The following is a 115,343-nucleotide window of genomic DNA, read 5'->3' on the forward strand; positions in this document are numbered from 1 at the left end:
TCTTCCGGCTTGCTACTCTTTAGAAAAGAAATCATAGAACCAATGACATTTAATTGGATTTCCGTTTCAATTCGTTTTTTATCATATTCGGAAGCATTTTCTAAAAAAAGCTTGGTTTCCGATTGAATATCCGTAAGCTTATTTTGGTTTTTAAAACCCTCTACATCTTTTTCAACATCTGTAAGTTCATTCGTTATATAGTCTAAACGCTGTCCTATAAACTCTGATGTTTTTTCCGCAACCTGGTTTTTATCTTCACTAGCGCCCTGATTATAAAGTTCGACTAATGTATTTAAAAAATCTTCTCCTCTTTCCGGTACTTCATCAACTATTGATAGTTCTACAACGCTCGTATTTTTGCTTAATGGATTTACATTTAACCTGGATTTAAAACTTTGCGTTTCTTTAGGTAATGAAGAAACTACACAATCAATTGAAAATTCTTCATTTGGTTCAGCATTATTTCTGTTCGATTTTGTAACTGAAATATTTCCGAATGAAGTTGAAATTAGCCTGTTGTATTTAAAAGCTCCAATTTCTTTATCCCCATAAGACAATTTATAGGTATCATTAGTGACTGACTGAACCTGAAATATTACTTTCTTAAATTTTTTATCTCTTTTTTCTTTAGGTGAAAAGAGAAAAATAATAGGTGAATTTTTGTATAATTCAACCGATTTTACCCTTCCGTGATTAATGTAATGAACGTTTAATTTAAGTTCTTCAACCGTATTATAAATAAGCGTTCTGGACCTTAATACTTCAACTTCATTATCAACATTGCTTTTAGAACCTCCAAACATTCCCAAATCTGATAAGGCGGAAAATTCAGAGGCTAACCCCCCTTTTTTATCATCTTTTACTAAGATAGTAGTACTTGCTCTGTATAGGGGTGTTGCATAACGAAGATAAATAAAAGCACATGTAAGGGCTATGATGACCGCAAACAGAAACCATTTCCAGTGCGCCAGATATTTTTCTATCTGTTCACGAATACTAAAGTCAGACTCCTGATTTTCTTGCAATAATTCCTGATTATTATTCATAATATTTATCGAACGGTTAAGGCTATAATAGTAACTAATAATGAAACAGCTGAAAGAACAATAGCGGTATTAGGCCCCACAACTGAAGAATTTACTTTTGTCTTGTTAGGTTCTACGTATACCACATCATTTTGTGATAAATAATAGTAGGGAGAATTTAAAAAATCTGCTTTTGTAATATCGACTCTGGCAGCTTGCTTTTTCCCGTCTTTTTCTCTTATTATCAAGATATTTTCTCTTTTCCCATAAACTGTTAAATCGCCTGATAAGCTTAAAGCTTCAGTCAAAGTTATTCTCTCACTTGTGATATTATGAACCCCTGGCTGAGTTACTTCACCCTGAACGGTAATTTTAAAGTTTAATATTCTTAGATTGACAGAAGGTTTAGCAATGTATTTTGAAAGCTCCTGATTCATTTTTGCAACCGCTTCAGTTCTTGTAAGTCCTCCAAGTTTGATTGCGCCAATTATAGGAAACTGTATAAATCCATTATTATCAATCAAGTAACTATTTATTCGCAACTGCTGATTCTCAAATTCAGTACTTGACTGCATAATTACGGATGGCAAATTAAAAGGGGCAGCTACTTCAGGATTTTCTGCCATGACAACAATCATCAATAAGTCATCTGGCTGCAATTTGGTTTCATATGAAGATGTATTTTCAAGATTAGAAAGCTGGTCAATATCCTGATAATAAGCTACATTCTTTCTCGAAGCACACGAGAATATAAAAAGTGATAAAAAAAGTATGGTTAAAGGCCTAAAATAATTCAATTGTTTCATATAGTTTTTGTACAAAGATACTATTTAACATTTAACACGCTAACCAAAACTATATTTGGCTTACCTGTTTAGTGTCTAAAGTTTCAAAAATAGAATTCATACTTTTAAATTCCGGAACAATCATTTTCATTTTTGCTACGATTTCTTCATTCGAAGTAATTTCTGAAATTTCAATAAGATCTTGAATAGCCAATGTAACGGCCTCATAATCATTGAAAGTCTCTTCTGCAATCATTATTTTTTCATGATGCGTTGGCAATGTATTTGCGGTGTCATTTAGCAATTCTTCATAGAGTTTTTCTCCCGGACGAAGACCTACTATTTTGATTTTTATCTGTTTGTCGGGCGTAAATCCTGCCAACTTGATCATTTTTCTTGCTAAATCGATAATTTTAACCGGATCACCCATATCAAAAATATAAATTTCGCCTCCGTTACCCATCGCTCCAGCTTCAAGAACCAGCTGGCAGGCTTCTGGAATTGTCATAAAATAGCGAATAATGTCAGGATGTGTAATTGTAACCGGACCTCCTTCTTCAATTTGCTTTTTAAAAAGTGGCACTACCGAACCATTAGAACCCAGAACATTCCCAAACCGGGTTGTTATAAATTTTGTGCCATTGTTTTCGGCATCATTCCTGTATTTATAATTCAGGGATTGGACGTATTTTTCTGCTATTCTCTTACTGGCTCCCATTACACTACTTGGATTTACAGCCTTATCTGTAGAGACCATTACAAAACGTTCCACTTTATACTTATGAGCCAAATCAGCCAGAATTTTTGATCCTAATATGTTTGTAAATACAGCCTGTGACGGATTTTCTTCCATTAAAGGCACATGTTTGTATGCCGCAGCATGATATACAACCTGCGGTTGGTAAAGCTTGAATATTTGCTTTAATACCTGTTTGTTTCTTACATCAGCCAAAACATTATGTATTCTGATATTGGGATTGCAATTGGCTATTTCGAGCGAAAGATTGTGCAAAGGTGTTTCAGCCTGATCAAGAATGACAATGGTTTTAGGATTAAATCCGATTACTTGCCTTACAATTTCACTTCCTATCGATCCGGCTGCTCCGGTGACCAAAATTGTCTTGTCTCGTAATTGTGAAGAAATAGAGTTCATATCAAGAACGATCTGTTTTCTTTCCAACAAGTCCTGAATTTCAAAACTCTTGATATTCTTGGATATTTCTTCCTGATTTTCCCAGTCGGTAATCAAAGAAATGGTATATACTTTGTAGTTATATTCCAAACATTCATCAACTATTGCCAGTCTTTCTTCTTTTGTCAAGGATTTATCGGCAATAATCAGTGCTTCGGCTCCAACAGAACGCATTACAACCGGCACACGCCTTTTGAGCTGCAAAATTGGTAGGTCAAGAATTCTTTTTGAGCTATTCTGATTCAATTTATCAATAAAACCAAGCAACTTGAATCGGCTTGGATTTTCAGATCTTAAAGCATTTGCTACCGCTATCGCATTGTTATCAAAACCATAAATCAAGGCACGCATCTGCCCTTCTTTTCTGGAAATGCTAAGATATTTTTCAAAAGTCTGCTTTACTACTATCCTGTAAAAGAACAGGAAACAGAACGAAAGAACGCCATTGATAAAAATCCCCGTATTTAAAAATATCTTGTAGTCATGATCCAACAGGAATACAAAATTGACGAATACCAGGGTAATTAAGGCACAAAACTGCGCAAAGAAAATCTTAACCGCATCAATATAAGAAGAGTGCCGTATGATTCCGGAGTAGGTACGAAAAACCCAAAAGAAAAAAATGTTTACTAAAAAATACAGTATGGCACCATAGAAAAGATAGCCATCAGGAATATAAGTCAACTTAATTCCCTTTAGCATGAGATAGGTTATAAGTCCTGCCGCGAAAACAATCCCCAAATCTAACAGCAAAACTACCCACCTGGGAAGATATCCCAAATTCTTAAAACTAAAACTCAATTTCAGTCCAGATATAACATTACGCATATCAGACGTGAAATTTCCCTTGTCTAATTCTCTCAATTTTCAAAAATTTTAATTTTCTCCTTTCTGGGGGTGGGAAGAGGGTATTCCAAAAAATGTCCTTGCAATTTTGTACAAAGTTATACAAAAAACAGTAATGTTAAGTGATTATTAAAATTTTAAGCATTTATCAATGACTTATCTTAAATTTATTTTTTTTTATATTAAAAAAACCTTCACTTTGTGTTAGCTTATTGTAGATTGTTATTTTTAAAAAAATCATCTAATACATTAACAATGCGGTTCCTATCGTCATCTGTAAGATTAGATCCAGATGGCAGACACAGTCCATTCTTGAATAAATTTTCGGCTATATTTTTTCCATAATAAGGATATTTTTCATAAATCGGCTGTAAATGCATCGGTTTCCATAACGGACGGCTCTCAATATTTCCTTTTTCTAAAGCCAACCGCAAGTCTTCTCTTGTTTTTCCCTGCGTTTTTTCAGGATTTACAACAATTGCTGAAAGCCAGTGATTGGAGAAATAATCTTCATTTGGCTCTGTTAATACCGTTATTCCTTCTCTATTTTTAAAATAATCCTTATAGAATTCATTCATTTTTCTTCTCAAGGCAATGTGTTTATCCAGCACTTCCATTTGGCCTCGACCAATTCCTGCACATATATTGCTCATCCTGTAATTATAGCCAACTTCGCTATGCTGATAATGTGGTGCATTGTCTCTTGCCTGAGTAGAAAGAAAAACAGCTTTATCTTTTACCTCTCTGTTTTTAGCCACAATTGCACCTCCTCCGGATGTTGTAATGATTTTATTTCCGTTAAAAGATAATGCTCCAATTTCACCAAAGGTGCCACATTTTTGATTTTTATAATGACTTCCTAAAGCTTCTGCACTATCTTCAAGAATCGGAATCTGGTATTTGTTTGCTATTGCATGTATTTCATCTGCCTTATAAGGCATCCCATAAAGATGTACGGCAATTATTGCTTTTGGCTTATTCCCTTTTGCAATTCTGTCAATTATCGCTTCTTCCAAAGCTATTGGACAGATGTTCCAGGTTTCTTTTTCGCTGTCAACAAAAACAGGTGTTGCACCCTGATACATTATTGGATTGGCTGAAGCCGAAAAAGTCATGCTTTGGCAGATTACCTCATCACCCGCTTTAACACCTAAAATTATTAAACCTAAATGCAAAGCAGCAGTTCCGGAACTTAAAGCTCCTACGTAAGAGTCTTGCCCTATATATTTCTCCAAATCATTTTCAAACCCGGTTACGTTAGGTCCTAATGGTGCCACCCAATTCGATTCAAAAGCTTCATTAACATAATTTTGCTCGGTTCCTCCCATATGTGGAGATGAAAGCCATATTTTTTGATTACCCATTCTATTTTTATTTATATTCTAATGAAAGTTTTAATTATTATTCTTAAATCTCCCAAAAATGATCTGTTATAATAATATTCTAAATTCATCTTCACTTTATCAGGAAAAATTATTTCATCATTATATCTCAAAGGATTTTCTTGTTGCGCTAAGAGAAACTCTTCATTCCTGTATTTTAATGACGCATCACTTGTGATTCCTGGTCTTAATTTCAATATATTCCTCTCTTCTCCTTCCAATTTGTCATAATATCCTGGAATGTCTGGTCTTGGTCCTACAAAGCTCATATCCCCTATTAGTACATTCCACAACTGAGGGAGTTCGTCTATTTTTGATTTTCTCAACCAATATCCAAAATCGGAAATTCTCTTTAATTTATCCATGGTTTTCAGTTTGTAAATAGCGAATGGCTTTCCAAATTGGCCAATTCTTTCCTGAATAAAGAAACCATTTGACCGGGTATCAATAGATGCTCCTATCCATGCCAAACCAATAAATATTGCAAAAAAAAGCAAAAGGACACATGAGAGAATGACATCAAAAATTCTTTTATTCATTTTACAGACAAACTTAGAAAATCATTTATACCTAATTTAATTTATTATATAATGGAAAGAAAGAAGTATCGTTAGTTTCTAATTTTTCAAGCCCTTTTGCAAGTCTGAAATTATTCGCTTTTTCTACTAACTGATTGTATGCATCATTATTCACTATTTTCCGGCCTGTAAAATAATTCACAACATCATTAGGAAAAAATGATTTTTTATACTTAAATATCCCATCCTCAAAACCATACCCTCCGCCAAGCACATAATATTTCTTTTCATTGTTCCTGGCCCAATTTAATGCCTCAATCTTGAGAAAATCATTAGGCCTTTTGTGAAAATATTCTTCATTGGTACCTCCTAAAAAAGAAAAAATAGAGTCCTTTGAAATCAGAAGCAATTCGGAGGAAATGGGCGTCTGTTCAAAATAAACTGTACAAATGGCCGCATTATTGTTTTGGGTTATAAAGGTTTTAAATTGTTCAAATGAATACGAAAAACTAGCATTGGCATTAGTTCTTTCCATTGTTTGTATATAAATCCTGTGAAATTCAAGAATTTCTTCGTCTTTAATTTCTCTAAAATAAATTCTACTTGTAAGACCTTCTCTTTTTGCCTTATTGACATTTTTCCTAACCTTATAGTCAAAATCGCGCCATTGGTTTTCTTCATCAAGGATTTTTCCTTTAATATTCAGCATTGTCGGAAATACATTGCCTGAGTAATGAGCTTCATTTCCCAACAAATTAAATCTTACAAATTCTGTCACAACATTATTATCGGCATACCACTGATCAACACACTTCCAAAATTCCATAATATCCGAAACAGAAATATTTGGCGAAAATAGCGGTCCTGTATAGCCATAAGGTGTTATAAAATCAAAATAGGATGTTCTTTCTCCTCCAATAACTATTGGTTTGAGATAACCTGGCATTAGTATAGTTGCGCCGGTTTCATCTGATTCAAACAAAAAATAGATCAGGTTCTCAAATCCACCACTAAATATATTCATATATCGGGAAGAAAAATAAGGCTCTCTTTCTTCAAAACGTGAAAGCAAACCTTCATAATCTTTGCTTTTTTCCTCGCTATCTAACCTGTAAACGTTAAGCATTAAGTATTTTTTTTAATTCCAACACCATTTCATCAATATCATTTTTATCTATATCCTGATGTATTGGAAAATTTATTATTTTTTTTGCTAAAACAGTCGCTGCTAGAGAAGAGGAATTCTCCAGTTCATGAATCATTGTATGATAGAGGCTTACCATTCCAAATCCTGATTCATTCATTTTATGATATAATGTTGTCCTATCATAATTTTCAACGATTACAGGCAAAGTCTGAGGGCAAATACCCTCTTCAAGGTTTTTATAAATAACCTCTATACCTTTCACATCTTTTAAAAGACTGGCCAGATAACTATAATTTGCTCTTCTGACTGTATATATACTCAACAAATCATAGCCTAAATCAAGAAATGGGTTCATTCTCTCCACTTCTCTTTCTTTTGGAAGATTATCAACCATAATCCCTCCTTCAGAAACCGGCAGCAGTTTATGAAGAGAATAGAATGAAAAGGCTCCTTTTCTTCCACAAACACCACCTATAAGATCTGTCAGCCAGGCATGTGCACAATCTTCTACAAAAAAGACATTATTTTCTAATAACCAATCCGTTATCTGTCCGTATTGATAATCCATAAATCCAAAATAGTGAACCAGCAAAACCAGCTGATTTTCTTGTTCATCTATTTTATGTTTTAAATCTTCAAAGTTTATTTCGAGATGCAGTCCTAACTCATAAAAATCATAATTAACTCCTGATTTTACAACCGAATCAAAAATACCACTTCCCTCATTTGCTGACCAGCCAATATAAGACGGCAGCAGTATTCTTCCATTAGGATGCAAGACTTTATATTTCTCTATAATATCACTCCATGCATCCCTAGCAGATGCTGTGTAATTCCATTCTCGTCTTAAATGATTCTGATTCTGCGCTTTCTTTGTAATCATAATTTTATGTTTAATTCCATACGGATAATTTTATCCACAAATTCACCTGTTCCAGATTGGATACCTGTTCCAATAAAATAGACATTCTCAAATCCTAATATTTTAGAAAAATGGGTTAAACGTTCTTCCAATGCCTGTGTATAGCTTCCCCTTATTATCAGATCTTGTTCAATTACTCCAAGCCTTATGCTTTCGCCCGCAAGGGTCAGGTCTAAAAAATAAAACCCAAATGTATTTTGCAATTCCTTATACTGAGGATAATTCTGTATGTAAAGCTTATGTTGTATTTCGTTGACTTCCTGTTTCAATTTAATTTTAAAAAAAGAAACCGCGTTTGATTGTCTGAAACCCAAACCAGAATACCAGCTTAATGCTATGCTATTAGTTTCATATACATCTAATTGAATTGCCTTAAGTCCCATTTCTAAGAAAAAGACTCTGGTATAGTCGAATAACTTTCTACCTATCCCCTTATTCTTATATTTATTGTTTACGGAGATCATATTTAGAAAAGCCATTGATGCGCTTTCAAAAATTTTATATTCTGCATATCCAGCAATTTCATCCTCATCCATAAGAACGAAATATCTATAAGGCGAGAAAGGATTATCTAATTCCTGCAAAACGAATTTTTCGATTCCTTTACCCCTGTAAATTGAAGGGATAAGATAATTTTGATTAAATGAAGTCCGAACAAGTTTTACTATTTCGGCAACATCATCTTTTTTAGCAAACCTTATATTATAATTTTCTTTCGTCATCTAAATTTTGCATTATGGATTCAGGGTCTACCACTATATTTTCTGACACGATAACTTTTAGTACAGTCTTGTATAATATTTCCAAATCTTGCTTAAAGCTCATATTTTCAACATAGGCAACATCAAAGGCAAGTCTGTCATCCCATTTAACCGTATTTCGCCCATTTATTTGTGCCAACCCTGTAATTCCAGGTCGGACCGTATGTCTTAGCCTTTCTCTTTCTGTATAAAACGGAAGATACCTCATCAACAATGGCCTTGGTCCAATTAAGCTCATATCGCCAATCAATACATTAATCAATTGTGGAATTTCATCCATTGATGTTTTACGAACAAAGCTACCTATTTTAGTTAGACGTTTTGCATCAGGAAGCAAATTGCCATTTTTGTCCTTTTTGTCATTCATTGTTTTGAACTTCACGATTTTAAATTCTTTCTCTCCCTTTCCTGGTCGAACCTGAAAGAAAAAAGGCTTTCCTTGATTTGCAAAAAACAGACCAATAGTCACCAAAATAAATATAGGACTCAAGATTAGCAATCCGACCAAAGCTGCCATAAAATCTATTACTCTCTTAAAAAAACTCTTATACATTATTCGTTCTATTTTCTTTTTTACCCGCAAATTTGTTTATAGGCTTCTAGGCTTTTTTTCCATAGCAACTGTTGTTCAAATCTCTCTAAAACATAACTCCTTGTATTTTTTGTCATATTGTTTAGAATTTCAGGATTACTAGCGCAGAATTTCATCTTTTCATATAATGCACTTTCATTTCTGCTTTCTATTAAAAATCCATTCTCATTATTGGTTATTATCTCATTACAGCCTATGATATCTGATGCTATTGAAGGAATATTCATAGCTCCAGCTTCCATTAACACGATTCCAAAACCTTCTCTATAGGATGGAAAAGTAAAAACATGCATTGCTTTAAAAAATGGCCTTACATCTTTTTGAAACCCTGCATGGATAATATTTTTATTATTTTGGATTTCGAGCAATGTTTCTGCTTTTAAAGGATCGAGCGTAGTTTCAAAATTTCCAACCAATAGTAACTTCGTTTTTGGATTTTCAGCGTTAATCTTTTTAAAAGCATTAACCAATTCATTAATCCCTTTATCTCCTACCAGCCTGCCAATAAATCCAAATACAAAATCATCTTTTTCAATACTAAAATCACTTTTGACATGAGATTCATCAATAGGATCCGGGTCAAAATATACCATATTGAGTCCGTTTACACTTCCATTCCATATTATCTGTATTTCCTTTTTACAGACCTTATCTTCAATTAGTACTTTTTTCACACCTTCACTCACAGCCACTACATTCGTTGCCAAAGCACATGAAATTTTTTCCATCTGCATTAGAATTTTCTTTTTTGTACCTGATTCTCCATGATATCTTAAACCATGTACATAATAAATTCTCTTAGGAACTCTCGTTATCCAGGCAGCAATCATTGACAACAGACCCGCTTTTGGAGTATTTCCATGAACTAAGAAAGGTTTTGTCCTGATAAAAAGCATTATCAATTTTATCAGACTTACTACATCTGCAAATACGGAGATTTCCCTGTTCATCTTTATCGGATGCCCGACCACAGAATGCTGAGCACACATGTCGTTCATATGTGGGCCTGGTGATGAAACCAATTCTATTTCAAAATTTTCTTTTAAAACGTTCACTTGTCCTCTAAAAAAGGGTAAGGAATCTGAAATTGTCGTAACTATAAGAAATTTTTTCTTCATGGCTTATTTATGATTGGTTTTTAAAAACCTATAAAAATCGCTTCTTTTTGAATCTAAAACCTCAAAAGAGTAATCTTTAGAATTTTCTAAGTTTATTGCAGCCTGATTATTCGAAAAATCAGCATTACTTAAAAAATATTCAATCATATCGCTTATTTCTTCAGCACTTTCAGGTTGTACCAATACTTCCTTTTGCAACAATTCAGGAATACCTCCCACGTTAGTACCAATGCAAGGAAGTCCCCTTGCCATTGCTTCCACTACCGCTCTTGGAAGACCTTCTGTTCTTGAAACAAGTAAAAAAATATCTGATGCATCTAAAAATCGTGTCACTTCATCTGAAGAAACTGCACCAGGAAAAATCACGTCATCGCCTAATCCTAAATTCTTTGCCAATTCTTCCATATCAGGCTGGAATTTACCATTTCCAAGCCATACTAATTGTGCCTGAATGCCTTTATCTTTTAATAGTTTCACAGCCTTGATAAGTATATCCGGAGATTTATACATCTGATTCAAAGAACCTATAGAAATCAAGTTTGGCTTCCCATTCTCTATTGAAATCTTTTTATGCTGTGTAGCGATTTTTTTTTCATTTAAAAAAACGTCAGATGCAAAAGTTGTGTAAACTCCTGAAAGAGCCGGATATCTTTTTTGAAGCGAATATTTCGTAACATATATTACAGCAGAAGCTCTTCTGACTGCTTTCTTTTGAAAATCGGTAAATAATTTTCTGAGTACCGGACGTAATGGATGCGTAACAACTCCCGGAGCATAAACTTCATAAGGGTCTCCGATAATTTCAATCCCAAAATTTATTTTCTGCTGTTTACATATACCTGTAGCCATATATCCTAAAGGACCGGCTCCACGAATTATTGTCACTGTGTCTTTGGAAAGATATTTACGCAGCCCTTTTTTTACTTTGCTCCTATTTTTTGCAAATGAGAAAATACTATCGAAAGGATGTATTGGACAAAAATTCACATTGTCAACAAGAAAAGACTCATCAAATTTTTCGGAAGTTTCAAAAACTCTGGCTATAACATTTATATTGTCAAATTCTTTCAGATATCGCTCCCATAAACTATTGGTATAGGACATATCATCGGCATAATATTTTCCGTCCGGGGTTTTATAGAAACGACATTCTGTAACAAAAGTTAGATCCATTATAATTTGCTGTAAAATTTATTGAATAAATAACCCGGCTCATAGTTCTCCTTTGCCCATACGCTCAAATTTAGCGACTTTCTTATTTCTTCATTTTCAAAAATTTGCTGAAGTCTGTTTATGGCACCGGAAACATCTGTTGGTTCTACTAAATAATTATGAAATTCTTCAGGAATGGTTTCTTTGATGGGATCAATGTCTGATGCTACAAAGGGAAGCCCTGTAATTAAAGCCTCCAATAAAGCGTTTGGCTGACCTTCAGTTAAAGATGGGAAATAGAACGCATTTGAAGAATTTAAAACTGAAATTACGTCTTTTCTATATCCCAACAACTTAATTCTGTCTGAAAGCTTTTCCTTTTCAACCCTTTCTTTTAGGGAAATATCTACATCTCTGCCACAGAGTATAAAATATACTTCCTTATTTAGCTGGCATAATTGTACCGCCGTTTCAATAATGGTTTGATGATTTTTTGCTTCAGTATATCTTCCTACATGGGCAATTACAAATCCTTTATCAGGTATGCCAAGTTCTTCTCTTAAGTTTTTATCAGAGTCTAAAAATTTTTCGGCATCAATTCCATTATAAATAACTTCAAATCTTGAGTCTTCTTTCTTATTAAAGAAAAAACGCAATGCTGCTTTAGAATTTGAAAGAATATGTGTGGCATTATTTTTTATCAGGAAATTCAAAAAATTGTTATATGCATTTTTTAAAAAGTTCTCTTTAAAATGATTTGTGGCGCCTCTATAAAAAACTATCCTGTTCTTGATTCCGGCATATTTAGCCATAAGTAAAGGAAGAGCGGCAAAATTTCCTGTAAAGTCAACTATCGCATCATATTTTTTTTGTTTAAAGAATCTATATAGTTGTTTATACGCTTGAAAATCAACATAGCCCACTTTTATCTTTACCAATTGGATATTCGATATTTTTCTATAGTCACTTTCCAAGTCTCCAAATGCATCCCCTTTGCATATTACCGTAGGAATTATTTCTCCATTGTAATAATTCAAAAATCGCAACAAATAATTTTCAATGCCTCCTGAATCGAGCGTATTAACTAAAAACACACATTCTTTTCTATGCTTCATATTATTTTATCAAACGCTTTGTTAGAAATTTATCGATAATCAGACCGTAAAATATAATCTTAAGCGGGTCTAAAAAATTGGATCTGTTAATATAGATTGCTCCAATTATCAGCAATAAATAAACTATCATGATCCTATGACTTTTTGAATTATGGGCATTGAATGTCAGATAGGCTATAAAATAGCCAAAACATGACATGATTATCAGTACACCATAAATACCTAAATTGATATATATATCAGCAATAATTTCCGAGCCTTCACCATACGTAAAAAAATTCCCTTGTCCCAGAACCGTAAAAAAATAGGATGAAGATTTATACATATCAGGAAGATTCGTCATTTCCATATATACGCTACCGCCAAAAGGAATCACACCGATAATATCTGAAAACATTGTTGCCCCGTATAAATAAGGGTGACTATCTGGTACTGCATCTAATGCTCTATACAAGATTCTTCCACTTGATGCCAATTCATTTGTGGGATTAAAGCCGGTATCGCTTTTCTGAAGATTTGTATATCCCTGCTCTAAAATGTTTTTATCTCGACTGGAGGCGTCATCACTCCTCCCATAGCTTATTACCGTAAATATGGAGGCTCCTAAAAACACCATTATAAAAAAGACACTCAATGGTATCTTTCTTTGATAAATAGAGTAAGCTCCCATAGTAAGCAAAGCTACTTCCATTACCGGACCCCTATCTCCTGCTGCTAAAAAAATAAAAACATAGAAAACTAAAATGAAAATAAAAACTTTATTTTTCATCATCACAAACATGAAGTTATTTTTTGTGATTTTTAAATCCTGATGATTGATAAAGAAATAAATTATCTTTAAGTATAAAGTCACACTTAAAAGCAGGAAAGCATAATTAGCACCGGTTCCCCAGTTATCTCCGCCATCATAGCTTCCACTTAAAAATTCTTTTCCAACCAGACCCACAAATAAAAAAAACAGAATTATTAATAAATTATCTATTTTTTTAGTATCGATCTTATAGGAAATACTGCTTTTAATTTTTTTCTTTTTATTTAAATAAATGAGGAAACCCAAAAGCCATAATAGCAGAACCAAGGCACTGAGCCAGGTAGCATAATTTACAACCATCTTGTTAATCCATGTATAGGAAGGGTCTTCGGGTTCGACACCAATACTGGCCAAAAATGGAATTTGAAAATGCACAATAAGAAAGCCCAAAAGAAATAAGGTATCATACCGAATCCAGGAAGAAAAAAACTTTCTGGCTGTTGTTAAAAAAACAACAACATTTACCAAAGCCAAAATTGACAATACAAAATTGGAATCTTCCTTAAAGTATTCGAATTTGTAAGGCGTTAAAAATAATGTCCCAACAAGGGATAGAAGAATAAATATTATATTAAACGTTATCTTTTGTCTCTTTTGCATGGATATTATTTAAAATTAAATTCTTTATACCATTTAGATAGAACAAATAATTTCCAAATGCTAAAAGAATAATCGTATTTATTCTCCATATGAAGGTTCATCTGTTTTTTGAATTTTTGAACATCCAAATTAGGTACAGAAGATAGAAATTCGTCATTCAGATTTTCAACTATTTCTTTTTTCAATTCATTCCTTATCCAGTTTCCTAAAGGAATGGCAAAACCTTTTTTGGGTTGATTGAATACGCTTTCAGGAATATATTCTGATAGTATATCCCGTACAATCTTTTTTGTAATCCCGTTTTTATATCGATACTGTAAAGGTAAGGTTCTTGCAAACTCAATAATTCTATAATCCAAAAAAGGGCTTCTTACTTCAACTGATGAAGCCATACTAGCCCTATCAACCTTAACGTTGCTGTCGTTTTCAAGCCACAATTTTATATTCAAATCTGCTGCTCTCTGTAAAGGCTCTTTAGCCAGATTTTCGAATATTTTATAATGTTTTATCCAACTTAAATCTTGGTTTTTCTGGAGGCTATCAAATGATGTGAATATCCTAACTATTAGTTCATTCTCGTCCTTAGCTCCTAAAATCCCTTTGATAGTTTCCGGCCTAGTTTTTAGCACCTTATGCCAGTTAAACTTATTCAAAAGCTTTCTTATTGGGTAAGGAATAAAGGCGATTTTCTTGAATTTTTCTACTAAAAGGAGATGCCAATATCCTATAAAGCTTTCATCACCGCCATCTCCTGACAATGCAACTGTTACGTGTTGCTTGGTTATGGAATTAAGTAGCAAAGATGGCAATGCAGAACTATCTGCAAAAGGCTCATCATAAGCCTTTACAAACTTTGCCATCATTTCCAGCGCATCATTTGGCCCACATATCGTTTCTGTATGATTGGAGCCTATAATTGCCGCAAATTGTGCGGCAACCTTGCTTTCATCAAATTTTGGATCTTCAAATCCAATGGTAAAGGTATTGACAGGCGATTTAGAGATTTTAGAAGCTATTGCTGATACCAGTGCAGAATCTATCCCTCCGGAAAGAAAAGCTCCCAAAGGCACATCTGATTGCAATCTGATTTTTACGGCGTCTATGAGCAGTTCGTGTAATTCTTTTTTCGCCTCATCATATGAAATATTTCTGATTTTGACAGGTTTCAGATTCCAGAATTCAGAAATAGTTTTTATTTTCTTTTCCAAATCTATTTCCATAAAATTACCTGGCGGTAATTTATAAATGTTTTCAATAATTGAGTAGGGACTTGGTATGTAGCCACAGTCTAAGTATATTGAAACAGCTTCTTTAGCTATTTTACTTTCAAGATTAATAAGCGGCCTTAACTGGCTGCAAATCTCAAAATTTCCATCTTTCCAATAATAGAAAAATGGCTTTACACCCATCCTGTCTCGGGCACAAAATACAGTATTGTTTTTTGCATCATAGATTGCGAAAGCAAACATTCCATTCAGTTTGGGTAAAATTTCTTTTCCCCATTCTGAAAATCCTTTGATAAGGACTTCGGTATCGCTTGTGGTGTCAAATGTATAACCCAGTTCGACCAATTCCTTTTTTATATCTTCGAAATTATATATCTCACCATTGAAAACAATTTTCAGATGGTCAAAACTATATGGCTGATTCGACCTTTCATCTAAATCCAAAATAGCCAATCGCAAATGGCCAAAACTCACATCATTGACTTTTTCATATCCAAGATTATCCGGCCCTCTATATTCAATAGACTTTAGCTTGTCGACAATTTCGTTTTTTTCGAAAGGGATATTTGTTAAGTATATTCCGCACATAGGGCATTAATTTTTGGACATTTTTTTTCTGACCGTCTCTAATAGAAAGAATAAAGAGGGAATTTTAAATAGGTAACTAAAGATAAAATAAAAAACAAAGCCTGAGCTTGTTAGCAACAATAATTCATATAAAGGAGCTATACCAGCACAAAAAAACTGTATCCCTTTAATCGAAGCGAACATCAATAGCGATGCTGCCAGAATAGGAAACATCGTCTTAAACTGATCCCAAATGGAGAAAGAGATGACTTTATTAGAACAATACATATTTCCGATTAGCGTGATAAATGAATTTATCGACACACACCAAACTATCGCATAAAACCCTAAAAAATAAGCAATAAAGACAGAAACAACCATTATTATTTTTAAAATTATTTCTGCTGATAATATTAAATCCGAACGCCCGTAAATTTTTAAAATATTCACATTTAGCGCCTGTAGCGTAAAAAAGACTCCTCCTATTGATAATATTTCAATAATAGGAACTACCGGAAGCCATTCTTCGCCAAGTAACAAATAAATCAGTGGTTTTGCAACCGCCGAAAGTCCGATCATTACTGGAGCCGTAACAAAAAAAGTGAAATTTACAAGCTTTTCAAAAATCTGTTTCAACCGCTCTTTTTCTTCCTGGATTCCAGACATTAATGGAAAGGTTACTTTCCCAATAATTTGAGTAAGTATTGTGACCGGATATTGGGTAAGCATATTTCCCCTATCAAAATATCCTGTCGTTTTTAGCGAATAAAACTTTCCAATTACTACATTATAAATATTACTCAAAACACTTGTAATCATACTCGATACAAATAATTTAAAGCCAAATGAATAATGGTATTTCAGTTTTTCTGTTGAAAATTCAAATTTAGGTCTCCACTTCGTTCCAATCCATAGTGCAAGCATCTGGATGAACTGTGTGCTTACATACATACCTACGATACTCCAAACGCCAAAGCCATAATACCCCATAAGCAGACCAATCAGAATCCCTAATAGCGACCCCGGAATATTCAGATAGGCTATTTTTTTAAACTCCATGTTTTTTATTAGGATTGCCGTTTGTACGGAAGACAATCCGGAACAGAAAAAACATAAGGAATATACCCGAATTACAGAAACTAGAATTTCCTGATTATAAAAGCTTGCTATTACGGGTGCAAGAAGATAAAAACATAGGTATAGAAAAAAGCTGAAAAAAACATTTGTATAAAATACGGTAGAATAATCTATGGATTCATTTTTAGTATTTCTTATGAGTGAAGAAGTGAGTCCGCTATCCACGACAATTAACCCGATTACGAGGATTACAGAAATCATCGCAATCAAGCCAAAATCTTCCGGAGACAAAAGACGCGCTAGAAGTATAGTCCCCAAAAAGGATATGCCTTTCAAAAGAAATGTGTCAACAAAGACCCAAAACATTCCGGAAATGGCCTGTTTTTTTAAATCCACAAAAAATAGTTTAAATTCTACAACCTTCCATCAGCACTAGAGAAAACTCCCTTAACATCATATACCAAACTATTTTTTTTTGATATTGATGCCATATCTAAATTCAAAAATTCCTTGTGAGCAACACCTAAAACTACAGAATCAAATTGTTTGTTCGGTAAAACTTTAGTGGTTGTCAGCTTATATTCATGCATTACTTCCTCAGGGTTTGCCCATGGATCAAATATGGTAACTTTTATAGAATATTCTTCCAAAGCTTTTATGACATCGATGATTTTCGTGTTACGAACATCAGGACAGTTTTCTTTAAAAGTAATACCCAACATTAGCAGTTCAGCTCCATTAACAGTAATTCCCTTTTTAATCATCAGTTTTACAATCTGGGAGGCAACATATTCTCCCATACTGTCATTGAGTCTTCTGCCAGCCAGAATAATTTCGGGATGGTAACCAACTTCTTGAGCTTTTTGAGCCAAATAATAAGGGTCTACACCTATGCAATGTCCTCCTACCAAACCTGGTTTAAATGCCAAAAAGTTCCATTTTGTACCTGCAGCTTCAAGTACAGCATGGGTATCAATGCCTAATAAATTAAATATTTTTGCCAGTTCATTGACAAAAGCAATATTGATATCTCTCTGTGAATTCTCAATTACTTTTGCAGCCTCAGCTACTTTTATTGTAGGTGCCAAATGAGTTCCGGCCATAATTACAGATTTGTATAATTCATCTACTTTCTTTCCAATTTCCGGTGTTGACCCTGAAGTAACTTTAAGGATTTTTTCAACCGTATGCTCTTTGTCACCCGGATTGATTCGTTCAGGAGAATAGCCCGCATAAAAATCTGTATTAAATTTTAAACCGGATACTTTTTCTAAAACAGGAACGCACTCTTCTTCAGTAACTCCCGGATAGACTGTAGATTCATATATAACGATATCGCCCTTCTTGAGGACTTTACCAACGGTTTCACTTGATTTGTAAAGAGGAGTCAAATCCGGACGATTGTTTTTGTCTACCGGAGTTGGAACCGTAACTATATAGTAATTGCAATCTGCTATGTCATCTAGTGACGAAGAGCATAGCAACCCGCTCTGGTGATTTTGAAAACCATCAACCAATACTTGTTGAAGCACCTCATCAGTAACTTCAAGCGTGCTATCAGTACCTGAACGCAGGCTATCAATTCTATTTTGATTAATATCAAAACCTACAACCTTATATTTTGTTGCAAATAACCTTGCCAGCGGCAATCCTACATATCCCAGACCTATTACTGCTATTTTTTCTGATCCCATCGAAACTTATTTTTTATTATCAGCCCCTATTCCTAAATGCCTGCGGCTATATTCTTTACTTAAATTTTATTTTATTTTGCAATAATATTATTTCAGATTTTCCCAATACCAATCTACCGCTTCTTTCAGTCCTTCCTTTATTTTATGTGTTGGTTCGTATCCTAATAAAGTTCTGGCTTTGTCGATACTGGCTAATGAATGCGGTATATCACCTTTTCTATTAGGTCCGTGTTTGATTTCAACAGAAGCAATTTTTGGATCCAGAACAGTCAGGAATTCTTTCAGGTAGCCTACCAATTCGTTTAAGGTTGTTCTATCGCCAACGGCGGTGTTATATACCGTATTAACTGCTTCGTTATTAGTTGTCCGCATTGCTTTTTCGTTCATTTGCACTACATTTTCAATATAGGTAAAATCACGGGAAAAATCACCGGTGCCATTTATAACAGGACTTTCATAATTCATGAATTGCTTCACAAACAATGGAATAACAGCCGCATAGGCTCCGTTTGGATCCTGGCGACGTCCAAAAACGTTGAAATACCTTAAACCAATAGTCTCAAGGCCATAGGTTTTGCTAAAAATATCAGCATATAATTCATTAACATACTTTGTAATTGCGTAGGGAGACAATGGCTTTCCTATTTTGTCTTCCACTTTTGGCAATGCTTCAGAATCGCCATAGGTAGAGGAACTGGCGGCATATATAAAACGTTTTACATTGGCATCCCGAGAAGCCACAAGCATATTTAAAAACCCCGACACATTCACTTCATTGCTTGTTATAGGATCATTTATTGAACGAGGTACTGACCCTAAAGCTGCCTGGTGCAATACATAATCAACACCTTGTACCGCTTCGTTACAAATGTCAAGATTTCTAATATCACCTTCAATCAGCGTGAAATCCGGATTACTAAAAAAGGGCTCAATATTATGCCTGTGTCCCGTAGCAAAATTATCAAGGCAAACCACCTGATTTCCCTTTTCTAAAAAGTATTCACACAAATTGGACCCAATAAATCCCGCTCCTCCTGTAATAAGTATTTTTGACATTTTTTTATTTCTTACTATTTTATAGATATTGACTGGATGGTCTATCTCTTGCTTGCCAGTCGCAACAAATACTGTCCGTATTCGTTTTTTTGCAACGGAGTAGCCAACTCAATTAGTTTTTCTTTTGAAATATAACCCATTTCAAAAGCGATTTCTTCGAGGCAGGCCACTTTAAGCCCCTGTCTTTTTTCGATGGTCTGGATAAAGTTTGAAGCTTCCAATAATGATTCGTGAGTTCCGGTATCCAACCATGCATAACCGCGTCCCATCAATTCTACTTTCAAATTTTTTGAATGCAGGTATTCCTGATTCACTGTCGTAATTTCCAATTCTCCCCTATCGCTTGGTTTTATGCTTTTTGCTATTTCAACAACAGAGTTTGGAAAGAAATACAACCCAACAACGGCATAATTGCTTTTTGGTTCTTTTGGTTTTTCTTCAATTGAAATTACGTTCCCTGTTTTGTCAAATTCGGCAACACCATAACGTTCCGGATCCTGAACATAGTATCCAAAAACGGTAGCCTTTTTATCGACTACTACATTATTTACAGCTGTTTTAAGCAGGTCTGTAAGCCCGTGACCGTAAAAAATATTGTCTCCTAAAATAAGGCAAACGTCGTCCGAGCCAATAAATTTCTCTCCAATTATAAAAGCCTGGGCCAATCCATCCGGACTTGGCTGTTCTGCATATTCAATCTTGATTCCGAAATCATCTCCATTCCCTAAAAGGTTTCTGAAATTGGGCAAATCATGCGGTGTAGATATTACCAAAACCTCATCGATTCCGGCCAACATTAAAACCGATAATGGATAATAGATCATTGGCTTGTCATAAATCGCCATTAATTGTTTCGATATCGAACGGGTTAGCGGATATAACCTTGTTCCAGAACCTCCGGCTAGTATTATCCCTTTCATATGTTTTTGCTTATATTGTTTAAACATTTTTCCAGACTGGATTTGTAATCTGAAATCTTGATTTTATAAACTTCTTTAATTTTTGATTTATCCAGCAATGAATAAGCAGGTCTTTTGGCAGGTGTTGGATAGGCTTCAGATGGAATACCTTTTACATCACAACTGCTTCCTGAAATTTCCTTGATAGCGAGAGCAAACTCAAACCAGCTTATTTTTCCTTCATTTGAAAAATTATAGATTCCCGGAAACCAATTTTCTGTTTCAATGATTTTTAAGATGGCTTCTGCCAAATCTTTTGCATAGGTCGGGCTTCCAATCTGGTCATTGACTACACTTATCGAATCCCTTTCATTCATCAAACGCAACATGGTCTTGACAAAATTACTTCCAAATTCAGAATATACCCACGCAGTCCTGATAATAATACTGTCAGGATTATTTTTCTGACAGGCAATCTCGCCCAGCAATTTTGTCCTGCCGTATTCGTTTTGAGGATTGGTCTGGTCGTTTTCCTTTAAGGGAATTTCAGAAGTTCCGTCAAAAACATAATCTGTAGAGATATGGATGAGTTTACAATTATTTTCAAAACTCCATTTTGCCAATAGGGCTACTGCCTTATGATTGACCAAATCTGCCAATTCAACTTCTGTTTCAGCCTTGTCAACTGCCGTGTAGGCCGCACAATTAACCAAATAGTCAGGTTTCGTTTTTTCTAAAAAAAGCCATGTTTCCGACTCATTTTCAAGTGAAAATTCAGCTCTGTCAGCAAAAACGAAATCAAAATCGGAAAAAAGCGGGGACAGCACTCTTATTTCACTCCCTAATTGTCCGTTGGCACCGGTTATCAGTATTTTTTTCATAGATTGCGACTACTCTAAATCTTTCAATTCTCCCAGAATCTGGTCTTTTGTAGAAACGATACTTTCCTTATGATTAAGTTTCCAGTCAATGTTTAGTGACGGGTCATCAAAACGGATTCCCCTTTCGCTATCCTTATCATACAGTTGGTCTACTTTATACGAAACCATGGCTGTTGGGCTCAAAACTGAAAATCCATGTGCAAATCCTTGAGGAATCAGCAACTGTTTCTTATTTTCTGCCGACAACAAAATGCTAAAATGTTGCCCATAGGTTTTAGAATTTTTACGGATGTCTACAGCAACATCAAGAATTTCTCCTTGCAAAACACGAACTAATTTTGTCTGAGCAAATGGTGGTACCTGCAAATGTAGTCCGCGAATAACTCCATATTTTGAAAAGGACTGGTTGTCCTGAATAAATTTTATATCAATGCCATTTTCACGAAATAATGCTTCATTATAAGATTCAAAAAAGTAGCCTCTTTCATCTTCAAATACTCTTGGAGTGATGACAAGCAAATCTTCTATCGGCGTGTTTTCAATTTTCATTTCAGTTTTATTTTAACTGGTTTGTTTTTAGACGGCAAATAGTTAATTATATTGTTTTTCGTAGTATTTGCTATATTCTCCGCTGGTAACATTTTTAAGCCAAGCTTCATTGGCCAAATACCAGTCGATTGTCCTTTCCAGACCTTGTTCAAAAGTAACGGATGGCTTCCAGCCCAATTCCTTATTAATTTTTGAAGCATCGATAGCATAGCGCAAATCATGACCCGGACGGTCTTTTACATACGTAATCAGCTTTTCAGATGTGCCTTCTTCCCTTCCCAATTTACTGTCCATGATTTTGCAAAGCAATCGCACCAAATCGATGTTCTTCCATTCGTTAAAACCACCAATATTATAAGTTTCATGGTTTTTCCCTTCATGGAAAACCAAATCAATTGCTACAGCATGGTCTTCTACAAAAAGCCAGTCGCGGGTATAATTTCCATCGCCATAAACCGGCAACGATTTATTATTGATAATATTATTGATGAAAAGCGGAATCAGTTTTTCCGGAAAATGATTCGGCCCATAATTATTGGAACAGTTTGTCAAGACATACGGCAATCCATAGGTTTCCCCATAAGCCCGCACAAAATGGTCTGAACTTGCTTTTGATGCCGAATAGGGCGAATTAGGGTCATAAGGTGTTGTTTCTGTAAAAAGTCCTTCGGCACCAAGACTACCGTAAACCTCATCGGTACTGATATGATAGAAACGTTTTCCTTCAAAATTTCCTTTCCATTTTTCTTTAAAGGCATTTAGCAGGTTCATGGTTCCGATAACGTTAGTTTTAACGAATGCCAACGGATCTGTTATAGAGCGATCTACATGAGATTCTGCTGCCAGATGCAACACACCCTCAAACTGATGTTTTGCAAACAAATCATTTATAAAATCAGCATCAACAATATCACCTTTTATGAAAGAATAATTAGGTTCATTTTCTATATCAGCAATATTTTCAAGATTTCCCGCATAAGTCAATGCATCTAAATTGAAAATATGGCAGTCAGGATATTTTTTTACAAATCTCCTTACAACGTGCGACCCTATAAAGCCTGCTCCTCCTGTAATCAATATCTGTTTCATCTTTTTGATTTTATGATCCGATTCCTTTATATACAAATCCGATTTCTGTCAGTTTTTTAGCGTCAAGAATATTCCTTCCGTCAAATACAAAGGCAGGTTTCATCATATTGTCATAGATTTTTTTCCAATCGTAGTCCCTAAATTCATCCCATTCTGTCAAGACAGCAATTGCATGGGCCTCTTTGCACGCTTCATACGGATTTTCTGCTACGGTTACCTGTTGCCTGTTTTCTTCCGGAGTTCTCGAATCCAAATAATTCAAATCTGAAAGAATCTGTCCTTCTGCTACTTTCGGGTCAAAAACATATAACTCTGCCTGTTCATTAATCAGGTCATCAGCCACATAAATAGCAGCCGACTCACGCGTATCATTTGTATCTTTCTTGAAAGCCCAACCCAGGAATGCTATTTTTTTTCCTGAAACGGTATTATAAAGCGTAGTAACAATCTTGTGCGAGAATCTTCTTTTTTGGTGGTCGTTCATAATAATTACCTGTTCCCAATAATCTGCCACCTCGTTAAGTCCGTAGGCTTTGGCAATATAAACCAGGTTGAGTATGTCTTTCTGGAAGCATGACCCACCAAAACCAACAGATGCTTTTAGAAATTTTGACCCTATACGACTGTCCATTCCAATGGCCTTTGCCACTTCACTTACATCGGCTCCGGTCTTTTCACAAAGTTCTGAAAGTGCGTTTATGGAGGAAACACGTTGTGCCAAAAATGCATTGGCTGTTAGCTTTGACAATTCAGAAGACCAAAGATTTGTAGTCAGTATACGTGCTCTGTCAACCCAATTGGCATAGACATCAACAAGCGCATTTATAGCGCGCTGTCCTTCTTCTGTAGTGTCGCCTCCAATCAGAATTCTATCCGGATTCAGTAAGTCCTGAACAGCAGTTCCTTCAGCCAGGAATTCCGGATTGGATAAAATCTGGAAACGTACACCATTTCCTGTATTGTCTAAAATATTTTTGATTGCTTCTGCTGTTCGTACCGGAAGTGTCGATTTTTCGACAACAATCTTATTGGATTTGGAAACGCGTGCAATCTGTCTTGCGCATAATTCTATATATTTCAAATCGGCCGCCATACCTTTTCCTGAACCATAGGTTTTCGTAGGAGTATTAACCGAAATGAAAATCATTTCTGCCTCATCGATTGCTTTTTCGACTTCGGTGGAAAAAAACAGGTTCCTTCCTCTTGCCTCCGCAACAACATCAGACAATCCGGGCTCATATATAGGGATATTATTTGTATCCTCATCATTCCAGGCTGCAATTCTAGCCTCATTCAGGTCAACAACGGTAACTTTAATATCCGGACATTTTTGTGCGATGACAGCCATTGTCGGACCTCCGACATATCCTGCACCAATACAACATATTTTGGTTATTTTCATTTTATTTTTTTCGGACTGATTTAATAGTGAATCGTAAAATTTTTGACTACGAAACAAATTTTGGCAAAAGTAAGGCTTTTAACATTATAACTCATTATTGTGCCCTCCATTTTCTAAATTATAAAAATAAAATTCTCATAACAAAAAACAATACATTCATAAAACTCTTTTTATTAGTTTTTTGTGATTTAATCCTTAAATTGGAAACTATTTGCCCCGCATATTTTAATGATATGGGAATTAATTATAATTTTACCAGCCCTATTTAATTTACACAAGAATATTTTTTACTACCACATTCTATGATGAAAAAAGTAATTTTTCTTCTCATCCCCATGGGAATTTTTGCACAAAACAAACCTTTTGACGCTGCCAAAACACAGGAACGGATTACACAGTATATCTTTTCAAAACCCGACAGCGCCAGAATCTATCTTGACATAATGCTAAAAAACAACCATCTGCTTCACGACACGGTTGTTGCTAAAAACTATAATAATTTTGGTGTGTATTATAGCCTGACTGCCAAACATGATTCGGCTAAAATCTTTTTTAATAAAGCTGTATCAAAATACGCCAAATACCCGAAAAACAAAGCCGGAAGTTTTATTAATCTTTCTATTGCCCATAGAAACACCGGCGATTATAAAACTTCATTGGAGTATCTGGACGATGCCCTGAAAATTTATGAATCTTTAGATAATGAAAGAGGAAAAGCAATCGTATATGGCGAAATGGCTTCCAATTATGCCTATATGATTGACAATAAAAGTGCGACCCGGTATTTATTAAAAGGCATTGAAATCCTAAGCAAGTCGGATGATAAAACAGACAGAAAAAACCTGGTCGTGCAAAAGCAGAAGTTAGCCAATATTTATTTTAAATTAGAGAATTTCAAGTTTGCTATTGACTTATATGAAGAGTGCCTTCCGGCCATGAAAGAAGTCAAGGATTTAAAAAACTACTATCTGACACTTATCAATTATGGTGATTGCCTGACCTATGTCAAAGACAATACCAAAGCAAAAAAAGCACTTATGGAGGCTGCCAAAGGTCTTGAAGATTTTCACAATGCAGAATTTATCAGCCTTGCCTACAGCAAACTTGGAAAGATAGCATTGCATGAAAAAAAATACGACCTCTCCGGCTTTTACTATAAAAAAGCCTTTGACGGAATAAAAAATACAGACTCTTTCCGGTTTATGCTTATTGGAGCAGAATACATACAACTTCTGAATCAGATTGGTGATTTTGAAAAAGCGTTGGGAATCATCAAACTGGTTGAAAATTCCCCTAACCGAAAAACCTTCAATGCAGAAGACCAGATGTTCTTTTATGAGGTATCTGCTGTTACTTTTAAGAATACAAATATCAAGGACAAAGGAATTGAGGCTCTTGAAAAAGCTATTATTATTAAAGACTCTCTGGCCAAAGCCCACAAAGAATCTACTACAGAAGAACTTCAGGCCAAATTCCAAACACAAACCCAACAGGAAAAAAATCTTTTCCTAAAACAAAAAAATGAACTATTGAGCCAAAAGGTAAGTGCTCAAAGGCGAAATTACATACTTATTGGTTCCGGAATAGTCGTAATTTGTGCTTTGGGATTTGCTATCTCGAGGGCTTACTGGCTTAAACACAAACTAGAAAAAGCCAAACTAAGAGAAGCAGAAATTGAAAAAATGAATCTGCTTGAAAGGAATGCCTATAAGAAAAGAATCACTGAAGACCAGCAACAAATTATACAGCTTAGAGAACAAGAATTAACTTCAATGACTTTACAGCTTGCCAATTTGCAGGACCAGATTTCTTCGATTATTGAAAATGAATCTTCTGGTGCCGATTCCAAATCAAACTCTGTCAAATCATCATTGCAACAGATTATCAAGCAAAAAGATTATTGGAAAGAGTTTTCGATTAAGTTTGGACAGATACACCCGAACTTCAACGATAAGTTACAGGAACGGTTTCCTATACTAACCAAAAACGATATCAATTTCTGTTCGCTATTAAAACTAAATCTTTCAAATAAGGAAATAGCCACTTTACTCCAGATTTCACACGAAAGTGTAATTACGAAAAAGTATCGCATCAAGAAAAAAATAAACATTCAGGACGATAATGAGTTTCAGAAAATAATTTCAGAAATCTAATCCAAAATCTTACGAAAAAGACCCGCATAAAGCGGGTCTTTTTTTGCTTTGTTTTTACATTAATTACCCTTTGATTTTTCACTTTAAAAACAAAAAATCGACTAACCGACATGTTTATCCGATGAAGTACATAAAAATGATAAAAAACAAACTTCAAAAGGCAAAATTCAGCTCTTTAAACGCTTAAAAATTACCTTGTCGATTTCAGCACTCCATAGACAAAATATAGATTATTATTTAAATAATTGATTTACAGTATTTTAAAACATAAAATACAATACTCAAAACCTACATTTGTCTATACTTTATCTATACCATTTTCTCCTTTTGCAGCTCATTAATGGGCTTAATTTGTAATAACATTAACAAATACCACGCCCCAAATCTAATTTTATTAATTACGCCCCAACTTATTCGGGTCATACTTCCCTATGCAAAGGGAGATGATTTGACGAGGGCAAAAACTAAAAAAAATAATTCTAACGTATGATCATCTATGCTAAAAAAATCCCCTTTCGACTTCGCGTCATGCTGTGCTTTTTTGTGGGTCTGATTCTGTTTACAGCAATCAGAATATTGCTCGCATAAAATCTTTATGATTTAAATAAACAAATGGTCATTAAGAATGGCTTTTGTTTCAGCCCTAAACTTCAATAATCGTTAACCAATTAATTTAGATATGAGAAAATTATCACTAATTCTCTTCATGGTCATCTTGTGTATTAACTATACGTATGCACAATCCCCCGATGACCAAATTAAGGTGCTACAAAAATGCATCGACCTTAAAGAGCTCCAGGATTATCTGCCTGGAAAATCTACCCAACCCCTATATGTCATGCAACATGGCGTTTCTTTTGACAAAGACATTAAGGTTTCAAAAAATGGAAAACCTTTGGTCTTTTTATCCAAACAGGAAATCAAATCGCAACAGCCGCAGGCATATCTGCTGTTTTGGACATTTGAAATAAATGAAAAAACAGCACGTGTGTCATTTGTTTACAATTATGACCAGAATCAAAGCCCAAAAGCAGTTCGGGCAGACCTGGAACTTAACAAACAAGGCACTGAATGGACTGTTAAAACTGTAGCAATCAATAAAGTTTAATCAATGGGAAATAAAAATTACTTTCAAAAATTATCCCAGGCAATTTTATTGATTGTTCCTGTACTCATGTTACTGATACCTTCTTTTTCAGAAGCTCAGACGAGAGTCATCAATAACAACAAATTGCGTGTTGGTAATGGGTCAGAAAATTCCATTAACAATTCGGGAAATATGCAGCAGCCTTTTTATTACAATTCAATTGCTGCACAATGGAGAAAATTAACCTACAGCAATTATGCTCTTGATAATGCCTATGCTGTTGGAGGAGATGGAACCAATGAATGGAACACATACGGAACAATCGTTCAAAACCCTGCATTGACTAATCAAACTATAGATTATTCGGGTTTCACCTTTACTACCGCTCCAAACGGATATGGCACGGTGGTTTCTAAAGGGAACATCAATGTTGGCGGTTCGCTTCTTGAAGTCGAAAACACCTTTACTCTTTTACAAAATGCCGGTTATATCGAGGTAAAAGTAAAAGTTAAGAACGTCAGCGCTGCTCCTATCAGTAATGTCAGAATTTGGGTAGGAACCCGGGATGATTTTGTCGGTTTGACAGACAGTAACATCAAACAAAAAGGAAATCTTGTAAACGGAGCCTTTGTATTAAACACTGTGGCTTCTCAGCCTTCTGCCGCATTAAAAATATACAATAACGACGAAGCTATTCTTTTTTATTCTAATTCACCTAGAGGAAATACAATAGTAAACGCTTGTTGTGACTGGAACAATGTCATTAGCCAAAACCCGGCAACTTCTGTAGTGAACTCCGGAACTACGGATGGTTCTTATGGTTTTTATGTACGTTTCAACAACCTGGCTGTAAACGCCAGTGATGATTTTACATGGTATTATGCTGCAGGAACAATTGCAGATATTGACGATATTATTGAAGATGTAGCTCAGGCAAGTGGTGCTGTAAACAATATCACTTACACATCGGCTGTTTTTAATTCTACTTCACAAAATGCTGTAAACGGTTATTATGTTGTCGTTCCTCAAGGTTCACCAGCACCAACCGAAGCTCAAATCCAGGCAGGTACCACTTATGGTTCTGTTACGCCTGTGGCACATGGCTCATCTGCTATGCCTGCCAATGTTGAAGTGCCTTTCCCTATTTCGGGACTGACGCCAAATACAACTTATGAATTGTATTTTGTAACGCGCGACGCAGTTCCTGCTTATTCAACCATTTACCACACCTCATTCACGACATTAGCTTATACTGTTCCGAATGTCACTACCACGACAACTGCCAGTGCCATTACGGCAAACTCGGCTTCTTCCGGAGGAACTGTAGGTTCAGATGGAGGTCAGGCCGTTACTGAAAGAGGTATTTGCTGGAGTACGACTGCAAATCCAACTATTGCCAACAGCAGAACTACAGACGGTTCTGGTTTGGGCACATTCACGAGTGCGATGGCAGGATTGAATGCAGGCACTACTTACTATGTCAGGGCTTATGCCACTAACTCTGTAGGAACCGGTTATGGACCACCGGTTACATTTACTACTGTGGCTAATAATAACCCTACCATTTCAACTGTTGCCAATCAGTCTGTTTGTGCCAATGCAGCAACTACTGCACTTGCCTTTACTGTGGCTGATGTGGAAACTCCGGCAGCAAATTTAACCGTTACAAGAAGCTCTTCCAACACTACTTTGGTTCCAAATGCAAACATAGTAGTGGCGGGTACAGGCGCTAACAGAACAGTTACTGTTACTCCGGCAGCCAACCAGCATGGAACAGCTACGATAACACTTACAGTTACAGACCAATTGGGTGCTACGGCTACTGCAACTTTCACGGTAACCGTTAATCAGTTCCCTGTAATATCGTATGCATCGGCTACGTATAATTTATACCAAAGCCAGACTATTACACCAATTGCGGCTATCAACACTGGCGGAGCAAGTACAAACTGGAGCATTACTCCGGCATTACCGGCAGGATTGACATTTAACACTGCCAACGGAACCATTACCGGAACTCCAACCGGTTCACAGTCTACGGCAAGCTACACAGTTACAGCAAACAATAATGGCTGTACGGCAACAACAAGCTTCTCAATTTACATTACTCCTTGTAATACCTTTAACGCATCAGACGTTATTACAAACGGAAACGCGTTATTGACCGGAAATGAAGTACGCCTTACAGAAAGCCTTGGCAACCTTTACGGTACAGTTTGGGGTAAAGCGAGACTTGACCTGAATGAAAACTTCAAAATAAGTACCCAGCTTTATTTTGGTGCATCCGATTCAGGTGCCGATGGATTGGCTTTCGTTCTACAGCCTTTATCTTCCAACCAGGGAGTTTCAGGAGGCGGACTTGGCTATCAAGGAATTAGTCCTTCTCTTGCAGTAGAATTTGACACCTATTATAATCCGGGTGCGGATCCTATTTCGAATGACCATATTGCTATCGTAAAAAATGGATTGGCAGCAAGTATTTCTGCACATTCAGAATTTGCTCCTTATTATAATGCAGGTCAAATTGAAGATGGCAACTGGCACGATGCCGTTTTTGAATGGATTGCTTCTTCAAAAACGCTTAAGGTGACTTATGAAGGTACGGTAATCTTCAATACCGTAATCGATATTCCAAATGCGGTTTTAGGAAACCAATATGCATATTGGGGCTTTACGGCTGCCACAGGTGGTTCAGTAAACGAACACAGAGTACGTTTTAACGGATATTGTTTAACTTCAATCGTAAGCACGCCTCCAACTATTTCAACTGTAGCTAACCAGAGCTATTGCTACAATACTGCAGGTTCTGTGAATGTTACCGTAGCAGATAGCGAATCTCCTGTAGCAAACATTTCGCTTCAGGCAACAGGTTCTACCAACACGGCGTTGCTTCCTTTAGCTAACATCACAGTTACAGGTACGGGAGCAACCAGAACGGTAAACTTCACTCCGGTTTCTGGACAATTCGGAACCTCAACCGTAACTTTAAGAGCTACAGACGGTGACGGTACAACATCAACACGAACATTCACCGTTACTTTTGACGATACAGTGAATCCAACTGCTGTTGCACAAAATCTTACTGTTTATTTAGGAACAAACGGTCAGGCTACTACTACCGCTGCCGCTATCAACAACGGTTCGTCTGATAATTGTGGTATTGCAAGTATTACTGCTTCTCCATTAACTTTCAATGGCACTAATCTTGGCGCAAACACCGTAACTCTTACAGTTACAGACGTGAAAGGGAATGTTGGCACGGCAACTTCAACTGTTACAGTTATTGATAATATTGCTCCAACAGTAATTACTCAAAACACTACTGTATCTATTGCTGCTAACGGACAAGTATCGATAACTCCGGCGCAAGTGAATAATGGTTCTTTCGATAACGTTGGAATCACCTCCTTAACCGTAAGCCCGAATACATTCAATTGTTCGAATTTAGGGCCAAATACTGTAACATTAACGGCTGTAGATGCCAGCGGAAATACTTCTTCTTCAACTGCAGTGGTAACGGTTCAGGATACTACTAACCCGACTATAATTACCAGAAACATCACTGTAAATGTGAATGCGGCCGGAATTTACAATCTGGTTCCTTCAGAAGTTGACAATGGTTCTTATGATAATTGTGGTATTTCCAATCTTGGAATCACCAGGGCTTTGTTTACCTGCGCTGATGTAGGTCAAAGCTTTACGATTACGCTTTTTGGAAATGACCCTTCGGGTAACCTGGGTGCTGCTACGGCTGTAGTTACTGTGGCCGATGTTATGGCACCTAACGTAATTACGCAAAACATTACCGTACAGCTAAACGCAAGCGGACAGGCAACAATAACACCTGCTCAAATCAATAACGGTTCGACAGACAATTGCGGTATTGCTTCTTATGCTTTAAGCAAGACTACTTTTAACTGTTCTGAAACCGGAGCCAATACGGTAACGCTTTCTGTAACCGATATTCACGGAAACGTAGGAACTGCAACGGCCGTTGTAACCGTTCAGGATACTACAAACCCAACTATCCTTACTCAAAACATTACTGTACAACTGGATGCTAACGGACAGGCTACAATTGTTCCGGCCCAAATCAACAATGGTTCTTTTGATAATTGTGCTATCACAGCATTGGCGCTGGATATTACTTCTTTTGACTGTACAAACATTGGTGCCAATACGGTAACTTTAACCGGAACTGATGCCAGCGGAAACTCGGCTTCAAATACGGCTATTGTAACTGTGCAGGATTTGATTGCTCCGATTGTTCTTACACAGAATATCACAGTTCAGTTGGATGCTAACGGACAGGCGACTATCACTCCCGCTCAAATCAACAATGCATCGACAGACAACTGTGCAATTGCTACTTATGCACTTGACGTAACATCTTTCGATTGTACAAATGTGGGTACAAACACGGTAACGCTTACTGTAACCGATGTTAACGGAAATTCCGCTTCAAATACGGCTGTTGTAACCGTAGAAGATGTAATTGCCCCAACAGTACTTACACAGAATATCACTGTACAATTGGACGCTAACGGACAGGCGACAATCACTCCTGCCCAAATCAACAATGCGTCGACAGACAACTGTACAATTGCTAATTACACGCTTGATATTACAGCTTTCGACTGTACAAATGTGGGTGCAAACACGGTAACGCTTACTGTAACGGATGTGAACGGAAATTCCGCTTCGAATACGGCAGTAGTAACAGTCGAAGACAATATTGCTCCTATTGTACTTACACAGAACATCACTGTACAATTGGATGCTAACGGACAGGCGACAATTACTCCTGCCCAAATCAACAATGCTTCAACAGACAACTGTGCAATTGCTACGTATGTTCTTGACATTACAGCTTTCGACTGTACAAACGTGGGTACCAATACGGTAACGCTTACTGTAACCGATGTAAACGGAAACGTTGCTACTAACACAGCAGTAGTAACTGTTGAAGACGTACTTGCTCCTATTGTTCTTACACAAAACATCACGGTTGAATTAGACGCTAACGGGCAGGCTACAATTACGCCGGTTCAGATTAACAATGCATCTACAGACAATTGTGCCATTGCTACTTATACTTTAGACATTACCAGCTTTAACTGTGCTAATGTAGGTCCGAATACCGTAGTACTGACTGTAACCGATATCCATGGAAATTCGGCTTCAAATACAGCAGTAGTAACAGTGGAAGACAACATCAACCCAACTGTTCTTACACAGAACATCACAGTTCAGTTAGATGCAAACGGACAGGCGACAATTACACCGGCTCAAATCAACAATGGTTCATTTGACAACTGTACGATTGCTACTTATGTTCTTGACACTACAACTTTCGACTGTACAAATGTTGGAACAAATACAGTCACATTAACTGTAACTGATGTGAACGGAAATTCAGCTTCTAACACAGCTGTGGTAACTGTTGAAGACAACATCCTTCCAACGATGATTGCTCAAAACGTAACCGTTCACCTAAACATCAATGGTGAATATACGTTGACAACGGCTGATGTGGATAATGGTTCATTTGACAACTGTGCTATCGAAACAATGGGTATTTCCCGCACTTTCTTTAACTGTTCAGACATAGGAACGACCAATACGATTACGTTATTTGGTGTTGATGTTAACGGAAATTATGCTTCTACCACCGCGATAATAACTGTTGCCGATATGATGGCTCCAACTGTAAGAACACAAAACATTACAGTGGAATTGGATGCTAACGGACAGGCTACAATCACACCTGCACAAATCAACAATGGTTCAACAGACAATTGTGGAATTGCAACGTATGCACTGGACATTACAAGCTTCAATTGTACAAATGTTGGTGCCAACACGGTAACTCTGACTGTAACTGACAATTATGGAAATGCGGCTTCAAATACCGCTACTGTAACCGTAATTGATACGGTTAATCCAATTGTAAACACGCAGAACATCACAGTTCAGCTGGATGCTAACGGACAGGCTACTATTACGCCTGCTCAAATCAATAATGCATCAACAGACAATTGCGGCATTGCAACGTATACTCTTGATATCACAGATTTCAATTGTACAAATACAGGTGCTAATACAGTAACATTGACAGTAACTGATGTAAATGGAAACTCGGCTTCTAATACAGCTATTGTAACTGTAGAAGATGTTATAGCCCCGACTGTTCTAACGCAGAATATTTCAGTACAGTTAGAGGCTAACGGACAGGTTACAATTACCCCTGCTCAAATCAACAATGGTTCGACAGACAATTGTACTATTGCAACTTATACGTTAGACATTACAGAATTTAACTGTACTAACATAGGTGCCAATACGGTAACGCTTACAGCTACTGATGCCAGCGGAAATGCTTCTTCAGCAACAGCTGTAGTAACTGTAGAAGATACCATTGCTCCAACAGTAATCACACAGAATATTACGGTTCAGCTGGATGCTAACGGACAGGCTTTAATCACAACAGCTCAGATTGACAATGGTTCAGCAGACAGCTGTGGAATTGCAACCTATGCTCTTGACATTACAGATTTCACTTGTGCAAACGTAGGCGCCAACACAGTAACCTTAACTGTGACTGATGTTAACGGAAACACGGCTTCCAATACCGCTGTCGTAACAGTTGTTGATTCAGTTGCTCCAACAGTAATTACACAGAACATTACGGTTCAATTGGATATCAACGGACAGGCTACTATCACACCTGCTCAGATAAATAACGGTTCGACAGACAATTGCGGTATCTCGGGCTACACACTTGACAAGACTAACTTCTCTTGCTCAAATGTGGGTAACAACACGGTAATCTTAAGTGTAACCGATGTTAACGGAAATGTTGCTACACAAACAGCAACAGTAACGGTTCAGGATGCAATGGCTCCATTCGCAATCACACAAGATGTGACTATTTCTCTTGATGCTGACGGAATGGCCTATATCACGGTTGCAGACATTAACAACGGTTCTTCAGACAATTGTGGCATTGCTTCAATTACGTTAAGCCAGACAGCATTCAATTGTGGTGAAACAGGAACTAATTTCGTGACAATGACAGTTACGGATATTCATGGAAATGTTTCATCGGCAGAGGCTGCAGTAACGGTTATCAATACTTTCGGTGATAATGACGGCGACGGTATTCCTGACAATTGTGATTCTGATGATGATAATGATGGTATAGAAGACTCTGTTGACAACTGTCCGTTTACTTACAACCCAGACCAGACCGATACTGACAATGACGGTATAGGCGATGCTTGTGACGACGATTATGATAACGACGGTGTTCCGAACGATATCGATAACTGTCCTTACACCTACAACCCGGGTCAGGAAGATATTGACAAAGACGGAATCGGAGACGTTTGCGACTTGACAGAAATCAACATTTCTCAAGCATTTACACCAAACAATGACGGAATCAACGATACATGGCAGATTATCAACATCACCAACTATCCAAATTCTGTAGTAAAAGTGTTTAACCGATGGGGTTCTGAAGTATTCAGCGCCAAAGGATACAAAAATGATTGGAATGGTCATTATAAAGGTTCCAGCAACCCGCTGCCTGAATCCTCATACTATTACCAAATTGATTTAGGAAACGGAACTCCTGTTTATGAAGGATGGATTTACTTAACCCGATAATCAGGAACAAATAAAAATGACAATCATTATGAAAACACTCAATAAATTAAGCACTGTACTGTTATTTTTCTTTGCCGCTTATGCATACGGGCAACAGGAAACCAGCTTTACATTTTACAGAAACAATATGAACATCATCAACCCTGCTTATGCAGGGGCTGATGGTGAAACCATAGTCTCAAGCAGCTTTAAGACACAATGGGCAGGAGTAAAAGATGCTCCGGAAACCCAGGCTGTGTCTTTTGGAACGCCAACAGGAAAAAAATTAGGAATCGGACTTTCGATTATTAACGATAAGACATTCGTTGAAAAACAGACTTCTGTTTTTGCTGATTTCTCATATCTGGTTCCTTTGAATGAAACCCTTGACCTGTACCTGGGAGTAAAAGCGGGCGGAAATTTTTATGATGTAAACGTGAACGGATTACAGACCTATAATGTAGAATCTGACCCGTCTTTGGTAAACATCAACCGATTCAATCCTAATTTCGGTATTGGAGCTTATTTAAAGCACAAGAAATTTTATGTCTCGCTTTCTACTCCAAAAATGTTGAGCACACAGCGTGCTAAAAATGAAGACGGAGTAGCAACAGTTGCTTCCGACAGACCTCATATTTACCTAAGTGGTGGTTATGACATCATCCTGAATGAGAACTTTATGTTACAGCCTTCTACCCTGCTTCGTTATGTAAACGGCGCTCCGGTTTCAATGGACCTTACTGGTGTTGTTACTTACAAACAGCAGTTTGGGCTTGGAGTTGCTTACAGAACAGACAAAGCCATCAACGGATTGGCAACCATAAAGGTTAACAATTGGTTTGATTTTGGGTATGCTTATGAGCATTCCTTACGAGATGAAATTGCAAGCGCGACAAGCGGAACGCATGAATTTTATTTGAGATTCAACCTGTCGCCAAAAGCGAATTAAGGGTTGGGTTAGTTACAACTAAAAAGCGGGGACATAGTCCCCCGCTTTTTTATTTATCTTTTAAATTACCCGAAGCTTTATGCTTATCAAAAAACTCCATCAGCTATGCTTTGCGGCTCTGCGCCTTTGTGTGAAATAATGGCTCGCAAAGACACAGAGCCGCAAAGGTTTTAAGAGCATCTTTTCGTGTCTTTAAACAGTATCAATAAAATTCTTTTCCGTTCTATTAAAAACGATAAGGCCTAATAAAAAGATAACGATTGAAAATACCACCGAATAAATAAGTCCAAATGTTGTAAACTCCCCTTTGCCCAGATAAGAATATTTGAAAAACTCAAAAATACTGGTCAGCGGATTCAGATACACCAGGTTTTCATAACCATAAGGCTTTAATTTTTTTACTACTAACGAAGTAGGATAAACTACAGGAGTAAGATACATATAAAGCTGTACACCAAAACCAATCAAGAAAGTCAGGTCCCTGTATTTTGTTGTCATGGAAGAAATAATCATCCCAAATCCAAGCGAAATCAAGGCCATCAAAATCAAGAGAATGGGTGTAAATACGATTTCCCAATTAGGCATTACGGCTTTGCCCTTTATTATGAAATAAGCCATCATACAGATAAAAAACAGAAACTGTATACCAAACTTTAAAAGATTGGATATGGTTATAGATATGGGCATAATAACCCTTGGAAAATAAACCTTTCCGAAAATATTCTGATTGGTTTTGAAAGTATCTGAAGTCGATTTAAAACAATCCGAAAAATAAAACCAAAGCGTATTCCCAGCCAAAGCAAACAGGAAATAATTGATTCCGTCTGATTCAATCTGGGCTATTTTATTAAAAATCACAAACTGGATAACAGAAGTCAGTAATGGCTGGATTAAAAACCATAACGGTCCCAGAACAGTCTGTTTGTAATAGGTCACGATATCGCGTTTTACAAATAGCATCAGCAAATCACGATACCTCCAGATTTCTTCAAAATTAAAAGAAATCAGTTTCCTTTTAGGAGTTATTTCATAAAGCCATTGCTGGTTATTGAAGTCGTTTTCCTGTCTTGCTATTTTTTCAGCCATTTGTTTAAAAGTCTTTTAAAACGATTTTCCGGTTCGCCTTCATCGTGATAACCATTACTGTAATCGCCATAACCATATCCATAACCGTAACCATATCTGGCTTTGCTTTCATAACCATTAAAAACAATGCTTATATTGGTCAGCTCTCCTCGTTTGTGCTTGTCATTAACCAAAGCCAGCATTCCTTTTTTGGTAACATTCTGGCGAACGACATACAACGTAGCATCGCAAAACTGGGCCAATTCCAAAGCATCAGAAACCAGTCCAACCGGTGGCGTGTCTAAAATAATATAATCGTATTTTCTTTTCAAATCATCCAAAAGGTCTTTCATGCTTTCCCCGAGAATAAGCTCAGCCGGATTGGGTGGAATAGGTCCTGAAGTAATGACATCTAAATACGATATCCTTGTTTTCTGGATGATTTCATCTGCTGTTTTCTGTCCAATCAAATAATTGACCACTCCAAAACTATTGTCAAGGTCAAAATCGCCAAATATTTTAGGTTTTCTTAAATCCAGACCTACAATGACGGTTTTCTTTTCACTTAACGCAAAAACAGTGGCAATGTTTATGGAACAGAACGTTTTTCCTTCCCCACTGATGGAAGAAGTCAGCATCAATGTTTTTGCTCCTGAAACATTTTGTTTTTTATACAGGAATTGTAACGATGACCTGACGGCACGGAAAGATTCCGCCAATGCCGATTTTGGTTTTTCAAAAACAGCCAGATTGCTCGCCATTTTCTTTTTGCCAATAACACCCAACAATGGTATTTTGGTTAGTTTGGCGATGTCTTCAACAGTATGGATACTATTATCCATAAACGTAATGATAAACACAACAACCAAAGGAATCATCAATCCCAGAAACAGGGCTAGCACATAATTTACACTGGTTTTCGGGCCAATTAATCCTCCGCCGGTGTCTTTTGCCGAATCAATAAAATGAATATCAGACAGGTTGGCTGCCTTGACAATGTTTGCCTCATTTCTTTTGGCCAGGAAAGTATTGAATATGCTTTCTGCCAAATCATATTTTCTTGTAATTTTCAATAAATCCTGCTGGTCATCCGGCAATCTTTTTATGGTGCTTTCTGCCTGACCCATTTTAGCGTTGACCAATGCCAGATCATTCTGGATTACCGTTTTTGCCGCTGCAATGTTTTCCAAAAGAACTTTTTTGACAGATTCCATTTCATTATCAAAGTCCCTGAAAAACCTGTCATTCTTTACGGCATATGCTTTTTCAGAACGCTGTATGGAAAGCGCTATTAATCGGGAAACATTACCCACAATGTTGGGGTCATCAATTCCTGCAACGGCGGGAGCCGGCAATTTTGAATAGTCAACACTGTTGTTCAGATACGAACGCAATGTATTATAGTAGGCTATTTTACGGTTAATGGCATCTTTTTCTATATCGAGCCCTGCCAGTTTCTCGGAAATTTTTTCGCCTCCGTCTTCCAGTTCAAGAACGTTTTTGCCCCTGCGGAAATCCTTCAATTGTCCTTCGGTTCCTTTGAGCTGGTCTTCCATTTTGATTAACGTACTATCAATAAAGGCAATTGTATTAATCGCAAACTGGTTTTTGCTGTCCAACTGGTTTTTCCGCAATACCTCAACGGTTGTGTTCAGATAATCGACCATTCTGGCCTTATTCGTTCCCTGCATGGCAAGTTTTAGTATAGAACTGCCTTTGGTATCGCTATCTACACTAATGCCCTGATACTGGCTGACCACACTATTGAAATTGTCAAATCTCACAAAATATTCTTTACCGGCATACGAACTCGCATCGGGTTTTAATTCCAGTTTCCAATTCAGATAAGGCAATTTGACCTGCTCTCCTACTTTAAACCTTTTGCTGTAGTCTCCTATCGCAACGGCAATCTGGCTTTGACTGTCGTTATAATAGTTGATAATATTGACGCTTTCATTTTCAAAAGCAATCGAAAGTTCATATTCTGAAGCATTCAGGAATTTTATCTTAATCGGAATTCCGGACAACTGTCCTTTAGATTTGTCAATTACCACCTTAAACGGGGCTTCTCCATAGGCATCAATCAGGTTGTATTTTCCCTGTTTAAAATATTTGATGTAATATTCAAGTTTGGCTACGACAATTTCATTATGAGAACGTGATTTTAGCGTCGTTATAATAGTCTGCACCTTATCTGAAGTACCTCCCCAGTTAAAAACCAAACTCGTATTTGAGGTAAAAAAAGGATTGCTCTCTTCGCGGATGGCGATAAGGCTCTCCATTCCGTAAATTTTTTCTTTACGGATATTCACCTGATAGGCTATAACAAAACACACAATAAGGCTCGCCAAAAACCATTTCCAGTAACTCAATATTTTTATCAAGAAACCTTTGAAATCGAAATTGTTTTGATTTTCAAAAAATGAAAAGTCCTTTGGGTCAAGCATGGTATTGATTATCTATTAATGAGCACTATTGCTGTGGTAACCAGAGAAATCAGGGTAATAACGGTTGCCAGCGATTGGATTCCCGTTGTTCCGGTTCCCCAGGATTTTTGTTTTAAAGGCTTAACATAAATATAATCATTGGGCTGTATATAGTAATAAGGGGACTTCATGACATTGGCATCTGTCAGGTCCAGTGTGTGCATTTCTGTTCCGTGCGGATATTGGCGGATTATGGTTACTTCTTTCCTGTTTCCCACCATTGTTATATCTCCCGAATTTGCAATGGCTTCCATTACGTTGACTTTTTCCTGAAACAATACCTTTGTTCCCGGCGATGCGATTTCTCCGTTTACGGTATAACGAAGACCGGTCAGTTTTACATTTACAAAGATGTTTGCCTCTTTGTGGAAATATTCATCCAATAGTTGTTTTTCAATCTTAATCCGGATTTCTTCCAATGTAAGCCCAACAACTTTCACCTCGCCAAGAACCGGAATCCTGATGTTTCCGTGGTCGTCAACAGAATATCCGTTAAAATATAAATTTTGTTCGTTCAGGTTATTTACATTTCCGTCTGTGGCATTGAACATTTCTACCAAAGCGGCATCCAATGCTTTAATTTTAATACTCAGGATATCGTTTGTTTGTACTCTATAGGGTTTTGCAACAACTGGATTGACTGAAGAAGCCGTTTCAGAATTGTTCTTGTTCTGAAGGTATATCAAATCCTGGCTGGGCACACATGAGGTAAATATAATAGCTATTACTATTGCTATTGAAAGAAACGGGAGTGATTTCTTCATTATCAATTTTTTAGTAAACAAATATAGAGTTCTTCAATTAGAAAATGACAACAATCTACGTATTTTTAAATGAATTTTCAAAGGGAACCCGGTGTAGGATACTCCTCCCGAGCGTGACTTCATCAGCATATTCGAGTTCATCGCCTACAGAAATTCCCCGTGCAATTGTAGAAGTTATTACATCATAATCTTTAATCTGCTTGTAGATATAAAAATTAGTGGTATCGCCTTCCATAGTGGAACTTAGGGCAAAAATCAGTTCCCGGATGTTTCCCGATTTGACTTTTTCGACCAAGGTAGGAATGTTCAGCTGGCTTGGGCCAATGCCATCAATAGGAGATATTTTTCCTCCCAATACGTGATAAATCCCTCTGAATTGGCCGGTATTTTCAATAGCCATTACATCGCGGATATCTTCAACAACGCAAATCACCTGATGGTCGCGATTGGAATTGGAACAGATTTCACAAACCGCAACATCAGAAATATTGTGGCAGCTCTGGCAAAACTTGATTTCTTCCCGCATCGTCAAAAGTGCCTGCGACAGCAAACCCGTCTGTTCTTTTGGCTGCTTTAGCAAATGCAATACCAAACGCAATGCAGTTCGCTTGCCAATTCCCGGCAATTGAGACATCTCATAAACTGCCTTTTCTAAAAGTTTCGAAGAAAATTCCATAGAGTGCAAATATACTAAACGGAGTCCTGATTTTTAGCAGAGACAAAACTGTTTTAAACAAAAAAGCTTCCTGAAGAACCGGAAGCTTTTGTTTGTTTTATATAAGGGTTATTTTACGGCCTTTGCAGACAATGCCGCTTTTTTTATCTCATCCTTAAATGTTTCTTTGGCTTTCAAATCATAGCCGCCCGAAACCATAATCGTATTCTGCTTATCGACTTTTACGACATAAATTTCCATAACAAGGTCTTGCCCTTCGTCATTCTTAATTAAGGCAGTCTGATAAAGAATATCTTTCCCTTTTTCTTTCAGTTCTCCTTTTTTTACATCGGTTAAATCTTTGTCCTCCGAGATAGCCTGCATTTCTGCTTTTGCATCTTCATAAGTTTGTGCCATCATGTTTGCCATAATAAAGGCGACAGGCTCTGCTGACATGTACATATTTCCTTCTGCCATTGGGAAAAGCGATTTATTGAAATTCATGTCAATCTTGACCTCAGAAACGGCATCTTCTTGTGCAAATCCTGCATATGAAACTAAAAACAGGGCAATTGCAGTAACGATTTTTCTCATCTAATTTTCTTTTTGATTTATTTCAAATTTAGGATAAAACTGGGATTAATTGCTATTTTTGGGTAAATTTTATTTGCTTTGCAATAAACTCAAACTTAGATGAAACCACTTACCATTCTCCTGATAATCATTATTTATTTTGGCATATTGATATTGATTTCCAATATCGTCAGTAAAAAGGATTCGGGAAACGATGCCTTTTTTAAGGCGAACAAGAATTCGAAATGGTATTTGGTGGCTTTCGGGATGATTGGAACGGCACTATCCGGCGTGACTTTTATTTCTGTTCCGGGACAAGTGGGTTCTCCCGATATACAGTTCAAATACTTTCAGTTTGTTTTAGGAAATGCTATTGGTTTTATACTCATTGCCAAAGTACTGCTTCCGCTGTATTACCGAATGAATCTGACTTCAATTTACAGTTATATCGAACAGCGCTTAGGTCATGTTGCCTATAAGACGGCAGCTACTATATTTTTAATAAGCCGTACAATTGGCTCTGCAGCAAGGCTCTATCTTGTGGTTATCGTATTGCAACGCTACGTTTTTAACGCCTTTGGCGTCCCTTTTTGGGTAACGGTACTGATTTCTTTAGGATTGATTTTTGCTTATACGTATCGCGGTGGACTCAAGACGATTATCATTACTGATACGCTACAGACCTTATTCCTGGTTTCTTCCGTTATTTTTACTATCTATTTTATTTGCAGCAGCCTGGATTATAACATACCAGAGGCTTTTGAAGCCGTAAAAGAGAGCAGTTATTCAAAGATATTTTTCTTTGAAGACTGGCTGAAAAGCAATTATTTCTGGAAACAGATTTTGGGAGGTATATTTGTGACACTGGCTATGGTTGGACTTGACCAGGACCTGATGCAGAAAAACCTGAGCTGCAAAAACATAGGCGAGGCCCAAAAGAACATGTTTACTTTTACAGGGATTTTTGTAGTTATCAATATCTTTTTCCTGAGTGTGGGTGCTTTGCTGTATATGTATGCAGAGAAAAACGGAATCAGTGTTCCTTTGGATGCTGTAACCGGAAAGCCCAGAACCGACCTTCTTTTCCCTGAAATTGCCTTCAATTACCTGACATTGGTTCCCGCAATCGTATTCTTATTGGGTTTGACAGCAGCAACATTTGCAACCACCGATTCTGCACTGACAGCACTAACCACTTCATTTTGTGTTGACTTTTTAGGCATGGATAAAGCCGAAAATGCTATGAATCCGAATATGGTTCGTACCCGCCATCTTGTGCACATCGGGTTTTCATTACTGATGTTTCTGGTCATTCTTGTCATTTATCTTTTAAACAGTGATGCTGTCGTCGGATTAATTTTCAAAGTTGCCGCCTATACTTATGGGCCATTGTTAGGCTTGTATTCTTTCGGGTTGTTTATGAAAACCAAAACTGTCAATGACCGTTATGTCCCGATTATATGCATACTGGCACCAGGCATTACTTTCTTAATCAGTTCTTATTCTACAGAATTGTTTGGAAATTATCAATTCGCCGAAGAATTGATTATCCTGAATGGTGGATTGACCTTTTTGGGATTATTGCTGATTAGTAAAAAAGCAACTACGCAAACGCGATTTTAATCGAACTATTGATTCTTTGCGGTTCTGCACCTTTGCAAGCAATTATTTTCACGCAAGACGCGAAGACGCAAAAGTTGGTACGGAAAGAATTCATCAAAATATAATTCTTAAAAAAAGAAAGGCCTGGAAATTCCAGGCCTTTCTTTTTAAAACTGATTTGTTGAAAGCAGCACTAAGGTACAGGCCACTTCCACCTGAATATTGTTTAATTTGAGTAATTGGTAGAACTCAGGATTTTCCGTTCCCGGATTAAAAATCACCCTTTTTGGAGATAAGGAAACGACATAATTATAATAATCCCTCTGTCTTTGCGGATTCAGATATAGCGTTACCGTATCGACATTGGTAAAAGGAATTTGCTTGGTTTGGATTTTCACTCCTAATACTTCTTCTTCCTTAAGCCCTATCGCTACTACGGAATGCCCTTTTGCCGTCAGATTTCGGATGGCCATATACGAATAGCGCGCCGGATTAGAAGAAGCGCCCAATACTAATGTTTTTTTATTTTTCATGAATATGTCTATAGACTATAAATTTACTTGAATTTTTGGGCAAAGAAACGATTTTTATCAAAACAATAACATCAATATTTTCCTTTGACAGATTGATAATAATCAATTGGAAGCATGTCTCCTACTTTTAAAGAGCTCATGTAACCTCCTACCATCACTCCATATACCGGACTGTAGTTTCCATTTTCGTCTACAAAAATAACCTTCTCAGTAAAATCGGCTAAGGATTGATGTTTGTTGTCAAACAGAACATTAAACGGCACCTCAACCTCATTATAACCTGTAATTTCAGGTTTTGAACCAATGGTTATGGTCTTTCCTTTCCTTGCTGTTTCAGGAAATTCTTTTTTATATATCGGAACCTGCTGCATCGGCTCTTTAAGAACTTTAATTTTCTTAACACCTAAAGTATCACTTACCTCGAAATATTTTTTCGGGTCAACCTTAAATCCGTCTACAAAAAGAGCCAGTTTTTCTTTATCCCAGCTTTCATTGGCTATTGTATTGACAAAATGGGAAGTGGAACCCAGATAAGAAGCCAGTCTTCTCTTGTCCGTTTTTTTAGATTCGGACAACACTTTGTAGAATGTAGTTCCTGAAAAATAGCTTTTATCAATCGAAAAACTCGAAAGGCTTCTTCTTCGGTATACCACATTAAAATCTGCCAGTTCAAAAAACACTTCATAACCAAGATAGGAATTTTTTATCTTGATTGGTTTGTGTGAAGTGGCGTTTAGTGTATTTGTAGCAATATCATAATACAGATTGATATCATCTTCGTTTAGTATCTTACAGGAGCTTCCTGCATTTGTATTTCCCAAAAATTGCTCCTTGAACGCCTTCATCATTTCTTTTCTGGTAAAAGGCCCTTTTTGAAGCACTACTTCAGGCATTGTAATGGCATCTTCTTCCATCAAAACCTTTATTTTCTTATGTTGGAAAGGATTTTCAAGCCGTATGGTTTTATATCCCATATAGCTGACTATTAACGTAGCCCGACTATTGGCATTACCATTAATCCTGAAATAACCTTCTGCATCTGTCGTCGTCGCTACCGTTGAACCATCCAAATAGACAGTTGCTGCCTGCAGGGCATTATTTTGCATATCATATACATGCCCTTCCAAAACCTGGGAATAAGCTCCTTGAAAGCTAATCAAAAGTACTATTATAGTAAAAAAGTTCTTAAAAAAATTCATTTGCAAAAGTTAAGGGTGAAATACAAATATAATGAATCTAAAACTTGCTTGAAATATCCGATAAAATATAACCCGGAGTTTGATAATAATAATTTATTTATAACTTTACTATATCCCGCATTTCCAATTCTAATTTTACAACAAAAACTATGGAAATTTTCATTTATGTATTTGCAGCGCTATTTTCAGTTATCAATCCGCTTGGTGCCATACCTATTTTTGTCGGGCTTACCCAGCAGGACACTAAGGAAGAACGCTCGAGAATTTCACTCTGGACAGCCATCAACGTTTTTATAATCCTCATCATTTCTTTTTTTGTGGGCCAATATGTTTTGAATTTCTTCGGAATCAGCATTGACGCCTTACGAATTGCGGGAGGGCTTATTATCTTAAATTCAGGATTTGCATTGCTTTCGGGTAGATTTAACAAAACACGAGGGGTCAATAAAAAAGTAGAAAACGATGCCCAAAACAGAAACGATATCGCACTCACGCCCTTGGCCATTCCAATGCTGGCCGGACCGGGCTCTATTTCCTTATTGATTGCGCTTTATCAGGACTACCAACATCTGAATGAACAAATTATCGTATGCCTTTCTATAGCGGCTGTTGCTATCGTTATCTTTTTGGTAATGCGAAGTGCCCATTATTTATCCCGAATTCTGGGAGCTTCCGGGATTGTCGCCATTTCGAGAATCATTGGTTTTATTGTTATTGCCATAGGTGTACAATACATTAGCAGTTCGGTTGTAAACATCCTAAAAACAATTTCGTCACAATAAAAAAAGCCCTGAAATTCAGGGCTTTTTTTATGTTTTTACTTTTTTTTATTCTTTTGGCAGAAATACCTCAGCCATCATACATCTTGCACTTCCACCGCCGCAAGCCTCAATGGTATCAAGGCTGGAGCTGATGATTTCGCAATGGTATTCCAGCTTTTCAATCTGTACCGGTTTCAGGCTTTTGTATGCCGCAGCACTCATCACCAGATAACGCTTGTCATCCTTCCCTCTTACTTCCAGCATATTTCCTGCAAAATTATTAACCTGGTCTTCTGTAATCAGTATTACTTCTTTTCCATCTGCCTTCAGGTTATCCAATACCATTTTTCGTTCCTGCTTGTCATCAATACTATCTGCACAGATAACAGCAAAAGTTTCTCCCAGACACATCATAACATTCGTATGGTAAATCAATTTACGCTCGCCATTTACCGTCTGAAAGGCTTCAAAAATAACAGGGGCATAATCAAAATCTTCACAAAATTCAATCAGGAGCTCTTCATCTGCTCTTGGCGAAAGGGCACAATAGGCTTTTCCATTGGCACGGTCCAGCAACAGGCTTCCCGTTCCTTCCAAAAAGATATTATCTTCTTCCGCAGAGGTATAGTCAACGATGTTATCAATTCTGTAACCCTGGTCTTCCAGTAAATCTAAAATATCTTCGCGGCGCTCTTCACGACGGTTTTCTGCAAACATCGGATAAAGCGCTACGTCTCCGTTTTCATGGAATGAAATCCAGTTGTTTGGAAAAATAGAATCGGGAGTATCCGGACATTTGGTGTCTTCTACCACAATCACATTGATTCCTGCCGCTCTTAATTTCTCTACAAAAGCATCAAATTCCTGCTGTGCTTTAGCGTTCACAGTTTCCGGATGCAGTCCATCCAATACCTTCTGGTAATAATTATTTACCGCCGTCTGTTCATTCATCCGAAAAGCTACCGGACGAATCATCAAAATGGAATTTGTTGTTTGTTTCATATATTTTGGTATAACGTTTTGGGGGTTATTCTGTTTCAATAAGAAACGCTTTCCAAAACAAATTAATCTCTAATCAATGGCAAGGTTGAGCATCGCAACAAGCCTTCCTGTTTTGCAATTTCAGCATAAGGAATCTCTTCAACAGTAAATCCCTGGCTTCTAAGCCAATTGTTCAGTCTTGTAAAATTCCTTTCGGACACCACTACATTTTCAGCAATAGAAAATACGTTTGAATTCATATGGTACATTTCGTCCCTGTCAATATGGAAAAGGTTGTCTTTCCCGAAAAGGTTTACCAAAAAGATATAATCCGATTCCTGGCGGAAACCGCTCTTGTAGATAATCCCTTTGTCTTTTCCTACCGGCTGGAAACAGCAATCCAAATGCAGGGCATTGTCTCTGGCTTCCAGTTTTGACTTGACAAGGTCAAACTCTCTTACTTTTTTGTGCGGGAACAATTCTTTGATATACTTCACACCTTCCATATTGGTACGTGCTGTAATATAGTCTTTATAATCCGATCCTTTGTAAGTTCCAATAAAAATATAATCATTCCAAAGCATTACATCGCCTCCCTCAATATGTACCTCATCCGGAGGACGAACCACTTTTTTCGGGTCAATCTGGTCTATAACATATTGAATGGCGTCCAGTTCTCTTTCTCTGTCCGGAAGAATATTGGCTTTCACAAAAACATCATCAATAACAAACCCGATATCTCTTGTAAAAATCTGATTGTAATTTTCAATCATTTCCGGGCGGTATACTTTTACATCATATTTCTGGAAAACTTTATTAAAGGCTTCCATTTCTTCTACCATATCTTTTTCTACCGGATAGGTTCCTGCTAGAATATGTTCTAATGATTTTGGGTCATAGGCTTCGTCTGCAGTTGGCGTTGGTCCGTTATTTACAGCAGAACCCAGCACTACCGCTCTTAATCTTGATGTTTCGTTTTTTACATTTAATTGCAACATAGCTTTTGGCTTTAGACAAAGATAAAAAAGGCTTTTTTATTATTTGTTAAGTTTATTTTTCTTCGTGATATTCCTGTTCGGTATTGATGGCCCAAATGTTTTCTTTGCCGGAAATACCGTTTTTTATATTCTGTACTGCCTGTATGGCCGTAAGCATGGAATGGTCCTGATTATTGTATTTGTGCATCCCGTTTCTGCCAATCAGGTACAGGTTTTCAAACCGGGCAGCATAATCAATAATTGCATTGAACTTTTCATAGGTTCCAAAATAGGCGGGATATGTTTTTGGCATTTTGATGACAACACTGTCCAGAACATCTTCCCTATTAATCATTCCTATCTCGACCATTTCCTTTATTGCCAGCTCTTTCATTTCGGCTTCGGATTTGTTCCAGAGCGCATCGCCTTCATAACAAAAATATTCCAGACCAACCCAGGTCGTATTTGGGTCCTGAACCATAAACGGACTCCAGTTATTGAAAACCTGCAACCTTCCTACTTTAACATAAGGTTCCTGAATGTAAATCCAGTTGTCTGTAATCTCGTCTTTTGTCATTTTCCTTAGCAAAAGTCCTACGGTTATAAAATCGCGATAAACCAGTCCCTCTGCAATATCTTTAATTTTTTCCGGCACTTCCACTTCCAGAGAAGCAATAAGTTCCTGAACCGGCATAGTCGAAATAAAATAGTCGCCTTCAAAGACTATTTCTTCTTTGGTCAACAGGTTTTGCGCTGTTACCGCCGTGATTCTATCATTTTCTGCCTGAATTTTTATCACTTTCAAATTCTGATGCAGCTCCCCTTTATTGTCAGTAACTTTTCGGGCTACTTCTTCCCACATCTGGCCGGGACCAAACTTTGGATACAGGAAATATTCAATCAACGAAGTTTCCGTATCTTTTTGGCTGATATTCTTATCCGTTTTTTTTGAGAACTTTTTTTTAAGAAAATGCGCAACCGATTTTCTGATTGACAGTCCCTTGATTCTTTGTGCCCCCCATTCCGAACTTATTTCGGTGCATTTTATGCCCCAGACTTTTTCTGTATAATCCTTAAAAAATGTCTTGTAGAGCTTTTTTCCAAACCTGTTGATAAAGAAGTCTTCCAGATTCTTTTCGTTACGGATTGGAAAGGCAACACTTTTAAGATAACTCACTCCTATCAGGAACGTATTGAACAGACCCAGTTTCCATACCGTTTCCGGTGTGAGTGCTATTGGATAATCAAAAAACTGTTTCTGATAATATATTCTTGATTTCCTGCTACGGACCAGCATGACATTGTCAAGGTTTTTGACATCCGATGGAAATTCAATAGTATTCAACTCCTTCGATTTATTCTGGTAGGAAATCCTGATTGCTTTTTCTTCAGAGAGAATAGGCAGGATTTTACACCACCAGTCCATAATGACGTCTGATTTTGAGAAGAAACGGTGTCCGCCAATGTCAATGCGGTTTCCTTTATAATTTACGGTTCTGGAGATTCCGCCCCAAAATTCGCTCTGCTCTAAAACAACAGGCTGGATATCGGTATTCTGAATAAATTCATAAGCAGCAGTCAAGCCAGCCGGACCGCCTCCGATAATAATTGCCTTTTTAGTTTTCATCTTAATCCTATGGTTGACAAATCTACATTTCCTAAAATTAGTTTCCAATATTTTGAGTAAGTTTGTTTGCCTGAAAACTCTTAAAAAAGCACAATTGACAACTTTTTTCAACAACCTTAACGATTCTGAATTCCGAAAGCATTTTTTGTTTCTCAGTTTTTTTATGTTGTTTTTTCTGGCTCTCCGAATTATTCAGGGTGATTTCCGGTTAGCGGATTCGGAAGATTATTTTGCAACTGCCGAACTTTTGAAAAGCGGGGAATATTTTTCTTCATCAACTGATTTTGGCATGGCGACGCTGTTAACCAAAAGACCCTTTCTATATCCCATATTAATTCTTTTTCCTGGTTTTTCAAACGATTTGGTAATTGTCCTGCTCCAAACTTTGTTAGGCTTTTTGAATATCTATCTAACCTTAGAATTATTTAAAAAACTGGGAGGAAAATCCTTCCGATTGGTAACGGCATTAGTCCTGCTGACTCCTTCTATTTTTATTTATACGCATTTGGTCATGACCGAGGCGCTTGTTATGACCCTGTCTCTTTTAATGGCATTGCAATTAACCGGAAAACTCGATTCAAAAAAGACATTCCATATACAGCTCATTGGTATTGCATTGGTATTTTTAAAACCAGCTTTCTATCTTTTCCCAATTGTTAGTCTTTTATTTTTTCTATTCTATTTTGTAAGGACAAAGACTTTCCATTTTTCTGTGTTTCTACCGTTACTGCTCACAATTGGCTATATGGGTTTTAACAAGGAAAGGACAGGTTATTTTCATTTTTCATCCATGCAGAATATCAACCTGATTGACTACAATCTTTATCTTTTCAAAGCCCAGAAAGAAGGTGCAGAAGTTGCCAATCAATGGAGGGATTCCGTTTACCTTCAGGTTGAAAAATTACCGACATTTGAAAAACAAAGCGAGTTTTTGGCTACAGAAGGAAAAAAGGCAATACAGGAAAACCTTATTCCTTATTCGGTCTTTCATTTTTATGGTGCCGTGCGCGGTTCCATTGACCCGGGCCGGTTTGATTTGATGACGCTGGTTGAGAAGTATGATCCAAATCAGGGTTTTCTGAATATGTTAAGTACGGCCGGCCTGAAAAAAACTATTTCTAATTTTTTCGAATATAAATACTTCTGGATTATCCTTATACTGATTCCCATATTCTTTGCTACCCTGTTCAAATGGGCACTACTTTTCAGGCATCTCTGGCAAAGAAAAAAGCGAATTGATTTTGCCGGAACTTTTCTCGTGATTTTCATAGCCTATGCCATTTTGATAACCGGCCCGGTCAATGCTTCCCGCTATATGATGCCTTTGCAGGGAATTTTGATCGCTTATGCGGTAATCAGCTGGGAAAGTTATAGAGCAAAAAAAAGCTCCACCAAACAGTGAAGCTTTTTTAAAACTATTTTTTGAAAATTATCTCTTTTCGAAAGGAACGAAGTCTCTTAACGGTGAACCTACATATACCTGTCTTGGACGACCAATTGGCTCTTTGTTCACACGCATTTCTTTCCATTGAGCAATCCATCCCGGTAAACGGCCAATTGCAAAAAGAACCGTAAACATGTCTGTCGGAATTCCTAAGGCACGGTAGATGATTCCTGAATAGAAATCTACGTTTGGATAAAGGTTTCTTGATTTGAAGTATTCATCTTCCAATGCAGCTTCTTCTAATTTTTTAGCAATGTTCAGGATTGGATCGTTAACTCCTAAAGTTGCCAATACTTCATCTGCCGCTTTTTTGATGATTTTTGCTCTTGGGTCAAAGTTTTTATAAACTCTATGCCCGAAGCCCATCAAACGGAAAGGATCATTTTTGTCTTTTGCTTTTGCCAGATATTTGTCAGCATCGCCTCCATTCTTTTGTATTTCTTCAAGCATTTCCAATACCGCCTGGTTTGCACCTCCGTGAAGCGGACCCCAAAGAGCAGAAACTCCTGCAGAAATAGAAGCAAACAAACCTGCATGTGAAGAACCTACCATTCTTACTGTTGAAGTTGAACAGTTTTGCTCGTGGTCAGCATGTAGGATAAACAATTTGTCTAAAGCAGCTACAATTGTTGGGTCTGCAGTATAAGGCCCTGTTGGTAATTCAAACATCAAACGCATGAAATTCTCAACATATCCTTTGGTATTGTCATAATAGTTTAATGGATAGCCCATGCTTTTTCTGTAGGTCCATGTAGCAATAACAAGGAATTTACCCATTGTTTTGCAAACTGCCTCATACATATCTTTTTCGCTCTCAACATTTACTGATTTTGGGTTAAATGCAGTAAGTGCACTTGTCAGGCAAGACAAAACGCCCATTGGGTGAGCATTCTTTGGAAAACCGTCAATGATATTTTTCATTTCCTCATTTACCAAAGTATATTTTCTAATATCGGTTTCGAATTGCTCTAATTGCTTTGCAGTTGGCAATTCACCAAAAATCAAAAGGTAAGAAACTTCAAGAAAATCAGCCTTTTCTGCCAATTCTTCAATTGAATATCCTCTGTAACGCAAAATTCCCTCTTCTCCATCAAGGAAAGTAATTTCACTTTTACAAGATCCTGAATTTTTATAACCCGGATCAAGAGTTATTGCACCTGTTGCACTGCGTAGTTTGTCGATATCAATCGCAACTTCGTTTTCCGTTCCAACGAGTACTGGAAATTCGTGTCTGTTGCCATCAATTTCTAATATTGCTGTTTTTGACATAATATTATTGGAGATTATTTAAAATTGAAAAATATAATTTAACAAAAATAGGGAATTCGGTAATAACTAAAAAGCAATACGGTAACGTTTTCGTTAATATTTCTTTAAATTTTGCAAATCAGGCACAAACAAATCCATTTAGAAAAAAAAGCCTGCTGATAAATCAGCAGGCTTTAAAAGTCAGTTATTCCATAACAAAAACTAAATCTTTATTGTTTTTTGATTAGGCTTTCTGGTTATTTTCTCTTTTTATGAATCTGTCTTCTAGTTTTTTCTATTGATTATTTTTTCGGTTTTGGCTCCTTCATCGGTTATAATTTTCACAAAATAAACTCCGGCTGCATAATTGGAAAGATCAAAACTCACCTCATTTTTTCCCAGGAGTTGCGTCATGAGTATTCTTCCCTGTGCATCATACAGGTATACTGTGCGAATCATGCCGGCAGCTTTAATGTTAAGCATTTTGTTTACCGGATTCGGATAGATTTTAATTGTTTGATCCAAATCTTTTTCACCAACAGACAACATCTTGAAAACGGTTGTGACTCTATTTGTCAATACCGGAGTATTGTAGTCAAAGTATATTCCTACCCTGCTTGATACCGTACTTTCAGCAACAAGATTTTCTGTTGATTTTAGTTTTAATAAAATATTTCCGTGACCACCAGAATCCAGATAAACATTCTGAAAAATGAATTCGGCCCTATTTCCTTTTACTCTTGCTCTTAGTTTATGGGAGCTGTCCAATATCTGAAGCGATGATACATCATACTCCTCCTCATCAATTTCATTTCGGATCACTATATTTTGAGCAGGTGCATTTCCTGTATTTTCAAAGCGAACCAGATAATGGAGGTATTCTCCTATTTCTGTAGGAGGAACAATATCTCCTTCCAGACAGCTAATGTCATTAGGATCAAAAGAACCTACAACTTTCTGACGCAGTGTAAACGTATTGTCATTCGTATTCTCATCACCCGGTGCTGTAATGGAAGCATTAAAACTCAATATGTCATTGATATTAACCGGATGCCCATCTGTTGGTCTGTTGATATTCATTGTTACAGTAAAACTGCGGGATTCAAAAGGATGCAAGTCTGTATAACCCCAGGTTATCCTACCCGGAGTTTGTGAACCGGCAACCGGAGTCGATGAAACAAAACTCATCAGGTCCTGATTGTAGCGAAGCGTGATTCCAGCGTTTTGGGACACTGTCTGGTTTCCGTTGTTTTTATAAACTACTTTATATACTGCATCAAAACCCGGTCTTGCAGGAACCACCGGCGCAATAGCTATTTCTATATCTGAATGCACTCCGTTTGGAGTAATACAGAAATTTTGTGTCTGCGTATTATTGTTATTATTTGGAAAGTTAACTACTGTACTGGCCGGGCTAAAAGAAAAGAAAGAGGTATTTTCTGTTGCAGGAGTCAGTGTAAATGCACCAGACTGCATATAAAAAGCATATCCTGTTTCAAGATCTGTAAATACTGATGATTCTTCTATTCCGTCATTTATTTTTACCTTGATAAAAGGCTGTGTCCTATCATTAGTGTCACAACCATTGCCATTTTCATCCAACCTTAACATACCGGCTATGGTATTGTAATCACCTCCGGGTGTAAAAGTACAGTATGGAGTAACAGAAACGTTCATACCCTGACCCGTGAAAAAGCTTTGAAACAAAGCCAATTCATCTTCATCTGCGCAAACATATTCCAGGTTTGGCGTGTTGGCAAAATCAAAACCGTCAAAAATTTGCGGAAGTGAAAAACCATTTTTCAAATTTACCGAGATAAGTTGCGGATTGTCTGCGCAGGAAACTACAGAAACATAAGGAGAATGGCTAAGGTCTAATTTTGTTAAGGAATTATTATTGCAAAAAACCGATATCAAACCATTAAGTCCTGCCGTTTCAATTATAACGATGTTATTATTCCTGCAATCCAAATGTGATAAATTTTCCAATCCTGATAAATTTAAGACAGAAAACTGGTTATAACTGCACATCAGCGTAGTTAGTGATGGCAAGCCTGCTACGTTCAAAGCCGTTAACTGATTGGCGCTACATTCTATTCTTTCGAGATGGCTGTTTGCAGAAAAATCGAGGTTTGTCAGTATGTTACTATGGCAGCTCAGGCTGACCAATTCCAGAAATGATGAAAGATTTAAAGAGGTTAATCCCATTGCATTGCATGACAACTCTTTAAGTGAAGTCAGAGAAGAAATATTCAACGATGCAAGACCGGGATTATAAGAATAATCAAGTCTTTCCAGATTACCCAAAGATGCCAGATTCAATGTAGAAAGCTGGCTCAAGCTACAATCCAATGATTTTAAATTTACTAATCCGTTAAGATTCAAACTCGTAAGCCCCGTAACACTACAATCCAGCTCAATCAGGTTTGTAACCGGCGATAAATCCAGTGTTGTCAGGCTATTTCTTCCACATCTTAGCACTCTTAATGCAGTCAATCCGGTTAAATTGAGCGAAGTCAAATTACCACTCCCCATTACCCTGCAATCCAGATGTTTCAGGTTGACCAGTCCGTTCAGGTTTAATGAAGAAATCTGGTTTTCAGAACAATCAACATATTCAAGATAAGGGTTATTTGAAAGATTGAGCTCATTTATTGAATTGTGATAACATTCAAGGATTTTCAGGTTGGAAAAATGATTAATTCCCTGAAGAGAAGAAATATCTGAAGCGGAAACATTCAGTTCTACGACTCTAACAGCTTCACTAAGTTGAATTTCGCCATCATTATTCAGGTCAATACGTATAGGAGTTCCGTTGCCGTCTTTTGCTATCCGATTGGAAACATCAGCAGCCAACAATTTGCTTTTAAAAGATGGGTCTAAGATATCTACGTTCTGCGCATAGCTGAACCCGTATAAGAACAACAGCCCATAAAGTAATAATCTTTTCATATAACCATCATTTTTTTCATAATAATAACCTCCAAATATAATAAAGTAGGAGCCACAAAAAGAAATTATTTAGAATTTTAGCATTTTGGGCTAGAATTCGCTAAATCATTTTCAGCAATTCATGCAATCTTTCTTTTTTTCTTTGTGATATCGGAAGTTTGCTATTATCGGCCATAATGACATAACCTCCGTCTTTTTTGATGTAGGATTTGAGGCAGGAAAGATTGATCAGATGGGACTGATGGATTCTTTCGAAACCATGCTCTGCCAATAATTCCTCGTATTCTTTTAGTGTTTTTGAAATCAAGATCGGCTTGCCGTTCTTAATATAAAACTTGGTATAATTGTCTTCAGACTCACAGCGAATAATATCGCTGACTTCCAACAGGTGAATTCCGTCGGAAGTAGAAAGCGCTATTCTTTTAAAATTATCGACTTTCTTTCTTATATTTTCCAAAAGCAGGTCGATGTGCGCGTAATTATCATTCTTTTCTAAAGTGCTTTTTATTTTTTCTATAACTTTTTCCAATTCTTCCGGGTCTACTGGCTTTAAAAGGAAATCCAAAGCACTAAATCGGAATGCCTTGATAGCATATTCTTCATGGGCTGTGATAAAGACAATATGCGAAGAAGACTTGCCATTTTTTTGCGCCAGATTTTCGAGAATATCAAAACCTGTACCATCTGTAAGCTGTATGTCGAGAAAAACCACCTGAGGTTTAAGGCTGTCCATAACCTTGATACCTGTTTTCACGCTGTCAGCTTCTCCTAAAATTTTAATTTCAGGCGCATAGCGACTCAACAGGCTTTTCATTCCTTTTCTCAGGTTGCTGTCATCATCTATCAATACTGCTGTAATCATACTTATTTAATATATTGTATAGGCAGGTGAAGGACTACTTCCGTACCAACCGGATTTCCATTTTCGTCTTTCAGTTCCTTTATTTCTACTTTTGATGTTTTTGAGGTAACTGCCTCCATCATTTCAAGTCGTTTGCGGGTTATATCCAAAGCCATCGATTTATGAATTGAAACCGAAGCTGCTTTTAACTCCTGCGACTTTTCAAAACCTATCCCATTATCGACAATTGTACATATCAGGCTTTCTTCTTTTAGTGAGAAATCAATATCGATTTTTCCGACTTCTTTTTTAGGAATCAAACCGTGGATAATTGCATTTTCCACAAAAGGCTGCAATAATAGCGGTGGCAGTGCCATATCGTCTTCTATCAGGTCACTTTTGGTGATGCTGAAATTAAACATTTTATCGGAACGTAGTTGCTCCAGCTCCAAATAATTTTGCAGGCTTTCAATTTCCTTATCAATCGGGATGAGCGATTCTTTAGAATACTCCAATGTAAGCCGCATCAATTTTGAAAATTTGGAGAGGTATTTTATAGCTGAATCCGTACCGTTTTGTACAATAAAGCTGGAAATAGAACCCAGGCAATTAAATACAAAATGCGGATTCATCTGAAGATGCAGTGCTTTTTGCTCGTATTCTGCCAACTCCTTCTGCAAGGTTAGTGTTTTTTTGAGCTGCATCCTGTTATAAATCAGAAAAATAATTCCAAAAATCAGGATTACGAATAAAGCTCCAAAAATGGCCTGCAGTTGGTATCTTTTATTTTGTTCCTTAAAAAGCAATTCTCTTTTTTCATGGGCCTCTTGCTGCATGGTCTGCTTTTTTTCAAAATCAAAATTCATTTCAGCCTGAACGCTTTTCCTGATATTTTCATGGCTAACCAGACTGTCTCTTGCAATATTATAATATTTATAATGCTCTAACGCCAGGTCCGGTTTGTTTTGCTTTTCATAAATCGAACTGATGAGTTTTTCGGAATTCATGATCTGTTCCAATACATCCAGTTCTTTAGCAAGTTTTAAGGCACTGACTGCATTAGCCATTGCTTCATTATATTGTTTCTGGTTATAATAAAAATTGCCCAAGTGCGAATAGGTATCTGAAATACCAAATTTATCGTCTATAGATTTGAACTGGGCAATGGCTTTTTCCCAGCTTTCTGTTGCTTTAGGCAAATTGCCTGTTTGCCAATAATAGGAACCCAGATTGTTGTATAATTCCCCCAGTCCTCTGGCATCGCTGCTTTTATCGAAGGTATTTTTTGATTTGGTATAATACTCAAAAGCTTTGGAATAATTTTTCTGTCTTAGATAGATATTACCAATATTGGTGGTAGTGATACCTACGGTCATATCACCTGCCTTTTCCTGAAGTTTTTGGGCTCTTGTAAAATAATCCAATGCCTTGAAATCTTCTTTCAGGGCCTGATATACTATACCAATATTATTGTAGATACGGGCCGTTCTTGCCCCGTCTTTCATTTCTTCATAAATCCTGACCGCTTTCAGGTGGTATTGCAAAGCTTTGGCATAGTTACTTTGTTCCGAAAAAACTATCCCTATACTTCCATATGCACGGGCAAGTCCGTTTTTTATCTTGGTACTATTTTTAAGGTCAGTTACAAGATCAGCCTCAAATATTTCCTGTGCATTTGAAAAATTATCCAATGCCAACGAATAGTTTCCGAGAATGACATTTACGTTTCCTAAATTCAGACAGGCATTTCCTTCTTCAATCCGATACTTTATTTTTTTGGAGAGTTCCAGTGCTTTGTTTGCATACTCACGCATCTGCTTTGGATCACTGGACATGTATTCTGATGCGATTGCATTCAGCAGTTCGGCCTTATCAATATCGTTTTTTGTATGGTTTAAAACGTTTTTCAGGCTGTCTATCGTCTTTTCCTGCGAATAGGAAAGAACGCAAAACAGCATAAAAAAGCAGATCACAAAGGATTTCATATTCATTCCAAAAACGTTTTATCTTTAAGATTCCGGCACACCAATTCACACGATGCGCAATTAACAAAAATAATATTCTATTTCCCGAATATAGGCAAAACTTAGAATTTGACGGTTTTAATTTAGAATTTGATTTTATAAAAAAACCCTTTCGGAATATACATCCAAAAGGGTTTTAATTATTTAAAGATAGCTAAATTATTTAATCTTGAAAGCTTTTTCACCAGGGAAATAGGCCGTACTTCCTAATTCTTCCTCAATACGAAGCAATTGGTTGTATTTTGCCATACGGTCAGAACGCGATGCCGAACCTGTTTTTATTTGTCCACAGTTCAAAGCTACCGCCAAATCTGCAATTGTATTGTCTTCTGTTTCTCCGGAACGGTGCGACATTACTGATGTATATCCGGCATTGTGTGCCATATTTACTGCAGCAATGGTTTCAGTTAGCGTACCAATCTGGTTTACTTTTACTAAAATTGAATTTGCAATTCCCTTGTCTATTCCTTTTTTAAGACGCTCAACATTGGTTACAAACAAATCATCTCCTACAAGCTGTACTTTATCACCAATTAACTCTGTAAGGTATTTCCAACCGTCCCAATCGTTTTCCTGCATACCGTCTTCAATCGAAATAATTGGATATTTTGATGCCAGTTCAGCCAGATATTCTGCCTGTTCTTTTGAAGAACGAACTTTTCCTGTTTCACCTTCAAACTTCTTGTAATCGTAATTTCCGTTTACATAAAATTCTGAGGCAGCACAATCTAAAGCAATCTTAATATCTTCACCAAAAACATAACCTGCATTTTCAACTGCCTTTTTAATTGAATCCAATGCGTCTTCTGTTCCACCAGCCAAATTTGGAGCAAAACCACCTTCATCGCCTACCGCAGTACTCAATCCTCTATCGTGCAATACTTTTTTCAAGTGGTGAAAAACCTCTGTCCCCATTTGCATTGCCTGTGTAAATGTTTTTGCTTTTACCGGCATAATCATAAATTCCTGAAAAGCGATTGGAGCATCCGAGTGCGAACCTCCGTTGATGATATTCATCATAGGAACCGGAAGCGTATTACCCGAAACACCTCCAACATAACGATACAACGGCAAGCCTAATTCATTTGCAGCCGCTTTGGCAACCGCCAAAGAAACCCCAAGAATAGCATTAGCGCCCAGATTTGACTTATTAGGAGTGCCATCCAATTCAATCATTCTCTGATCGATCAGGTTTTGCTCAAAAACAGAATTTCCTAATAATTCTTCGGCAATTTTAATATTTACATTTTCCACCGCTTTCATAACTCCTTTACCCATAAATGCTTTACCTCCATCACGAAGCTCTACGGCCTCATGTTCTCCGGTTGAAGCTCCTGACGGTACGGCAGCCCTACCCAAAATTCCATGTTCTGTTACTACATCAACTTCAATAGTTGGGTTACCTCTGGAATCAAGGATTTGTCTCGCGTGGATTTTAATAATTCTGCTCATTATTAATTGTTTATTTGTTATTATTTGGTTGTTTTTCTCAATAGAACACAAATTTAAGGATTTTAAAATCTGAAATCTTTAATTTTTTAAAAACTTATAAACGCAAACGTTTTAGCATTTGTCATTTATTTCTTCACCCTTTTTACAATAAAAGTTACAAATTGATTTTTTAACACACTATCAAATATTTACGTAACAAAATTATATTTTTAATTTAAAAGTTAAATTTTAAAACATAAAATGCATTTATATTCAATTAAATGTTATAATTTAGTTAAACAAAAACAAAAAACTAACTTATTATGAAGAAATTTTTATTTTTTTTAGTATTATCTATCTTCTGTTATCAAGCTTATGCACAGATTCCGAGTAATGATAATTGTATCAATGCAATTTCTCTAGCCGTTAATTCTGATGTATCCTGTACATTAACTACTGCGGGAACACTAGAGGGCGCAACAGATTCAGGAATTCCATCCAATAAAGGGACAGCAGATGATGATGTATGGTACAGCTTTATCGCTACAGCCACCTCACATAGAATCAAGCTGATTGATCTTAACAATGATACAGCTTTGGTCCATGAAGTTATGGATGGGAGTTGCGGCTCATTATCCGTATTAAGCTCAAGCAATTATAATTCGAGTTTTGTCACAGGCCTGACAGTAGGTTCGACTTACTTCATAAGAGTGTTCAGCTATGGCAGTACTACGCCCGAACCAACAACATTTAGTATCTGTGTATGTGTTGCTCCTGATGCACCTGCAAATGACGAATGCAACAATGCTATATCTGTGCCGGTAAATACGGATACTTCCTGCACTTTAAAAACTGCAGGCACATTAGTAAGCGCTACCAATTCAAATGAAGGGGAGCCCAATATAGGCATTGCAGATGATGACGTATGGTATACTTTTGCAGCCACTGCAACTTCACACAGGATCAGACTACTAAACATAAATGGTGATGTAACCAATCTTATATATGAAGTATTTGAAGGAAGTTGCGGAAACCAGCTGATAAGCCATTATACAAGCAACCGTGAGCCAAATATTGTTTCAGGCCTTACTATTGGCACTACCTATTACTTGAGGGTGTTTAGTTATGATGACTTTGCATCTGAATCTACAACCTTTGATCTCTGTATCAGCATGCCTCCCCCTGCTCCGGTTAATGACGAATGCACTAATGCCATAACTTTGACAGTAAACCAGGACCAATCCTGCATGACGACTACATCAGGAACACTGGTTGGCGCAACAAACTCAGGATATAATGCCAATATTGGAATCGCTGATGATGATGTGTGGTTTAAATTTGTAGCCACAGCCACAGGTCATAAAATAGTGCTTAACAACATTGAAGGCGACATGACGGAATTAGTACATGAAGTATTTGACGGTAGTTGCGAATTATTCGGTATTATGAATTCCAGCTATATAAACAATAGCAGCATTAGAGGATTAACCATTGGCAATACCTATTATGTAAGGGTCTTTACCTTTGAAAACCATCCCTCAGAATCGACAACCTTTACAATTTGTGTTAATCAGCTTCCACCTCCTCCTGCCAATGATGAGTGTTCTGGCGCTGTCGCTCTATCCATAAACTCTGATTCCAACTGTACCTCAATAACTTCAGGAACAGTAGTAAGTGCCACTAATTCAGGCATTCCAACCATAACAGGAACCGCAGACGATGATGTATGGTATAGCTTTGTTGCAACGACAACATCGCACAAAATAAAATTATTTAAGAATAGTATCAATTTCGATCTGGTACATGAAGTAATGGACGGCAACTGCGGTTCACTGGTTGCTTTAAATTCTACCGAATCCAATTCAAGTATTGTTTCCGGACTGACAGTAGGCAATACTTATTATATAAGAGTGTTTAGCTATGGATCCTATCCCCAGGATTCAACAGCATTTGATATCTGTATCAGCATCTTGCCTCCTCCTCCTTCAAATGATAATTGTACGGGAGCAATTGCTCTTACAGTAAACACTGATGCAACCTGTACAATAAAAACAGCAGGAACAATAACCGGTGCTACAGACTCCGGAATTCCAACACCAATAGGAAGCGCAGATGATGACGTATGGTTTACTTTTGTGGCTCCGGCAACTTCACTTGGCGTAAGCTTGCAGAATCTTGAAGGCGATCAAACTCATATTATTCTTGAGATATTAGAAGGAACGTGTGGCGGACATTTAGAAAGACTTATAGAGAATAATCCTGATTCTCGTGTTATCAACGGACTAACAGTTGGCAATACTTATTATCTAAGAGCATATAGTTATAATGAAGGGCAAATACTATCAACAACTTTTGATATTTGTGTCCGAACACTTCCTCAACCACCTGTCAACGATGAATGTGCTAATGCCATAACTCTGACTCCGACTACAACTTATGCCGGTGGGGCTGTCAATTCAAACGTAGCAGGCGCAACAAATTCTCCAGAAACAATACCTGAATCAGCATGCGGGGAAGCCGGTGCTGATGTTTGGTTTAAGACTGTTATTCCTGCCGATGGCAACTTAATTATTGAAACCGGTGATCCTACCACCTCAGGAAACAGTGGTTTTGATTCTACAATAACAGTATACTCCGGCAACTGTGACACTTTAGAATTTATAGAATGCAATGACGAAGGAGATGTAGAATTTGGATATTCAAAAATCAACTTAACCGGAAGAACAGCGGGAGAAACTATATATATTAGAGTATGGGAGTATGTTAACAATGAATTTGCACAATTTTCCATTTCTGCCTGGAGCCCAACATTAGGCACAACTGCTTTTAATAACGCTAATTTTAAAGCCTATCCCAATCCTGTTAAAGATATGCTCAACGTGTCTTATATCCAAAACATTTCTAATGTGAAAATCCTTAACCTGTTGGGACAAAATGTGGCTTCCAAAACAATCAATGACACTAATGGAAAAATTGATATGTCCGACCTGCCATCCGGAACCTATTTAGTAAAAATAACTGTTGATGGAGAAACAAAAGCTATAAAGGTGATTAAGCAATAATTGAAAATATCTTAGATAAAAGAGCCGCTTTGAAGCGGCTCTTTTTCATTCATTGAATGAGTACCTTTCTATTTTTGAATCTTAAAAGCGAAAAACATTTTGGTTATCGTCTAAAAATGAGTGTTTTTAATTGTATCTGTTTGATATGCCTTCAAAACACAATTGCAAATTCTAATTCAAAACCGCTAAATTCTAATTAGTTTTTGTTTTTTTGCGCAAATACGCCGAAATTCAGGTGCTATTAATCAAACAACTAACTAATGAAAAAAAATCTATTTTTTTGGGCATTACTTGCCTTTTATTGCCATGCCTATGCACAGGCTCCCAGCAATGATGACTGTGCCAATGCCACTTCGCTAACCGTTAACACCAACTTGTCCTGCACATCGAAAACTGCCGGAACATTAGCAGGCGCTACAGACTCCGGAATCGAAGCAGATACCGGTACTGCCGATGATGATGTGTGGTATAGCTTCGTTGCAACAGCAACAACACACAAAATCAGCCTATTAAATGTAGAAGGTGATGACACCGATTTAGCCCATGAGGTCATGAGCGGAACTTGCGGAACATTAAACATCCTGAGTTCCAGGGATCCTAACACAAGTGTTGTTTCCGGATTGACAATTGGAACTACGTATTATGTAAGGGTTTACAGTTATTATGATGACGCTGTCACAACAACATTTGATATTTGTGTAGGCACTTTACCAGCGTTAACAAATGATGAATGTACAAATGCCGTAGTTTTAACACCTAATTCAGGCCTGACCTGCACTTCTGTCGCTACAGGAGTTTTGGCTGGCGCTACCGATTCTGGCGTTAGCACGGAAACGGGAACTGCAGACGACGATGTATGGTATCGCTTTGTAGCTACAGCAACATCTCACAAAATTTCACTTTTAAACATTGATGGCAACGCAACCGATTTGGTACACGAAGTAATGGATGGCACTTGTAGCTCCTTGAACATATTGAGTTCCAGCGATCCTGAATCTAGTCTTGTTAGCGGTTTAACCGTTGGCAGTACTTATTATGTAAGAGTGTTTTCATACGGATCGAGTCCGGCATTGACTACTTTCGACATCTGTATAACTACTTTACCGGAATTAACCAATGACGAATGTACAACTGCAATTTCTTTGACTGTAAATCCGGCCAATACACCATGTGCTTCTGTAACACCAGGAACACTTATTGGCGCTACAGATTCTGGAATTTCAACCAGTACAGGAACTGCAGATGATGACGTGTGGTATAGTTTTGTAGCTACTGCTACTTCTCACAGAATAAAATTAATTGACAGCAGTGGAGATAATACAGATTTGGTTCACGAAGTAATGGACGGCGTTTGCGGTTCATTGATTGTACTAAACTCAAGCGATCCTGATTCAAGCCTGGTTAGCGGCCTTACCGTAGGCACTACTTATTACGTAAGAGTATTCAGTTACGGAAGCAGCCCTTCGGAATCGACAACCTTTAACATCTGTGTAAGCGTTCCTCCGGCTCCACCTGCTAACGACGATTGTGCTAATGCAATAGCCGTTCAAGTAAACACAAACGATTCATGTACTTTAAAAACCGCAGGAACACTGGTTAGCGCTACTGATTCAAATGAAAGCGAATCAAGTGTTGGTAATTCAAATGATGATGTTTGGTACACCTTTGTAGCCACCTCGACTGCACACAGAATTAAGCTGTTAAATATAAACGGTGATATTACCGATCTTGTACACGAAGTATTCCAGGGAACTTGTGGTGGCCAGCTTATAAGCTTACACGCAAGCGATCCTGAATCAAGCCTTGTTTCCGGACTAACAGTTGGAACTACTTATTACCTTAGAGTATTCACTTATAGTTCTGCTGCTGCCGAATCGACTACTTTTAACCTTTGTATCAGCGTTCCGCCAGCGGCACCAGCTAACGACGAATGTGCAGGAGCCGTTGCTTTAACTGTAAACCCTGATTTCAACTGTACATCAACAACTTCAGGAACATTGGCAAGTGCTACAAATTCCGGAATCGAAGCCGATACAGGAACAGCAGATGATGATGTATGGTATAGCTTTGTAGCTACTGCTGCTACTCACAAAATAACACTTTCAAACGTTGAGGGCGACCAAACCGATTTGGTACATGAAGTACTGGATGGTACATGTGCAGGATTAAACATTTTAAACTCAAGCGACTATGATCAAAGTACAGTTTCCGGATTAACTGTTGGCATGACTTATTATGTAAGGGTGTTTACTTACGGAAGTACTGCTTCAGAATCAACAACTTTTGATATTTGTATAGGAACATTTCCACCGGCTCCAGCGAATGATGAATGTGCTGGTGCTATTGCCTTAACTGTCAACTCTGATCTTAACTGTACAACTGTAACTTCAGGAACATTGGTAAGCGCTACGGATTCCGGAATTGAAACGGATACAGGAGAAGCAGATGATGATGTATGGTACAGTTTTGTAGCTACTGCAACATCTCACAAAATAAATCTTATAAATGTAGAAGGAGACGAAACAGATTTAGTACACGAAGTGTTTGAAGGTACTTGCGGCACATTGTCTTTACTATACTCAAGCGATAGCAATTCAAGTTTCGCTACAGACCTGACTGTTGGCAGTACTTATTATGTTAGGGTATACAGCTATTATTCTGACGTGCCGGAATCAACAACTTTTGATATCTGTATTGGTTCTCAGCCTGCCCCTCCGGCAAATGATGACTGTACAAATGCAATCGCTCTTACTGTAAATGCAGACGCATCCTGTGCTTCTACAACGGCAGGTACAATTGCCGGCGCTACGGATTCGGGAGAATCGGAAAGCAGTGTTGGAACAGCAGACGATGATGTTTGGTATACTTTTGTAGCTACGGCAACTTCACATAGAGTGACACTTCTGAACGTAGAAGGAGAACCATCTGATCTTGTTCATGAAGTTTTTGAAGGAACTTGTGGAGGACAATTGATAAGCATATCTATCAGCGATCCTGATACAAGTGTGGTTAGCGGATTAACTGTTGGTACTACTTACTATTTAAGAGTATTCAGTTATAGTAGTGATGAAATTGGATCTACCAATTTTGATATTTGTGTTGGTACTACACCTCCACCACCTGCAAATGATGATTGTGCAAATGCCATCACTTTGACTGCTGCTACAACATATGCCGGCGGAGCTGTGAATTCAACTGTAGCAGGCGCTACAGATTCTTCTCTTTCAGCCACTATTCCGGATCCGGAATGTGCCAGTTATGAGGGCGGTGATGTTTGGTATAAAGTAGTTATTCCTGCAGATGGAAAACTAACCATTGAAACCGGCAATCCAGTCGGGTCAAGCGTTACCGGCTTTGATTCAGGGTTGGCAATTTATTCAGGAACTTGCGATGCTTTAGAATTAATCGATTGTAATGATGATGGAGGTAGCGCAAATTATTCAAAAATCAACCTGACCGGAAGAACAGCAGGAGAAACAGTTTATATCAGAGTGTGGGAATACAGTAACGATGAAGAAGAAGCTTTCTCAATCTCTGCCTGGAGTCCTACATTAAGTGTTCCTGGATTCAATAACGCTAATTTCAAAGCTTATCCGAATCCTGTTAGCAATATTTTGAATCTATCTTACGACCAGAACATTTCTAACGTAAGCATCTTTAACTTATTGGGTCAAAATGTGGTTTCCAAAACAATTAATGATACTAATGGTACAATCGACATGTCTAACTTGCCGACTGGATCTTATTTAGTAAAAGTAACTGCAGAGGGACAAACTAAAACCATTAAGGTGATGAAGCAATAATCTGGAAACAGATTTCAAAATAAAAGAGCCACTTTACAGTGGCTCTTTTTATTTTACTACAAAACCAGATCTATTTATCTATATTTTACAAACTAAAAGTTATTCTGGTTTATCATCCACAGAATACAAATTCTAATTCAGAATAGCCAAATTTTAATTACACATTGCTTTTTCACATAAATATCTCGATATTTAGTCGCTTTTAATCAAAACTAACTAATGAAAAAAAAATTATTTTTCTTGGCATTATTTGCCTTTTATTGGCAGGCATATGCCCAAGCTCCCAGCAATGATGAGTGTACTAATGCCATTTCTCTAACCGTTAACTCCAACATGTCGTGCACATCTCACATGTCAGGAACATTAGTAGGCGCTACTGATTCTGGAATTCCTGCAATTAGGGGAACAGCGGATGATGATGTATGGTTTAGTTTTGTTGCTACCGCAAGACAGCACACAATAAATATTCTGAATATAGAAGGAGATATAACTACTCTAACACACGAAGTGATGAGTGGCTCCTGTAGTTTGATGACTAGACCAAATTCCAGCTTTCCCGGCTCGAACACTGTTACCGATTTGACTGTTGGCAATACTTATTATGTTAGAGTATATACTTATGGAACAAGGCGATCCGAATCAACCACTTTTGACATCTGCATTGGTACACCTCCACGAATTCCTCCTGTAAATGACAATTGTACAGGCGCAATTGCACTTACTTTAAGTCCTAGTATACCTGGTCCATCTTGCATTTCTACAACAGAAGGCACACTAGCCTACGCTACAGATTCAGGCCTTGCATCAGCCACAGGATTCCCAAACGACGACGTATGGTATAGTTTTGTTGCAACGGCAACTTCACTCAGAATAAAACTGTCTGACATCAGAGGCGACACTACAAATTTGGTTCATGAAGTCATCAGTGGAAGCTGTGGAACATTATCCATATTAAGCTCCAGCAATCCTGACTCAAGCCTTGTTAGCGGCTTAACTGTTGGCTCAACGTATTATTTAAGAGTATTCAGTCTTTTTCTTAGTAATTCACAAACAACTACGTTTAAAGTTTGCGTAAGCGTTCCTCCCCCACCACCAGCTAATGATGAATGTGTGAATGCTGTAGCGGTTCAGATAAACACGGATGACTCATGCACGATAAAAACTGCTGGTACATTGGTTAGCGCTACAAATTCAAACGAAAGCTTCTCATATATAGGTCGTTCAGACGATGATGTTTGGTACACTTTTGTAGCCACAGCAACTTCTCATAGAATTAGGCTGTTGAATGTAAATGGCGATTTAACCGACCTTGTACACGAGGTATTTAAAGGAAGCTGTGGAGGCCAGCTTGAAAGTGTGCACACAAGTATTCCTTATTCGAGTCTTATTTCCGGCCTAACCATTGGTAACACCTATTATCTTAGAGTTTTTACTTATAGCGGCGGTAATATTGCTGAATCCACAACTTTCGACCTTTGCATTAGCGTTCCTCCACCAGCACCAGCTAATGATGAATGTGCCGGCGCGATAGCTTTGACAATGAACGAAAACCTATTATGTACCACAACTACATCCGGAACATTAGTCAGCGCAACCAATTCAGGTATCACAGCCCAGACAGGAACTGCTGACGATGATGTTTGGTATAGTTTTTTAGCAACAGCTAATACTCACAAAATATCACTAACAAACGTTAATGGCGACATAACCAATTTAGTACACGAAGTACTGGACGGCACTTGCGGCGCACTATACGTATTTAGCTCCAGCGACCCTAATTCGAGTATTGTTTCCGGGCTTTCAGTTGACTCTACCTATTATGTAAGAGTATTTACAATTGGTAGCACAAAGGCAGAAACAACGACTTTTGACATCTGCATTACAGCATTTCCACCGCCTCCGGTTAATGATGAATGTGCCGGTGCTATTGCACTAACTGTAAACCCTGACCTTAACTGTACATCAACAACTTCAGGAACCTTGGTAAGCGCTACCGATTCCGGAATCGATGCAGATACAGGAACCGCAGATGATGACGTATGGTTTAGTTTTGTTGCTACCGCAACATCACACGCAATAAAGATTCTGAATGTAGAAGGAAATATAACTAATCTAGCACATGAAGTAATGGACGGTTCTTGCGGTTTGATGACTATACTAAATTCCAGCAATTCCAATTCACATTTTGTTACCGGCTTGACTATTGGCAATACTTATTATGTTAGGGTATATACTTATTATACAAGCCCATCAGATTCAACCACTTTTGATATCTGCATTGGTTCTAGAACAGCCCCTCCTGCAAATGACAATTGTACAGATGCAATAGCGCTTACCGTAAACACTAATGCATCCTGTACTTCAACAACAGCAGGAACAATAGCCGGCGCTACTGATTCAGGTGAAAGACCAAGTAGTGTAGGTACTGCTGATGATGACGTTTGGTATACTTTTGTAGCTACTGCAACTTTTCACAAAATAACCCTCACAAATGTGGAAGGTGAACTATCAGACCTTGTTCATGAAGTGTTCGAGGGAACTTGTGGCGGACAATTGGCAAGCATTTCTACCAGTAATGATAATATGAGTATTATTAGTGGATTAACTATTGGTACAGCGTATTATGTTAGAGTATTTAGCTATAGCGGTGATACCATAGGATCAACTACTTTTAATATTTGTGTAAGGACCATGAATATGCCTGCGAATGACGATTGCGCTAATGCTATAACGCTGACCGCTTCAACATCTTTTGCAGGTGGAGCTGTCAATTCAACAGTAACTGATGCAACAGATTCTGCCCTGACAGCCACTATTCCTGCTCCGGGATGCGCTGGCTATAATGGCGGCGATGTTTGGTACAAAGTGGTTATGCCTGGTGGCACTATTGGAAATTTAACTATCGGGACTGGCAAATCAACCGCTTCAGACGATACTGGTTTTGACTCGGGATTAGCAGTATACAAAGGCACTTGTAATGCTTTAGAATTAATAGTATGCAATGATAACAGTGCTGCTGCAACAGGAAATTATTCAAGAATTACCCTGTCAGGAAGATTAACAGGAGAAATTTTCTATATCAGAGTATGGGAAAATGGTAACGATGAAGATGAGCCATTCTCAATTTCAGCCTGGGTTCCTGCATTAGGTGTTCCTGGATTCAATAACGCTAATTTCAAAGCTTATCCGAATCCTGTTAGCAACATTTTGAACCTATCTTACGACCAAAACATTTCAGATGTAAGCATCTTTAACTTATTAGGTCAAAATGTGGTTTCAAAAACAATTAATGACACTAATGGCGATATTGACATGTCTGGTTTGCCATCAGGATCTTATTTAGTAAAAGTAACTGCAGAGGGACAAACTAAAACCATTAAGGTAATTAAGCAATAATCTGCTCGCAGTTTACAAAAAAAAAGAGCCACTTTATAAAGTGGCTCTTTTTTATTCTGATTTATTTTTATTTTGCTACACAGCTTTTGATATTCTCAATAAACTGATCAAATAAATAAGATGAATCATGCGGTCCCGGACTTGCTTCCGGGTGATACTGTACTGAAAAGCAATTTTTATTTTTCATTCGCATACCGGCAACGGTTCCGTCGTTAATATGAAGATGGGTTATTTCCAAATCCGGATGTTTTTCCAACGCTTCACGATTTACCGCAAATCCGTGGTTTTGGGAAGTTATTTCTCCTTTTCCTGTAATAACATTCATTACTGGATGGTTTATCCCTCTGTGCCCGTTAAACATTTTATAGGTTGGGATTCCGTTAGCAAGCGCCAAAACCTGATGCCCAAGACAGATTCCAAACACAGGATCATCATTGGATAAAATTTTCTTTGCTATTTCTATAGCTCCAAAAAGAGGATCCGGATCACCAGGACCATTGGAAAGGAAAAATCCATCAGGATTAAAAGCTTTCATCTCTTCATAGGTCGTATCAAAAGGGAAAACTTTTATATAACAATCTCTTTTGGCAAGATTTCTCAATATATTTTTCTTGATTCCCAAATCCAAAGCTGCAATTCTATATGTAGCCGTTTCTTCACCTACAAAATAAGGTGCTTTGGTAGAAACTTTGGATGCTAACTCCAAACCTTCCATATTAGGCACTTTTGCCAGCATTTCTTTTAATTCTTCAATAGATTTCCCATCGGTAGAAATTACGGCATTCATAGCGCCATTATCCCGAATGTAGCTTACCAGAGCCCTGGTATCTACATCAGAAATGCATATTAAATTCTGCTTCTTAAAGTAGTCCTCAAGGCTACCGGAAGAATTGGCACGCGAATAATTAAAAGAAAAGTTTTTGCAGACTAATCCCGAAATCATAATCTGATCGGATTCTACATCTTCCTCATTCACTCCATAATTACCAATATGGGCATTTGTTGCCACCATAATTTGGCCAAAATAGGACGGGTCTGTAAAAATTTCCTGATAGCCTGTCATTCCTGTATTAAAGCAGACTTCGCCAAAAGTAGTTCCTTCTATACCTATAGATTTCCCGTAAAAGATGGTTCCGTCACTAAGAAGGAGAATTGCTTTTTGTCGTGTTGTGTATTTCATTTTTTATTGTTGTGTTGTGTAGTTATGGAATGCGGTTGCAAATTTAATTCAATTTTAGAGTTTCTAAAAATTTATTTCTCGATAGACCATTTTCAAACGGCAAAAAAAAAGGATAAACTATAATAGCTTATCCCTTTTTTATTTATGAAATGAATTTCTTCATTATTCAGCAGCATCAGTAGAAGTTTCTGCAGCCGGTGCAGCTGGAGTTTCAGCTTTTGGAGCCTCTTCGACAGCAGTTTCTTCTGCTTTCTTAGTAGACTTACCACCACGACGGCTTTTCGCTTTTTTAACTTCTTTTTTACCTCCGTTGTATAGTTCGTTGAAATCAACTAGTTCGATCATCGCCATATCAGCGTTATCTCCTAAACGATTTCCAAGTTTGATGATACGAGTGTATCCACCTGGACGATCTCCAACTTTTGCAGCAACATCTCTGAAAAGGTCAGTTACAGCATACTTATTTTTAAGGTAAGAAAAAACAATACGTCTGTTATGAGTAGTGTCTTCTTTTGATTTAGTAATCAAAGGCTCAACATATTGTTTAAGCGCTTTAGCTTTAGCAACAGTAGTGTTAATACGTTTGTGTTCGATTAGAGAACAAGCCATATTAGACAACATAGCTTTTCTGTGCGATGCCTGTCTGCTTAAGTGATTGATTTTTTTTCCGTGTCTCATTGCTATTGAAATTTAATCTCGAACGAATTCGGGATTAGATTATTCTTTATCTAATTTATACTTTGTTAAATCCATTCCGAAATGTAAATTTTTCACTGCAACAAGCTCATCAAGCTCAGTTAATGATTTTTTACCGAAATTACGGAACTTCATTAAGTCATTCTTATTGAAAGATACTAGATCTCCAAGTGTATCAACTTCAGCCGCTTTCAAGCAATTTAAAGCTCTAACAGACAAATCCATATCAACAAGCTTAGTTTTAAGCAATTGTCTCATGTGTAATGATTCTTCATCATAAGATTCTGTCTGAGCGATTTCATCAGCTTCAAGTGTTATTCTTTCATCAGAGAACAGCATGAAATGGTGAATCAAAACTTTAGCAGCTTCAGTAAGAGCATCTTTAGGATTGATAGATCCGTCAGTCTTGATTTCGAAAACTAGTTTTTCGTAATCTGTTTTTTGCTCAACACGGAAGTTCTCGATAGCATATTTCACGTTCTTTACCGGTGTAAAGATAGAATCCGTAAAAATAGTACCGATTGCAGCGTTTTGTTTTTTATTCTCTTCTGCAGGAACGTATCCTCTACCTTTTTCAATAGTCAACTCCATATTCAAGTTAACTTTGCTATCTAAGTTGCAGATAACCAATTCCGGGTTCAATACTTGGAAACCAGAAATAAATTTTTGAAAATCTCCAGCAGTAATCTGGTCTTTACCAGAAATTGAGATAGAAACAGATTCATTGTCTATATCTTCAATCTGACGCTTGAAACGTACTTGTTTAAGATTTAGGATGATTTCTGTAACGTCTTCCACTACTCCTGAAATTGTAGAAAACTCGTGATCTACACCTTCGATACGAACAGATGTTATTGCATATCCTTCTAAAGCGGAAAGCAAGACTCGTCTAAGTGCATTACCAACAGTCAATCCGTAACCAGGTTCCAAAGGTCTGAATTCAAACTTACCTTCGAAATCGGTTGAATCGATCATGATAACTTTATCGGGCTTCTGAAAATTAAATATTGCCATATGTTCGACTAGTGTCTTATTATTTGTTATACAACTCTACGATTAGTTGCTCTTTAATGTTTTCTGGGATTTGAAGTCTCGCTGGAACTGAAACGAAAGTACCTTCTTTAAGGTCGTTGTTCCAAGTAATCCACTCGTAAACGTGACTTGAATTAGATAATGAACGCTCGATAGCTTCTAAAGATTTAGATTTTTCACGAACGGCAACTTTATCTCCAGGTTTCAAGTGATATGAAGGGATGTTTACAACTTCACCGTTAACAGTGATGTGTCTGTGAGAAACGATTTGACGTGCAGCTCTTCTTGATGGAGCGATTCCCATTCTGAAAACTACGTTATCAAGTCTTGCCTCACAAAGTTGTAAAAGAACTTCACCTGTTACTCCTTTAGTAGCAGAAGCTTTTTCGAATAAGTTTCTGAATTGTTTTTCCAAGATTCCATAAGAATACTTAGCTTTTTGCTTTTCCATTAACTGGATAGCATATTCAGATTTCTTACCTCTTTTTTTAGCCAATCCGTGTTGTCCCGGTGGATAATTTCTTTTTTCGAAGGCTTTGTCATCTCCGAAGATTGCCTCGCCGAATTTACGAGCAATTTTAGTTTTTGGACCAGTATATCTTGCCATTTTAAAAATTAATTAAGGTAGAGATTATGAATTCAGGTCATATCCTCCGATAATCTTAGATTCTACCTAGTTATACTTAAATATTAATTAAACTCTACGTCTTTTTGGAGGACGACATCCGTTGTGTGGCATTGGAGTAACGTCAATGATTTCTGTTACTTCAATTCCGCCGTTATGAATAGAACGGATAGCAGACTCACGTCCGTTTCCTGGTCCTTTTACATAAACTTTCACTTTTTTAAGTCCAGCTTCTAACGCTACTTTGCTGCAATCTTCAGCTGCCATTTGAGCGGCATACGGAGTGTTCTTTTTAGAACCTCTGAATCCCATCTTACCTGCAGAAGACCAAGAAATAACTTCACCTTTTTTGTTAGTCAAAGAGATGATGATGTTGTTAAAAGTTGCATTAATATGAGCTTCGCCTGTTGATTCAACGATAACTTTACGTTTTTTTGTACTTGCCTTAGCCATACTACTTATTATTTAGTTGCCTTTTTCTTGTTAGCAACAGTTTTTCTTTTACCTTTTCTAGTTCTAGAGTTGTTTTTAGTTCTTTGTCCTCTTAACGGAAGACCAGATCTGTGACGAATTCCTCTATAACATCCGATATCCATCAAACGTTTGATGTTCAATGAAATTTCAGAACGCAATTCACCTTCAATTTTGAAGTAGGAAACTGCCTCACGGATAGCTCCAATTTCATCATCATTCCAATCTTGAACTTTAGTATCCTGGCTAACTTGAGCTTTTTCTAAAATCTCAATAGCTCTGCTTTTTCCTATCCCGAAGATATAAGTTAAAGCGATAACTCCTCTTTTGTTTTTAGGTATATCTACCCCTGCTATTCTTGCCATAACTATCCTTGTCTTTGTTTAAATCTAGGATTCTTTTTATTAATAACGTACAATCTTCCTTTTCTTCGTACGATGATGCACTCGGCACTTCTTTTTTTAACTGATGCTCTTACTTTCATTTTAATAGCTTTAGTATCTATAAGTAATTCTTGCTTTTGACAAATCGTAAGGGCTCATTTCCAGCTTCACTTTATCGCCAGGCAATAATTTGATGTAATGCATACGCATTTTCCCAGAGATGTGAGCTATTACAATATGTCCATTTTCTAACTCTACACGGAACATCGCATTTGATAATGCTTCGATGATGGATCCGTCTTGTTCTATTGCTGATTGTTTTGCCATAAAAATTAAGCTACTGCTTTTCTATTTTTACCACTTTTCATCAAACCATCGTAATGCTTGTTCAACAAATAAGAATTAATTTGCTGGATAGTATCACTTGCAACTCCAACCATAATCAATAACGATGTACCTCCGTAAAACAAAGCCCAAGATGGTTGTACATTCAAAATAGTTACAACGATTGCCGGGAACACGGCGATCAAAGCAAGGAATAATGAACCTGGGAATGTGATGTAAGACATAATCTTATCTAAGAATTCTGAAGTTTCAGCACCAGGTTTGATTCCTGGGATAAAACCGCCGCTTCTTTTCAAATCATCTGCCATTTTATTTGTAGGTACTGTAATTGCGGTGTAAAAGTAAGTAAAAACTATGATTAACAAGGCGAAAACCAAGTTATACTGCCATCCAAAAATATTCTGGAAAGCTGTACTAACTGAAGTAGCTGTTTCTGAGCTAGATAAACCAGCCAAAGCTGCAGGAATGAACATAATTGCCTGAGCAAAGATGATTGGCATAACTCCGGAAGCATTCAGCTTCAGAGGAATCCATTGTCTGTTTCCTGCCTGTTCGAATTCACCTGATACCGTACGGCGTGCATACTGTACCGGAATTTTTCGAACCGCCATAACTAATAGAACACAAGCTACGATGACGAGCAACCAAATTATTACTTCGAAAACCAAAAGCATTGGACCACCGTTATTGTTTGTTACTCTGGTAGAGAATTCCTGGATGAATGCTTGTGGCATTCTCGCAATAATACCCACCATAATCAATAACGATATACCGTTTCCGATTCCTTTATCTGTAATTTTTTCTCCAAGCCACATCGCGAAGATAGTACCTGAAACAAGTATTACAACAGACAAGAACTGGAATGCAAAAGGTGAGATCAATCCTGGGTTCACATTAGAAAGGAAAGCTTCTCCCGGTAAAGTTCTGTAAAGGTTGAAAATATAACCCGGAGCCTGAACCAACGTAATTACGATAGTCAACCAACGCGTGATTTGATTCATTTTCTTTCTTCCGCTTTCACCGTCTTTTTGTAGCTTTTGAAGGTAAGGCACAGCAATACCCATCAATTGAACTACGATAGATGCAGAGATGTATGGCATAATACCTAATGCAAATACAGATGCCTGCGAAAACGCACCACCTGTAAATACATCGATTAACCATCCGATTCCTTCTTTTGTTTGATCAGTAAGTCCATGTAACTTAGTCGCATCAATCCCTGGAAGCGTTACTTGTGCTCCAAAACGATACACCAATAACAATCCAAGAGTAACTAAAATTCTGTTTTTTAGCTCTTCAATCTTCCAAACATTGCTTAACGATTCTATAAACTTCTTCATCTTGATTATTAAGGATTACAAAGTTACAGCTTCTCCTCCGGCAGCTTCGATAGCAGCTTTTGCAGTAGCAGTAAATTTATGTGCGGTTACCTTTAATTTAGCTTTTAATTCACCTCTACCCAAAATCTTTACGATTTCGTTTTTAGTTGCCAAACGGTTAGCTACGAAAACTGTCATATCAACAGTGTTATCTGTAACAATGCCATTATCAACCAAAGCTTGAAGCGTATCAAGGTTTACACCTTCGTATTCTTTACGATTGATGTTTTTAAAACCAAATTTAGGCACACGTCTTTGAAGTGGCATCTGACCTCCTTCAAAACCAATCTTTTTAGAGTAACCAGAACGAGACTTAGCTCCTTTGTGACCTCTTGCAGAAGTACCACCTTTTCCAGAACCTTCTCCTCTACCTAATCTTTTGTTTTGATTGTGTGTTGAGCCTTCAGCTGGCTGTAAGTTACTTAAATTCATAACTATAATTTGTTATTTAGCTTCTTCAACAGAAACTAAGTGTTTTACTTTGTTTATCATCCCAAGGATAGCAGGATTTGACTCATGCTCCACAACTTGTCCCATTTTACGAAGACCTAAAGCTTCAAGACCTCTTTTTTGAGATAGAGGACAGTTGATTTTGCTTCTAACTTGTTTTACTAATAATTTTGCCATTTTTCCTTGAATTAACCTTTAAAAACTTTCTCCAAAGAAACACCTCTCTGTTTTGCAACAGTATAAGCGCTTCTCATTTGCAATAAAGCATCAAAAGTTGCTTTTACCACGTTATGAGGGTTTGAAGAACCTTGAGATTTTGATAATACGTCGTGAATACCTACTGATTCAAGAACTGAACGAACAGCTCCACCAGCGATAACTCCTGTACCATGAGATGCAGGCATCAAGAATACACGCGCTCCACCAAATTTACCTTTTTGTTCGTGAGGAACAGTTTTGCTGCTCAATGGAATTTTCACAAGATTTTTCTTTGCATCTTCTACTGCTTTAGCAATAGCTTCAGAAACATCTTTAGATTTTCCAAGTCCATGTCCAACTACACCATTCTCGTCACCTACAACTACAATTGCAGAAAATCCGAAAGCTCTACCACCCTTAGTAACTTTAGTTACACGGTTTACACTCACCAAACGGTCCTTTAATTCAAGTCCACTTGGTTTTACTAACTCTACGTTTTTGTATTTATGATACATAATTTCTTAGAATTTAAGTCCAGCCGCTCTAGCGCCTTCTGCTAATGATTTAATACGACCGTGATATAGATATCCGCCTCTATCGAAGGTAACGGTTTCAATTCCGGCTTTCAACGCTTTTTCAGCTACCAGTTTTCCAACTGCTGCTGCAACTTCTACGTTTGTACCTTTAGTATCTACTTCTTTCTCTCTAGAGGAAGCAGCCAATAAAGTAACACCATTTACATCGTCTATGAGCTGTGCATAGATTTCTTTGTTACTTCTGAATACAGAAAGTCTTGGTTTAGCAGCAGTACCGCTTACGATTTTTCTGATTCTGAATTTAATTCTCTGTCTTCTTTCAGATTTTGTTAATGACATAATCTTTTATTTTTAAGCTGATTTACCTGCTTTTCTTCTTAATACTTCACCAACAAACTTAACTCCTTTTCCTTTGTATGGCTCTGGCTTACGGAAACTTCTGATTTTCGCAGCTACCTGTCCTACAAGTTGTTTATCGAAAGATGTTAATTTTACGATTGGGTTCTTACCTTTTTCAGAAACTGTCTCCAATTTTACTTCAGGAGCAATATCTAAAATGATATTGTGTGAAAATCCTAGAGCCAAATCAAGTTTTTGTCCTTGATTAGAAGCTCTGTAACCTACTCCAACCAATTCCAATTCCTTTGTAAAACCTTCAGATACACCAACAATCATGTTATTGATTAACGCTCTGTACAATCCGTGTTTTGCTCTCTCTTCTTTCTGATCAGATGCTCTTTCAACCTGAACTTGACCATCTTCAACTTTTACAGTAACATTAGAATATTCCTGAGTAAGCTGACCTAATTTTCCTTTTACCGTAATCACACCTTCAGCAACTTCAACAGTCACTCCAGCAGGGATTGCGATTGGGTTTTTTCCTATTCTTGACATCTTAATAAGTCGTTTAAAATTAGTATACGTAGCAGATTACCTCTCCACCAATGTTCAATTGCTTAGCTTGTTTTCCAGTCATCAAACCTCTTGATGTTGAAACAATAGCAATACCTAATCCGTTAAGGATTCTTGGAAGTTTAGCAGCACCTGCATATTTACGCAAACCTGGTTTACTAATTCTTTGGATATCTTTGATAACCGGCTCTTTAGTATCTTTATCATACTTCAGAGCAATTTTGATTGAACCCTGTACAGAGTTGTCCTCAAACTTGTAGCTCAAGATATATCCTTGATCAAATAAAATCTTTGTGATTTCTTTTTTAAGATTAGAAGCAGGAATTTCAACGACTTTGTGGTTTGCAGCCACAGCGTTTCTAACTCTTGTCAAATAATCCGCAATAGGATCTGTATACATATAATTAAAATTGCGGTTTTGGTATTCGTCCCGGACTTTCCGGTAGAACCTGAAACCATTAAAACTTACTAATTAATCGACAGATAGTTGCCGGTTCGCGGCAAAAATCCGGCAAACTTACAACTATCTGTCGAGAAAACAAAATTTTTGATTTTACCAGCTGGCTTTTTTAACTCCTGGTATCAATCCTTGGTTAGCCATTTCACGGAAAGTTACACGTGAAATACCGAATTGACGCATATACCCTCTAGGTCTTCCAGTCAATTTGCAACGGTTGTGCAAACGAACAGGAGAAGCATTTTTCGGTAATTTTTGTAGGCCTTCATAATCTCCAGCTTCTAATAAAGCTTTTCTTTTTTCAGCATACTTAGCTACCGTTTTTTCTCTTTTTACCTCACGGGCTTTCATTGATTCTTTAGCCATAACTTAATTCTTTTTAAAAGGTAATCCTAATTCTGCTAATAATGACTTCGCTTCTTTATCTGTTTTTGCAGATGTTACAAAGGTAATATCCATACCAGAGATTTTGTTTACTTTATCAATATCAATTTCAGGGAAAATGATTTGCTCCAAAACTCCAAGGTTGTAATTTCCTCTTCCATCAAAACCAGTAGCTTTGATTCCGCCGAAGTCTCTTACTCGAGGCAATGAAGATGTAATCAATCTGTCTAAGAATTCATACATTCTTTCGCCACGCAAAGTAACTTTTGCACCAATTGGCATTCCTTTTCTCAATTTGAATGACGCTACGTCTTTTTTAGATATAGTCGCTACTGCTTTTTGACCTGTAATTTTAGTCAACTCATCAACTGCATAATCGATAAGTTTTTTATCAGATACTGCAGCACCAACTCCGCGGCTCAAAACGATTTTTTCCAATTTAGGAACTTGCATTACATTTTTGTAACCAAATTCTTCTTTAAGAGCAGAGATAACTCTGTCCTTATACTCTTGTTTTAGTCTAGGTATATAAGCCATCACTATAATACTTGATTAGATTTTTTTGAAAATCTTACTTTCTTATCTCCTTCTACTTTCACACCTGTTCTTGTAGCCTTTTTAGTCTTAGGATCTATAAGAGCAATGTTTGAGATATGAATTGGAGCTTCTTTCTTAACGATACCACCTTGAGGGTTTTTCGCACTTGGTTTCGTGTGTTTTGAAACCATGTTTACACCTTCAACAATCGCTTTATTTTTTTCACGATCAACACGTAAAACCTTACCTTCTGCACCTTTATGGTCGCCAGCGATAACTTTTACTGTATCTCCTGATTTGATTTTTAGCTTTATCATCTTGTAAATAATTAAAGCACTTCTGGTGCTAATGATACAATCTTCATGAATTGTTTCTCACGAAGTTCTCTTGCTACTGGACCAAAAACACGAGTTCCTCTCATTTCTCCTGCAGCATTCAAAAGAACACATGCATTGTCATCGAAACGGATATAAGAACCATCAGCTCTTCTCACTTCTTTTTTGGTACGTACAACAACTGCAGTTGAAACAGCTCCTTTTTTCACGTTTCCGTTTGGAGTTGCATCTTTGATAGATACTACAATCTTGTCACCAACAGAGGCATACCTTCTTTTGGTACCTCCTAAAACACGGATAGTTAAAACTTCTTTAGCTCCTGTGTTATCTGCTACTTTTAGTCTTGATTCTTGTTGTACCATAATTATTTAGCTCTTTCAATGATTTCAACTAGTCTCCAACATTTTGATTTACTTAAAGGACGCGTTTCGCTGATTCTTACAGTATCTCCAATGTTACAGTCGTTTGTTTCGTCGTGTGCTACATATTTCTTAGTTTTCAACACGAACTTACCGTATAACGGGTGTTTTACTTTTTTTGTTTCAGAAACAACAATAGATTTCTCCATTTTGTTGCTAGTAACAACACCTATTCTCTCTTTTCTTAAATTTCTTTTTTCCATCTTTTAGCAGAATACAATTACTGTAACTCTCTTTTGCTTAACTCTGTAGCGATTCTTGCAACTGATCTTCTCAAACTTCTGATTTGAAGCGGGTTTTCAATTGGAGAAATTGCGTGAGCATTTTTTAGGTCGGCATATGTCTTTCTTAATTGACCAAGTTTTTCTTGCAACTCAGCTACAGACAGATCTTTAATTTCTGATTGTTTCATAATAAAAATTGATTATGCTTCGAAATCTCTAGCTACGACAAACTTAGTTTTAACAGGAAGTTTTTGTGCTGCAAGACGCAAAGCTTCTTTTGCAACTGACAAAGGCACACCACCTACCTCAAACATAATTCTTCCGGGTTTAACAACTGCAGCCCAATATTCAACTGCACCTTTACCTTTACCCATACGTACTTCAAGAGGCTTCTTAGTGATTGGTTTATCTGGAAATATTTTAATCCATAATTGTCCTTCTCTTTTCATGTAACGAGTTGCAGCGATACGTGCAGCTTCGATTTGGCGAGAAGTAAGGAACATTCCAGTTTCATGAACAGATTTAATACCAAACATTCCGTTAGAAAGTTCGTGCCCTCTTTGAGAGTTACCTTTCATTCTACCCTTCTGTACCTTGCGGTATTTTGTTCTTTTAGGCTGTAACATTTTTCTTTAATTTAAAAATTTACTTTCTTTTACGTGGGTTTGATTTGCCTGGTCTGTCAGATTTGCCACGAGGAGCATCTCCGCCTTTACCGCTTCCGGCTTGTTTTTTGTCCATTCCAACTAGTGGAGACAAATCTCTCTTGCCGTAAACCTCACCTTTCATGATCCACACTTTGATTCCCATTCTACCGTAAGTAGTATGAGCTTCAGCAAGTGCATAATCAATGTCAGCTCTGAAAGTTGATAGAGGAATTCTACCTTCTTTGAACATTTCCGAACGCGCCATTTCAGCACCATTCAAACGACCTGAAATCATAACTTTCACACCTTCAGCGTTCATACGCATTGCAGCCGCAATAGCCATTTTAATAGCTCTTCTGTATGAAATACGACTTTCGATTTGACGAGCGATACTTGTAGCCACTAAGTAAGCATCAAGCTCCGGTCTTTTAATTTCAAAGATGTTGATTTGAACCTCTTTGTCAGTAATTTTCTTAAGCTCTTCTTTCAACTTGTCTACCTCTTGGCCACCTTTCCCGATAATAATACCTGGTCTGGCAGTAGTGATAGTAACGGTTACAAGCTTCAAAGTTCTCTCGATGATTACTTTTGATACACTAGCTTTTGATAAACGAGCGTGGATATACTTTCTGATTTTGTGATCTTCGGCAAGTTTGTCACCGTAATCATTTCCACCATACCAGTTTGAATCCCATCCTCTGATGATACCAAGTCTGTTTCCAATTGGATTTGTCTTTTGTCCCATCTTATTAATTGCTTTGTGTGTTATCTAATTGTCCCAACACGATAGTTACGTGGTTAGAACGTTTTCTAATTCTGTGTGCACGACCTTGTGGAGCCGGACGAAGTCTTTTCAACATCATTCCACCATCTACTCTGATCTCTTTAACAATCAAGCCTGCTTCAGCTACATTACCTTCGCTGTTTTTCTGCTCCCAGTTATTGATTGCAGACAACAAAAGTTTTTCTAATTTTCTTGAAGCTTCTTTAGAGCTGAATCTTAAAATATTCAAGGCTCTTTCCACTTTCTGACCTCTTACTAGATCTGCTACTAAGCGCATTTTTCTAGGTGAAGTAGGGCAGTTATTCAATTTTGCGAAGGCAACTTGCTTGTTAGCTTCTTTGATGCCTTCAGCTCTTTCTCTTTTACGAACTCCCATTGCTCTTCTTATTTTTTACCTTTATTTTTTGCTCCAGCGTGACCTCTAAAAGATCTTGTTGGTGAAAATTCTCCTAATTTATGACCTACCATGTTTTCTGTTACGTAAACTGGTACAAACTGACGACCGTTATGAACTGCGATAGTCTGTCCAACAAAATCTGGAGTAATCATAGAAGCTCTAGACCAAGTCTTTACAACTCCTTTATTACCTTTTTCAATATTTTCTTGAACTTTCTTATCTAATTTATAGTGAACAAAAGGTCCTTTTTTTAATGAACGTGCCATATCTTATTATTTCTTTCTACGTTCTACGATATACTTGTTACTCGGATTTTGCTTAGAACGCGTTCTGTAACCTTTAGCAGGCAACCCTTTTCTTGAACGTGGGTGTCCTCCTGAAGAACGTCCTTCTCCACCACCCATTGGGTGATCAACAGGGTTCATCGCAACTGGTCTTGTTCTAGGTCTTCTACCTAACCATCTAGATCTACCTGCTTTACCAGATACTACTAATTGATGATCAGAATTAGATACTGCTCCAATTGTAGCCGAACAAGTCAACAAGATCAATCTTGTTTCTCCTGAAGGCATTTTAATTGTTGCATATTTTCCATCTCTTGCCATTAATTGAGCGAAAGTTCCTGCTGAACGAGCAATAACAGCTCCCTGACCAGGACGCAACTCAATACAAGAAATAACAGTTCCCAAAGGAATTTTGCTCAAAGGCAATGTATTACCGATTTCTGGAGATGCTTCAGCACCAGAAACTACTTTCTGACCTACCTGCAATCCGTTTTGAGCGATAATATAAGTTTTTGCTCCATCAGCATAAGCTAACAAAGCGATAAAAGCAGTACGGTTTGGATCGTATTCGATTGATTTCACAGTAGCCGGAATTCCGTCTTTTGTTCTTTTGAAATCAATAATACGATAACGCTGCTTGTGACCACCACCCGTATAACGCATGGTCATCTTTCCTTGACTATTTCTACCTCCTGAGTTTTTTATCGGTGCTAACAAAGAGCGCTCCGGCTTATCAGTTGTAATGGCGTCAAAACCATTAACAACTCTAAAACGCTGACCCGGGGTAATAGGTTTTAATTTTCTAACTGACATGTTTCTGCCTTATTTATTAGATATTATTATAAAAATCTATCGTTTCTCCTTCTTGTACTTGAACAATTGCTTTTTTGTAAGCATTTGTCTTTCCGTTGATGATACCACTTTTAGTATATTTAGTAGATCTATCAGCTCTGTAGTTCATCGTGTTTACTTCAACAACAGTAATCCCGTAAGCTGCCTCGATAGCATTCTTAATCTGGATTTTGTTTGCTTTTTTGTCAACGATGAATCCAAAGCGATTGAAAACCTCACCATCTTTGGTAATTTTCTCAGTAATTATAGGTTTAATTATGATACTCATGGCCTATTATTTGCTTAAATTTTCTTGAATTCCTTCCAAAGACCCTTCTAAAAGCACTAAATTGTTTGCATTCAAAATAGCGTAAGTGCTTAATTCTGAACTAGTTACAACGCTAGACGCCTTTAAATTGCGTGAGGACAAATATACATTTTTATTCGACTCTCCCAACACAAATAAAGATTTTTTATTCTCTAACCCTAAAGCTTTCAAAACGTTAATGAAATTTTTAGTGTTTGGCACTTCAAAATTGAAGTCTTCTAATACGATAATATTTGACTCTTTTGCTTTGATTGAGAAAGCAGATTTTCTTGCCAAACGCTTCAAGTTTTTATTCAATTTGAATGAATAACTTCTTGGTCTTGGTCCGAAAACTGTACCTCCACCTTTAAACAAAGGGTTCTTAACGCTACCAGCACGAGCTGTACCGGTTCCTTTTTGCTTTTTAATCTTACGCGTACTTCCGGTTACCTCAGCTCTCTCTTTAGATTTGTGAGTTCCTTGTCTTTGATTAGCAAGATATTGCTTAACATCAAGGTATACCGCGTGATTATTTGGCTCAATTGCGAATACTGAATCAGAAAGAGTAATCGTTCTGCCAGTTTCTTTTCCGTTGATATTTAAAACTTTTACTTCCATTACTTCTGAATGATTACATAAGAGTTATTGTGTCCTGGAACACATCCTTTTACTAAAAGCAGGTTCTTCTCAGCAACCACTTTCAAAACTCTTAAGTTCTGAACAGTTACATTATCAGTTCCCATTCTACCTGCCATACGCATTCCTTTGAATACTCTGGAAGGATAAGAAGAAGCTCCTACAGATCCCGGCGCTCTCAAACGGTTGTGCTGACCATGTGTAGACTGTCCAACCCCACCAAAACCGTGACGCTTAACAACACCCTGAAAACCTTTACCTTTTGATACACCTTGAACATCTACAAATTCGCCTTCTACAAAAAGATCTACAGTGAGTACATCACCTAATTTGTATTCTTCTTCGAAGTACTTGAACTCAACGACTTTTTTCTTAGCTACAGTTCCCGCTTTTTTAAAGTGACCTAGATCAGCTTTTGTGGAATGTTTCTCATTTTTGTCATCGAAACCAAGTTGCAACGCTTCATACCCGTCAACCGCATTGGTTCTGACTTGGGTAACAACACATGGTCCAGCTTCGATTACAGTACAAGGAATATTTTTCCCGTTTTCATCGAAAATACTGGTCATGCCGATTTTTCTACCAATTAACCCAGACATAAAATATTAATTATTAATTATTAAAATACAAAACAATAGAACACATTATTTAAACGAATCCTATTTTTTGGAGGCGCAAAAGTATAACTATTTTGCGATTTATCCTAAAAATATTTTTTCGCCTAAATAATGTGTTGTTTTTCTTAATGAGATACTTATACTTTGATCTCTACTTCAACTCCACTTGGAAGCTCCAATTTCATTAGAGCATCGATAGTTTTTGATGAAGAAGAATAAATGTCTAACAATCTTTTGTATGACATTACTTCAAATTGCTCTCTAGATTTTTTGTTAACGTGCGGAGAACGCAACACAGTAAAAATCTTTTTGTGAGTTGGCAACGGAATTGGTCCTGTTACCACTGCACCTGTACTTTTTACAGTTTTTACAATCTTCTCAGCAGATTTGTCTACCAAATTGTGATCGTAAGACTTTAGTTTTATTCTGATTTTTTGACTCATTTTTCTTTAGAATTAAGCGTTACCTTTTGCTTTTTTGATTACCGCTTCTGAAATGTTAGAAGGCGTTTCAGCATAGTGAGAGAACTCCATTGTAGAAGTAGCTCTACCTGATGACAATGTTCTCAATGTTGTAACATAACCGAACATTTCTGATAATGGCACATCAGCCTTGATAGTCTTAGCACCATTTCTGTCACCCATGTCATTAACCTGACCTCTACGACGGTTCAAGTCACCTACGATATCACCCATGTTTTCTTCCGGAGTGATAACTTCGATTTTCATGATTGGCTCAAGGATAACAGCACCCGCAGCTTTTCCAGACTCTTTGTATCCTAATTTCGCAGCTAACTCGAAAGAAAGCGCATCAGAATCCACAGGGTGGAAAGATCCGTCCAACAAAGTAACTTTAAGGCTATCTACTGCATAACCAGCCAAAGGCCCTTGTTTCATTGCTTCTCTGAAACCTTTTTCTACTGCAGGGATATATTCTTTAGGAACGTTACCACCTTTAACTTCATTAACGAACTGTAATCCAACAGGAACTTTTCCGTCAACTTCGTCAGCTGGTTCGATTCTAAATACGATATCACCAAATTTACCACGACCTCCAGATTGCTTCTTGTAAACCTCTCTGTGTTGAGCCGGTCTGGTGAATGCTTCTTTGTACTCTACCTGAGGCTCACCCTGGTTAACTTCCACTTTGAACTCACGTTTCATACGGTCGATAAGGATATCCAGGTGAAGCTCTCCCATACCAGAAATAATTGTCTGACCTGAAGCCTCATCTGTTCTAACTGTAAACGTTGGATCTTCTTCAGCCAATTTAGCCAAAGCCATACCCATTTTGTCTACGTCAGCCTTAGTTTTAGGCTCAATAGCGATACCAATTACCGGATCAGGGAATTTCATAGATTCAAGGATGATTGGGTGTTTTTCATCACACAATGTATCTCCTGTTTTGATATCTTTAAATCCAACAGCAGCTCCAATATCTCCAGCCTCGATAAATTCGATTGGATTTTGCTTGTTAGCGTGCATCTGGTAGATACGAGAAATTCTCTCTTTGTTTCCTGAACGAGTGTTCAAAACATAAGAACCAGCATCAAGACGTCCGGAGTAAGCACGGAAGAACGCCAAACGACCTACGAATGGGTCAGTAGCAATCTTAAATGCTAAAGCTGCAAACGGCTCTTTTACATCTGGCTTACGCATAATTTTTGTTTGGTCTTCTTCCAACAAATCTGCATCATCAGGATGAATTCCTTCGATACCTTCTTTGTCTAGCGGAGAAGGCAAATATTTACATACAGCATCCAACATGAACTGAACTCCTTTGTTTTTGAAAGAAGAACCACAAATCATAGGAATGATAGCCATATCAATTGTAGCAGCACGTAATGCCTTGTTGATTTCTTCTTCTGTGATAGAGTTTTCGTCCTCCATATACTTGTCAAGAAGATTTTCATCATACTCAGCCACAGCCTCGATTAAAGTAGAACGGTATTGTTTTACTTCGTCCACCATATCAGCAGGGATATCAACGATATCAAAAGTAGCTCCCTGAGTTTCATCATGCCATATGATAGCCTGATTTTTCACCAAGTCAACCACTCCTTTGAAATCCGCCTCATCACCAATTGGCAATGTAATAGCAACAGCGTTAGATTTCAACATATCTCTAACCTGTTGGCATACGTTCAAGAAGTTAGAACCTTGACGGTCCATTTTGTTAACGAATCCCATACGTGGAACTCTATATTGGTCAGCAAGTCTCCAGTTAGTTTCAGACTGAGGCTCAACACCATCAACTGCACTAAACAAGAAAACCAATCCATCCAATACTCTTAAAGAACGGTTTACCTCAACGGTAAAGTCAACGTGCCCAGGAGTATCGATGATGTTAAAGTGGTAAGGCTTACTTTCCGGAAGAAGCTTTCCTTGTACAGTTGGAAAGTTCCACTCACAAGTTGTAGCAGCCGAAGTAATCGTGATACCTCTTTCCTGCTCCTGTGCCATCCAGTCCATTGTTGCAGCACCATCGTGCACCTCACCAAGTTTATGTGATTTTCCAGTATAAAAAAGAATACGCTCCGTTGTTGTTGTCTTACCAGCATCAATGTGAGCAGCAATTCCGATATTTCTTGTATATTTTAAATCTCTAGCCATTTCTTAAGGATTAAAATCTAAAGTGAGAGAATGCTTTGTTTGCTTCAGCCATCTTGTGAGTATCCATTCTCTTCTTAACAGCAGCACCTTCTTCTTTAGCAGCAGCTAAAACTTCAGAAGCTAGTTTTTGAGCCATAGATTTCTCGTTTCTTCTACGAGCATAAAGTATCATCCACTTCATTGCCATAGAGATTTTACGGTCTGGTCTGATTTGCATCGGGATTTGGAATGTAGCACCACCAACTCTACGGCTACGCACTTCTACGTGAGGCATAACGTTAGTTAAAGCATCTTTCCAGATTTCCAATGAAGATTTTTCTGCATCTTGTTTCTTGTTTTCTACGATATCCAATGCATCATAGAATACTTTGAAAGCAGTTGATTTTTTACCGTCCCACATTAAGTTGTTCACAAAACGCGTCACTAACTGATCGTTAAATTTTGGATCTGGTAAAAGAGGTCTTTTTTTGGCCTGTCTTTTTCTCATGTCTTGAATTTTAGTCTAAAGTCTAAAGTTTAAAGTCGCAAAGAATATTTCTTTCAACCTTCCGCCTTCGACATCGGACTGATTAAAAAATTACTTTTTTGCTTCTTTTGGGCGTTTTGCACCATACTTAGATCTTCTTTGCGTTCTTCCGGCAACACCTGATGTATCAAGCGCACCACGAACGATGTGGTATCTAACTCCTGGTAAATCTTTTACCCTTCCACCCCTAACTAATACTATCGAGTGCTCTTGTAGATTGTGTCCTTCTCCTGGGATGTAAGCATTCACTTCATTACCATTTGTCAAACGTACACGCGCAACTTTACGCATTGCAGAGTTTGGTTTTTTTGGCGTAGTAGTGTAAACACGCGTACAAACCCCTCTTCTTTGAGGACAAGAATCTAAAGCAACCGATTTACTCTTCTTAGTTATCTGGGTTCTTCCAGTTCTTACTAATTGTTGAATTGTTGGCATAATTAATACTAATATATATTATGATTTAATTTCCCGCTTTTTACGGGGTTGCAAATGTAGTAATTATTTTTTTTTAAACAAACGTTAATTCATTAATTTTCAAACAGATTAACCTAGATTTAATTTTTGTATATTATTCGTTGCTTTTTTGCGTTACTTTTACCGTGGTCTGATAACAGTTCTAAAAGCCTTATTCCCTATTCTTATAAATCCTGAGAAATTCAGGAATAAAACCGAAGATCCAGTGTCGTTGTTTTTAACAATTATAATATTTTGAACCGATTTTTTTTTCTTTTATTCTGTATTTTATTCAGCTTAAATTCTTTGGGCCAGAAACTTCATTTAAAAATCACATCGGATTCGCAAAGCGATTTGAAAACGATTGACTCCATTGGCTATTCCAAAAAACACAGCAATGCCAAAAGTATCGTAGAGGAAGCCAATAGCCTTTCGGAAAAACTAAAACGTTTCGGTTTTCTTGAAAACGAAATTCAGGAAAATAAAAAACAGGATGACAGCACTTTTTTATTCAAATTTCGCCTGGGGCAGAGAACCCGTTTTATACATATTTATTTAGGAAAGAATTCTGAACTACGGAAATTAGGAATCGTAGAAAGCCCCGGAGATACGCTAAAACTCCCTTTGGGGGAAACGGAAAATTTTCTGAACACTACACTAAATTCCCTGGAACGAAAAGGCTACTCTTTAGCCAGGCTTCAGCTTATCAATCTAAAAAAACAGAAAAACATCCTACTTGCCGACTTGAATTTCCAAACCGAAAAGCAACGACAGGTAAATGATATTGTAATTAACGGTTATGAAAAATTTCCGGAAGGACATAAAAAAGAAATCAGGCGCCGTTACCGCAACAAAGTTTTTAACCAACAAAATCTTAAAAACATACACGAAGATTTTAACCAATTTCAATTTGTAACCCAAACCAAATATCCTGAAATCCTTTTTATGAACGACACCACCAAGGTGTATGTCTATCTGGAAAAATCAAAACCCAATCGTTTTGACGGATTCATAGGTTTCGGAAATGATGATAAAGGCGACTTAAAAATCAATGGCTATCTTGACCTGTTATTGGTCAACTCGCTAAACGTAGGCGAACGATTTAATCTGTACTGGAAAAGCGACGGCAACGACCAAAAGACTTTTAACGCCAATATAGAACTGCCTTATATTTTTAAAAGCCCCTTGGGAATCAAAGCCCAGCTAAACATTTTTAAACAGGACAGTACGTTTCAAAATACGCAGACCGCTATCGATCTCGGATATTACTTTAATTACAACACAAGATTATATGTAGGATATCAATCCACAGAATCAAATGACATCCAGAACCTCAACAGTTCGACATTGAAAGATTTTGACAATGCTTTCATCACCTCTAATTTTGAGTATACGCGATTCAAAAACGATGATTTTTTATTTCCGGACAAAACATTACTCAATATTAAGGCTGGCGTAGGAAGTAGAAATTCCGAAGCTTCAAAGAACAGCCAGTTCTTTACCAATGTAGACCTCAGACACAATCTTTATCTGAATGACAAGAACATTATAGCACTCCGGAGCCAGAACTTCCTGCTGCAGAGCGACAGCTATATCACCAACGAGCTTTTCCGTTTTGGCGGGATAAATTCCATCAGAGGATTCAATGAAAACAGTCTTCAGGCCAATCTTTATTCTTCTATACTTACGGAATACAGATATGTTTTGGCACCAACAATCTACATCCATTCCATCATTGATTTCGGATATTATCAGGACAAGACTACAGATAACGACGGAAATCTTCTTGGACTGGGATTCGGATTTGGATTGCTGACCAAAAACGGACTTTTCAATATTGTATATGCTAACGGCAGTACTGGCAACCAGCAAATAAAACTTTCCAACTCAATTGTTCACATTAGTTTTAAGGCTAAATTTTAACATTCAGCATACATATATTACAATATAATAAAAACAAAATTAAAAAAACTATAGGTTTGTTAAGAAATATTTAAGAAATTTGGATTAACTAATTCAAACCTATATCTAATGAAAACAAAGTTAAACGGCTTGTTAACGCTTGTCCTGGCGTTAATAATGCAGATTTCTTTTGCACAGGAAAGGACAATTTCTGGTACAGTAAGTGACCAAAGCGGACTGCCCCTTCCCGGGGTAAGCGTAACCATCAAAGGAACAACAATGGGTACTCAAACCGATTTTGATGGTAAATTTCAAATAAAAGCTTCACCTCCCGACATTTTAGTTTTCAGTTTCATCGGCATGACCACAAAAGAAGTTATGGCTACAGCTAACGATTTCAACATTGTGATGGAAGACGATGCAACCCAGCTTGAAACTGTAGTGGTAACGGCTCTTGGAATAAAAAGAAATCCAAAAGAACTGAGCTATTCCACTCAAGTCGTAAAGTCTGACGAATTAAATCAGGCCAAAGCCGTAAATGCAGCCACAGCGTTAGTTGGAAAAGTGTCCGGTTTACAAATTAATACCATAAACAGCGGTGTCAATCCACAGACAAGGGTTGTATTAAGAGGCGCCAGATCCATTTCAGGAAATAACGAAGCACTGATTGTTATTGATGGTGTACCTTCTGCACTTAGCACTTTGAGTGAATTGAACCCGAACGACATCGAAAGCACCACCATCCTAAAAGGTGCCAATGCTGCGGCATTATATGGTTCTGCTGGTTCAAACGGAGCAATCATGATAACTACCAAAAAAGGACGAAATGGTAAAATGACTTTGCAATACAACTCGACTATAACTTTTGAACAGGTTCAGTTCATCCCGGACAGGCAGACAAGATTTGGTCAAGGCTGGGCAGGAGAACTTGACCCGGTTGAAAACACTAACTGGGGAGCGCCATTAGATGGCTCATTAGTTCAGGTTGGACCGGAATTGCCGGATGGATCTATCAGAGAATTTAGTTATGTAGCCCGAAAAAACAATATCAAGGACTTTTTTAATGTTGGAACTACAAAACAAAATGGCTTTTCTATCTCGCAAGGCGATGAAAATGGTAATTTATTCTTCTCTGCTCAAGATGTAAAAACAGAAGGGATTATTCCTGGTGATCTTTACCACAAAAACACCTTCCGTTTAAATACAAGCAAAAATTCCGGAAATTGGTCGGTTACAGGAAATGTTTCCTATTTTACCGATAAAACAGATATCGCAGGAAGCCTTACCGGCTCTGATGATGAAAGCAGCTTTTTTACAGATACAGAAAGTGGCCGAAGCCTTTACAGCCAACTTTTGCAAACTCCTATCAACATTCCTTTAGAAGTATACTCACAGGGAGATTTACAGGATTACTTTACAAACTATGCTTATAACCCTTATTGGATTCTGAAAAATTCACGACGCATTTCTTCTACAGAACGTTTTCAGGGATCGATTGATTTGGGCTATAAGATAAACGATTGGTTCAATGTTTTATACCGCGGTGGTGTAAGTATGTTGAGTTCTGATTTCAAACACACCAATAACGGCCATGTTTTCACAGATGGCAGTGGTAGGGAAGATTTAAACCAGGGTGTTTCTGACGGTTCGAATTTTGAGAGAAGAATTAACAGTGACCTGATGCTTAACTTTGATTTCAACCTGACTAAAGACATTACAGCCAAAATCATTTTGGGGAACAATATCAGGGATATCCGAACAAAAGAAATCGGAATACGCGGTGACAATTTAGTTGTTGAGGGATTATATAATGTTTCTTTAAGAACAGGTGAACTTCGCGGTGTTGAATTCAATTCCCGTTTGAGAAGTATCGGTCTATACGGAAGCGCCGAACTGGGCTTCAAGGACTTTTTATTCCTTAATGTTACCGGAAGAAATGACTGGTCGTCTGCTTTAATCAAAGAAAACAACTCCTACTTCTACCCTAGCTATGGTATTTCATTTATTCCTACATCAGCTTTCCCTGAACTAAAAGGAAATGTATTGAATTTTGCAAAGTTAACCGCAAGTTATACCAAAGTAGGAAACTCTACTTCCGCTTATGCGAACCAAAACACCTATGTCCGCTCTGTAGGTTTCCCTTATGGTGATCTGACATCTTTTAATTTGAGCAATACAGTTGCTTTGGCAGGATTAAAGCCGGAGTTTACTACATCAAAAGAATTTGGTTTAAATCTTGAATTCTTCAACAAAAGAATCTGGCTGGATGCGAGTTATTATATTTCAAACTCTACTGACCAGATTATTAATGCAGCAGCATCTTCATCATCTGGTGCCACAAGAGCTTTGCTAAATGCGGGGGAATTACAGACGAAGGGGCTTGAATTAGACCTGGGCTTTGTGCCAATCCAGACCGAAGATTTCAGCTGGGATTTCAGAGTGAGCTATAGTGCCCCAAAAACTGAAGTAAAAAGTTTACTACCGGGCGTTAACGAACTTTCTTTAGGTGGTTTCTCTACTGCCGGAGTTTATGCTGTTGTAGGACAGGAATATCCTATTATTAAAGGAACAGCTTATGAAAGAGACGACCAGGGCAGAGTAATTATCGACCAGGCAACAGGAAACCCAATCCAATCATCAGCTTTGAAAAATCTGGGAAAAACAACTCCTGATTACATCGTTGGCCTTTCAACCAACTTTAATTATAAAGGATTCAGACTTTCTGCTGTTTTTGATTACAGAACAGGACACGTATTTTATAATGAAATAGGTCAAATGCTTGATTTCACAGGTTCGTCAGTACAAAGTGCGCAGACAGGAAGGTTACCATTCGTATTCCCTAACTCTTCTTACCAAACAGCACCTGGAGTATATACTGCCAATACAAGCATTCCAACTTCCAGCGGAGGACAACCTTTTTGGGATTCGGTTTACAGCAACATTGCAGAAAACTATGTGATTGATGCAACAGCTTTCAAATGCCGCGAAATAGCACTTAGCTATTCATTCCCTAAAAAAGTATTAGACAACTCTCCTTTTGAAGGCATTACCATTGGAGCAAACGCACGCAACGTATTCATGATTTTGCCTAAGGCAAACCGATATACAGATCCTGAATTTGGATTTACTACAGGAAATGCTGTTGGGGTAGGAACCGTAAATGAAGTTCCTCCAACCAGAAGCTACGGTTTCAATGTTACATTAACTTTCTAATTCAAGAAATGATGAAAAATATATTCAAAAAAAGCTCCTTATTAATTGCCTCTTTTTTCTTGCTATTTTCCTGCAGCGATTATTTGGACATCAATGAAGATCCAAACAACCCCACTAATGTGAAGCCGGAATTACTTCTGGCAAGCGCTCAAAATTCAGGAGCAAGAAAACTCAATGTAAGAATGAACCATGTGGGTAATTTTATGGTTTACAACTGGTCAAATAACATTGAAGAATTTATTGCCTATCAGGATGAGATGCAATATATCGTAAACAGTACATTCTATGATGACACCTGGGATGACCTGTATTTGACCTTGGCTAACTTTCATAAGATTGAAAAGACATCTTTAGAAAACTACGAAAATTATCAGGCAATCGCCAAAATAATGAAAGCTTTCTATTTCCAGTATCTTGTAGATTTATATGGAGATATTCCTTATACTGAAGCACTGCAACGTGATTTGGAACTGACTCCTGCCTATGATGACGCAGAAGCTGTTTATGATGATTTAATTGTACAATTAGATGCAGCAATCGAACTTATCAAAAACGCACCTTCTTCGGCATTGGATCCTGCCAACAATGATATCATGCTTCACGGAGACATGGATGAATGGATAAAATTTGCCAACACCGTAAAGATGAGAATCCTTATCCGTCAATCCGGAATGCCTTCGAAACAGGCCTATATTGCCGATAAGTTCCAGGACATTATTGATGAAGGCAGTGGTTTCATAACTGAAAACGTAACAAACAATCCCGGCTACATTACGAGTACCGGAAAAATGAATCCGTTTTTTGAAACTTATGGAACAACATTATCTGGAAGTCCAACGAGTGACAATAGAGCAGTAAAAGGTACGCAATATACTATTGACTATCTTAACAGCACAAATGACACCAGACTTGAAAAAATCTATGCCCCAATTCCTGGCGGAGGTTTTGCCGGAATAAACCAGGGTGCTCCAGACGAGCAAGGAACAGTGGTTGTGCCATACTCAGGATTAGGAAATGGAGTACTTAAAAACTTTACCCAGGATGCTTATATTCTAACAGCCGCAGAAAGCTATTTCCTTCAGGCTGAAGCAGTGGCAAGAGGCTATATTGCCGGAAGTGCTCAAAATCTTTATGAATCAGGAATCGAGGCCTCATATGAAACTTTAGGGCTTACAGCTGCTCAGGCAAACACTTACTATTCACAAGCTACCAACCTTGTGGGATGGAATGCTTCTGCAGGAAATGAAATCGAAGCCATCATAACACAAAAATGGATTGCCTTAAACAGTATTAACGGTATCGAATCCTGGATTGAATACACCAGAACCGGATTCCCATCAGGCATTCCTTTATCATTAATTGCAAGCAGGCCACAACGTCCAATTAGATTAATGTATCCTAACTCAGAATATGTGGCCAACTCTGCAAATGTTCCTAACCAGACAACGGATGACGCTTTTACATCACCTATTTTTTGGGATAACTAATTAAAATGTGAAACATGAAAAAAAATAAATTCAAATTCGCAGCTATTGCGATCATATTGGCCCTGTTCTCATCTTGTCTTGTAGATGATGATGTGACAGATTTTGGTGCCGGGACAAACCTTGTTGACTTTCCGTCTGGCTCTATTGACGGAACATTTGATATTGGAATGGACGAAGCAGAATTTCAGGTTCCTGCCCGTTTAGTAGGTGGTAACGGCTCTGCTGCTCCATCAGATATTATAGTTACGTATGAAGTAGATCCCGCCAAGACAACAGCTGTTGAAGGCACAAACTTTGTCATTTTAAACAACGGGACATTTACATTCCCGGCAGGAGAAACTCAGGCCACATTCCCAATTAAGATACTCCCTTCTTCATTGGACCCTGAATTACCTGTTCCATTGACTATTGCCCTGAAATTGACTGCTGCTACAGGAAGTTTCCCGGTAGGAGTTTCAACAAAAGAATCTACCGGTACTATCATAATCAACCTGAAACCATTGTGTCCAATTACAGATGATCTGTCAGGAACACATACCTATACTCAGACATCTATGCAATATGGTGACGGAGAAGGAACAGGTACAGGAACGGGAATTGCGGGTACTATCAGCGGTACAGTAACATGGACTGAAACCGAACCAGGAAAATACAGTCTTGACGATGCCTCATTCGGATTGTATGGAGCTATCTACGACGACGACCCTGCTGTTGGACCTAATGGCGCCTTTTTAACATGGGTATGCCGCGAATTTCTTTTCAGCGGTTCGGACCAGTATTCCGATACTTTCACCTATAACATTGTCAGTGTTACAGGACCTGTTATGGTCTTTACCTGGAGAAATACATGGGGTGATGGCGGTACCGTTACCTTAACCCGCGAAGGCGGTGTTGATTGGCCGGATATCTTCCAGACCAACTAATTGATCAAAACAAGTATAAAACAAAGGCCGGCAGAATCGAATTCGCCGGCCTTATTTTATTTCTTTACAACTTTATCCTATCTTTGCCACCATGGAAAAAGGACATCAAATTTTTGGGATTAGAGCTATCATAGAAGCTATTCAGGCGGGAAAAGAAATAGACAAAGTATTTATACAGAAAGACGCTCAGGGCGAACTGATGAAAGACTTGATGAAAGTCATGAAGCGTGCCGGAGTAAATTTTTCTTACGTGCCTGTAGAAAAGCTAAACAAGCTAACTCCAAACAACCATCAAGGTGCTGTTGCCACTATTGCGCCGGTTTCTTTCCACAATCTTGAAACGCTTATAGAAACTGTGATGGAAAGCGGAAAGACTCCCCTTTTCCTTATTTTGGACCAGATATCCGATGCCCGAAATTTTGGGGCTATTATCCGTACTGCAGAGTGTACCGGAGTCGATGGAATCATCATTCAAAAACAGGGTGCCGCTCCCGTTAACGGAGATACCGTAAAAACATCGGCAGGTGCTGTTTTTAATGTTCCAATCTGCAAAGTAGAACACATCAAAGATGCCATTTTCCATCTTCAGGGATCAGGCATAAAAGCTATCGCTGCTACAGAAAAAACAGACCAGAACATTTATGACTTGTCACTAAACGAACCTATAGCCATTATCATGGGTTCTGAAGACCGTGGGGTGAATCCTTCCGTTTTGAAAATTGTAGATGAAAAGGCCAAGTTGCCAATGTTTGGAACTATTGCTTCATTGAATGTATCGGTTGCCTGTGGCGCTTTCCTTTATGAAACAGTAAGACAGAGAAGTTAGGTATTCTCTTCTGTCCCATCTTCATTATTTTCCGGATTACCTTCTGAATTATCACGGACAATTGTATAAAAGACATTATAATTGGATCTGAAGAAATCCTCATTGCCTGTTTCATCATCAACATTAGGTTTTGGAAGATTTTGGAAATTGCCGTTTTCATCAAAATGCCTCATAAACATATCTTCTTCCGGATTAAAGTCCGGCCGTTCCCAGTCATACACAATCGGTTTCTGATATTCCGGAGTTTTAATGACCAATGAGAAAACATATCCTGTTATGAGTCCAGACAAATGGCCCTCCCAGGAAATTCCCTGCTGAACGTTTGGAAAAATATACCACACCATACCTCCATACAGCAGTATAATTGTTAGGGATAAGGCAACAAGCCTGTAATATCGGGTTTGTATTCCTTTAAAAAAGATAAAGCTGACCAAAACATAAATCAAACCGCTGGCGCCAATATGATAGGATTCCCGACCGATAACCCATGTCAAAAAGCCAGAGAGCAATATTCCATATCCAAGCACTGCCAGAGTCTGGTTTCTATAAAAGAAACGCATTGCTGCTATTAAAAGAAACAGCGGAATCGAATTATTATAAAGATGTTGGATATCACCATGAAGAAACGGGCTGAATAAAATTCCCCTCAATCCGGAAAAAGTTCGCGGATAAATTCCAAATTCTGTAAGATTGAGTTTAAAACGTACTTCTGCCCAAAAAATAATCCACAAAAGAACTACGGAAAATAATGGCCAGGCCAAAACCGAAGGCGAGAATCGTAAATTTTTATCATCCATTGCTTTTAGGATTTTTTTTACCAAAAACTGTCAAAAACTTATCCACTTTTATTTTCGTGCTATTTTGTCAGCATTTGAAATCAGGCAAACTGTTTTACCTCACATAAGATAAAATATAGGCCTTCAGAAATTTCACAAAAGTTTATGCTGTGTTCCTTAAAAAAAACTTCTTCAAATTCAGTAATTTTACAAAATGGAAGCACCGTTAGCAGAAAGAATTCGCCCGCAACAACTTGAAGATTATTTAGGTCAACCGCAACTAGTAGGCCCTAACGGGTCATTGACCCATCAGATTGCAAAAGGCATCATTCCTTCATTAATTTTTTGGGGACCACCGGGAACAGGAAAAACTACCCTGGCCCAAATTATTGCACAGGAGTCCAAACGTCCGTTTTATATCCTAAGCGCTATTAATTCCGGCGTAAAAGAAGTGCGTGATGTTATTGAAAAAGCCAAGCAAAGTGGCGGTTTGTTCACTGCCAAAAATCCAATCCTATTTATTGATGAGATTCACCGTTTCAGCAAATCGCAGCAAGATTCCTTATTAGCCGCTGTAGAAAAAGGCTGGGTAACATTGATAGGTGCCACAACTGAAAATCCTAGTTTTGAAGTAATTCCCGCATTACTGTCGCGTTGTCAGGTTTATATATTGAATGCCTTTTCAAAATCAGATTTGGAGGCGTTGCTTGAACGGGCAATGAAAACCGACGTCTATCTGAAAGAAAAAAACATTGAATTAAAAGAAACGGAAGCTTTATTAAGGCTTTCGGGTGGAGATGGCAGAAAGTTGCTCAATATTTTCGACCTCGTCGTTAATGCTTCCAACGATGAAAAAATCATAATTACGAATGATTCCGTACTAAAACTGGTACAGCAAAATACGGTTTTATATGATAAGACCGGTGAACAGCACTATGACATTATTTCCGCATTTATAAAATCCATCCGCGGTAGTGATCCAAATGGGGCCGTTTATTGGCTGGCCCGCATGATTGAAGGAGGTGAAGATGTCAAATTTATTGCGAGACGTATGCTGATTCTTTCCAGCGAAGATATTGGCAATGCAAACCCTACAGCCTTTATCATGGCAAACAATACGTTTCAGGCAGTTTCAACCATTGGCTATCCGGAAAGCAGGATTATTTTAAGCCAGTGCGCCATTTATCTGGCAACTTCGCCTAAAAGCAATGCTTCGTATACGGCAATTGGAAAAGCACAGCAAATAGTAAAACAGACAGGCGACCTGCCTATTCCGCTTCATTTAAGAAATGCACCAACAAAATTGATGAAAGAACTGGGTTATGGTGAAGATTATAAATATGCCCACGATTATCAAAATAATTTTGCGGAGCAGGAATTCCTTCCCGATGAAATAAAAAACACCCCTATCTATGTTCCTGGAAATAATTCCAGAGAACAGTCAACAAGGGAATTTTTAAAAAATCGTTGGAAAGACAAGTACGGTTATTAAAACTTAATCAAAAGTTTTTCTGAAACCGGCTTATCGTCTTTATAATATTCCAGTACCCATTCATTATTTTTTCTGATTAATGCCCCGTTAATGGTATCAGATTGCACTGTGAAATAGTCCGGATGAGAAGTCTTGAAAATTTTGAATACCACTTTAGGCGTCTTATCTACCAATTGGTAACCATTAGAAATTGGCTGCGCAAAAAGCATATTAGGAGTATCTTCCGGCTCAACAGAAGATTTAGGGGTTTCTACCTTTTTAGCCGATTCCGGTTTATAAACCGTTCCGTTATAGTTATATCCAAAAGTAAACAGTGATTTGAAAGCATCATTCAGTGCCTCCGGATAAGCAATTTTATATTCTTTGGTTTTGCTTACTCCAACATCACTTCTGTTAATCTCTACATTATTACAATCCCTAAATACGACAACCAGTTTTGTTGACAATAAAGAACTTATTTTTTCCACATCAACAAAAATCCTGCTACATCTTTCTCCGGCTGTTTCTAATGGCAAATCTTCATTTGAATAGAAAGCCTCAAATCCCATCTTTGTCAGATTAAATTTTGTAATAGTGTTGAGCCTGTACTCATTTGGCTCACTCAAAAAATCAAACTTTACAGGAACGATAGCATATTTGTAATCATTTAATGAACGTTGTGCCAAAGCAGATAAAGAAACAAATAAGAAGAGTATTAGGATGTTTTTTTTCATAACTAGAGGTTTAAAGATATTTTTTTAAGGCCAGCAGATGGTTTACCTGCTTGATATTAGGGTGGATTTCTAAATTGTGTTCGTTAAAAAAGATAGCGTCAAGCCCCACATTCAAGGCTCCTTCGATATCGGCTTCCAGATTGTCACCAATCATGATGCTTGTTTCTTTATTACATTTTGCCAAATCCAAAGCATAATTAAATATTTCCGGATGTGGTTTTTTTACACCCGCATTTTCAGAATTGGTAATGGTTTCAAAATAATGCACAATTTTAGAATTGACCAGCTTATTATTTTGTATCTGGTGGAATCCGTTTGTGATGATATGCAGCCTGTATTTTGGTTTCAGGTATTCCAACAACTCTATTGCTCCTTCATAGAGGTGGTTGAACTGCGGAAGATAACTGATGTATTCTTCTGCTAAAAAATGAATCATTTCGTCATGGACCTCAATTTTCATGTGGTCAAAAACATCTTTCAGTCTTCCATAGCGCAATTCTTCCTGTGTCACCTTATCGTCCTGGTAAAGCTTCCAGTATTTAATATTTACAGGTACATATAACGAAATAAACTCCTGAATATCCACCTCAACTTTGTGTTTTTTCAGGATGGTATCAAATGCCAACGCAGAATTCTTTTCAAAGTCCCATAAGGTATGGTCCAAATCAAAAAAAACGTCTGAAATTTTAGTTTCCAATTTATTTTCCTTTTACAATTACGGCATCTTCAATATGATAGATCCAATCTTCTACATCATTTTCATTTATACGGAAATTGCCTTCCAAAGTTACATACTGATCCGTTTTCAACTTTGGAGTACCTCCCCTGAACTTTATTCCCATAATCGTTTCCGGCCCTGCCTGTCCGCAGAAAAAACAGGCTGCAAAAACATTTTTGCTGAGTGCATAGGTGGTATTGTCTATCGGGACGATGAAGCCTGACATGGCAATCCTCTTTTTGTTTTTTGTCTTTAAGGTAGAATTGATTATTGGGTACATGACACCTTCAGGATAATCCTTGGTTGTTTTTTTTACAAACTTGATAGCCCCCAGCAATTTCCAGTTTAAAGTATCGGTCACGATAAGAGATTTTGCTTCCGATTTAGAAAAAGCTCCTGCTTTTGGCAAAAAACCTGCTTGCTGTACTGAAAATGAATCTGATTCTTTTCCCTTTACATTTATATAAATTGCGCCTAAAAAAAGAAAAAGCGCTATGAAAAAATAAGTCTTACGCATTTGCTAAAGTTTTTGAAATATTCAATCGGTATGCTTTTATGGCGGGAATTCCTGCCGCCAATATGCCTACAAAGATAGTTACTATAAATAAAATTCCTTCTTTCTCCCATACAAAAGCAAACGGATCAAAAGTCATTTTATACTCCTCATCTGTTGAAGAAGAAATTAAAAACAATGCAATCCTTCCAACAATAGTGCCGAAAATAAATCCGACAAAGCAAAGTAATATGCTTTCAAACAATACCAGGCTAAGCAATTGTAATCGACTGGCTCCGCCAACCCTCAGTAGGGCGAATTCGTATTTCCGTTCTTTCAATGTTGTATAAAGCGCTATAAAAATACTGATTCCGGATATAAGCATGATTCCGTATGCCAGATACTGTAAAGCCTGAAGTCCTATCCCGAATAAGGAAAACAGTCTGTTAATTTCGATTGCAGGAGAAGCTGCCTGCATTTTTGTATTCTGGGCAATCAATCTCGGCCAGGTCACGAAACCCATTTTATTCCTGAATTTTATCAATACGGCAGTTATTTCTTTCCCTTCTTCAGATACCGGCATTGCTGCTTCGTGATTGTGATGTTCGTGTTCATCGCCTTCAAAGTGAATATGTCCTTCTTCTCCATGTTCCGGATTTTCGTCTGCATGCTCGTGGTTTTCATGCATAGCCCATACACTAGGGATGTTACACAAAATAAGATTGTCGATTACTTTTCCGGTAGGACTTGCAATACCGCTGACTTTATATGCAAATTCTTCATGAACCTCACCTTCGGCCGCATCTCCATGCGACCCGAAAAACTTATCTCCTACTTTTATATTTAGTTTTTTTGCAATTTCGGCACCGATAACAACTTCAAAATCGGATTGAAATATCTTTCCCTGAGAGACAGTTGCCCCAAATTTATCAAGATAAGCGGGTGTTGTTCCTACAATTTTAAATCCCCTGTAGTTATCTCCAAAAGCCAAAGGTATAGCGCTTTTTACAAAAGGATGTTTCATCCATGTTTTTGCTTCGCTGTAACTAATATTTCCTGTTGGCGCATCAACCTGATATACTGAAGAAAGAATCAGCTGCAACGGACTTCCCTGTGCCCCCAAAACAACATCAACACCATCAATATTACTTGAAAATTGCTTTTCAAATTGTTCCTGAAGCAGAATCAATAATGAAATTATGGCAACACTTGCCGTCAGCAAAATAATACTCAAAGTGGTATTCAAGGGTTTGAACCAAATATTTTTCCAGGCTAATCTGCCAATCATGCTAATGTAATTTGATTAGAAAAACGATCTTTTAGTCTTTGGTCGTGCGTAACAATAATGAGTGCCGCACCATATTCTTTTGACAATTGCGAAAGCAGGTCGGCTACCTTATAGGCATTCTCATCATCAAGGCTTGACGTGGGTTCGTCTGCCAAAAGCAATTGGGGCTCATTCACCAAAGCTCTGGCTATGGAAACTCTTTGCTGCTGCCCAATACTCAAACGTGATGTAAGCTTGTGTATTTGATCAGACAGTCCCAGTTCTGACAAAAGTAATTTTGCTTTTTCGTCTGCTTTTCGTCCAGTTGCCAGCCAGGAAGAAAGAACAACATTTTCAAACACAGAAAATGCCTCTACAAAATGGGATTGCTGGAGTATTAACCCAATATTTTTGCCTCTGAATTTGTCCAGGTTCTTATTGGAAAGGGTTTCGATATTGACATCGCCTATACGGATAGAACCTGATTGGGCTTTCAGCAACCCACCCAAAAGGTGAAGCAATGTTGTTTTTCCTTTTCCGGAGCCGCCGGTAATCAAAAGTACTTCGCCGCTATTTAAGGAAATATCAGGAAAATTAAAATTTGCTTTCCCATTATAAGAAAAAGCCAGATTTTTAGTCTGAATCATAACTAAAGTCATTTCTGCAAGTGCCTGCAAGATACTGAAATACTTTAATATAAATTGTTAAGCCAAACTTATAAAATATAGCCTTGAAAAGCGAATGAAGCGAAACAATCAAAGTTGCTCCTGCTTAGAAGGTTAATATAATAATAGAAATGCAATTTTCAGAATTATCGGAAACATCAGATAAGAAATGGGGTTCTAAATTGAAACGTCAGCTAAAAATTAGGTGGAAAATAAGGATCATTAAGAAGTCCGTTCTCATTGGCAAAATTTATTAGTTCGAGAGAATTTTTGACATCAAACTTTTGAAGCAGGTTTCTTCTGTGGGTTTGTATGGTTAAAAAACTTAAAAATAACTCTTCTGAGATTTCTTGTGTAGACTTCCCTTTTATTAATAGAGCCAATATTTCTTTTTCTCTTTTGGTCAGCCTCGGAATCGATTTTAAATCAGCTATCTGTATTTTATCCAACATAGCCTGTACTTCTTTTCCAAATACGATTTTCCCTTTTGCCGCCTCTTTTATGCAATGGATATATTCATCATTTTTAGCTGTTTTTAATAAATAACCGGAGGCGCCCTGTTTGATCATCTGTAATACAATACTTCTTTCTGCCTGACTGCTGATTCCCAATATAATCATTTTGGGATATTTCCTTTTCAAATCAAAACAAATATCGATTCCGTTATTATTTCCAAAGAAAATATCCAATAGCAGGACATCAATTTTGTCAATTGCTTCAAAACCATACAGTTCTTCGCTTTGGTTAAAACCACCCAGCAGATTAAATTCTGTGTGGTTTGAAAAAAGTGTTGTCAAACCTTCAACAATCAAAGGATGGTCATCTAAAATGACAATATTCAACTTTTTATTTTCCATAGTCTGTCAGACATCAAGTTCTATATTATAGGAAGTTCCTCCGGAACTACTTTCACAGTCAAGGCTTCCATGTAAAAGTTCTATTCTGCTTTTTATATTTTTGATTCCAAGTCCCTGGTTTTCTTCAATCTCTGAAATATTAAAACCAACTCCATTATCTTCTATTGAAATATAAAACCGGTTGCCATTCTGGCTGCAAGAAACTAAAATCTGAGTGGCTTTTGAATGTTTTAGCGCATTGTTTAATAATTCCTGAACGATTCTAAAAATATTTGTTTGCGTAGTGAGTGGCATTGAATTATCAATTTCATACGAATGAAATTCAATCGAAACAGTATCAGAACGCAATGTAAAACACAAATCGCCAAGGGCTTTTTCCAAACCTAATTTCAGTAAAGATTCCGGAACCAGATTATATGAAATCTGCCTTAACTCAGCTATGGACGTTTCTAAAATAGTATTGATTCTGCTATCATTATAATCGTTTTTATTTTGTGTATTTGCAAATATAATTTTCAAAGCCGATAGCTTACTACCTATACTATCATGCAAGTCCCGGGCTACCCTTTTTCTTTCAGCTTCTTCTACATTAATCATGGTTTGCATGATTTCTATTTCTTTTTCCCTTTTTAAATTATTTAGTTTCTGAAAATGGTTTATTTCTTTTTGGGCTGTTATTTTCTTTTGGTTTTTTAAATTCTTCCAAATAAAATAAGCGAAAATCAATACACATACGAGAGCAAAAGACAACAATAAAAGAAAAAGCATATTTTTTCTCTGATTTAATAGTGTTGCCTGTTTTTCAATAGTCAGCTCTTTTATCTTATTTTCATTTTCCAATTTATTGTATTTGGCCTCAATGTCTGCTATTTTTTCAGCCTCAAACATTTGACTCAGGCTATCTTTTAATTGAATGTATTGCTCATTATAGACATAAGCCTTTTCAAAATCATTTAATTTCCGGTAAATTTTAGACAGTTCATAAGAATAATAGGCCCTATCCTTAATATTCATTCCACCGGTTTTAAAAACGTCCAGCAGCAAATCTTTAGCACTTTCAATTTTATTTTGAAGAATAAAGACCTCATATTTCATGAGTTTGAATCTTTGTTCCAGAGCAGAATCCTTATTAAGTTGCGATAACCTTACACCATTATCATAATCCGAAATAGCCTGCTCATAGTTCTTAATCTCCTGATTCAAACTCCCTTTTGCAAAATAATATTCAATATATAACGATTTCAACGGATAGGATTTCAACAAATCTTCAGCTTTTTGCAAATATTCAAAAGCTTCATTCGTTTTTTTCTGAACAGATAAAACCTCAACATTAAACAAATACAATTCTATTAAATCCTCATTGTATCTGTTCTTTTTGCTCTTTCCCTGTTCCAAAGTACTGATTGACAGATCCAGATAATATTTTGTTTTGGCAATGTCTTCATTATTATAAAAAACAACGGCAATTAATTTATATAGATTAGACAGTTCCTGACTATCCTTGCTTTTCTTTGCTACCGGAATCGCTTCCTTTACCAAAACCTCTATTGTTTGTAAGGGTTCATTTTCCCGCTGATATAGGAGTCCGATATTAAAAAGTATTTTAGACCTTAATATGTATATTTCCCTGCTGTTGTATTTTTTTAAGGCTTCGTCTGCTTTTCGGAACTTCTGCAGATTCTCTTTTGTCAGGCTAAAAAAAAGCGAATTATAATAACAGGAGAGGTCTTTTAAATAGCTATTGTTTTTTACTAACTCATTGGCTTTTTTTAAGTGGGTTCTTCCCAACTCTTTCTTATCAACATTTTTAGTATAAATATAAGCCAGCCTGTAATTCATAATGCAACGGAGACTATCTGATTTACTGGTAGAAATTGCATTTTTCAGGCTATCAATTGTAACCTCATAATCATTTAATGTGCTGTTATTTTGAGCATGTCCCAGACAGGTAGCAAACAAGAGGAAAACAAGATGCAATCGCTTCATTTTGTAGAGATAAGCCACAAATGTAAAGACCATTATTCGGATTCTGAATAAAAGGCAGAAAATTACCTGATTTCAGGTAATCATATATACCTTTTTATGATTAGAAGCAAATTAAACCTCCTCTATAAATTTGTCTGACATCTAATAACCATCTAATCAATTAAAAAAATTAAATGAAAAAGCTTATCAATTTATCCGTGCTTTTGCTCACTCTTTCTGCATTCGCGCAATCTTCGCTTGAAAAAGGCAAAATTCAATTAAACGCCGGCTTTGGGACATCTAACTGGTCGACGCCTGTTTATGTTGGTGCAGATTACACGATTTCGAATCCAATTACTGTGGGAGTTGAGGCGTCTTATCAGTCTTATACTACCTATGGCATTAAAAGTACCATAATAGGTTTGCAGGCCAACGGGAATTATCATTTTAATGAATTGCTGAAAATTCCGAATGAATGGGATGTTTATGCAGGACTTAATTTAAATTACTATAACTGGAAATTCAAAGATTCGGAAACTAACACTTATCTGGTTGATGACAAACCTTTTGGAGTTGGAATTCAAATTGGCGGAAGGTATTTCTTTAATGAGAGATTTGCTGTAAATCTAGAGCTCCGAAGTGGAAATGTTACAACAGGAGGAAAAATTGGCATTACTTATCTGTTAAATTAAAAGTACCATCTCTAAAAAACAAAAACTATGAAAACAATAAAAACATTTTTTTCCATCTTATTAATTGCCATTACTGTTTCCTGTAGCAGTGACGATGGCGACGGCAATCCAATACCTACACCCACACCGATTAAAACTGCAAAATTTGAAATAACGGGTAACTTTACCGGTCATATATTTATAGTTTATAATAACAATGTCACCGGAAACACAACTGAAACAGTCACTTCATTGCCATGGAGCAAAACAATTGAATATCCTGATAACGTCATGGGTATTGGCATTAGTGGTAATGCCGTAATGCAAAATCCCGGTGTTGCAGGTCAAACGGCCAGCTTAAAAATCTATTATGACAACAACGTTGTGAGGCAAAGCAATAAAATTGCTGACGTTAATGGTACATTTAGTTTTGAAAGCCTGGCTTTTATTTTTCCTTAACACCCTAATTATTAATACGTTTACAAAAAAACATCCTGTTTAAGGAAGAGAAATGGCTGATAATTAAGTAAAAGAAAATATATTTAGAAAAAAATAAATTCAGTTAAGCCAAATAATCATGAAGCAATTATTTAAGTATGTTTTTCTTTTCACTTTAAAAATTTCAGCACAAACCAATACAGAAACTTATCAGTTTTCAAAAGATATTGCAGCCAAAATCGAAAAAGACACACTGGCATGGAAATATCAAATGGGAGCAACAGATTATTCCATAAACGGATATTATAAACAGGCTTTAGAAACCTGGGATAAAAACGGAAGACCCGCACGAAAAATCAGCAAAGAAGATAGTTTGTACTTCACTTCTTTCAGGCAAAAGAATGCAAAGGACTATATCATAAATCGCTCAAAAGACGAGAAAATCATCATCATCAATGAAGCACACCATAACAACAGGCACCGTGTTTTTACGACTTCGCTTTTACAAGGTTTGTATGATAATGGTTATCGCTTCTTTGGTTTGGAGGCACTCGCTGATACGGAAATAAATGACCGGAAATTTCCTGTCATGGAAAGTGGTTTTTATGTAAAAGAACCACAGATGGCAAATATGTTAAGCGAAGCATTAAAAATTGGTTTTGTTTTATTTGAGTATGAAGCATCTGATGGGAAAAATGGTAAAGAAAGAGAAATTGAACAAGCTGCCAATATTGCCCGATTAGTCAAGGAAAATCCAAATTCAAAATTTTTAATCCATTGTGGCTTCGACCATGTAATAGAAGGAATTCCACCAAGCAAAAGTTGGGAAAGAGCTATGGCTGGCCGATTAAAAGACGAAACAAATATTGATCCTTTCACGATTGATCAGGTATATTATACGGAAAAAGGTGATATTAAATTCACCAGTCCTTATGTCTTGATGGCGAATCCTAAAAAATCGGTAATCCTGATCAATGGAGCCGGAAAATTATTTAATGGCGGAGAAACAAACGATCAGACCGATTGCAGGATAATTCATCCTATTACGGAATACGAAAACGAAAGGCCTGATTGGTTATTATTAGATGGGAAACGAAAAACATATACGGTTCCAAAATCTAAAATTACCGAATATCCTGTTTTGGTTCTTGCCTACCGAAAAAATGAATACGAAAAAAATGGAGTTCCTGCAGACATTATTGAAATCCTAAATAAGGAAACAAAGACAAATCTTATTTTAGACAAAGGCATTTATAAAATAATTATTAAGGATAAAAATTATAAGATTATTCACGAATTTGATGCAAAAATAAAATAACCCATCATCTTCAATTTTTAATATGCCTTTTTTGAACCTTTAATATAAAAAAAATGAAAAGACACATTGGCATATTACTATTGCTGTTATCATCTGTATATGGTAAAGCCCAAACCAAATTACCCGAGTTTAATGACAAGCCGGCCTATTTCAATGCCACCACAAATGAGCTGATTGAGTTGGAGAAATCACAATACAACACTATGGCAAAGGCCAAAGGATTATTTAGTGCGGAGGGCGGTTTTTATTTAAACGGAATCAAATCGTCTGTTACCATTAAAAACAAAAGCACTTTAAAATTCATTGTTAAAGTAACTCCCGGAACCGATCCGACTTCTGTTTTTGATTTAGTAAAATTTGAAATCCGAAAAGATAAAAGGGTTTTGATTACCACGAAAGCAAAAGCAACCAGCACATCAACTTCATTCGACAAGATTAATTATACGATTGAAAAAGTAAAAGACGGCTATTATTACTTAGTCGTTAAAAATCTCGCTTCAGGAGAGTACTTTTTTGGATCCGGGGACTTCATGTTTGCTTTTAGTTTGGAATAAGAAACTGATCTGGTGCAACATCCTTGCAAGGATGTTGCACTTCTCAAACCTATAAAATACCGTTATCTGCAAAACTGTAATAATCATTTTCGGTAATTATTACGTGATCAAAAACCCGTATGTCGAGGCTTTCTCCTGCTGCTTTTAATTTTTTAGTTATTATTCTGTCAGATTCACTTGGATATAATACCCCTGAAGGATGGTTGTGTGCCAGAATTATTGCTGTTGCATTATGCTCGATTGCTATTTTAAAAACAAGGCGGGCATCTACTACGGTTCCTGTCATTCCGCCTTTACTCAATCTCCATTTGTGAGCAATTCTATTGGAGTTGCTAAGAAATAGGATCCAGAATTCTTCATGTGCAAGTTCACCTATAACAGGTTGCATCGTTTCAAAAACCACCCTGCTTGTAGCAATTCTCCTCGATGGCACGGCTTCTTCAGAGCGCCTTCTTCGGCCCAATTCAACAGCCGCAAGAATTGTAATCGCCTTTGCCTCTCCAATGCCGTGATAAGTGAGGAGTTTTTCAATAGATAGCTTTCCTATCCCATTTAGACTTTTAGCATCTGCCAAAATTCGCTTGCTTAAGTCTACAGCACTTTCGGTATGATTTCCGGTACGTATCAGGATAGCTATAAGCTCTGCATTGCTTAGGGCTTCCTGCCCTTTATGCATTAGTTTCTCTCTTGGTTTGTCATCTTTTGCCCAATCCTTGATTGGAAATGTTTTTGTTTTTTTCGCTTCTTTTCCCTGCATGGCGTTGAAATTAAATCTAATAAGTGAATATACGAATATATACTATAAAAAAATACCCCTATTAAATTTAACCGAAATTATAAGATATATCATACCTCTGCCGTTATAGTTAAAAAAATAACTGCCATGAAATATTTCATTTCTCTTACCTGTTTTCTTTTCATTGCCGCTATTATAGAAAAAAGTTTTCCGGAGAAACTTTCGGATGCGGCAATTATGCTGACTAAAGACAAGGTCGTCTATGACCCGGGCTATTTTTCCATCAGCTATCCTAACGGCGATGTACCGAAAGGAAAAGGCGTTTGTACAGACGTTGTTATCAGGGCATACAGAAAACTGGGGATTGACCTGCAGAAAGAAGTACATGAAGACATGAAAAAAAACTTCTCAAAATACCCTCAAAAATGGGGACTCAAAAAAACAGATCCCAATATTGACCATAGAAGAGTACCTAATCTTCAGGTTTTCTTCACACGATTCGGTAAAAGTTTAGAAGTAACCGATAAAGCTTCAGATTATAAGACAGGCGATTTGGTAACCTGGATGATCAATGATAAAATGCCCCATATTGGAATTGTGACCAATCGAAAATCAGCCGATGGGAAACGGAACCTGATTGTGCATAATGTTGGAGCCGGCCAGGTTTTGGAAGATTGCCTTTTCCAATATAAAATAACAGGACACTACCAATTTAAAAAGTAAGCGGACCTGCTTCCTGAAAGGAATAACAGTTCCGCTAATCATCATAGTTTATTTATAGAAGCGTTTTTACCTCATCAAAATTAAGTCCTCCATAATTTCCGGAACTCATTAGCAATAATGCAATTTTCTCCGTATCAAATTTAAGGTGGAAAAGGTATTCTTTAAATGCAGCCGGATTGGTGTAAATAATCAGGTCTTCGCGATTGAATGATTTTGCAATCTGATCATAGGTTACTTCTTCCAGTTGTTTGATTTTGACGGCATCCGGCGAATAGAAAACCACCGCCACATCTGCAGCATCAAGGGCTCCCTCATATTCTTTCAGGAATTCAGCATTCAGGCTACTGTAGGTATGCAATTCCAGACAGGCAATCAGTTTTCTGTCCGGATATTGTTCTTTCACCGCTTTTGTAGTGGCAGCCACTTTGCTCGGCGAATGTGCAAAATCTTTATAGGCAACATTGTTTTTATTTTCCGCAATTTTCTCCAAACGTTTTGAAGCTCCTTTAAAACTGGAAATCGCCTCATAAAAATCGGCTTCGTCAACGCCCATATTCTGACATATCCATTTGGCACCGGCCAGATTATTCAGGTTGTGGGCTCCAAAAACTTCAATTGGCATATTTCCTTCCGGAGTTTCAAGCAATGTTATTCCATTCTCAACTGTATAATTTGGCGTTGTGTATGGAATTTTGCGGATAGGATTTGTAGCTGCTTCCGCTACCCTTTTTACTTCCGCATCATCTTCGTTATAGACAAGAATCCCTCCGTTGGTTATTTTTTGAATGAAAATCTCAAACTGTTCCACATAATTTTCATAGGTTGGAAAAACATTAATATGGTCCCAGGCAATTCCTGAAATCAAAGCAATATTGGGCTGATAGAGATGAAATTTTGGTCTTCTGTCCATTGGAGATGATAAATATTCATCTCCTTCAAGAACAATAAAATCATTTTCTTCTGTTAGATGCACCATCGTATCAAAACCTTCTAATTGCGCTCCAACCATATAGTCTACATTGATGCCATGGTAATGCATAACATGCAAAATCATGGAAGTAATGGTAGTTTTTCCATGCGAACCGCCAATTACTACTCTTGTCTTATTTTTTGACTGCTCGTATAAAAACTCTGGATATGAAAAAATCTTTAATCCTAATTCCTGTGCTTTTAAAAGTTCCGGATTATCAGCTTTGGCATGCATGCCCAGAATAACCGAATCAATATCTGAAGTGATTTTTTCAGGAAACCAGCCCAACTCTTCAGGCAGCAGTCCTCTTTTTTCCAAACGTGTTTTGGAAGGCTCAAAAACAGCATCATCACTACCGGTCACCTGGTATCCTTTTTCATGTAATGCAATGGCAAGATTGTGCATTGCGCTGCCTCCAATGGCTATAAAATGTGTTCTCATCTATTCAAATATATGGATAGGATATTAATTATGTTTTGCTTATTTCAGCATATTCTTCTAAAACAGCCTTGGCTTTTTCCGGCTGCTTCATTTTATTTTTATACAAATCGGCTAATTTCTTGTAGGTTGTTTTTGATTTGCCAATTTCAATTGCCTTTTTATAGTTTTTTTCTGCTTCTTTATATCTTTTGAAATATTCAGCAATATGTCCTTTTGAGAGATAACCGTCAACAGCAGATAGTGTCATTAGTTCATCTGCATATTTTTGTGCCTTTCTTTCACTGCCTCCAATTATGGCAGGAAGTTGCAGGTACAATTCCACCAATGCCCATCTTGATTCAATATGCTTCGGATTTAGCTCAATAGCTTTTTTAAAAGAATCCTCCACATCGCCAATCATCCCAAGAGCCTTGAATTTATTGCTCTCTTTAGCTTTCATTCCAAGAGCGCCTCCATATTTATAATAATAATTGGCCTCAGAAGGTTTTAATTCTTTTAGCTTTTCATAATACACTAAAGCCTCCTCCCATTTTTTGGTATGTCCTCCAATATCTCCCAGATATTCAATTACACTGACATCTTTAGGGTTCTTTTTATAAAGAGCCGTAAATATTTCTTTGGCCTTTTCATAGTTTCCTTTATCAAAAAACTGCGCTCCTTTCGCAAATTCTGATTGTGAAAAGACTGCTAACGGAAATAAGAATAAGATTAAAAAGAAATGTTTCAAAAGACTTGATTTAGTGTTCCAAAAATAGGAAAATGATTTGGAATAGCGGGATGGATTTTATGTGTTTTGGCTAACTAAAAAACTATGTCCAAATACTATCCCAAATTTGAGATATTCAGAATAATTCCTGCAAATCCACATCAATAAAAAAAGCCGTTTCAAAACTGAAACGGCTTTTTAATTTATTTGAACTAATAACTAATCTGAAAATTATTTTGCGATTGTCATTTCGTCAATGATATGTTTTGCACCGGCATATTTGTCAATGATAAACAAAACATAACGGATATCAACGTTGATTGTTCTTTGCAGTTTAGAATCAAAGATTACGTCACCGGCCATAGCTTCGATGTTACCGTCAAAAGCTACACCAATAAGCTCTCCTTTTCCATTCAATACCGGAGAACCTGAGTTACCACCTGTAATATCGTTGTCTGTCAGGAAGTTTACAGGCATATATCCTTTTTTATCAGCATATGGTCCGAAATCTTTTTTCTCGTTCAACTCAATCAATCTCTTAGGCAAGTCAAATTCCTGGTCGTTTGGCTTGTATTTTTTGATTGTTCCCTGAAGTGTAGTATAGTTGTTGATTTTTGCATCATTTCTCTTATCAGCAGGTAATGCACGAACTTTACCATAAGTCAGACGCAAAGTTGAATTTGCATCCGGATATTTGATTTTGTTAAGTTTAGACTCACGCAATCCTTCTACAAGAAGACGGAATGACTTTTGGAAATCATTTTCCAACTTCGCCAAATCTTCCGGCTTGCTTCTGTAAGTAGCCAAAATGCTAGATGAAAGTAAATACAACTTATCATTTTTCAATGCATCCACATTTGGATTTTTCAAAAATGCTTCTGCTTTTTCTTTTGTAGCAAAAGCACTCTCTGCGATAGCCTCATCTACAAATTTTGTAAAGTCATTGTTGTTTTCTTTGGCTAGCCCTTCAATGAACGGGTCAAGTTTGTAACCTGCTTTTTTAGCATAAAGGTTTAATTCTGCAATCAATACATCTCTTTCCAATGGAAGGTAGAAACCTTCGTAAACACCTTCAATTGCTGCCTGAAGTCTTGGAAGCATTTCTGCTTTCTTAGCATCATTTTCTTTGGCATAAGCAGCGATTCCGTTTCCTAAACTTGCAGGACCACCAGCCAGGCTGCTGTTTCTTAAAATAGAAATCAGGTAGTTATCGTGTCTTGATTTTTCGTTTGTTGCTTTGTAGTAATTGTTGATAGTAGCAACTACATCACCATATTTCTGCTTGTTCTCCGGCTTGTTTGCCCATTTGTTGAACTCTGCCTCTTCTTTTTGTTTTGTAGCCGCAGTTTTGAACTTTGTCAATGCATCAATCATTCCCTGACGGTTTTTCCAATAGTTGGCTACAGAAGCATATTTAGAAGCGTAGTTTAAACGAACCTGGTCGCTTTTGTCCATGTGGAATTTCATAGCGTCCATACCTGCTTTAGAACCTTCCACCCATGCAGGGTATGCAAATTTTACATTTTGCTCAATTCCTCCGGCCGGCATCCAACGGTTTGTTCTACCCGGATAACCTAAAATCATAGCAAAATCATTTTCCTGAACACCTTTCAAACTGATTGGTAAGTGATGCTTAGGCTTTAACGGAACGTTGTCCGGAGAATATTCAGCAGGATTTCCGTCTTTGTCAGCATAAACTCTGAACATAGAGAAATCTCCTGTGTGACGTGGCCATTCCCAGTTGTCTGTGTCACCTCCGAATTTTCCGATGCTTTCCGGCGGAGTTCCAACTAAACGAACGTCTTTATAGTCTTGATAAACGAAATAGTAATATTCATTTCCCTGGAAAAAAGAACGAACAGAAACAGTATACTTTCCTCCTTCGTCATTTTCTTTTTGGATTTTAGCAATTTCCTGGTTGATTACTTTTTCGCGCTCAGCCTCGCTCATGCCGTCATTTACTTTAGAAAGAATTCTTTTTGAAACATCATCCATTCTCACAAAGAAACGTACATAAAGTGAGTTTGGCTTGATTTCAGATTTCTTGTCTTTTGCCCAGAAACCATCTCTCAAATAGTTGTCTTTTGGAGTAGAAACTTCAGCAATCGCATCATAACCACAGTGGTGGTTAGTCAAAACCAAACCTTGATTAGAAATAATTTCTGCAGTACAGCCACCATTGAACTGAACAATTGCATCTTTAATACTTGAATGGTTGATGCTGTAGATTTCCTCAGAAGTCAGTTGCAATCCCATTTTTTGCATGTCACGGTGATTCAAACGCTCAATGAACATCAGGAACCACATCCCTTCGTCAGCCTTTACTGTTGTAGGAACAAGCAGTATAGCTGTAATTAAGGATAAAATAATTTTTTTCATTTATTAGTATTTAAAGTTTAATAGGTATGTGAGTAGTCGCATAAAATGATTTTTTGTTACATTTTGACTGCCTGACATATATTTTTGCGATGCGAATATAACTCCATTTTGCAATTTTAGACTTATAAACGAGGAGAAAACTAAATCGTTATCGCAATTTTAACTTTTGTTTTAGACTTCTTGTTTCCTGCCCTTTTAATATGATATCTTCATCACGACCTGCTATTTCCTTTGCTTTCCTGCTTTTTTGTTGCGGCAGAAAATTTCTCTCGTTCAGATGCGAATAATACTGCTGAATAAATGCCTTGAAGTACAAAACATTTTTTTTGTCCTTAGGGGTTTTACTTTTCAGAAGATTATTTTTCCACAGCGGGTCTTTTCTGTAATCGGATTTGACCAATATGTCTTTTTCGTTGAACTGGTAATAATAGGAATCGGTTGTACAATTAAAGGCACTATTTGAAAAATTAATTGCAAAATGATTTTCCTGCTCCTCTTTATTAAAATGATTTTTACCAAAGGCAAAATAAGGCTTATCATAATCAAGCATTCCTAAAAGTGTGGGCATGATATCTATATGTTGCATAATTTTATCATCTGTTCCTTTAAAGTTTTTTCCCGGATGATAAAACAAAATCGGAATAGAATAATCAAAAGGCGGCTTTAAAAACTTTGGCGAATCTGCCCCGGAAGCATGGTCTGCCGTTATGACAAAGAGAGTGTTCTTATACCACGGTTCCTTTTTTATTCCTTCAAAAAAAGTCTTCAGCGCATAATCAGAATA

At 37.3% G+C, this 115,343-nt stretch carries 104 protein-coding genes (2 of these 104 cut by a window edge); 21 read left to right on the top strand and 83 right to left on the bottom strand.

Annotation, left to right across the window (positions count from 1 at the left end; genetic code table 11):
* From BGO88_RS15120 to BGO88_RS15225, 22 genes are all read right to left on the bottom strand, one after another.
* On the bottom strand, positions 1-1,046 hold the 5' end (the start) of the coding sequence (locus tag BGO88_RS15120; RefSeq protein ID WP_286707431.1) for a GumC family protein. The gene continues 1,324 nt to the left of window position 1, outside the view; the window shows 1,046 of its 2,370 coding nt (coding positions 1-1,046); the start codon lies at positions 1,044-1,046; its stop codon lies off the left edge, out of view.
* A gap of 5 nt (positions 1,047-1,051) precedes the next feature.
* On the bottom strand, positions 1,052-1,831 hold the full coding sequence (locus BGO88_RS15125) for a polysaccharide biosynthesis/export family protein (RefSeq protein WP_286707432.1): 780 nt from the start codon (positions 1,829-1,831) through the stop codon (positions 1,052-1,054).
* 49 nt (positions 1,832-1,880) lie between these two features.
* Positions 1,881-3,830 carry a polysaccharide biosynthesis protein gene (locus BGO88_RS15130; RefSeq protein WP_286707573.1) on the bottom strand — a complete coding sequence of 650 codons (1,950 nt, stop codon included), beginning with the start codon at positions 3,828-3,830 and terminating at the stop codon, positions 1,881-1,883.
* Positions 3,831-4,057: 227 nt separating this feature from the next.
* A complete protein-coding gene (locus BGO88_RS15135; RefSeq protein ID WP_286707433.1) occupies positions 4,058-5,212 on the bottom strand; it encodes a DegT/DnrJ/EryC1/StrS family aminotransferase in 1,155 nt (384 codons plus the stop codon).
* Positions 5,213-5,223: 11 nt separating this feature from the next.
* Entirely contained in the window at positions 5,224-5,769 is a 546-nt protein-coding gene (locus BGO88_RS15140; RefSeq protein ID WP_286707434.1) for a sugar transferase, read from the bottom strand.
* 31 nt (positions 5,770-5,800) lie between these two features.
* Positions 5,801-6,874 carry a GNAT family N-acetyltransferase gene (locus tag BGO88_RS15145; RefSeq protein ID WP_286707435.1) on the bottom strand — a complete coding sequence of 358 codons (1,074 nt, stop codon included), beginning with the start codon at positions 6,872-6,874 and terminating at the stop codon, positions 5,801-5,803.
* Positions 6,867-7,778, bottom strand: a complete 912-nt coding sequence (locus tag BGO88_RS15150) for a DegT/DnrJ/EryC1/StrS family aminotransferase (RefSeq protein ID WP_286707436.1) — start codon at positions 7,776-7,778, stop codon at positions 6,867-6,869. Before BGO88_RS15150 ends, BGO88_RS15145 begins: the two co-directional genes overlap by 8 nt.
* Positions 7,775-8,539 carry a GNAT family N-acetyltransferase gene (locus BGO88_RS15155; protein ID WP_286707437.1) on the bottom strand — a complete coding sequence of 255 codons (765 nt, stop codon included), beginning with the start codon at positions 8,537-8,539 and terminating at the stop codon, positions 7,775-7,777. Before BGO88_RS15155 ends, BGO88_RS15150 begins: the two co-directional genes overlap by 4 nt.
* Positions 8,520-9,131 (bottom strand): sugar transferase, encoded by a 612-nt coding sequence (locus BGO88_RS15160; protein ID WP_286707438.1) that lies wholly within the window; start codon positions 9,129-9,131, stop codon positions 8,520-8,522. The genes BGO88_RS15155 and BGO88_RS15160 overlap by 20 nt, the downstream gene beginning before the upstream one ends.
* 20 nt (positions 9,132-9,151) lie before the next feature.
* Entirely contained in the window at positions 9,152-10,288 is a 1,137-nt protein-coding gene (locus BGO88_RS15165; protein WP_286707439.1) for a glycosyltransferase family 4 protein, read from the bottom strand.
* A 3-nt stretch (positions 10,289-10,291) separates the two neighbouring features.
* Positions 10,292-11,461, bottom strand: a complete 1,170-nt coding sequence (locus tag BGO88_RS15170; RefSeq protein ID WP_286707440.1) for a glycosyltransferase family 4 protein — start codon at positions 11,459-11,461, stop codon at positions 10,292-10,294.
* Positions 11,461-12,555, bottom strand: a complete 1,095-nt coding sequence (locus tag BGO88_RS15175; protein WP_286707441.1) for a glycosyltransferase — start codon at positions 12,553-12,555, stop codon at positions 11,461-11,463. The genes BGO88_RS15170 and BGO88_RS15175 overlap by 1 nt, the downstream gene beginning before the upstream one ends.
* A 1-nt stretch (position 12,556) precedes the next feature.
* Positions 12,557-13,966, bottom strand: a complete 1,410-nt coding sequence (locus BGO88_RS15180) for an O-antigen polymerase (protein ID WP_286707442.1) — start codon at positions 13,964-13,966, stop codon at positions 12,557-12,559.
* A 5-nt stretch (positions 13,967-13,971) separates the two neighbouring features.
* Positions 13,972-15,780, bottom strand: a complete 1,809-nt coding sequence (gene asnB / locus BGO88_RS15185) for an asparagine synthase (glutamine-hydrolyzing) (protein WP_286707443.1) — start codon at positions 15,778-15,780, stop codon at positions 13,972-13,974.
* A gap of 6 nt (positions 15,781-15,786) precedes the next feature.
* Positions 15,787-17,232 (bottom strand): lipopolysaccharide biosynthesis protein, encoded by a 1,446-nt coding sequence (locus BGO88_RS15190; RefSeq protein ID WP_286707444.1) that lies wholly within the window; start codon positions 17,230-17,232, stop codon positions 15,787-15,789.
* Between the two features lie 17 nt (positions 17,233-17,249).
* A complete protein-coding gene (locus BGO88_RS15195) occupies positions 17,250-18,530 on the bottom strand; it encodes a nucleotide sugar dehydrogenase (RefSeq protein WP_286707445.1) in 1,281 nt (426 codons plus the stop codon).
* Between the two features lie 87 nt (positions 18,531-18,617).
* Complete coding sequence (locus tag BGO88_RS15200) at positions 18,618-19,586, bottom strand: SDR family oxidoreductase (RefSeq protein WP_286707446.1); 969 nt, start codon at positions 19,584-19,586, stop codon at positions 18,618-18,620.
* 41 nt (positions 19,587-19,627) lie between these two features.
* Complete coding sequence (rfbA, locus tag BGO88_RS15205) at positions 19,628-20,506, bottom strand: glucose-1-phosphate thymidylyltransferase RfbA (RefSeq protein WP_286707447.1); 879 nt, start codon at positions 20,504-20,506, stop codon at positions 19,628-19,630.
* Positions 20,503-21,366, bottom strand: a complete 864-nt coding sequence (gene rfbD / locus BGO88_RS15210) for a dTDP-4-dehydrorhamnose reductase (protein ID WP_286707448.1) — start codon at positions 21,364-21,366, stop codon at positions 20,503-20,505. Before rfbD ends, rfbA begins: the two co-directional genes overlap by 4 nt.
* Before the next feature lie 9 nt (positions 21,367-21,375).
* On the bottom strand, positions 21,376-21,915 hold the full coding sequence (gene rfbC / locus BGO88_RS15215; RefSeq protein ID WP_286707449.1) for a dTDP-4-dehydrorhamnose 3,5-epimerase: 540 nt from the start codon (positions 21,913-21,915) through the stop codon (positions 21,376-21,378).
* Between the two features lie 42 nt (positions 21,916-21,957).
* Positions 21,958-23,004, bottom strand: a complete 1,047-nt coding sequence (gene rfbB / locus BGO88_RS15220) for a dTDP-glucose 4,6-dehydratase (protein ID WP_286707450.1) — start codon at positions 23,002-23,004, stop codon at positions 21,958-21,960.
* Positions 23,005-23,014: 10 nt separating this feature from the next.
* Positions 23,015-24,406: a UDP-glucose 6-dehydrogenase gene (locus BGO88_RS15225; protein WP_286707451.1), complete on the bottom strand. Its 1,392-nt coding sequence runs from the start codon at positions 24,404-24,406 to the stop codon at positions 23,015-23,017.
* A gap of 302 nt (positions 24,407-24,708) precedes the next feature.
* Between BGO88_RS15225 and BGO88_RS15230 the strand changes: the two genes are divergently transcribed.
* From BGO88_RS15230 to BGO88_RS15245, 4 genes are all read left to right on the top strand, one after another.
* On the top strand, positions 24,709-26,559 hold the full coding sequence (locus BGO88_RS15230; RefSeq protein WP_286707452.1) for a tetratricopeptide repeat protein: 1,851 nt from the start codon (positions 24,709-24,711) through the stop codon (positions 26,557-26,559).
* Positions 26,560-27,238: 679 nt separating this feature from the next.
* Positions 27,239-27,667 carry a hypothetical protein gene (locus BGO88_RS15235; protein ID WP_157486092.1) on the top strand — a complete coding sequence of 143 codons (429 nt, stop codon included), beginning with the start codon at positions 27,239-27,241 and terminating at the stop codon, positions 27,665-27,667.
* Positions 27,668-27,670: 3 nt separating this feature from the next.
* A complete protein-coding gene (locus tag BGO88_RS15240; RefSeq protein ID WP_286707453.1) occupies positions 27,671-35,317 on the top strand; it encodes a lectin-like domain-containing protein in 7,647 nt (2,548 codons plus the stop codon).
* Between the two features lie 28 nt (positions 35,318-35,345).
* Positions 35,346-36,245, top strand: a complete 900-nt coding sequence (locus BGO88_RS15245; protein ID WP_229563572.1) for a PorP/SprF family type IX secretion system membrane protein — start codon at positions 35,346-35,348, stop codon at positions 36,243-36,245.
* A gap of 192 nt (positions 36,246-36,437) precedes the next feature.
* Here BGO88_RS15245 and BGO88_RS15250 read toward each other — a convergent pair whose 3' ends face one another.
* The 5 genes from BGO88_RS15250 to BGO88_RS15270 all read right to left on the bottom strand — a co-directional run bounded on the left by BGO88_RS15250 (position 36,438) and on the right by BGO88_RS15270 (position 41,809).
* The gene (locus BGO88_RS15250) at positions 36,438-37,331 is read right to left on the bottom strand and encodes an ABC transporter permease (RefSeq protein ID WP_286707454.1); all 894 of its coding nucleotides are present in this window, start codon (positions 37,329-37,331) and stop codon (positions 36,438-36,440) included.
* Positions 37,316-39,757, bottom strand: coding sequence for a polysaccharide biosynthesis tyrosine autokinase (locus BGO88_RS15255; RefSeq protein WP_101472831.1), 2,442 nt, complete (start codon positions 39,755-39,757; stop codon positions 37,316-37,318). Before BGO88_RS15255 ends, BGO88_RS15250 begins: the two co-directional genes overlap by 16 nt.
* Positions 39,758-39,765: 8 nt before the next feature.
* A complete protein-coding gene (locus tag BGO88_RS15260) occupies positions 39,766-40,560 on the bottom strand; it encodes a polysaccharide biosynthesis/export family protein (RefSeq protein ID WP_056068749.1) in 795 nt (264 codons plus the stop codon).
* A gap of 55 nt (positions 40,561-40,615) precedes the next feature.
* Positions 40,616-41,236, bottom strand: a complete 621-nt coding sequence (gene recR / locus BGO88_RS15265; protein ID WP_286707455.1) for a recombination mediator RecR — start codon at positions 41,234-41,236, stop codon at positions 40,616-40,618.
* A gap of 108 nt (positions 41,237-41,344) precedes the next feature.
* A complete protein-coding gene (locus BGO88_RS15270; RefSeq protein WP_286707456.1) occupies positions 41,345-41,809 on the bottom strand; it encodes a hypothetical protein in 465 nt (154 codons plus the stop codon).
* Positions 41,810-41,908: 99 nt separating this feature from the next.
* On the opposite strand from BGO88_RS15270, the gene BGO88_RS15275 reads away from it, so the two are divergent.
* Positions 41,909-43,411 (top strand): sodium:solute symporter, encoded by a 1,503-nt coding sequence (locus BGO88_RS15275; protein WP_286707457.1) that lies wholly within the window; start codon positions 41,909-41,911, stop codon positions 43,409-43,411.
* A gap of 146 nt (positions 43,412-43,557) precedes the next feature.
* Here BGO88_RS15275 and BGO88_RS15280 read toward each other — a convergent pair whose 3' ends face one another.
* Complete coding sequence (locus BGO88_RS15280; RefSeq protein WP_056068758.1) at positions 43,558-43,923, bottom strand: CoA-binding protein; 366 nt, start codon at positions 43,921-43,923, stop codon at positions 43,558-43,560.
* A gap of 71 nt (positions 43,924-43,994) precedes the next feature.
* Positions 43,995-45,122: a carboxypeptidase-like regulatory domain-containing protein gene (locus tag BGO88_RS15285; RefSeq protein WP_286707458.1), complete on the bottom strand. Its 1,128-nt coding sequence runs from the start codon at positions 45,120-45,122 to the stop codon at positions 43,995-43,997.
* 149 nt (positions 45,123-45,271) lie between these two features.
* Between BGO88_RS15285 and BGO88_RS15290 the strand changes: the two genes are divergently transcribed.
* A complete protein-coding gene (locus BGO88_RS15290; RefSeq protein ID WP_101472837.1) occupies positions 45,272-45,904 on the top strand; it encodes a MarC family NAAT transporter in 633 nt (210 codons plus the stop codon).
* 45 nt (positions 45,905-45,949) lie between these two features.
* Here the strand turns inward: BGO88_RS15290 and ctlX are convergent, their stop codons facing one another.
* The 3 genes from ctlX to BGO88_RS15305 form a co-directional block, all read right to left on the bottom strand.
* On the bottom strand, positions 45,950-46,885 hold the full coding sequence (gene ctlX, locus BGO88_RS15295) for a citrulline utilization hydrolase CtlX (protein ID WP_286707459.1): 936 nt from the start codon (positions 46,883-46,885) through the stop codon (positions 45,950-45,952).
* A gap of 62 nt (positions 46,886-46,947) precedes the next feature.
* The gene (locus tag BGO88_RS15300) at positions 46,948-47,862 is read right to left on the bottom strand and encodes a dimethylarginine dimethylaminohydrolase family protein (protein ID WP_056068769.1); all 915 of its coding nucleotides are present in this window, start codon (positions 47,860-47,862) and stop codon (positions 46,948-46,950) included.
* Positions 47,863-47,914: 52 nt separating this feature from the next.
* A complete protein-coding gene (locus BGO88_RS15305; RefSeq protein WP_286707460.1) occupies positions 47,915-49,468 on the bottom strand; it encodes an NAD(P)/FAD-dependent oxidoreductase in 1,554 nt (517 codons plus the stop codon).
* 52 nt (positions 49,469-49,520) lie between these two features.
* Here BGO88_RS15305 and BGO88_RS15310 point away from each other — a divergent pair, with 52 nt between their 5' ends.
* Positions 49,521-50,870: a hypothetical protein gene (locus BGO88_RS15310; protein ID WP_286707461.1), complete on the top strand. Its 1,350-nt coding sequence runs from the start codon at positions 49,521-49,523 to the stop codon at positions 50,868-50,870.
* Between the two features lie 27 nt (positions 50,871-50,897).
* On the opposite strand, the gene BGO88_RS15315 is transcribed toward BGO88_RS15310, so the two are convergent.
* The 5 genes from BGO88_RS15315 to eno form a co-directional block, all read right to left on the bottom strand.
* Positions 50,898-52,181 carry a citrate synthase gene (locus tag BGO88_RS15315; protein WP_056068774.1) on the bottom strand — a complete coding sequence of 428 codons (1,284 nt, stop codon included), beginning with the start codon at positions 52,179-52,181 and terminating at the stop codon, positions 50,898-50,900.
* A 264-nt stretch (positions 52,182-52,445) separates the two neighbouring features.
* Positions 52,446-55,112, bottom strand: coding sequence for a DUF7619 domain-containing protein (locus tag BGO88_RS15320; RefSeq protein WP_286707462.1), 2,667 nt, complete (start codon positions 55,110-55,112; stop codon positions 52,446-52,448).
* A gap of 100 nt (positions 55,113-55,212) precedes the next feature.
* On the bottom strand, positions 55,213-55,974 hold the full coding sequence (locus BGO88_RS15325; RefSeq protein WP_056068778.1) for a LytR/AlgR family response regulator transcription factor: 762 nt from the start codon (positions 55,972-55,974) through the stop codon (positions 55,213-55,215).
* 2 nt (positions 55,975-55,976) lie between these two features.
* Positions 55,977-57,944 carry a tetratricopeptide repeat protein gene (locus BGO88_RS15330; RefSeq protein WP_286707463.1) on the bottom strand — a complete coding sequence of 656 codons (1,968 nt, stop codon included), beginning with the start codon at positions 57,942-57,944 and terminating at the stop codon, positions 55,977-55,979.
* A gap of 192 nt (positions 57,945-58,136) precedes the next feature.
* Complete coding sequence (gene eno, locus BGO88_RS15335; RefSeq protein ID WP_056069090.1) at positions 58,137-59,429, bottom strand: phosphopyruvate hydratase; 1,293 nt, start codon at positions 59,427-59,429, stop codon at positions 58,137-58,139.
* A gap of 302 nt (positions 59,430-59,731) precedes the next feature.
* Between eno and BGO88_RS15340 the strand changes: the two genes are divergently transcribed.
* From BGO88_RS15340 to BGO88_RS15350, 3 genes are all read left to right on the top strand, one after another.
* Positions 59,732-62,470 carry a T9SS type A sorting domain-containing protein gene (locus tag BGO88_RS15340; protein ID WP_286707464.1) on the top strand — a complete coding sequence of 913 codons (2,739 nt, stop codon included), beginning with the start codon at positions 59,732-59,734 and terminating at the stop codon, positions 62,468-62,470.
* Positions 62,471-62,730: 260 nt separating this feature from the next.
* Positions 62,731-66,273, top strand: coding sequence for a T9SS type A sorting domain-containing protein (locus tag BGO88_RS15345; protein ID WP_286707465.1), 3,543 nt, complete (start codon positions 62,731-62,733; stop codon positions 66,271-66,273).
* Between the two features lie 219 nt (positions 66,274-66,492).
* Positions 66,493-69,669 carry a T9SS type A sorting domain-containing protein gene (locus BGO88_RS15350; protein WP_286707466.1) on the top strand — a complete coding sequence of 1,059 codons (3,177 nt, stop codon included), beginning with the start codon at positions 66,493-66,495 and terminating at the stop codon, positions 69,667-69,669.
* Between the two features lie 67 nt (positions 69,670-69,736).
* Here the strand turns inward: BGO88_RS15350 and carA are convergent, their stop codons facing one another.
* From carA to rpsL, 33 genes are all read right to left on the bottom strand, one after another.
* The gene (gene carA, locus BGO88_RS15355; protein WP_286707467.1) at positions 69,737-70,849 is read right to left on the bottom strand and encodes a glutamine-hydrolyzing carbamoyl-phosphate synthase small subunit; all 1,113 of its coding nucleotides are present in this window, start codon (positions 70,847-70,849) and stop codon (positions 69,737-69,739) included.
* Between the two features lie 162 nt (positions 70,850-71,011).
* Positions 71,012-71,527 carry a 50S ribosomal protein L17 gene (gene rplQ / locus BGO88_RS15360; protein WP_056068798.1) on the bottom strand — a complete coding sequence of 172 codons (516 nt, stop codon included), beginning with the start codon at positions 71,525-71,527 and terminating at the stop codon, positions 71,012-71,014.
* A gap of 39 nt (positions 71,528-71,566) precedes the next feature.
* Positions 71,567-72,559: a DNA-directed RNA polymerase subunit alpha gene (locus tag BGO88_RS15365; RefSeq protein ID WP_056068801.1), complete on the bottom strand. Its 993-nt coding sequence runs from the start codon at positions 72,557-72,559 to the stop codon at positions 71,567-71,569.
* A 19-nt stretch (positions 72,560-72,578) separates the two neighbouring features.
* Entirely contained in the window at positions 72,579-73,184 is a 606-nt protein-coding gene (gene rpsD / locus BGO88_RS15370; RefSeq protein ID WP_056068803.1) for a 30S ribosomal protein S4, read from the bottom strand.
* Between the two features lie 87 nt (positions 73,185-73,271).
* Positions 73,272-73,655: a 30S ribosomal protein S11 gene (gene rpsK / locus BGO88_RS15375; protein WP_023574076.1), complete on the bottom strand. Its 384-nt coding sequence runs from the start codon at positions 73,653-73,655 to the stop codon at positions 73,272-73,274.
* Positions 73,656-73,663: 8 nt separating this feature from the next.
* Entirely contained in the window at positions 73,664-74,038 is a 375-nt protein-coding gene (gene rpsM / locus BGO88_RS15380) for a 30S ribosomal protein S13 (protein WP_056068805.1), read from the bottom strand.
* A gap of 2 nt (positions 74,039-74,040) precedes the next feature.
* Positions 74,041-74,157 carry a type B 50S ribosomal protein L36 gene (gene ykgO, locus BGO88_RS15385; RefSeq protein WP_002987490.1) on the bottom strand — a complete coding sequence of 39 codons (117 nt, stop codon included), beginning with the start codon at positions 74,155-74,157 and terminating at the stop codon, positions 74,041-74,043.
* 10 nt (positions 74,158-74,167) lie between these two features.
* Complete coding sequence (gene infA, locus BGO88_RS15390; protein ID WP_007136545.1) at positions 74,168-74,383, bottom strand: translation initiation factor IF-1; 216 nt, start codon at positions 74,381-74,383, stop codon at positions 74,168-74,170.
* A gap of 5 nt (positions 74,384-74,388) precedes the next feature.
* Positions 74,389-75,741, bottom strand: coding sequence for a preprotein translocase subunit SecY (secY, locus tag BGO88_RS15395; protein WP_056068807.1), 1,353 nt, complete (start codon positions 75,739-75,741; stop codon positions 74,389-74,391).
* A gap of 15 nt (positions 75,742-75,756) precedes the next feature.
* The gene (gene rplO / locus BGO88_RS15400) at positions 75,757-76,212 is read right to left on the bottom strand and encodes a 50S ribosomal protein L15 (protein WP_056068809.1); all 456 of its coding nucleotides are present in this window, start codon (positions 76,210-76,212) and stop codon (positions 75,757-75,759) included.
* 12 nt (positions 76,213-76,224) lie between these two features.
* Positions 76,225-76,407: a 50S ribosomal protein L30 gene (gene rpmD, locus BGO88_RS15405; protein WP_056068811.1), complete on the bottom strand. Its 183-nt coding sequence runs from the start codon at positions 76,405-76,407 to the stop codon at positions 76,225-76,227.
* Between the two features lie 11 nt (positions 76,408-76,418).
* Positions 76,419-76,943: a 30S ribosomal protein S5 gene (gene rpsE / locus BGO88_RS15410; RefSeq protein ID WP_056068813.1), complete on the bottom strand. Its 525-nt coding sequence runs from the start codon at positions 76,941-76,943 to the stop codon at positions 76,419-76,421.
* A gap of 6 nt (positions 76,944-76,949) precedes the next feature.
* Entirely contained in the window at positions 76,950-77,303 is a 354-nt protein-coding gene (rplR, locus tag BGO88_RS15415) for a 50S ribosomal protein L18 (RefSeq protein WP_056068815.1), read from the bottom strand.
* A 12-nt stretch (positions 77,304-77,315) separates the two neighbouring features.
* The gene (gene rplF, locus BGO88_RS15420) at positions 77,316-77,858 is read right to left on the bottom strand and encodes a 50S ribosomal protein L6 (protein WP_056068817.1); all 543 of its coding nucleotides are present in this window, start codon (positions 77,856-77,858) and stop codon (positions 77,316-77,318) included.
* A 19-nt stretch (positions 77,859-77,877) separates the two neighbouring features.
* Positions 77,878-78,276 carry a 30S ribosomal protein S8 gene (gene rpsH, locus BGO88_RS15425; RefSeq protein ID WP_056068820.1) on the bottom strand — a complete coding sequence of 133 codons (399 nt, stop codon included), beginning with the start codon at positions 78,274-78,276 and terminating at the stop codon, positions 77,878-77,880.
* A 153-nt stretch (positions 78,277-78,429) separates the two neighbouring features.
* Positions 78,430-78,699 carry a 30S ribosomal protein S14 gene (gene rpsN, locus BGO88_RS15430; protein ID WP_014085011.1) on the bottom strand — a complete coding sequence of 90 codons (270 nt, stop codon included), beginning with the start codon at positions 78,697-78,699 and terminating at the stop codon, positions 78,430-78,432.
* Between the two features lie 3 nt (positions 78,700-78,702).
* Positions 78,703-79,254 (bottom strand): 50S ribosomal protein L5, encoded by a 552-nt coding sequence (gene rplE, locus BGO88_RS15435; RefSeq protein ID WP_056068822.1) that lies wholly within the window; start codon positions 79,252-79,254, stop codon positions 78,703-78,705.
* A gap of 2 nt (positions 79,255-79,256) precedes the next feature.
* Complete coding sequence (gene rplX, locus BGO88_RS15440; protein WP_056068824.1) at positions 79,257-79,571, bottom strand: 50S ribosomal protein L24; 315 nt, start codon at positions 79,569-79,571, stop codon at positions 79,257-79,259.
* A gap of 11 nt (positions 79,572-79,582) precedes the next feature.
* Positions 79,583-79,951: a 50S ribosomal protein L14 gene (rplN, locus tag BGO88_RS15445; protein ID WP_007803649.1), complete on the bottom strand. Its 369-nt coding sequence runs from the start codon at positions 79,949-79,951 to the stop codon at positions 79,583-79,585.
* Between the two features lie 2 nt (positions 79,952-79,953).
* Positions 79,954-80,211 carry a 30S ribosomal protein S17 gene (gene rpsQ, locus BGO88_RS15450; RefSeq protein ID WP_026710306.1) on the bottom strand — a complete coding sequence of 86 codons (258 nt, stop codon included), beginning with the start codon at positions 80,209-80,211 and terminating at the stop codon, positions 79,954-79,956.
* A 17-nt stretch (positions 80,212-80,228) separates the two neighbouring features.
* A complete protein-coding gene (rpmC, locus tag BGO88_RS15455; protein ID WP_056068826.1) occupies positions 80,229-80,420 on the bottom strand; it encodes a 50S ribosomal protein L29 in 192 nt (63 codons plus the stop codon).
* A gap of 12 nt (positions 80,421-80,432) precedes the next feature.
* Positions 80,433-80,858, bottom strand: a complete 426-nt coding sequence (gene rplP, locus BGO88_RS15460) for a 50S ribosomal protein L16 (RefSeq protein ID WP_056068828.1) — start codon at positions 80,856-80,858, stop codon at positions 80,433-80,435.
* Between the two features lie 19 nt (positions 80,859-80,877).
* Complete coding sequence (gene rpsC, locus BGO88_RS15465) at positions 80,878-81,624, bottom strand: 30S ribosomal protein S3 (protein WP_056068830.1); 747 nt, start codon at positions 81,622-81,624, stop codon at positions 80,878-80,880.
* A 4-nt stretch (positions 81,625-81,628) separates the two neighbouring features.
* Positions 81,629-82,039, bottom strand: coding sequence for a 50S ribosomal protein L22 (gene rplV / locus BGO88_RS15470; protein WP_056068831.1), 411 nt, complete (start codon positions 82,037-82,039; stop codon positions 81,629-81,631).
* A gap of 8 nt (positions 82,040-82,047) precedes the next feature.
* Positions 82,048-82,326 (bottom strand): 30S ribosomal protein S19, encoded by a 279-nt coding sequence (gene rpsS / locus BGO88_RS15475; protein WP_014085019.1) that lies wholly within the window; start codon positions 82,324-82,326, stop codon positions 82,048-82,050.
* A gap of 6 nt (positions 82,327-82,332) precedes the next feature.
* The gene (gene rplB, locus BGO88_RS15480; protein WP_056068833.1) at positions 82,333-83,157 is read right to left on the bottom strand and encodes a 50S ribosomal protein L2; all 825 of its coding nucleotides are present in this window, start codon (positions 83,155-83,157) and stop codon (positions 82,333-82,335) included.
* Positions 83,158-83,173: 16 nt separating this feature from the next.
* Positions 83,174-83,464, bottom strand: a complete 291-nt coding sequence (rplW, locus tag BGO88_RS15485; protein ID WP_056068835.1) for a 50S ribosomal protein L23 — start codon at positions 83,462-83,464, stop codon at positions 83,174-83,176.
* Positions 83,465-83,470: 6 nt separating this feature from the next.
* Complete coding sequence (gene rplD, locus BGO88_RS15490; protein ID WP_101472849.1) at positions 83,471-84,100, bottom strand: 50S ribosomal protein L4; 630 nt, start codon at positions 84,098-84,100, stop codon at positions 83,471-83,473.
* Positions 84,100-84,717 carry a 50S ribosomal protein L3 gene (gene rplC / locus BGO88_RS15495; RefSeq protein ID WP_056068839.1) on the bottom strand — a complete coding sequence of 206 codons (618 nt, stop codon included), beginning with the start codon at positions 84,715-84,717 and terminating at the stop codon, positions 84,100-84,102. The genes rplD and rplC overlap by 1 nt, the downstream gene beginning before the upstream one ends.
* Before the next feature lie 155 nt (positions 84,718-84,872).
* Positions 84,873-85,178, bottom strand: coding sequence for a 30S ribosomal protein S10 (rpsJ, locus tag BGO88_RS15500; RefSeq protein WP_056068841.1), 306 nt, complete (start codon positions 85,176-85,178; stop codon positions 84,873-84,875).
* 12 nt (positions 85,179-85,190) lie between these two features.
* Complete coding sequence (fusA, locus tag BGO88_RS15505; protein WP_056068843.1) at positions 85,191-87,347, bottom strand: elongation factor G; 2,157 nt, start codon at positions 87,345-87,347, stop codon at positions 85,191-85,193.
* 10 nt (positions 87,348-87,357) lie between these two features.
* On the bottom strand, positions 87,358-87,834 hold the full coding sequence (gene rpsG / locus BGO88_RS15510; protein WP_056068845.1) for a 30S ribosomal protein S7: 477 nt from the start codon (positions 87,832-87,834) through the stop codon (positions 87,358-87,360).
* Between the two features lie 90 nt (positions 87,835-87,924).
* Entirely contained in the window at positions 87,925-88,308 is a 384-nt protein-coding gene (gene rpsL / locus BGO88_RS15515) for a 30S ribosomal protein S12 (protein WP_007136570.1), read from the bottom strand.
* Between the two features lie 324 nt (positions 88,309-88,632).
* Here rpsL and BGO88_RS15520 point away from each other — a divergent pair, with 324 nt between their 5' ends.
* The 5 genes from BGO88_RS15520 to rlmB all read left to right on the top strand — a co-directional run bounded on the left by BGO88_RS15520 (position 88,633) and on the right by rlmB (position 96,677).
* Complete coding sequence (locus tag BGO88_RS15520) at positions 88,633-90,249, top strand: BamA/TamA family outer membrane protein (protein WP_286707468.1); 1,617 nt, start codon at positions 88,633-88,635, stop codon at positions 90,247-90,249.
* A 108-nt stretch (positions 90,250-90,357) separates the two neighbouring features.
* Positions 90,358-93,441: a SusC/RagA family TonB-linked outer membrane protein gene (locus tag BGO88_RS15525; protein ID WP_286707469.1), complete on the top strand. Its 3,084-nt coding sequence runs from the start codon at positions 90,358-90,360 to the stop codon at positions 93,439-93,441.
* A gap of 11 nt (positions 93,442-93,452) precedes the next feature.
* Entirely contained in the window at positions 93,453-94,928 is a 1,476-nt protein-coding gene (locus BGO88_RS15530; RefSeq protein ID WP_056068850.1) for a SusD/RagB family nutrient-binding outer membrane lipoprotein, read from the top strand.
* A gap of 14 nt (positions 94,929-94,942) precedes the next feature.
* A complete protein-coding gene (locus BGO88_RS15535) occupies positions 94,943-95,851 on the top strand; it encodes a DUF4843 domain-containing protein (RefSeq protein ID WP_286707470.1) in 909 nt (302 codons plus the stop codon).
* A gap of 91 nt (positions 95,852-95,942) precedes the next feature.
* Positions 95,943-96,677, top strand: coding sequence for a 23S rRNA (guanosine(2251)-2'-O)-methyltransferase RlmB (gene rlmB, locus BGO88_RS15540; RefSeq protein WP_286707471.1), 735 nt, complete (start codon positions 95,943-95,945; stop codon positions 96,675-96,677).
* Here the strand turns inward: rlmB and BGO88_RS15545 are convergent.
* Positions 96,674-97,474, bottom strand: a complete 801-nt coding sequence (locus tag BGO88_RS15545) for a rhomboid family intramembrane serine protease (protein ID WP_286707472.1) — start codon at positions 97,472-97,474, stop codon at positions 96,674-96,676. The two genes, rlmB and BGO88_RS15545, sit on opposite strands and share 4 nt — an antisense overlap.
* Positions 97,475-97,667: 193 nt before the next feature.
* Here BGO88_RS15545 and BGO88_RS15550 point away from each other — a divergent pair, with 193 nt between their 5' ends.
* Positions 97,668-98,945, top strand: coding sequence for a replication-associated recombination protein A (locus tag BGO88_RS15550; protein WP_056068859.1), 1,278 nt, complete (start codon positions 97,668-97,670; stop codon positions 98,943-98,945).
* Here BGO88_RS15550 and BGO88_RS15555 read toward each other — a convergent pair.
* The 7 genes from BGO88_RS15555 to BGO88_RS15585 all read right to left on the bottom strand — a co-directional run bounded on the left by BGO88_RS15555 (position 98,942) and on the right by BGO88_RS15585 (position 105,677).
* Complete coding sequence (locus BGO88_RS15555; protein WP_286707473.1) at positions 98,942-99,658, bottom strand: hypothetical protein; 717 nt, start codon at positions 99,656-99,658, stop codon at positions 98,942-98,944. The two genes, BGO88_RS15550 and BGO88_RS15555, sit on opposite strands and share 4 nt — an antisense overlap.
* A 10-nt stretch (positions 99,659-99,668) precedes the next feature.
* Positions 99,669-100,355, bottom strand: a complete 687-nt coding sequence (locus BGO88_RS15560; RefSeq protein WP_286707474.1) for a YjjG family noncanonical pyrimidine nucleotidase — start codon at positions 100,353-100,355, stop codon at positions 99,669-99,671.
* Position 100,356: 1 nt separating this feature from the next.
* Positions 100,357-100,893 (bottom strand): hypothetical protein, encoded by a 537-nt coding sequence (locus tag BGO88_RS15565; protein ID WP_286707475.1) that lies wholly within the window; start codon positions 100,891-100,893, stop codon positions 100,357-100,359.
* The gene (locus BGO88_RS15570) at positions 100,886-102,157 is read right to left on the bottom strand and encodes an ABC transporter permease (RefSeq protein WP_286707476.1); all 1,272 of its coding nucleotides are present in this window, start codon (positions 102,155-102,157) and stop codon (positions 100,886-100,888) included. The genes BGO88_RS15565 and BGO88_RS15570 overlap by 8 nt, the downstream gene beginning before the upstream one ends.
* Complete coding sequence (locus BGO88_RS15575; protein WP_286707477.1) at positions 102,154-102,783, bottom strand: ABC transporter ATP-binding protein; 630 nt, start codon at positions 102,781-102,783, stop codon at positions 102,154-102,156. The genes BGO88_RS15570 and BGO88_RS15575 overlap by 4 nt, the downstream gene beginning before the upstream one ends.
* 212 nt (positions 102,784-102,995) lie before the next feature.
* Complete coding sequence (locus BGO88_RS15580) at positions 102,996-103,658, bottom strand: LuxR C-terminal-related transcriptional regulator (protein WP_286707478.1); 663 nt, start codon at positions 103,656-103,658, stop codon at positions 102,996-102,998.
* A gap of 6 nt (positions 103,659-103,664) precedes the next feature.
* Positions 103,665-105,677, bottom strand: a complete 2,013-nt coding sequence (locus tag BGO88_RS15585; RefSeq protein ID WP_286707479.1) for a tetratricopeptide repeat-containing sensor histidine kinase — start codon at positions 105,675-105,677, stop codon at positions 103,665-103,667.
* A 140-nt stretch (positions 105,678-105,817) separates the two neighbouring features.
* Here BGO88_RS15585 and BGO88_RS15590 point away from each other — a divergent pair, with 140 nt between their 5' ends.
* From BGO88_RS15590 to BGO88_RS15605, 4 genes are all read left to right on the top strand, one after another.
* Complete coding sequence (locus tag BGO88_RS15590) at positions 105,818-106,315, top strand: outer membrane beta-barrel protein (RefSeq protein WP_229563587.1); 498 nt, start codon at positions 105,818-105,820, stop codon at positions 106,313-106,315.
* A 27-nt stretch (positions 106,316-106,342) separates the two neighbouring features.
* Positions 106,343-106,753 carry a hypothetical protein gene (locus tag BGO88_RS15595; RefSeq protein WP_286707480.1) on the top strand — a complete coding sequence of 137 codons (411 nt, stop codon included), beginning with the start codon at positions 106,343-106,345 and terminating at the stop codon, positions 106,751-106,753.
* A gap of 118 nt (positions 106,754-106,871) precedes the next feature.
* Positions 106,872-108,050, top strand: coding sequence for a hypothetical protein (locus BGO88_RS15600; RefSeq protein ID WP_286707481.1), 1,179 nt, complete (start codon positions 106,872-106,874; stop codon positions 108,048-108,050).
* Positions 108,051-108,103: 53 nt separating this feature from the next.
* Positions 108,104-108,604, top strand: a complete 501-nt coding sequence (locus BGO88_RS15605; protein ID WP_286707482.1) for a hypothetical protein — start codon at positions 108,104-108,106, stop codon at positions 108,602-108,604.
* A 49-nt stretch (positions 108,605-108,653) separates the two neighbouring features.
* On the opposite strand, the gene radC is transcribed toward BGO88_RS15605, so the two are convergent.
* On the bottom strand, positions 108,654-109,361 hold the full coding sequence (gene radC, locus BGO88_RS15610; protein WP_056068877.1) for a RadC family protein: 708 nt from the start codon (positions 109,359-109,361) through the stop codon (positions 108,654-108,656).
* Positions 109,362-109,487: 126 nt separating this feature from the next.
* On the opposite strand from radC, the gene BGO88_RS15615 reads away from it, so the two are divergent.
* On the top strand, positions 109,488-110,063 hold the full coding sequence (locus tag BGO88_RS15615) for a DUF1287 domain-containing protein (protein ID WP_286707483.1): 576 nt from the start codon (positions 109,488-109,490) through the stop codon (positions 110,061-110,063).
* 52 nt (positions 110,064-110,115) lie between these two features.
* Here the strand turns inward: BGO88_RS15615 and BGO88_RS15620 are convergent, their stop codons facing one another.
* From BGO88_RS15620 to BGO88_RS15635, 4 genes are all read right to left on the bottom strand, one after another.
* A complete protein-coding gene (locus tag BGO88_RS15620) occupies positions 110,116-111,474 on the bottom strand; it encodes a UDP-N-acetylmuramate--L-alanine ligase (RefSeq protein WP_056068881.1) in 1,359 nt (452 codons plus the stop codon).
* A 28-nt stretch (positions 111,475-111,502) separates the two neighbouring features.
* Entirely contained in the window at positions 111,503-112,201 is a 699-nt protein-coding gene (locus tag BGO88_RS15625; RefSeq protein WP_056068883.1) for a tetratricopeptide repeat protein, read from the bottom strand.
* Positions 112,202-112,411: 210 nt separating this feature from the next.
* Entirely contained in the window at positions 112,412-114,559 is a 2,148-nt protein-coding gene (locus BGO88_RS15630) for a S46 family peptidase (RefSeq protein WP_286707484.1), read from the bottom strand.
* Positions 114,560-114,707: 148 nt separating this feature from the next.
* On the bottom strand, positions 114,708-115,343 hold the 3' end of the coding sequence (locus tag BGO88_RS15635; protein WP_286707485.1) for an LTA synthase family protein. It continues 1,410 nt past the right edge of the window; only the last 636 of its 2,046 coding nucleotides appear in the window; its start codon lies beyond the right edge, outside the window — the gene reads right to left on this strand; it ends in the stop codon at positions 114,708-114,710.

Origin of the sequence: Flavobacterium sp. 38-13, from assembly GCF_001899155.1 — a bacterium.
In the GTDB taxonomy this organism is placed as follows: domain Bacteria; phylum Bacteroidota; class Bacteroidia; order Flavobacteriales; family Flavobacteriaceae; genus Flavobacterium; species Flavobacterium lindanitolerans.

Excerpts from the sequence above, each read along its gene's own strand:
- BGO88_RS15275 (WP_286707457.1), top strand. The coding sequence starts at position 41,909 with ATGAAACCACTTACCATTCTCCTGATAATCATTATTTATTTTGGCATA.
- rpsH (WP_056068820.1), bottom strand. The coding sequence starts at position 78,276 with ATGTATACAGATCCTATTGCGGATTATTTGACAAGAGTTAGAAACGCT.
- rpsQ (WP_026710306.1), bottom strand. The coding sequence starts at position 80,211 with ATGGAAAAAAGAAATTTAAGAAAAGAGAGAATAGGTGTTGTTACTAGC.
- BGO88_RS15280 (WP_056068758.1), bottom strand. The coding sequence starts at position 43,923 with ATGAAAAATAAAAAAACATTAGTATTGGGCGCTTCTTCTAATCCGGCG.
- rplR (WP_056068815.1), bottom strand. The coding sequence starts at position 77,303 with ATGTCATTAACAAAATCTGAAAGAAGACAGAGAATTAAATTCAGAATC.
- BGO88_RS15525 (WP_286707469.1), top strand. The coding sequence starts at position 90,358 with ATGAAAACAAAGTTAAACGGCTTGTTAACGCTTGTCCTGGCGTTAATA.
- BGO88_RS15290 (WP_101472837.1), top strand. The coding sequence starts at position 45,272 with ATGGAAATTTTCATTTATGTATTTGCAGCGCTATTTTCAGTTATCAAT.
- BGO88_RS15590 (WP_229563587.1), top strand. The coding sequence starts at position 105,818 with ATGAAAAAGCTTATCAATTTATCCGTGCTTTTGCTCACTCTTTCTGCA.
- BGO88_RS15180 (WP_286707442.1), bottom strand. The coding sequence starts at position 13,966 with ATGCAAAAGAGACAAAAGATAACGTTTAATATAATATTTATTCTTCTA.
- rplX (WP_056068824.1), bottom strand. The coding sequence starts at position 79,571 with ATGATAAAGCTAAAAATCAAATCAGGAGATACAGTAAAAGTTATCGCT.
- rfbB (WP_286707450.1), bottom strand. The coding sequence starts at position 23,004 with ATGAAACAGATATTGATTACAGGAGGAGCAGGCTTTATAGGGTCGCAC.
- BGO88_RS15245 (WP_229563572.1), top strand. The coding sequence starts at position 35,346 with ATGAAAACACTCAATAAATTAAGCACTGTACTGTTATTTTTCTTTGCC.
- BGO88_RS15240 (WP_286707453.1), top strand. The coding sequence starts at position 27,671 with ATGGGAAATAAAAATTACTTTCAAAAATTATCCCAGGCAATTTTATTG.
- BGO88_RS15235 (WP_157486092.1), top strand. The coding sequence starts at position 27,239 with ATGAGAAAATTATCACTAATTCTCTTCATGGTCATCTTGTGTATTAAC.
- rpsD (WP_056068803.1), bottom strand. The coding sequence starts at position 73,184 with ATGGCAAGATATACTGGTCCAAAAACTAAAATTGCTCGTAAATTCGGC.
- BGO88_RS15340 (WP_286707464.1), top strand. The coding sequence starts at position 59,732 with ATGAAGAAATTTTTATTTTTTTTAGTATTATCTATCTTCTGTTATCAA.
- rfbC (WP_286707449.1), bottom strand. The coding sequence starts at position 21,915 with ATGAAAATTGAAAACACGCCGATAGAAGATTTGCTTGTCATCACTCCA.
- BGO88_RS15545 (WP_286707472.1), bottom strand. The coding sequence starts at position 97,474 with ATGGATGATAAAAATTTACGATTCTCGCCTTCGGTTTTGGCCTGGCCA.
- ctlX (WP_286707459.1), bottom strand. The coding sequence starts at position 46,885 with ATGAAACAAACAACAAATTCCATTTTGATGATTCGTCCGGTAGCTTTT.
- BGO88_RS15345 (WP_286707465.1), top strand. The coding sequence starts at position 62,731 with ATGAAAAAAAATCTATTTTTTTGGGCATTACTTGCCTTTTATTGCCAT.
- BGO88_RS15175 (WP_286707441.1), bottom strand. The coding sequence starts at position 12,555 with ATGAAGCATAGAAAAGAATGTGTGTTTTTAGTTAATACGCTCGATTCA.
- BGO88_RS15570 (WP_286707476.1), bottom strand. The coding sequence starts at position 102,157 with ATGATTGGCAGATTAGCCTGGAAAAATATTTGGTTCAAACCCTTGAAT.
- BGO88_RS15160 (WP_286707438.1), bottom strand. The coding sequence starts at position 9,131 with ATGTATAAGAGTTTTTTTAAGAGAGTAATAGATTTTATGGCAGCTTTG.
- rpsC (WP_056068830.1), bottom strand. The coding sequence starts at position 81,624 with ATGGGACAAAAGACAAATCCAATTGGAAACAGACTTGGTATCATCAGA.
- rpsN (WP_014085011.1), bottom strand. The coding sequence starts at position 78,699 with ATGGCTAAAGAATCAATGAAAGCCCGTGAGGTAAAAAGAGAAAAAACG.
- BGO88_RS15260 (WP_056068749.1), bottom strand. The coding sequence starts at position 40,560 with ATGAAGAAATCACTCCCGTTTCTTTCAATAGCAATAGTAATAGCTATT.
- radC (WP_056068877.1), bottom strand. The coding sequence starts at position 109,361 with ATGCAGGGAAAAGAAGCGAAAAAAACAAAAACATTTCCAATCAAGGAT.
- rplW (WP_056068835.1), bottom strand. The coding sequence starts at position 83,464 with ATGAGTATCATAATTAAACCTATAATTACTGAGAAAATTACCAAAGAT.
- BGO88_RS15585 (WP_286707479.1), bottom strand. The coding sequence starts at position 105,677 with ATGGTCTTTACATTTGTGGCTTATCTCTACAAAATGAAGCGATTGCAT.
- rplD (WP_101472849.1), bottom strand. The coding sequence starts at position 84,100 with ATGGAAGTAAAAGTTTTAAATATCAACGGAAAAGAAACTGGCAGAACG.
- BGO88_RS15195 (WP_286707445.1), bottom strand. The coding sequence starts at position 18,530 with ATGGGATCAGAAAAAATAGCAGTAATAGGTCTGGGATATGTAGGATTG.
- rpsK (WP_023574076.1), bottom strand. The coding sequence starts at position 73,655 with ATGGCTAAGGCAAGTACAAAAAAACGTAAAGTTATCGTTGAATCAACA.
- BGO88_RS15135 (WP_286707433.1), bottom strand. The coding sequence starts at position 5,212 with ATGGGTAATCAAAAAATATGGCTTTCATCTCCACATATGGGAGGAACC.
- BGO88_RS15285 (WP_286707458.1), bottom strand. The coding sequence starts at position 45,122 with ATGAATTTTTTTAAGAACTTTTTTACTATAATAGTACTTTTGATTAGC.
- rplE (WP_056068822.1), bottom strand. The coding sequence starts at position 79,254 with ATGGCTTATATACCTAGACTAAAACAAGAGTATAAGGACAGAGTTATC.
- asnB (WP_286707443.1), bottom strand. The coding sequence starts at position 15,780 with ATGTGCGGAATATACTTAACAAATATCCCTTTCGAAAAAAACGAAATT.
- BGO88_RS15535 (WP_286707470.1), top strand. The coding sequence starts at position 94,943 with ATGAAAAAAAATAAATTCAAATTCGCAGCTATTGCGATCATATTGGCC.
- BGO88_RS15255 (WP_101472831.1), bottom strand. The coding sequence starts at position 39,757 with ATGCTTGACCCAAAGGACTTTTCATTTTTTGAAAATCAAAACAATTTC.
- BGO88_RS15270 (WP_286707456.1), bottom strand. The coding sequence starts at position 41,809 with ATGAGAAAAATCGTTACTGCAATTGCCCTGTTTTTAGTTTCATATGCA.
- BGO88_RS15580 (WP_286707478.1), bottom strand. The coding sequence starts at position 103,658 with ATGGAAAATAAAAAGTTGAATATTGTCATTTTAGATGACCATCCTTTG.
- BGO88_RS15130 (WP_286707573.1), bottom strand. The coding sequence starts at position 3,830 with ATGCGTAATGTTATATCTGGACTGAAATTGAGTTTTAGTTTTAAGAAT.
- BGO88_RS15555 (WP_286707473.1), bottom strand. The coding sequence starts at position 99,658 with ATGAAAAAAAACATCCTAATACTCTTCTTATTTGTTTCTTTATCTGCT.
- rplF (WP_056068817.1), bottom strand. The coding sequence starts at position 77,858 with ATGTCAAGAATAGGAAAAAACCCAATCGCAATCCCTGCTGGAGTGACT.
- rplO (WP_056068809.1), bottom strand. The coding sequence starts at position 76,212 with ATGAATTTAAGTAACTTACAGCCAGCTGAAGGCTCAACACACAATCAA.
- BGO88_RS15550 (WP_056068859.1), top strand. The coding sequence starts at position 97,668 with ATGGAAGCACCGTTAGCAGAAAGAATTCGCCCGCAACAACTTGAAGAT.
- rpsG (WP_056068845.1), bottom strand. The coding sequence starts at position 87,834 with ATGAGAAAAAGACAGGCCAAAAAAAGACCTCTTTTACCAGATCCAAAA.
- BGO88_RS15305 (WP_286707460.1), bottom strand. The coding sequence starts at position 49,468 with ATGAAAACTAAAAAGGCAATTATTATCGGAGGCGGTCCGGCTGGCTTG.
- eno (WP_056069090.1), bottom strand. The coding sequence starts at position 59,429 with ATGAGCAGAATTATTAAAATCCACGCGAGACAAATCCTTGATTCCAGA.
- BGO88_RS15630 (WP_286707484.1), bottom strand. The coding sequence starts at position 114,559 with ATGAAAAAAATTATTTTATCCTTAATTACAGCTATACTGCTTGTTCCT.
- BGO88_RS15250 (WP_286707454.1), bottom strand. The coding sequence starts at position 37,331 with ATGGCTGAAAAAATAGCAAGACAGGAAAACGACTTCAATAACCAGCAA.
- rplB (WP_056068833.1), bottom strand. The coding sequence starts at position 83,157 with ATGTCAGTTAGAAAATTAAAACCTATTACCCCGGGTCAGCGTTTTAGA.
- rplV (WP_056068831.1), bottom strand. The coding sequence starts at position 82,039 with ATGGGAGTTCGTAAAAGAGAAAGAGCTGAAGGCATCAAAGAAGCTAAC.
- BGO88_RS15320 (WP_286707462.1), bottom strand. The coding sequence starts at position 55,112 with ATGAAAAGATTATTACTTTATGGGCTGTTGTTCTTATACGGGTTCAGC.
- ykgO (WP_002987490.1), bottom strand. The coding sequence starts at position 74,157 with ATGAAAGTAAGAGCATCAGTTAAAAAAAGAAGTGCCGAGTGCATCATC.
- BGO88_RS15330 (WP_286707463.1), bottom strand. The coding sequence starts at position 57,944 with ATGAATATGAAATCCTTTGTGATCTGCTTTTTTATGCTGTTTTGCGTT.
- rplC (WP_056068839.1), bottom strand. The coding sequence starts at position 84,717 with ATGTCTGGGTTAATTGGTAGAAAAATCGGCATGACCAGTATTTTCGAT.
- BGO88_RS15140 (WP_286707434.1), bottom strand. The coding sequence starts at position 5,769 with ATGAATAAAAGAATTTTTGATGTCATTCTCTCATGTGTCCTTTTGCTT.
- BGO88_RS15615 (WP_286707483.1), top strand. The coding sequence starts at position 109,488 with ATGAAATATTTCATTTCTCTTACCTGTTTTCTTTTCATTGCCGCTATT.
- rpsM (WP_056068805.1), bottom strand. The coding sequence starts at position 74,038 with ATGGCAAGAATAGCAGGGGTAGATATACCTAAAAACAAAAGAGGAGTT.
- rpsL (WP_007136570.1), bottom strand. The coding sequence starts at position 88,308 with ATGCCAACAATTCAACAATTAGTAAGAACTGGAAGAACCCAGATAACT.
- secY (WP_056068807.1), bottom strand. The coding sequence starts at position 75,741 with ATGAAGAAGTTTATAGAATCGTTAAGCAATGTTTGGAAGATTGAAGAG.
- BGO88_RS15350 (WP_286707466.1), top strand. The coding sequence starts at position 66,493 with ATGAAAAAAAAATTATTTTTCTTGGCATTATTTGCCTTTTATTGGCAG.
- rfbD (WP_286707448.1), bottom strand. The coding sequence starts at position 21,366 with ATGAAAAAAATACTGATAACCGGTGCCAACGGACAATTAGGGAGTGAA.
- infA (WP_007136545.1), bottom strand. The coding sequence starts at position 74,383 with ATGGCAAAACAATCAGCAATAGAACAAGACGGATCCATCATCGAAGCA.
- rpsE (WP_056068813.1), bottom strand. The coding sequence starts at position 76,943 with ATGTATCATAAATACAAAAACGTAGAGTTAGTAAAACCAAGTGGACTT.
- BGO88_RS15325 (WP_056068778.1), bottom strand. The coding sequence starts at position 55,974 with ATGATTACAGCAGTATTGATAGATGATGACAGCAACCTGAGAAAAGGA.
- BGO88_RS15600 (WP_286707481.1), top strand. The coding sequence starts at position 106,872 with ATGAAGCAATTATTTAAGTATGTTTTTCTTTTCACTTTAAAAATTTCA.
- rplP (WP_056068828.1), bottom strand. The coding sequence starts at position 80,858 with ATGTTACAGCCTAAAAGAACAAAATACCGCAAGGTACAGAAGGGTAGA.
- BGO88_RS15575 (WP_286707477.1), bottom strand. The coding sequence starts at position 102,783 with ATGATTCAGACTAAAAATCTGGCTTTTTCTTATAATGGGAAAGCAAAT.
- rpmD (WP_056068811.1), bottom strand. The coding sequence starts at position 76,407 with ATGGCAAAATTATTAGTAAAACAAGTTAGAAGCAAAATCAACTGTCCT.
- fusA (WP_056068843.1), bottom strand. The coding sequence starts at position 87,347 with ATGGCTAGAGATTTAAAATATACAAGAAATATCGGAATTGCTGCTCAC.
- BGO88_RS15200 (WP_286707446.1), bottom strand. The coding sequence starts at position 19,586 with ATGTCAAAAATACTTATTACAGGAGGAGCGGGATTTATTGGGTCCAAT.
- rplN (WP_007803649.1), bottom strand. The coding sequence starts at position 79,951 with ATGGTACAACAAGAATCAAGACTAAAAGTAGCAGATAACACAGGAGCT.
- BGO88_RS15230 (WP_286707452.1), top strand. The coding sequence starts at position 24,709 with ATGATGAAAAAAGTAATTTTTCTTCTCATCCCCATGGGAATTTTTGCA.
- rpsS (WP_014085019.1), bottom strand. The coding sequence starts at position 82,326 with ATGGCACGTTCATTAAAAAAAGGACCTTTTGTTCACTATAAATTAGAT.
- BGO88_RS15300 (WP_056068769.1), bottom strand. The coding sequence starts at position 47,862 with ATGTTGCAATTAAATGTAAAAAACGAAACATCAAGATTAAGAGCGGTA.
- rlmB (WP_286707471.1), top strand. The coding sequence starts at position 95,943 with ATGGAAAAAGGACATCAAATTTTTGGGATTAGAGCTATCATAGAAGCT.
- rfbA (WP_286707447.1), bottom strand. The coding sequence starts at position 20,506 with ATGAAAGGGATAATACTAGCCGGAGGTTCTGGAACAAGGTTATATCCG.
- BGO88_RS15225 (WP_286707451.1), bottom strand. The coding sequence starts at position 24,406 with ATGAAAATAACCAAAATATGTTGTATTGGTGCAGGATATGTCGGAGGT.
- BGO88_RS15165 (WP_286707439.1), bottom strand. The coding sequence starts at position 10,288 with ATGAAGAAAAAATTTCTTATAGTTACGACAATTTCAGATTCCTTACCC.
- BGO88_RS15150 (WP_286707436.1), bottom strand. The coding sequence starts at position 7,778 with ATGATTACAAAGAAAGCGCAGAATCAGAATCATTTAAGACGAGAATGG.
- BGO88_RS15365 (WP_056068801.1), bottom strand. The coding sequence starts at position 72,559 with ATGGCAATATTTAATTTTCAGAAGCCCGATAAAGTTATCATGATCGAT.
- rpsJ (WP_056068841.1), bottom strand. The coding sequence starts at position 85,178 with ATGAGTCAAAAAATCAGAATAAAACTAAAGTCTTACGATCACAATTTG.
- rpmC (WP_056068826.1), bottom strand. The coding sequence starts at position 80,420 with ATGAAACAATCAGAAATTAAAGATCTGTCTGTAGCTGAGTTGCAAGAA.
- BGO88_RS15595 (WP_286707480.1), top strand. The coding sequence starts at position 106,343 with ATGAAAACAATAAAAACATTTTTTTCCATCTTATTAATTGCCATTACT.
- BGO88_RS15620 (WP_056068881.1), bottom strand. The coding sequence starts at position 111,474 with ATGAGAACACATTTTATAGCCATTGGAGGCAGCGCAATGCACAATCTT.
- BGO88_RS15155 (WP_286707437.1), bottom strand. The coding sequence starts at position 8,539 with ATGACGAAAGAAAATTATAATATAAGGTTTGCTAAAAAAGATGATGTT.
- carA (WP_286707467.1), bottom strand. The coding sequence starts at position 70,849 with ATGAAATACACAACACGACAAAAAGCAATTCTCCTTCTTAGTGACGGA.
- BGO88_RS15170 (WP_286707440.1), bottom strand. The coding sequence starts at position 11,461 with ATGGATCTAACTTTTGTTACAGAATGTCGTTTCTATAAAACCCCGGAC.
- recR (WP_286707455.1), bottom strand. The coding sequence starts at position 41,236 with ATGGAATTTTCTTCGAAACTTTTAGAAAAGGCAGTTTATGAGATGTCT.
- BGO88_RS15145 (WP_286707435.1), bottom strand. The coding sequence starts at position 6,874 with ATGCTTAACGTTTACAGGTTAGATAGCGAGGAAAAAAGCAAAGATTAT.
- rplQ (WP_056068798.1), bottom strand. The coding sequence starts at position 71,527 with ATGAGACACGGAAAAAAAATCAATCACTTAAGCAGACAGGCATCGCAC.
- BGO88_RS15565 (WP_286707475.1), bottom strand. The coding sequence starts at position 100,893 with ATGCGTAAGACTTATTTTTTCATAGCGCTTTTTCTTTTTTTAGGCGCA.
- BGO88_RS15315 (WP_056068774.1), bottom strand. The coding sequence starts at position 52,181 with ATGTCAAAAACAGCAATATTAGAAATTGATGGCAACAGACACGAATTT.
- BGO88_RS15530 (WP_056068850.1), top strand. The coding sequence starts at position 93,453 with ATGAAAAATATATTCAAAAAAAGCTCCTTATTAATTGCCTCTTTTTTC.
- BGO88_RS15125 (WP_286707432.1), bottom strand. The coding sequence starts at position 1,831 with ATGAAACAATTGAATTATTTTAGGCCTTTAACCATACTTTTTTTATCA.
- BGO88_RS15605 (WP_286707482.1), top strand. The coding sequence starts at position 108,104 with ATGAAAAGACACATTGGCATATTACTATTGCTGTTATCATCTGTATAT.